The 115343-nt window shown below is 61.4% G+C and carries 106 protein-coding genes and 1 other RNA gene (1 of these 107 running past the window's edge); 60 read left to right on the plus strand and 47 right to left on the minus strand.

The features are described 5' to 3' along the window. Positions 1–551, plus strand: partial view of an efflux transporter outer membrane subunit gene (locus J3A98_RS01790; protein ID WP_209963588.1) — the final stretch only. It extends 904 nt beyond the left edge of the window; 551 of the gene's 1455 nt are visible here — the last part of the coding sequence; its start codon lies beyond the left edge, outside the window; its stop codon occupies positions 549–551. Between the two features lie 1223 nt (positions 552–1774). On the opposite strand, the gene J3A98_RS01795 is transcribed toward J3A98_RS01790, so the two are convergent. The 15 genes from J3A98_RS01795 to yaaA all read right to left on the minus strand — a co-directional run bounded on the left by J3A98_RS01795 (position 1775) and on the right by yaaA (position 21193). Beyond that, positions 1775–2587 carry an SDR family oxidoreductase gene (locus tag J3A98_RS01795; RefSeq protein WP_209963591.1) on the minus strand — a complete coding sequence of 271 codons (813 nt, stop codon included), beginning with the start codon at positions 2585–2587 and terminating at the stop codon, positions 1775–1777. A 31-nt stretch (positions 2588–2618) separates the two neighbouring features. Further along, a complete protein-coding gene (locus J3A98_RS01800; RefSeq protein WP_176682580.1) occupies positions 2619–3083 on the minus strand; it encodes a multidrug transporter in 465 nt (154 codons plus the stop codon). 305 nt (positions 3084–3388) lie between these two features. After that, on the minus strand, positions 3389–4843 hold the full coding sequence (locus J3A98_RS01805; protein ID WP_176682786.1) for a mannose-1-phosphate guanylyltransferase/mannose-6-phosphate isomerase: 1455 nt from the start codon (positions 4841–4843) through the stop codon (positions 3389–3391). Between the two features lie 35 nt (positions 4844–4878). Beyond that, a complete protein-coding gene (locus J3A98_RS01810; RefSeq protein ID WP_209963595.1) occupies positions 4879–5526 on the minus strand; it encodes an alginate O-acetyltransferase AlgF in 648 nt (215 codons plus the stop codon). Between the two features lie 20 nt (positions 5527–5546). Next, complete coding sequence (locus tag J3A98_RS01815; RefSeq protein WP_209963597.1) at positions 5547–6704, minus strand: alginate O-acetyltransferase; 1158 nt, start codon at positions 6702–6704, stop codon at positions 5547–5549. An 11-nt stretch (positions 6705–6715) separates the two neighbouring features. Continuing rightward, positions 6716–8173: an MBOAT family protein gene (locus tag J3A98_RS01820; RefSeq protein WP_209963600.1), complete on the minus strand. Its 1458-nt coding sequence runs from the start codon at positions 8171–8173 to the stop codon at positions 6716–6718. A 198-nt stretch (positions 8174–8371) separates the two neighbouring features. After that, entirely contained in the window at positions 8372–9475 is a 1104-nt protein-coding gene (locus J3A98_RS01825) for a mannuronate-specific alginate lyase (RefSeq protein ID WP_209963604.1), read from the minus strand. Positions 9476–9483: 8 nt separating this feature from the next. Beyond that, the gene (locus J3A98_RS01830) at positions 9484–10923 is read right to left on the minus strand and encodes an alginate O-acetyltransferase (protein WP_209963609.1); all 1440 of its coding nucleotides are present in this window, start codon (positions 10921–10923) and stop codon (positions 9484–9486) included. A gap of 13 nt (positions 10924–10936) precedes the next feature. Beyond that, entirely contained in the window at positions 10937–12496 is a 1560-nt protein-coding gene (gene algG / locus J3A98_RS01835) for a mannuronan 5-epimerase AlgG (protein ID WP_209963612.1), read from the minus strand. A 21-nt stretch (positions 12497–12517) separates the two neighbouring features. Next, positions 12518–13996, minus strand: a complete 1479-nt coding sequence (locus J3A98_RS01840; protein WP_209963614.1) for an alginate export family protein — start codon at positions 13994–13996, stop codon at positions 12518–12520. After that, complete coding sequence (algK, locus tag J3A98_RS01845) at positions 13993–15438, minus strand: alginate biosynthesis TPR repeat lipoprotein AlgK (protein WP_209969718.1); 1446 nt, start codon at positions 15436–15438, stop codon at positions 13993–13995. The genes J3A98_RS01840 and algK overlap by 4 nt, the downstream gene beginning before the upstream one ends. An 88-nt stretch (positions 15439–15526) precedes the next feature. After that, a complete protein-coding gene (locus tag J3A98_RS01850) occupies positions 15527–16693 on the minus strand; it encodes an alginate biosynthesis protein Alg44 (RefSeq protein WP_209963618.1) in 1167 nt (388 codons plus the stop codon). A 37-nt stretch (positions 16694–16730) separates the two neighbouring features. Beyond that, a complete protein-coding gene (locus J3A98_RS01855; protein WP_033730431.1) occupies positions 16731–18212 on the minus strand; it encodes a glycosyltransferase family 2 protein in 1482 nt (493 codons plus the stop codon). Positions 18213–18298: 86 nt separating this feature from the next. After that, on the minus strand, positions 18299–19615 hold the full coding sequence (locus J3A98_RS01860) for a UDP-glucose/GDP-mannose dehydrogenase family protein (RefSeq protein WP_209963622.1): 1317 nt from the start codon (positions 19613–19615) through the stop codon (positions 18299–18301). A 798-nt stretch (positions 19616–20413) separates the two neighbouring features. Further along, on the minus strand, positions 20414–21193 hold the full coding sequence (gene yaaA, locus J3A98_RS01865) for a peroxide stress protein YaaA (protein ID WP_209963626.1): 780 nt from the start codon (positions 21191–21193) through the stop codon (positions 20414–20416). A 137-nt stretch (positions 21194–21330) separates the two neighbouring features. On the opposite strand from yaaA, the gene J3A98_RS01870 reads away from it, so the two are divergent. Together J3A98_RS01870 and J3A98_RS01875 are read left to right on the plus strand one after the other, a co-directional pair. Further along, positions 21331–22458, plus strand: coding sequence for a polysaccharide deacetylase family protein (locus tag J3A98_RS01870; protein ID WP_209963631.1), 1128 nt, complete (start codon positions 21331–21333; stop codon positions 22456–22458). Between the two features lie 281 nt (positions 22459–22739). After that, positions 22740–24134 (plus strand): PhoH family protein, encoded by a 1395-nt coding sequence (locus tag J3A98_RS01875; RefSeq protein WP_176682590.1) that lies wholly within the window; start codon positions 22740–22742, stop codon positions 24132–24134. 45 nt (positions 24135–24179) lie between these two features. Here the strand turns inward: J3A98_RS01875 and J3A98_RS01880 are convergent, their stop codons facing one another. Then, positions 24180–25385 carry an MFS transporter gene (locus J3A98_RS01880; RefSeq protein WP_209963635.1) on the minus strand — a complete coding sequence of 402 codons (1206 nt, stop codon included), beginning with the start codon at positions 25383–25385 and terminating at the stop codon, positions 24180–24182. 581 nt (positions 25386–25966) lie between these two features. Here J3A98_RS01880 and moaC point away from each other — a divergent pair. The 3 genes from moaC to moaE are packed head-to-tail and all read left to right on the plus strand — an operon-like array spanning position 25967 to position 27131. After that, positions 25967–26437: a cyclic pyranopterin monophosphate synthase MoaC gene (gene moaC / locus J3A98_RS01885; protein ID WP_003251775.1), complete on the plus strand. Its 471-nt coding sequence runs from the start codon at positions 25967–25969 to the stop codon at positions 26435–26437. Beyond that, the gene (gene moaD / locus J3A98_RS01890) at positions 26437–26682 is read left to right on the plus strand and encodes a molybdopterin converting factor subunit 1 (protein WP_209963638.1); all 246 of its coding nucleotides are present in this window, start codon (positions 26437–26439) and stop codon (positions 26680–26682) included. The genes moaC and moaD overlap by 1 nt, the downstream gene beginning before the upstream one ends. A 2-nt stretch (positions 26683–26684) precedes the next feature. Further along, positions 26685–27131, plus strand: coding sequence for a molybdopterin synthase catalytic subunit MoaE (gene moaE / locus J3A98_RS01895; protein ID WP_070384329.1), 447 nt, complete (start codon positions 26685–26687; stop codon positions 27129–27131). Between the two features lie 263 nt (positions 27132–27394). Here the strand turns inward: moaE and J3A98_RS27060 are convergent, their stop codons facing one another. From J3A98_RS27060 to J3A98_RS01905, 5 genes are all read right to left on the minus strand, one after another. Beyond that, positions 27395–27526 carry a hypothetical protein gene (locus J3A98_RS27060; RefSeq protein ID WP_281067758.1) on the minus strand — a complete coding sequence of 44 codons (132 nt, stop codon included), beginning with the start codon at positions 27524–27526 and terminating at the stop codon, positions 27395–27397. A gap of 320 nt (positions 27527–27846) precedes the next feature. Continuing rightward, positions 27847–27978, minus strand: a complete 132-nt coding sequence (locus tag J3A98_RS27065) for a hypothetical protein (RefSeq protein WP_281067758.1) — start codon at positions 27976–27978, stop codon at positions 27847–27849. Between the two features lie 320 nt (positions 27979–28298). After that, positions 28299–28430: a hypothetical protein gene (locus J3A98_RS27070; RefSeq protein ID WP_281067758.1), complete on the minus strand. Its 132-nt coding sequence runs from the start codon at positions 28428–28430 to the stop codon at positions 28299–28301. A 320-nt stretch (positions 28431–28750) separates the two neighbouring features. Then, complete coding sequence (gene rhlB, locus J3A98_RS01900) at positions 28751–30193, minus strand: ATP-dependent RNA helicase RhlB (protein ID WP_176682591.1); 1443 nt, start codon at positions 30191–30193, stop codon at positions 28751–28753. A 100-nt stretch (positions 30194–30293) separates the two neighbouring features. Continuing rightward, positions 30294–30950, minus strand: a complete 657-nt coding sequence (locus J3A98_RS01905) for an alpha/beta fold hydrolase (RefSeq protein ID WP_176682592.1) — start codon at positions 30948–30950, stop codon at positions 30294–30296. Between the two features lie 332 nt (positions 30951–31282). Between J3A98_RS01905 and J3A98_RS01910 the strand changes: the two genes are divergently transcribed. The 4 genes from J3A98_RS01910 to J3A98_RS01925 all read left to right on the plus strand — a co-directional run bounded on the left by J3A98_RS01910 (position 31283) and on the right by J3A98_RS01925 (position 35440). After that, on the plus strand, positions 31283–32311 hold the full coding sequence (locus tag J3A98_RS01910) for an amino acid ABC transporter substrate-binding protein (protein WP_176682593.1): 1029 nt from the start codon (positions 31283–31285) through the stop codon (positions 32309–32311). Positions 32312–32378: 67 nt separating this feature from the next. After that, a complete protein-coding gene (locus J3A98_RS01915) occupies positions 32379–33557 on the plus strand; it encodes an amino acid ABC transporter permease (RefSeq protein WP_176682594.1) in 1179 nt (392 codons plus the stop codon). Positions 33558–33567: 10 nt separating this feature from the next. Beyond that, positions 33568–34665, plus strand: a complete 1098-nt coding sequence (locus J3A98_RS01920) for an amino acid ABC transporter permease (protein ID WP_209963641.1) — start codon at positions 33568–33570, stop codon at positions 34663–34665. A 10-nt stretch (positions 34666–34675) separates the two neighbouring features. Then, positions 34676–35440: an amino acid ABC transporter ATP-binding protein gene (locus tag J3A98_RS01925; protein ID WP_003251792.1), complete on the plus strand. Its 765-nt coding sequence runs from the start codon at positions 34676–34678 to the stop codon at positions 35438–35440. 129 nt (positions 35441–35569) lie between these two features. Here the strand turns inward: J3A98_RS01925 and algW are convergent, their stop codons facing one another. Beyond that, complete coding sequence (gene algW, locus J3A98_RS01930; RefSeq protein WP_209963645.1) at positions 35570–36730, minus strand: Do family serine endopeptidase AlgW; 1161 nt, start codon at positions 36728–36730, stop codon at positions 35570–35572. Between the two features lie 168 nt (positions 36731–36898). Between algW and J3A98_RS01935 the strand changes: the two genes are divergently transcribed. The 3 genes from J3A98_RS01935 (at position 36899) to cysN (ending at position 40712) form a co-directional block, all read left to right on the plus strand. Further along, entirely contained in the window at positions 36899–37657 is a 759-nt protein-coding gene (locus J3A98_RS01935; RefSeq protein ID WP_209963648.1) for a Nif3-like dinuclear metal center hexameric protein, read from the plus strand. A 220-nt stretch (positions 37658–37877) separates the two neighbouring features. After that, entirely contained in the window at positions 37878–38795 is a 918-nt protein-coding gene (cysD, locus tag J3A98_RS01940; RefSeq protein WP_003251799.1) for a sulfate adenylyltransferase subunit CysD, read from the plus strand. Between the two features lie 15 nt (positions 38796–38810). Then, positions 38811–40712, plus strand: a complete 1902-nt coding sequence (gene cysN, locus J3A98_RS01945) for a sulfate adenylyltransferase subunit CysN (RefSeq protein WP_084852049.1) — start codon at positions 38811–38813, stop codon at positions 40710–40712. 221 nt (positions 40713–40933) lie between these two features. On the opposite strand, the gene J3A98_RS01950 is transcribed toward cysN, so the two are convergent. The 5 genes from J3A98_RS01950 to J3A98_RS01970 all read right to left on the minus strand — a co-directional run bounded on the left by J3A98_RS01950 (position 40934) and on the right by J3A98_RS01970 (position 44890). Beyond that, positions 40934–41203 (minus strand): bacteriocin immunity protein, encoded by a 270-nt coding sequence (locus J3A98_RS01950; RefSeq protein ID WP_209963652.1) that lies wholly within the window; start codon positions 41201–41203, stop codon positions 40934–40936. Continuing rightward, complete coding sequence (locus tag J3A98_RS01955) at positions 41197–41517, minus strand: S-type pyocin (protein ID WP_209963656.1); 321 nt, start codon at positions 41515–41517, stop codon at positions 41197–41199. The genes J3A98_RS01950 and J3A98_RS01955 overlap by 7 nt, the downstream gene beginning before the upstream one ends. A 260-nt stretch (positions 41518–41777) precedes the next feature. Beyond that, positions 41778–42035: a bacteriocin immunity protein gene (locus J3A98_RS01960; protein ID WP_209963659.1), complete on the minus strand. Its 258-nt coding sequence runs from the start codon at positions 42033–42035 to the stop codon at positions 41778–41780. Continuing rightward, entirely contained in the window at positions 42025–44298 is a 2274-nt protein-coding gene (locus J3A98_RS01965) for an S-type pyocin domain-containing protein (RefSeq protein ID WP_209963664.1), read from the minus strand. The genes J3A98_RS01960 and J3A98_RS01965 overlap by 11 nt, the downstream gene beginning before the upstream one ends. 112 nt (positions 44299–44410) lie before the next feature. After that, positions 44411–44890 (minus strand): Lrp/AsnC family transcriptional regulator, encoded by a 480-nt coding sequence (locus J3A98_RS01970; protein WP_003251803.1) that lies wholly within the window; start codon positions 44888–44890, stop codon positions 44411–44413. A 127-nt stretch (positions 44891–45017) separates the two neighbouring features. Between J3A98_RS01970 and J3A98_RS01975 the strand changes: the two genes are divergently transcribed. Then, positions 45018–46214 carry a methionine gamma-lyase gene (locus J3A98_RS01975; RefSeq protein ID WP_209963667.1) on the plus strand — a complete coding sequence of 399 codons (1197 nt, stop codon included), beginning with the start codon at positions 45018–45020 and terminating at the stop codon, positions 46212–46214. Positions 46215–46376: 162 nt separating this feature from the next. Here the strand turns inward: J3A98_RS01975 and J3A98_RS01980 are convergent, their stop codons facing one another. After that, on the minus strand, positions 46377–46814 hold the full coding sequence (locus J3A98_RS01980; protein ID WP_010952432.1) for a DUF1043 family protein: 438 nt from the start codon (positions 46812–46814) through the stop codon (positions 46377–46379). Between the two features lie 135 nt (positions 46815–46949). On the opposite strand from J3A98_RS01980, the gene J3A98_RS01985 reads away from it, so the two are divergent. The 3 genes from J3A98_RS01985 to zapE all read left to right on the plus strand — a co-directional run bounded on the left by J3A98_RS01985 (position 46950) and on the right by zapE (position 50220). Beyond that, positions 46950–47585: an alpha/beta fold hydrolase gene (locus J3A98_RS01985; protein ID WP_176682598.1), complete on the plus strand. Its 636-nt coding sequence runs from the start codon at positions 46950–46952 to the stop codon at positions 47583–47585. A 25-nt stretch (positions 47586–47610) separates the two neighbouring features. Beyond that, a complete protein-coding gene (locus J3A98_RS01990) occupies positions 47611–48960 on the plus strand; it encodes a tryptophan--tRNA ligase (RefSeq protein ID WP_209963671.1) in 1350 nt (449 codons plus the stop codon). Positions 48961–49125: 165 nt separating this feature from the next. Then, a complete protein-coding gene (gene zapE / locus J3A98_RS01995; protein ID WP_014592295.1) occupies positions 49126–50220 on the plus strand; it encodes a cell division protein ZapE in 1095 nt (364 codons plus the stop codon). A 103-nt stretch (positions 50221–50323) separates the two neighbouring features. On the opposite strand, the gene J3A98_RS02000 is transcribed toward zapE, so the two are convergent. Both J3A98_RS02000 and J3A98_RS02005 read right to left on the minus strand, forming a co-directional pair. After that, entirely contained in the window at positions 50324–51244 is a 921-nt protein-coding gene (locus J3A98_RS02000; RefSeq protein ID WP_172402841.1) for a GlxA family transcriptional regulator, read from the minus strand. A 190-nt stretch (positions 51245–51434) separates the two neighbouring features. After that, positions 51435–52475: an NADP(H)-dependent aldo-keto reductase gene (locus tag J3A98_RS02005; protein WP_209963674.1), complete on the minus strand. Its 1041-nt coding sequence runs from the start codon at positions 52473–52475 to the stop codon at positions 51435–51437. 258 nt (positions 52476–52733) lie between these two features. Between J3A98_RS02005 and rplM the strand changes: the two genes are divergently transcribed. The 7 genes from rplM (at position 52734) to J3A98_RS02040 (ending at position 57597) form a co-directional block, all read left to right on the plus strand. After that, positions 52734–53162, plus strand: a complete 429-nt coding sequence (gene rplM / locus J3A98_RS02010; RefSeq protein ID WP_003251819.1) for a 50S ribosomal protein L13 — start codon at positions 52734–52736, stop codon at positions 53160–53162. 14 nt (positions 53163–53176) lie between these two features. Then, positions 53177–53569, plus strand: a complete 393-nt coding sequence (rpsI, locus tag J3A98_RS02015; protein ID WP_003251821.1) for a 30S ribosomal protein S9 — start codon at positions 53177–53179, stop codon at positions 53567–53569. Positions 53570–53831: 262 nt separating this feature from the next. Further along, positions 53832–54425 carry a ubiquinol-cytochrome c reductase iron-sulfur subunit gene (gene petA / locus J3A98_RS02020; protein WP_003251823.1) on the plus strand — a complete coding sequence of 198 codons (594 nt, stop codon included), beginning with the start codon at positions 53832–53834 and terminating at the stop codon, positions 54423–54425. After that, the gene (locus J3A98_RS02025; RefSeq protein WP_176682602.1) at positions 54425–55636 is read left to right on the plus strand and encodes a cytochrome bc complex cytochrome b subunit; all 1212 of its coding nucleotides are present in this window, start codon (positions 54425–54427) and stop codon (positions 55634–55636) included. Before petA ends, J3A98_RS02025 begins: the two co-directional genes overlap by 1 nt. Beyond that, the gene (locus J3A98_RS02030; protein ID WP_176682603.1) at positions 55636–56415 is read left to right on the plus strand and encodes a cytochrome c1; all 780 of its coding nucleotides are present in this window, start codon (positions 55636–55638) and stop codon (positions 56413–56415) included. Before J3A98_RS02025 ends, J3A98_RS02030 begins: the two co-directional genes overlap by 1 nt. A gap of 116 nt (positions 56416–56531) precedes the next feature. Then, on the plus strand, positions 56532–57155 hold the full coding sequence (locus tag J3A98_RS02035) for a glutathione S-transferase N-terminal domain-containing protein (protein ID WP_176682604.1): 624 nt from the start codon (positions 56532–56534) through the stop codon (positions 57153–57155). Between the two features lie 10 nt (positions 57156–57165). Continuing rightward, a complete protein-coding gene (locus J3A98_RS02040; protein ID WP_176682605.1) occupies positions 57166–57597 on the plus strand; it encodes a ClpXP protease specificity-enhancing factor in 432 nt (143 codons plus the stop codon). Between the two features lie 89 nt (positions 57598–57686). On the opposite strand, the gene J3A98_RS02045 is transcribed toward J3A98_RS02040, so the two are convergent. The 4 genes from J3A98_RS02045 to J3A98_RS02060 form a co-directional block, all read right to left on the minus strand. After that, complete coding sequence (locus J3A98_RS02045; RefSeq protein WP_176682606.1) at positions 57687–58265, minus strand: BON domain-containing protein; 579 nt, start codon at positions 58263–58265, stop codon at positions 57687–57689. Then, positions 58262–58855 carry a phosphoheptose isomerase gene (locus tag J3A98_RS02050; protein ID WP_012053657.1) on the minus strand — a complete coding sequence of 198 codons (594 nt, stop codon included), beginning with the start codon at positions 58853–58855 and terminating at the stop codon, positions 58262–58264. Before J3A98_RS02050 ends, J3A98_RS02045 begins: the two co-directional genes overlap by 4 nt. An 86-nt stretch (positions 58856–58941) precedes the next feature. Further along, complete coding sequence (locus tag J3A98_RS02055; protein WP_176682607.1) at positions 58942–59313, minus strand: YraN family protein; 372 nt, start codon at positions 59311–59313, stop codon at positions 58942–58944. After that, a complete protein-coding gene (locus J3A98_RS02060; protein WP_209963676.1) occupies positions 59313–61130 on the minus strand; it encodes a penicillin-binding protein activator in 1818 nt (605 codons plus the stop codon). The genes J3A98_RS02055 and J3A98_RS02060 overlap by 1 nt, the downstream gene beginning before the upstream one ends. A gap of 186 nt (positions 61131–61316) precedes the next feature. Here J3A98_RS02060 and rsmI point away from each other — a divergent pair, with 186 nt between their 5' ends. From rsmI to lpxC, 18 genes are all read left to right on the plus strand, one after another. Then, complete coding sequence (gene rsmI, locus J3A98_RS02065) at positions 61317–62192, plus strand: 16S rRNA (cytidine(1402)-2'-O)-methyltransferase (RefSeq protein WP_209963679.1); 876 nt, start codon at positions 61317–61319, stop codon at positions 62190–62192. A 67-nt stretch (positions 62193–62259) separates the two neighbouring features. Next, an RNA gene (rnpB, locus tag J3A98_RS02070) (RNase P RNA component class A) lies at positions 62260–62636 on the plus strand. A gap of 308 nt (positions 62637–62944) precedes the next feature. After that, on the plus strand, positions 62945–63400 hold the full coding sequence (gene mraZ, locus J3A98_RS02075; RefSeq protein ID WP_021784148.1) for a division/cell wall cluster transcriptional repressor MraZ: 456 nt from the start codon (positions 62945–62947) through the stop codon (positions 63398–63400). Between the two features lie 2 nt (positions 63401–63402). Continuing rightward, positions 63403–64344 (plus strand): 16S rRNA (cytosine(1402)-N(4))-methyltransferase RsmH, encoded by a 942-nt coding sequence (rsmH, locus tag J3A98_RS02080; RefSeq protein WP_173881437.1) that lies wholly within the window; start codon positions 63403–63405, stop codon positions 64342–64344. Next, a complete protein-coding gene (gene ftsL / locus J3A98_RS02085; RefSeq protein WP_209963683.1) occupies positions 64341–64634 on the plus strand; it encodes a cell division protein FtsL in 294 nt (97 codons plus the stop codon). Before rsmH ends, ftsL begins: the two co-directional genes overlap by 4 nt. Then, positions 64634–66373 (plus strand): penicillin-binding protein 2, encoded by a 1740-nt coding sequence (locus tag J3A98_RS02090; RefSeq protein ID WP_176682789.1) that lies wholly within the window; start codon positions 64634–64636, stop codon positions 66371–66373. The genes ftsL and J3A98_RS02090 overlap by 1 nt, the downstream gene beginning before the upstream one ends. Further along, positions 66373–67860: a UDP-N-acetylmuramoyl-L-alanyl-D-glutamate--2,6-diaminopimelate ligase gene (locus J3A98_RS02095; protein ID WP_209963685.1), complete on the plus strand. Its 1488-nt coding sequence runs from the start codon at positions 66373–66375 to the stop codon at positions 67858–67860. Before J3A98_RS02090 ends, J3A98_RS02095 begins: the two co-directional genes overlap by 1 nt. Then, entirely contained in the window at positions 67853–69220 is a 1368-nt protein-coding gene (gene murF / locus J3A98_RS02100; RefSeq protein WP_209963688.1) for a UDP-N-acetylmuramoyl-tripeptide--D-alanyl-D-alanine ligase, read from the plus strand. The genes J3A98_RS02095 and murF overlap by 8 nt, the downstream gene beginning before the upstream one ends. Then, complete coding sequence (mraY, locus tag J3A98_RS02105) at positions 69220–70302, plus strand: phospho-N-acetylmuramoyl-pentapeptide-transferase (RefSeq protein WP_016498046.1); 1083 nt, start codon at positions 69220–69222, stop codon at positions 70300–70302. Before murF ends, mraY begins: the two co-directional genes overlap by 1 nt. Positions 70303–70308: 6 nt before the next feature. After that, positions 70309–71655, plus strand: a complete 1347-nt coding sequence (gene murD / locus J3A98_RS02110) for a UDP-N-acetylmuramoyl-L-alanine--D-glutamate ligase (RefSeq protein WP_209969721.1) — start codon at positions 70309–70311, stop codon at positions 71653–71655. Next, complete coding sequence (gene ftsW / locus J3A98_RS02115; protein WP_209969723.1) at positions 71655–72866, plus strand: putative lipid II flippase FtsW; 1212 nt, start codon at positions 71655–71657, stop codon at positions 72864–72866. The genes murD and ftsW overlap by 1 nt, the downstream gene beginning before the upstream one ends. Further along, positions 72856–73935 (plus strand): undecaprenyldiphospho-muramoylpentapeptide beta-N-acetylglucosaminyltransferase, encoded by a 1080-nt coding sequence (murG, locus tag J3A98_RS02120; RefSeq protein WP_209963691.1) that lies wholly within the window; start codon positions 72856–72858, stop codon positions 73933–73935. The genes ftsW and murG overlap by 11 nt, the downstream gene beginning before the upstream one ends. Further along, the gene (murC, locus tag J3A98_RS02125; protein WP_176682614.1) at positions 73928–75376 is read left to right on the plus strand and encodes a UDP-N-acetylmuramate--L-alanine ligase; all 1449 of its coding nucleotides are present in this window, start codon (positions 73928–73930) and stop codon (positions 75374–75376) included. Before murG ends, murC begins: the two co-directional genes overlap by 8 nt. After that, on the plus strand, positions 75373–76329 hold the full coding sequence (locus J3A98_RS02130; protein WP_021784157.1) for a D-alanine--D-alanine ligase: 957 nt from the start codon (positions 75373–75375) through the stop codon (positions 76327–76329). The genes murC and J3A98_RS02130 overlap by 4 nt, the downstream gene beginning before the upstream one ends. A 5-nt stretch (positions 76330–76334) precedes the next feature. Further along, a complete protein-coding gene (locus J3A98_RS02135) occupies positions 76335–77204 on the plus strand; it encodes a cell division protein FtsQ/DivIB (RefSeq protein ID WP_176682615.1) in 870 nt (289 codons plus the stop codon). 14 nt (positions 77205–77218) lie between these two features. Then, positions 77219–78481, plus strand: a complete 1263-nt coding sequence (ftsA, locus tag J3A98_RS02140) for a cell division protein FtsA (protein ID WP_003251867.1) — start codon at positions 77219–77221, stop codon at positions 78479–78481. Positions 78482–78536: 55 nt separating this feature from the next. After that, positions 78537–79733, plus strand: a complete 1197-nt coding sequence (gene ftsZ, locus J3A98_RS02145) for a cell division protein FtsZ (RefSeq protein WP_003251871.1) — start codon at positions 78537–78539, stop codon at positions 79731–79733. Positions 79734–79845: 112 nt separating this feature from the next. After that, positions 79846–80757: a UDP-3-O-acyl-N-acetylglucosamine deacetylase gene (gene lpxC / locus J3A98_RS02150; RefSeq protein ID WP_003251873.1), complete on the plus strand. Its 912-nt coding sequence runs from the start codon at positions 79846–79848 to the stop codon at positions 80755–80757. Positions 80758–80804: 47 nt separating this feature from the next. Here the strand turns inward: lpxC and J3A98_RS02155 are convergent, their stop codons facing one another. Further along, positions 80805–81260, minus strand: coding sequence for a DciA family protein (locus J3A98_RS02155; protein WP_176682616.1), 456 nt, complete (start codon positions 81258–81260; stop codon positions 80805–80807). A gap of 367 nt (positions 81261–81627) precedes the next feature. On the opposite strand from J3A98_RS02155, the gene secA reads away from it, so the two are divergent. The 4 genes from secA to J3A98_RS02175 all read left to right on the plus strand — a co-directional run bounded on the left by secA (position 81628) and on the right by J3A98_RS02175 (position 87492). Then, entirely contained in the window at positions 81628–84363 is a 2736-nt protein-coding gene (gene secA, locus J3A98_RS02160; protein WP_176682617.1) for a preprotein translocase subunit SecA, read from the plus strand. 182 nt (positions 84364–84545) lie between these two features. Next, on the plus strand, positions 84546–85763 hold the full coding sequence (argJ, locus tag J3A98_RS02165; protein ID WP_021785812.1) for a bifunctional glutamate N-acetyltransferase/amino-acid acetyltransferase ArgJ: 1218 nt from the start codon (positions 84546–84548) through the stop codon (positions 85761–85763). Positions 85764–85918: 155 nt separating this feature from the next. Next, a complete protein-coding gene (locus J3A98_RS02170) occupies positions 85919–86551 on the plus strand; it encodes a glutathione S-transferase family protein (RefSeq protein WP_209963694.1) in 633 nt (210 codons plus the stop codon). Continuing rightward, on the plus strand, positions 86548–87492 hold the full coding sequence (locus tag J3A98_RS02175) for a Nudix family hydrolase (protein WP_209963697.1): 945 nt from the start codon (positions 86548–86550) through the stop codon (positions 87490–87492). The genes J3A98_RS02170 and J3A98_RS02175 overlap by 4 nt, the downstream gene beginning before the upstream one ends. A 139-nt stretch (positions 87493–87631) precedes the next feature. On the opposite strand, the gene J3A98_RS02180 is transcribed toward J3A98_RS02175, so the two are convergent. From J3A98_RS02180 to J3A98_RS02190, 3 genes are read right to left on the minus strand one after another with little or no spacing between them, the layout of a single operon-like run. Further along, complete coding sequence (locus tag J3A98_RS02180; RefSeq protein WP_176682620.1) at positions 87632–88198, minus strand: cob(I)yrinic acid a,c-diamide adenosyltransferase; 567 nt, start codon at positions 88196–88198, stop codon at positions 87632–87634. A gap of 1 nt (position 88199) precedes the next feature. Then, positions 88200–90230 (minus strand): ATP-binding protein, encoded by a 2031-nt coding sequence (locus J3A98_RS02185; RefSeq protein ID WP_209969725.1) that lies wholly within the window; start codon positions 90228–90230, stop codon positions 88200–88202. 37 nt (positions 90231–90267) lie between these two features. Continuing rightward, a complete protein-coding gene (locus J3A98_RS02190; protein ID WP_176682621.1) occupies positions 90268–91185 on the minus strand; it encodes a putative 2-dehydropantoate 2-reductase in 918 nt (305 codons plus the stop codon). 100 nt (positions 91186–91285) lie between these two features. Here J3A98_RS02190 and J3A98_RS02195 point away from each other — a divergent pair, with 100 nt between their 5' ends. The 3 genes from J3A98_RS02195 to J3A98_RS02205 all read left to right on the plus strand — a co-directional run bounded on the left by J3A98_RS02195 (position 91286) and on the right by J3A98_RS02205 (position 94099). Then, on the plus strand, positions 91286–91771 hold the full coding sequence (locus J3A98_RS02195) for a YajQ family cyclic di-GMP-binding protein (protein ID WP_003251890.1): 486 nt from the start codon (positions 91286–91288) through the stop codon (positions 91769–91771). Positions 91772–91882: 111 nt separating this feature from the next. After that, complete coding sequence (locus J3A98_RS02200; RefSeq protein ID WP_176682623.1) at positions 91883–92725, plus strand: mechanosensitive ion channel domain-containing protein; 843 nt, start codon at positions 91883–91885, stop codon at positions 92723–92725. 129 nt (positions 92726–92854) lie between these two features. After that, on the plus strand, positions 92855–94099 hold the full coding sequence (locus J3A98_RS02205; protein ID WP_176682624.1) for an MFS transporter: 1245 nt from the start codon (positions 92855–92857) through the stop codon (positions 94097–94099). 464 nt (positions 94100–94563) lie between these two features. Here the strand turns inward: J3A98_RS02205 and J3A98_RS02210 are convergent, their stop codons facing one another. Beyond that, positions 94564–96111, minus strand: coding sequence for an AmpG family muropeptide MFS transporter (locus J3A98_RS02210; RefSeq protein ID WP_176682625.1), 1548 nt, complete (start codon positions 96109–96111; stop codon positions 94564–94566). Between the two features lie 43 nt (positions 96112–96154). Further along, a complete protein-coding gene (locus J3A98_RS02215) occupies positions 96155–96508 on the minus strand; it encodes an MGMT family protein (protein WP_176682626.1) in 354 nt (117 codons plus the stop codon). 163 nt (positions 96509–96671) lie between these two features. Between J3A98_RS02215 and J3A98_RS02220 the strand changes: the two genes are divergently transcribed. The 5 genes from J3A98_RS02220 to groL all read left to right on the plus strand — a co-directional run bounded on the left by J3A98_RS02220 (position 96672) and on the right by groL (position 101251). After that, complete coding sequence (locus tag J3A98_RS02220; RefSeq protein WP_209963700.1) at positions 96672–97682, plus strand: DUF481 domain-containing protein; 1011 nt, start codon at positions 96672–96674, stop codon at positions 97680–97682. Positions 97683–97764: 82 nt separating this feature from the next. Then, positions 97765–98496 (plus strand): DUF2470 domain-containing protein, encoded by a 732-nt coding sequence (locus tag J3A98_RS02225; RefSeq protein WP_176682628.1) that lies wholly within the window; start codon positions 97765–97767, stop codon positions 98494–98496. A 65-nt stretch (positions 98497–98561) separates the two neighbouring features. Continuing rightward, positions 98562–99023 carry an FxsA family protein gene (locus J3A98_RS02230; RefSeq protein WP_003251903.1) on the plus strand — a complete coding sequence of 154 codons (462 nt, stop codon included), beginning with the start codon at positions 98562–98564 and terminating at the stop codon, positions 99021–99023. A 243-nt stretch (positions 99024–99266) separates the two neighbouring features. Beyond that, positions 99267–99560 carry a co-chaperone GroES gene (locus tag J3A98_RS02235; RefSeq protein ID WP_003251905.1) on the plus strand — a complete coding sequence of 98 codons (294 nt, stop codon included), beginning with the start codon at positions 99267–99269 and terminating at the stop codon, positions 99558–99560. Positions 99561–99610: 50 nt separating this feature from the next. Beyond that, entirely contained in the window at positions 99611–101251 is a 1641-nt protein-coding gene (groL, locus tag J3A98_RS02240) for a chaperonin GroEL (RefSeq protein WP_176682629.1), read from the plus strand. 124 nt (positions 101252–101375) lie between these two features. Here groL and pyk read toward each other — a convergent pair whose 3' ends face one another. After that, positions 101376–102830, minus strand: a complete 1455-nt coding sequence (gene pyk, locus J3A98_RS02245) for a pyruvate kinase (protein ID WP_021785800.1) — start codon at positions 102828–102830, stop codon at positions 101376–101378. 180 nt (positions 102831–103010) lie between these two features. Between pyk and J3A98_RS02250 the strand changes: the two genes are divergently transcribed. The 3 genes from J3A98_RS02250 (at position 103011) to sbcB (ending at position 105371) form a co-directional block, all read left to right on the plus strand. Then, a complete protein-coding gene (locus J3A98_RS02250) occupies positions 103011–103397 on the plus strand; it encodes a hypothetical protein (protein ID WP_003251914.1) in 387 nt (128 codons plus the stop codon). A 123-nt stretch (positions 103398–103520) separates the two neighbouring features. Next, complete coding sequence (locus J3A98_RS02255; RefSeq protein ID WP_176682631.1) at positions 103521–103880, plus strand: PilZ domain-containing protein; 360 nt, start codon at positions 103521–103523, stop codon at positions 103878–103880. A gap of 57 nt (positions 103881–103937) precedes the next feature. Continuing rightward, a complete protein-coding gene (gene sbcB, locus J3A98_RS02260) occupies positions 103938–105371 on the plus strand; it encodes an exodeoxyribonuclease I (RefSeq protein ID WP_209963702.1) in 1434 nt (477 codons plus the stop codon). Positions 105372–105444: 73 nt separating this feature from the next. Here the strand turns inward: sbcB and mvaT are convergent, their stop codons facing one another. Further along, on the minus strand, positions 105445–105822 hold the full coding sequence (mvaT, locus tag J3A98_RS02265; protein WP_176682633.1) for a histone-like nucleoid-structuring protein MvaT: 378 nt from the start codon (positions 105820–105822) through the stop codon (positions 105445–105447). 283 nt (positions 105823–106105) lie between these two features. Here mvaT and purU point away from each other — a divergent pair, with 283 nt between their 5' ends. Together purU and J3A98_RS26790 are read left to right on the plus strand one after the other, a co-directional pair. Then, positions 106106–106957 carry a formyltetrahydrofolate deformylase gene (gene purU / locus J3A98_RS02270; RefSeq protein ID WP_023378897.1) on the plus strand — a complete coding sequence of 284 codons (852 nt, stop codon included), beginning with the start codon at positions 106106–106108 and terminating at the stop codon, positions 106955–106957. A 92-nt stretch (positions 106958–107049) separates the two neighbouring features. Then, positions 107050–107283, plus strand: a complete 234-nt coding sequence (locus tag J3A98_RS26790; protein WP_245354948.1) for a hypothetical protein — start codon at positions 107050–107052, stop codon at positions 107281–107283. On the opposite strand, the gene J3A98_RS02275 is transcribed toward J3A98_RS26790, so the two are convergent. The 4 genes from J3A98_RS02275 to J3A98_RS02290 form a co-directional block, all read right to left on the minus strand. Beyond that, a complete protein-coding gene (locus J3A98_RS02275; protein ID WP_209963704.1) occupies positions 107189–108181 on the minus strand; it encodes a lysylphosphatidylglycerol synthase transmembrane domain-containing protein in 993 nt (330 codons plus the stop codon). The two genes, J3A98_RS26790 and J3A98_RS02275, sit on opposite strands and share 95 nt — an antisense overlap. Next, positions 108178–108942 carry a polysaccharide deacetylase family protein gene (locus tag J3A98_RS02280; RefSeq protein ID WP_209963707.1) on the minus strand — a complete coding sequence of 255 codons (765 nt, stop codon included), beginning with the start codon at positions 108940–108942 and terminating at the stop codon, positions 108178–108180. The genes J3A98_RS02275 and J3A98_RS02280 overlap by 4 nt, the downstream gene beginning before the upstream one ends. Next, positions 108935–110056: a glycosyltransferase family 1 protein gene (locus J3A98_RS02285; protein WP_209963709.1), complete on the minus strand. Its 1122-nt coding sequence runs from the start codon at positions 110054–110056 to the stop codon at positions 108935–108937. The genes J3A98_RS02280 and J3A98_RS02285 overlap by 8 nt, the downstream gene beginning before the upstream one ends. A gap of 167 nt (positions 110057–110223) precedes the next feature. Beyond that, positions 110224–112098 (minus strand): methyl-accepting chemotaxis protein, encoded by a 1875-nt coding sequence (locus tag J3A98_RS02290; protein ID WP_209963712.1) that lies wholly within the window; start codon positions 112096–112098, stop codon positions 110224–110226. Positions 112099–112267: 169 nt separating this feature from the next. Here J3A98_RS02290 and J3A98_RS02295 point away from each other — a divergent pair, with 169 nt between their 5' ends. Then, positions 112268–113743 (plus strand): helicase HerA-like domain-containing protein, encoded by a 1476-nt coding sequence (locus J3A98_RS02295; protein WP_209963716.1) that lies wholly within the window; start codon positions 112268–112270, stop codon positions 113741–113743. A gap of 121 nt (positions 113744–113864) precedes the next feature. Here the strand turns inward: J3A98_RS02295 and J3A98_RS02300 are convergent, their stop codons facing one another. Continuing rightward, entirely contained in the window at positions 113865–115337 is a 1473-nt protein-coding gene (locus J3A98_RS02300; RefSeq protein ID WP_003251935.1) for an inorganic phosphate transporter, read from the minus strand. Positions 115338–115343: the final 6 nt, after the last annotated feature.

Consider the following 115343-nt stretch of genomic DNA (forward strand, 5'->3'; position numbering starts at 1 on the left):
CCCGCCTGCATGCCGCCACCGCCAGCATTGGCGTGGCCAAGGCGGATTTCTACCCGAGCATCCGCCTGTCGGGCAGTGTCGGCTTCCAGGCCATGCAGCTGTCGGATTTCGGTGGCTGGGATTCGCGCCGGTTTGCCTTCGGTCCGCAGTTGTCGCTGCCAATCTTCGAAGGCGGCCGGCTCAAGGGCACCCTGGAACTGCGCGAGGCGCAACAGCAGGAAGCCGCGCTGAACTATCGCAAGGTGGTGCTGGGGGCCTGGCATGAAATTGACGATGTGCTACGCCTGTACAACGCCAGTCAGTTGCGCCGTGATCACCTTGCCGAGGCCGTGCGGCAAAACCGTATCGCCCTGGAAACCGCCCAGCGCCAGTATGTGGAAGGGGCGGTGGACTTTCTCAATGTACTGACGGTGCAAGGCGCGCTGCTGGCCAGCGAGGAGCAATGGATCGACAGCTCGGCGGCGGTGTCGCAGGCGCTGGTGGGGCTGTACAAGGCGCTGGGTGGAGGCTGGCAGGCGTTTGACGAGCAGCTGCCGAATGCTCACAGCTAGGGAGGAAGCACAGAGTTTGAAGGGGGGGGCACTGCGGTCCATGGCCTGATTCTTTGCAGGCTGCACCGGCCTCTTCGCGGGTGAACCCGCTCCTACACGGCGGCCTGTGTCCAACCACCGATGTGTGTCCACCACCAATCTGCGTAGGAGCGGGTTTACCCGCGAATACGGTAGCGGCGGCAACAGTGAACGGCGGGTGAAAATTGGCCAGCAGGCCCGGCCCTTTCGCGGATAAACGGCGGCCTGTGTCCAACCACCGATGTGTGTCCCCCACCAATCTGTGTAGGAGCGGGTTTACCCGCGAATACGGTAGCGGCGGCAACAGTGAACGGCGGGTGAAAATTGGCCAGCAGGCCCGGCCCTTTCGCGGATAAACGGCGGCCTGTGTCCAACCACCGATGTGTGTCCACCACCAATCTGTGTAGGAGCGGGTTTACCCGCGAATACGGTAGCGGCGGCAACGGTGAACGGCGGGTGAAAATTGGCCAGCAGGCCCGGCCCTTTCGCGGATAAACGGCGGCCTGTCTCCAACCACCGATGTGTGTCCACCACCAATCTGTGTAGGAGCGGGTTTACCCGCGAATACGGTAGCGGCGGCAACGGTGAACGGCGGGTGAAAATTGGCCAGCAGGCCCGGCCCTTTCGCGGATAAACGGCGGCCTGTCTCCAACCACCGATGTGTGTCCCCCACCAATCTGTGTAGGAGCGGGTTTACCCGCGAATACGGTAGCGGCGGCAACAGTGAACGGCGGGTGAAAATTGGCCAGCAGGCCCGGCCCTTTCGCGGATAAACGGCGGCCTGTGTCCAACCACCGATGTGTGTCCACCACCAATCTGTGTAGGAGCGGGTTTACCCGCGAATACGGTAGCGGCGGCAACGGTGAACGGCGGGTGAAAATTGGCCAGCAGGCCCGGCCCTTTCGCGGATAAACGGCGGCCTGTCTCCAACCACCGATGTGTGTCCCCCACCAATCTGTGTAGGAGCGGGTTTACCCGCGAATACGATAGCGGCGGCAACGGTGAACGGCGGGTGAAAATTGGCCAGCAGGCCCGGCCCTTTCGCGGATAAACGGCGGCCTGTCTCCAACCACCGATGTGTGTCCCCCACCAAATCTGTGTAGGAGCGGGTTTACCCGCGAATACGATAGCGGCGGCAACAGTGAACGGTGGGTGAAAATTGGCCTGCAGGTCCGGCCCTTTCGCGGGTAAAGGCAGGCGATCACTCAGAGCGGACGCAGCAGGCCGAAACGCTTGCGCAGCGCCCAGTCCAGCAACCGCCGCGGCAGCAACCGTGCCATCAGCGGCAAGGCTGTACTGCCATTCCCCAGCCGCACCCGTGCTGGCGCCGGCGACTTGCCGACGGCTGCCAGCACGCCTTGGGCAAATACCGCCGCCGACGTTGGCTTGTCCTGCGATGCCCGCGCCCGCGCCTGCACATGCTCACGCAAAGGCCACCACGCCGAGTCCATCGCCAGTACCTGCTCGGCCTGGCGCTGGGCATTGCTGGCGAACTGCGAGGCAATTGCGCCCGGCTGTACTTCCATCACCTGCACACCGAACGGCGCCAGCTCCAGGCGCAAGGCATCGCTCAGGGCATGCACAGCCGCCTTCGAGGCGCAGTAGGCACCGGCGAATGGCGTGACCAGCACGCCCGATACACTGCCGATATTCACCACCAGGCCGCGTGAGCGGCGTAGCAGTGGGAACAGCGCCCGGGTAACGCCGACCACGGCGAAAACGTTGGTTTCGAATTGCTGGCGCAGGGCGTCGACGCCACCATCGAGCAGTGGGCCCATGGCGCCGTAGCCGGCGTTGTTGATCAGGATATCGAGGGTCTCCAGTTCCTCTGCCAGGCGGGCCAGCGCCTCGCCGTCGTTTACATCCAGCTGCCGGGCCGTGTAGCCGGCGGCACTCAATTGCTCGACATCTTCAGGCTTGCGGGCGGTAGCCCAGACATGGTGGCCCGCATCGCGAAAGGCGTCGGCCAGGGCGCGGCCGATGCCGCTGGAACAACCGGTGATCAGGACGGTGGGCATGGTTGGGGCCTGTTGTCATGGAGTAAACACATCAATTGGCAAATGTACCCTGCAGGCGCTCTGCCCGGAATTCCAGGGTCTGCGGCCGATAGCCGGAACGCAGCGGTGGCAATGGCAGGCAGTCTTGCCACTCGGCCCCCGGCTGCAATTCACCTGGTCCTCGGTATCGCGGTGCATTGTAGGTATTCTCGGCCAGGTTCACGGTATCGCCCGGTGCATACGCCGCCACGCGCCAACGCAGTTCGGTCAGCGGCACGTCGTTGCCGTTCTTCACGCGGACCTGCAGGGCACGGTCGGCGGGACAGTGTTCGGGGGCGTAGGTCAGGCGCAGGTCCAGGCGTGCCAGTCGGCTGCTTTCGCGGCTGTCTTGCCAGACGACGAACGAAGCCACCAGGCCCAGGCCACACACGGCCGCCAGGGAGATGGGAAGAGCCTTGGCTGGGTAACGCAACAACAACACCAGCCAGGTGAGGATCAGCAGGGCACCGATCAGCATCGCGTAATCGCCTCATTCGCGCGGAGTGATGGCTACAGCCTACCTAAAACCCAGCGGTCAGGTAACCGGTGAGCACCTCTGCCAGAAACCAGACCTGACATTGCTGCGAGCAGAGGAAACGCTACATCCCTTCTGGATTTCACCCTGCCTATTCTAAAGGAGCATGGCCATGAGTCACATTTGAGGGGGAGGATGATTTGCAGCGACCTTTCAAGGTGGTGGGTGGCCCATTCGACATCCACATCATAGCCCCGAGCGTTGAATGAGCAGGCTCGCCCCTGGTCAGCCCAGGGGCGAGTCAGCATTTACTGCGCGATGGTCTTCACCGAAACGCCGCGCTCGATGGGGGTGGAGGTGCGCCCATACACATCCTCGAAGCGCTCGATGTCATCCTCGCCCAGGTAGCTGCCGGACTGCACTTCGATGATCTCCAGGGGGATCTTGCCCGGGTTGCGCAAACGGTGCACCGAAGCGATGGGGATATAGGTCGACTGGTTTTCGGTCAGCAGGAACACGTTTTCGTCGCAGGTCACCTCGGCGGTACCGGATACCACGATCCAGTGTTCGGCGCGGTGATGGTGCATCTGCAGCGACAGGCTGGCGCCCGGTTTGACGGTGATGTGCTTGACCTGGAAGCGGCCGCCCATGTCCACCGAGTCGTACGAGCCCCACGGGCGATACACTTCCAGGTGGTTCTGGGTTTCCGTGCGGCCCTGTTCGTCGAGGGTCTTGACCATCTGCTTGACGCCCTGGACCTTGTCCTTGTGGGCAATCATCATGGCATCCTTGGTCTCGACCACCACGATGTTCTCCAGGCCGATCACCGACACCAGTTTGCCGTTGCCGTGGATCATGCAGTTGCGGCTGTCTTGAACCACCACATCGCCCTTGGTGACGTTGCCGTTGTCGTCTTTCTCGTGCACTTCCCACAGCGACGACCAGCAGCCGACGTCGCTCCAGCCGGCCGACATCGGCACCACGCAGGCGCGCTGGGTCTTTTCCATTACCGCGTAGTCGATGGAGTTGTCCGGGCAGCAGGCGAAGGTGGCTTCGTCGATGCTCAGCACATCGCCGTCTTCCTCGCTGCGCTCCAGGGCCAGTACGCAAGTGTCGTAGATGTCGCCATCGTGCTTTTTCAGTTCCTCAAGGAAGCGGCTGGCGCGGAACAGGAACATGCCGCTGTTCCAGAAATAGCCACCGGCCTGGACGAACTCGGCGGCGCGTTTTTCATCGGGCTTCTCGACGAACTGCGCAACCCGCGCCACGCCTTCGGGCAGCAGCGCGTCCTGGCTGGAACGGATGTAGCCATAGCCGGTTTCCGGCTTGGTCGCCGGCACGCCGAACAGCACCATCTCGCCACGCTCGGCGGCCACGGTGGCCAAGGCCAGGGCACGTTGCAGGGCCTTCTGGTCATCGATCACATGATCGGCAGGTAGCACCAGCATCAGCTCGTCGCGGCCTTCGTTGACCAGCTTCATGGCAGCCATGGCCACGGCCGGCGCAGTGTTGCGGCCGAACGGTTCCATGAGGATGCCCTGGGTTTCCAGCTTCAGTGCGGCCAGTTGCTCCTGGACGATGAACTTGTGGTCCTTGTTACAGACCACGACCGGGGTGTCCATGCCCTCGAATACCAGGCGCTCGATGGTTTGCTGGAACAGCGTGTGTTCACCGGTCAGGGCCAGGAACTGTTTGGGGAACTGCTTGCGCGACAGAGGCCACAGACGGGAACCGCTACCACCAGAAAGAATTACCGGGATCATCATGTTTCTCCAATAGTCGTTGAGAGGCAGGGGAATCAGTTGCTAGCCACGGGGCGAGTTACCCACACCGGCGACAAGGCGTTGCCGGAACCCGTTACGTACAGCACTGCGGCTTCGCCGCGTTCCAGGGCGACGGGTTTCACGTCACCCACTTTCTTGTCTCCTTGGTACAGTGCCAGGTTGACCTTGACCGGGTTGATTTCGCGTTCGCCACGGCCGTTGGCGGCCACCGGCTTGACCACTTCGGTCTTGCCGTCGGCGGTTTTCAGGGTCAGTTGCTGGTCGCTCAGGTTCTGCACGCGCACCAGGGCTTTCTGCTTGTTCTTGAACGGTGGTTCTTCGATCAGTTTCGGGTTGCCGTTGTTGCTGTTGACCAGGGTGTAGTACTTGTCCGAGGCCAGCTTGACCGGCACGCGCTTGCCGCCGACCTGGGCGGTGTAGTCGCCGCCTGGCAGGAAGCTGAAGTCGCTGCTGGCCTGTGCGCCAACCTGTTTGATCTGGGTGTTGCCGACCGACGCGGCGGCCGGTGCGCTGGTCGCGTTGTACAGGCGTACGAAGGTCGAGCCTTTCGGCGCACTTGGGCCATACAGTGCGGCGTCGGCACCGGCGAACGCCTGCATCGAAGCAAGGGAAAGGCCGGCCGCGAGGGTGAGGGCTTTGGCAATGGAAGTCTTGGTAGTCATGTGCGTTTCCTCTCTATCAGTCAGTGGTCTGTCCGGGTGGACGACAAGGCCAGGTTTTGTTCGGATTTACGGGAGTTTTTCAGCTGCGCGATCCACTGCGGATCGAAGCTGCTGAGGTCGTTTTTCATTGGCAGATAACGTTCGGGGAATTCCCACACCACCACTTGTGGTGCGGCGTTCTTGAAGGCATCGCTTTGCAGGTACTTGAGCATCGGCAGCAGCGGGCCATGGCCGTCTTCGGCGTAGTTGGCGACGTCACTGCGCAGGGCCTGCTGCAGCGCGCCGAGGAAGTTCCAGTGCGGGTTGGCGCTGTAGCTGGTGCCTACCAGTGCAACCGGGATCTGCTTGTCGGCGAACAACGCGTCGCCGGCGTCACCCTCGGCGTCGACTGGGCGAGTGGTGCGTTGCTGCAGGTTGTCCGGGGTCGGCAGCAGGTTGCTGAACAACGGGTCCAATGGCAGGAAGTTGGTCAGGTCGCCCTTGTAGGGGGCGGTGTTGCCGGCTTCGGTGATGAAGGCTTGTGGGGCGCCGTTGAGCAGGCTCTGGCGGCTGACCGCTTCGGCCAGCGTTTGCGCCGCCACTTCGGCACCCATAGGCGTCCAGTGGGTATCGGTACGCAGGAACACCTGGCCACGGGCCTTGGCCTGCTCCATCGCTGCCATCAGGTCCGGTGCGAACACGTTGGCCTGGCGTGCCTGGGCATGGAACTGGTTGTACAGTTCGTCATGCAGGCTGGCAGGCCGCTCTTTGCCCAGGTACTCGGCGTAGACCCGCGCCTTGGCTGGTACGATCGCCAGCACCAGTTGGCTGCCGTGTTGCTGCAGGGTGTCGCGTACGCCACGGATCAGTGCCAGGTTTTCCTGCATCAATTGTTCGGCACCGGCGGTGGGCTTGAACTCTTCGTCGCTGAACAACCATTGGTCGCGGCCCAGTACCACACCCGGGCGGCCTTCGTTGAACAACTTGAAGTCCATTGCCGCCCACAGGTTGGTGCCCAGGCGCTTGATCGGGAACTCGGCGTCGTAGTGGGTCTCGGCGGCCTTGGCCAGCTTGCCGTTGAGCAGGGTCATCTGCTCGGTGCGCTGGAAGCTCTGCAGGCCACCGGTGGACCAGGCGCCCATGCCGACCAGCAGGCCGAGGAACGACAGGGAATAGGTGATGCGTAATGTCCGGGTCATGGTCATCAACCTCAGAACTGGAAGTAAAGGAACGGCGAGTAGCTTTGCGCCGAAAGCTTGAGGATCGAGGCGACGAACAGCAGCAGGATCAGTGCGCGGGTCATCACCCGGGTCCAGTCCAGGCCGATCGAGCCGTCAGCGTTGACCTGCACCGGGGTCGCCGTGGGCGTCGGTCTGGCATTGCGGTAGAAGTCACGCAGGCCGAAGAACGCCAGGGTGAGGTAGGCGATGACCAGGGTGGCCACCTGCAGGCCGGTAAGTTGGGCACGGTTGAGCTCCGACAGCTGCCAGTCGCCGAAGCTGAACATGGCGCCGTACATACGGGCGGCCACATGCAGGTTTTCGGCGCGGAAGATCACCCAGCCGACCACCACCAGCAGGAAGGTGAAGGCCCACTTCACTGGGTTGAAGCGTTGCGGGTTGGTGTCGAGGCCCAGCGCGCGCTCGATGGCCAGCCACATGCCATGCCAGGCGCCCCAGATGATGTAGGTGAAGTTCGCACCGTGCCACAGGCCGCCCAGCAGCATGGTCAGGAACAGGTTGCGGTAGGTATTGAAGGTGCCTTTACGGTTACCGCCCAAGGTGATGTACAGGTAGTCGCGCAGCCAGGTCGACAGGCTGATATGCCAGCGCCGCCAGAACTCGGTGATTGACTGGCTGATATAGGGCTGCTTGAAGTTTTCCATGAAGCGGAAGCCCATCATCAGGCCCAGGCCGATGGCCATGTCGCTGTAGCCGCTGAAGTCGAAGTACAGCTGTGCGGTGTAGGCCAGGGCGCCGAGCCAGGCGTCCCCCGTGGTGGGGTTTTGCAGGGCGAAGCAGTGATCGGCGACCACGGCCAGGGTGTCGGCGATGAACACTTTCTTGATGAAGCCCTGCATAAAACGGGTGCAGCCTTCGGAGAACTTGTCCAGGGTGTGGGTACGGTTATTGAACTGGTCGACCAGGTCCTTGAAGCGCAGCACGGGGCCTGCGATCAGGTGCGGGAAGATCGCCACGAACGCTGCGAAGTCGATCAGGTTGCGGGTCGCCGGGGTGTCGCCGCGGTATACATCGATGATGTAGCTGATCGACTCGAAGATGTAGAACGAGATACCGATCGGCAGCAGCACGTGGGTCAGAATGAATGGCTCCAGGCCAAACGACGTCATGATCGCGTTCAGGCTGTCGACGCCGAAGTTGGCGTACTTGAAGTAGCCGAGGATCGCCAGGTCGACACCCACGCCGAGCAGCAACCAGCGCTGCGCTGGCTTGGTGCGCACACCGGCGGCACCGACTTTCAGGCCGATCCAGTAGTTCCACAGGGTGACCCCGGCGAACAGTGCCAGGAAATCCACCCGCCACCAGGCATAGAAGATGTAGCTGGCGATCAGCAGCAGCAGGTTGCGATAACGTTGCCCGCTCAAGTAGTACAGGCCGAGGAAGATCGGCAAGAACAGGAACAGGAACACGTTGGACGAGAAGACCATCCCGGTTCTCCTAATTTGTTCACAGCATCCAGGGCAAAGCGCCCCCCAAACCCCCCAGTGCAAGACTGGAAGGCAACTTAGATCCCTGTGGGAGCGGGCAAGCCCGCGAACAAGGGCGAAGCCCTTGCCATGCACCGCGGTGGCTTCTTCGCGGGCATGCCCGCTCCCACAGGTTCCGCCCCCGCAATGGGGGTCAATTCATTTCTTGCTCTCTGCACTCGGGTCGTAGACCCGGGTCAGGTCGCCGCCCAGCCGGAAGCTGTTGAACGGCTGCATGTCGTGCTTGCGCTCAAGCGTGTCGCCAACGCAGTGGTACAGCGCACACCAAGGCTCGAGCCAGGAGTACTTGCTGTCGACCTTGAGGTCGGTCATGTCCTGTTTCTTGCCCGCGCGCGCCTTGAACTGGCTGGGGTCGCGGGCGCCGGCCAGCACGCCTTCACCCAGGCGCTGCAAGGCGAAGTTGTTCTCGGCGCGCAGGTCGACGCCATTGGCCTGGGCGAAGCTGGCAATCATCGCCAGCGGCGGCAAGGCGTAGTTGTGATAAGCCAGCGCGCGCTGCTTGCGCTTGATTTCGTTGGGCAGGAAGCCCTGGTCATCCACCTGGTTGGCGCCCACCTTGTATTCCTTCACGGCCCAGTCGAAGAGGTCGCGACGGTCGGTGGCAACGGCGGTAGCCATCACCGACCAGGCTGCCCAGTAGCTGTGGTTGTTGATCTTCTCCAGCGGCAGGTCGCTCCAGTCACGCACAGTCTGCTCGGCCAGGCGGGTAAGCCATTTTTCGATCAGGTCGGCCTCGGCCTGGTGTGCGGCCAGCGGCTGCGAGTTGGAGAACTTCAGCCGCAGCCACGAACCGCTCATGCTGCCCAGCGCCCATTTGCGCATCGACTTGCCGGTATGGTTGTAGTCGGTGGACAGCAATGCACCGGCGCGTGCCCAGGTGCTTAGCCACGTCAGGGTGCAGTCGAGTTGCGCCGGGCGGCCGTCGCGCATGTACTGGCCGACCATCTTGCTCACGCCTTTCTCCAGCGTGGTGATGTCTTCGGTCGACTTGCGGAAGGCTTTTTCCGAGGCAGCGTTGAGCGTTGCCCGTGCCTTGTCCGAACCTTCGTACTTGCTGCGAAACTGCAGTGCGCCGGTGTATGGCTTGGGTGCCGCTTCGCAGCGGAAGTTACCATCGCCGCTCTTGAGCTTTTCGATCCCCTCGTAGTAACCCTGCGGCGGTACCAGCGCGGCGTGCGCGGCACCACCAAACAAGGCCAGCGCGAGCAGGGCGGGGCTGGAAATTCGCTTGAAAATGGTCATGGGTCGCCTCACTGGCCGGCCTGCGCGGTCTGCGCAGGCATGGCGAAGTTGTTGCGTTTGCAGAGCTTGGCCTCGACCTTCTGGGTGCCGCTTTCCGGCCCCTGTACCTCGAACGCCAGCAGGCGCTGGCTGGCCCAGTCCTCGTCTTCGCGCATCTGGAAGACGAAGCGGCCGTCGGTGTCGGCGGTTTCCGGTTTTTCCAGCTTGATGTCCTCGTGGCGGCCGTTGAGGTACCACAGGGTGGCCTGCAACACCTTCACCGAGGGGTCTTCGAACTTGACGTCCATCTGCAGGTCGCGGTTGATCAGGTCTTTGATCACGCCGCCCTTGCCGTTGACCATCAGCTCGTTCTTGCCCGGCTTGAGGGTGGTGCTGGCGCTCATCAGGGCTGGGCGGTCGTCGCAGCCGTTGTCGAGCAGGCCAAGGATTTGCCGCCAGATGGTTTCCTGGTTCAGGCGGTACAGCGGGGAGAATTCCCAGATGAGGATCTTCGGCGGGTTCTTCTGGAATTCCTCGCTGCCCAGGTACTCGATCATCGAGCCTTCCAGGCCACCGCCTGGGAAGGCGACGTTGAGCACGTCGGCGCCGATGTATTGCTCGAGGAAACCCGAGAAGTTGTAGTTCTTGCCACTGTGGCTGGTACCGACCAGGGTGATCTGCGCGTTGCCGCTGTCACCGAACAGGTCGTCACCGCCGCTCGAGCCTTTCGGCTCGGTGGCGAACTGGTCCATGTACTGGACGGCGTAGCTGGTGCCGCACAGTTGGCCGGCAACGTTGTGCAGGGTGCCGGTCTTGCCCATGCGCCCGGACTTCTTCGTCTCGAATTCCTTGCGCGGGATGCCTTCGAAGGCTGGCATCTTGTGCACGGTGTCGGCCACGATCTTCGCTGCGCGCTCGGCACCGTATGGCGTCCAGTGCTGGTCGCCACGGAAGTAGAAATCCTTGCCCCGGTCGGCGGCGGCCAGTTGCTCGTTGGTCAGTGGTGACAGGTCGGGCACGTTGTAGCCCATGCTGGCGAAGCGCTTGAGCATGGCCTGGTAGTTACCCAGGGCCTTCTGGTAGTCGAAGGCGGCTTTTTCGGCCGGGTTGAGCATGTTGCGGTTCACCAGGCCACGGGTCGGCTGGTACACCACCACCAGTTCCACACCACGCTTCTTGAACGCGTCGTGCACTTGTTGCAGGCGTTTGTAGCCGGCCGGGGTGGTGTTGAACTCGGTGCGCAGGTCTTCGCGGGTGCGGAACAGCCAGTCGCCCTGGGCCTGCACCAGCGTGGTGAAGTTTTGCTGATAGCGGGTGGTGTAGCGGCTGGCATCGTGCGCTTCAGGGCACAACTGGCAGCAGGGCTCGGCGCTGAAGGTCGGGGCCTTGACGTCTTCGGCGCGCACGCCCTGGCTGATTGCCAGAAGGGCGGCGGACAGGCCCAGCAGTTTCATCAGGTGTGGAGTCATGGTCTGGGCTTCCTTAATCGATCATTTCGGTCTGGCGTTCGACCGGGTCGATCAGCACAGCCTTCTGCTGGCGTACCAGCAGGTCGAGGATTTCGTCCTGGCGCTCGCCCAGCACACCATTGAGGCTGATGCCGCTGGCCTTGCGTGGGGCGAGCATGGACACCTTGTACAGCTCGACCGACAGCGGCGAGTCGATCGACAGCGGGCCGGAGCCGTTGGCCGACAGCTCGCCACCCACCACGATCAGCGACACCTTGGTGTCGAACGGGTCGAGGGCGATGTCGCGGTCGGTGTCTGACAGGTCCTTGATGTGGCCGTATACGCCGACCAGGCCGTTGGCCATGGCGACGTTTTCGTACAGGCGGATGTTCACGCTGTTACGCACGCGGATGCCGTGGCGGCGGTTGTTGACCAGCTTGTTGCCCCAGATCAGGTTGTCGCCGCTTTCGTACAGGGTGATGCCGTCGGTGTGGTTGCGGTAGATCTCGTTGTAGGCCACCAGGTTGTTGACGCTGTTACGGTCGATCACCACGCCCGAGAGCTTGTTGTCATAGCTCTTGTTGTTGATGATCCAGCTGTCGTTGACCTCACGCGAAACGATGATGCCGTGCTTCTTCTTGGTGCCGTACACCGTGTTGCCGGCGATGATCAGGCGGTGCGAACGGTCGTGCGGGTCGATGCCGTAGACGATGTTGTCGCGGTAGGTGCTGTCCTTGATCACGAAGTCCTGGGTTTCGTAGCAGTAGAAGCCGTACCACATGTCGCTGAACTCCGAACCGATGATCCAGCCGGTGGGCTCCGGGCGGCCCATGCGCTTGGCCATGTTCGGCGTGTACTGGGAGATGCTCACGCCATACGACTTGGACTTGGCGTAGCCAAAGCTGGCCATTTTCGTATTGACGATGTAGGTCTCGGTACCGCCCCACGACAGCAGGAACGGGCGGAACTCCTTGGGCGAGCGGAAGGTCGCCGGGCCGTTGTCCTTTTCCCGCCAGCCGGTCACCTGGGTGTCGGTTACGAACAGCTTGCCGTCATTGACCAGAAATGCGCCGCCCTCCTGGGACAGGCGCAGCTGTTTGACCTTGCCGTCGATCTCGAGGATGCCCTTTTGCCCGACCACGATCGGCAGACGCGCCAGGTAAACCCCGGGCTCGACTTCGCTGAGGTACTGTTTGGGCACCTTCTTGCTCAACTCGGCCAGGTCGACATGGCCGTCATCGACGAAGATCGCCTGCGGGATGCCGTGCTGGCGCTGCACCCACTCGGCGGCCTTGTTGTCGCCGCCGACGAATTCCTTGAGGGCGTCCTCCTGGAACATGCGGCGCAGGCTGACCTTGCCCTTGTGGCGGCGGTCGATTTTCTTCTGCACCGCCTCGGCCGTGAAACCGGTGAGGTCGGGCAGCTTTGGCGGGTCCATCTGCAGCGGCTCGATCGGTGCGCTGGCCACCGTATAGGTCTTGGCCTGCTGCAGCTCCTTGGCGATCACCTGGGGCTCTGCGGCAGTGGCCAGGCCGCTTGCCAGCAGCAAGGCACTGGCCAACAGGCTGTGACGTAAGTGCGGGTGAAGGTTCATCACGGTCAGTCCCCTACGGCCTCAGAAGCGCCAGATGACGTCGACGAAGGCGCGGTGCATGTACGAGTCCGCTTCCTTGCCGTAGGCGTCGCCCGGCTTGAATACACCGGCACGCAGGCGCACCAGGGCTGACGGCTCGTCGATTGCCTGGCTCATCGAAGCCGGCAGCAGGCCTTGCTTGAAGTACTTGGTCACGACCACGTCCATTTCCTGGCCAAGGTCTTTTTCGCCATCGACCAGCGGGCGATTCACGCCGTTGTCGTTGACCACCGCGTTGATGCCACTGGAGCCAATGTTCTGGTTGCCGTCTACCCGCCAGAACTTGTGGTAGATCAGGCTGGCGTCATAGTCATCACGCAACTGCCAGGAGGCGAACAGGGTGGCGGCCTGCAGGTTGCCCAGCTCGCCGCGGAAGGCTTCGCCGAAGCGGTGCACGCGCGAGCGGGTGCCGGTGAAGTTGGAGCGGTTGCTCTCCAGGCCGGTCTGCTCGAAGTTGTTGGAACCGTCATCGCCACCGCCCCCGCTGCCACGGGCATAGGCCGCGCCGACCTGCCATTGTGGGTCCAGGCGCAGGCGGATGCCGAGGTCGGTTGCCCAGGCATTGACGTCACCGCTCCGCTTGCCGGTGGCAACCTGCTCGTCGCCTACGGCCTGGCTGCTGAGGGTGTCGCGGTCTCCGGTCAGCCAGGTGACGCTGCCCCAATAGTTGACGGTATGGTCGTTGCGCCAGTTGTAGGCGTCGCTGTTGGCCTCAAGGCCCAGCCAGGTGAGGTCGCCGGTGCGGGTCTTGTCCAGGGCGTCGACGGTTTCGCCGGGGTTCTTCAGGCTGCCGTTGTCGTGCGTATGGTGTGCCCGCACGCCGACCCAGTGGCCAGGCGTCCACTGGGTGGCGACGTTGCCGTAGAGGTGGGTGCGGTCCTTGTCTTCCGGGGCCAGTTCGGTGAGGTCGGTGCGGTATTCGCTGAAGCGCTGGGCCACGCCCAGATCGGCCTTGAGCAGGGTGGTATCGAAGGTCCAGTTCAGCGCTTCGATGTTGGTATCACGCCACATGCCATCGTCGCTGCGCAGGCGCTGGCGACCGAAGCGCAGTTGCTCGCCGGGGTAGGCGGTGAGGCCGCTGTAGCCGATCCAGAACTCGCGCATGGCCAGGTAGCTTTTGTCTGGTTGACGGCTGTCGTCGCCGGTTTCGCTGCTGGTGCCGTCGCCGTTCTGGCGCAAGGTGTCGGTTTCGATGGTGTCGGTCGCAGCGACCGCCTGGCCCATGGCGTAGGCACTCCAGTTACCGCGCTCGCCGTATACCCACGGGCGCAGATCCAGGCCCAGGCCGTTGACATCGCCGCCAGAGCGGGTGCCCAGGTCACGATCGTCTTCCGATTGCCCGGTGATTTTCACGTCCAGGCCGAAGTTTTTCTCGGCGGTCATTTCCGCCAGGGTCGGGCAGGACCACAACAGGGCGAAGCTCAGACCGATACCGGCTTTCACGAAGGGGTTGAGCGTCATAGCGAGTCCTCACCGTCTACTTCTTTTTCGTCGTCTTGCAGGGCTTCGAGGGCCAGGGTGCTATTCGCGCCCTGCGCCATGCTGCCGCGTGCACGCTTTTCCTGGTCCAGCAGCTGCTGGGCCTGGTTGCGCTGATCAGGTGTCAGTTGCTGGTCGAGCTGCTGCAGCAGTTCCGCCGATTGTGGCGTCGGGTTGGCCTGCGACAGTTGGGCGAATACCCAGGCGTTGCCTGGTTGCGGGCGGATGCCGTGGCCCTCGCTGAACAGCTGGGCCAGGGCATAGTCGGCGCTGTTCTGCCCGCCACGGGCGGAGGCCAGCAGGTGGTCGACGGCCTTCTGCGGTTCGACATTGCCCAGGTAGCCGCGACGGTAGAGCTGGCCCAGGTAGTAATGGGCGCTGATCTCACCGGCTTGGGCAGCGGCTTGCAGGTGCTGCTCGGCTTTTTGAGCGTCGGCAGGCAGGGTTTTGCCTTCGTAGTACAGACGGCCCAGCAGCAGTTCGGCGCGTGGCTGTTCAGCTTCGCGGCCTTTGTCGATGTAGGCCATCAACTGGTCGGTGTCGCCCAGTTCGGGGAAGTCGTATACCAGCTGTGCCAGGCTGACCCAGGACGCCGGGTTGGCCGGGGCTACTTGCTCAAGCAGATCCTTGGCGGTTTTTTCGTCGGTCTGGCCGAGGCTGCGATCGGCCAACACCCGGGCAACGCTGTCGACCCGGGTGGCCGGTACTGCGCCACGGGCATAGGCGGATTTCAGTTGGCCGAGCAGGGCGGCTTGCTGATCGGCCTGGCCACGCATCTGGTACACGGTGGCCAGTTCGACGTAGCAGATGTCGGTGGTGTTCAGCGCGGCCTTGCAGATTTTCTCCACCTCGCCCAGGTGCTGGTCGTAGGTGCCCTGGGTGCGGTACAGCAACACCTGGGCCATGCCTGCTTCCGGGTTGCCGGCGGCGCGCCACTGGTCGATCTGCTGCTGTGCGTTGACCTCGGGAAAACTCTGCGGGTAGCTGAGGTAGAGCATTGCCAGCGGAACCAGGATATTGCTTTGGCCCTGCTTCGCGGCCTGTTTGAGCAGGGCTTCGGCTTCCTCACGTTCGGCCTGGGTGCTGTCAGGCTTGGCCACCAGCAGGCGGCCAAGGCGCGCCTGGGCGCGTGGCGACGTGGCGGCCGCAGCGCGATAGGTGGCCTCGGCTTCCCTGATTTGCGAGGGGTCGCGGGTGGCCACCTTGATGTCTGCAAGGCCGACTTGCGCTTCGCTGTAGCCCAGGTCGGCCAGCGCCTTGTAGTTGCGTTCGGCCAACGCGGTGTCACCGCGCTTCAGGGCCTCGTTGGCCAGGCGCTGGTCAGGCAGGCCGGCACAGCCGGCCAACGTGATGGCGGCGGCCAGTGCACACAATCCCAGGTTCACGCGGACCCTGTGGGAGCGGGCAAGCCCGCGAATTGGCATGGCCGACGGTGCTGTCCCTGCTGGCCTCTTCGCGGGCATGCCCGCTCCCACAGGATAGGTGTTGGTATCAGAGATCATTGTCCGTCCCTCACAGGCCACGGGCCACGGCTTTGTCGATCAGCCAGTTCAACGATGGGCCACGGTCGCTGTTGACCGACGCCGGGCGGCCAGCCAGTTCGGCGGGCAGGCTGCTGTCCGGCTTGATCTGCACGCGGATGGCGGAGGACAGGTCTTCGCTGTTGAGGCTGGTGCTGCTGACGATCTGACCGGTGCGCACTTCGTCTTCGCCGGCCACCTGGAAGTTGACCCGGGTGCCCGGCTTGACCTCGTCGAACTGGCGGTAGCTGAAGCGCGCCTCGACCATCGGGTTGGTGGTGCGCGGGATCAGCTGGAAGATCGGCTGGCCCTTGGCGGCGTACTGGCCGTCGTCTACCAACTGGCGCGCGACCACGCAGTCGCAGGGGCTGGTGAGGGTGCCGGACAGCTGCTTGCCGAACAGCTCCTCGAGCTTCGCTGGCTCCAGCTGTGCGTCTTCAAGGTTGCCCTTGAGCATGTCCAGCATGCTGGTAGTGAAGCTGGCCAGTGGCGCGCCCTTGGCAATCGGCCCACCGCTTTCGACCAGGCTGCTCACGGTGCCGTCGCGCGGCATCGTGATGTTGGTGGTCGGCACTGCGACCACACCGGCTTCGGCGTGGCTGACGAAATACATGCCGTACAACGATTTGGCGACGAAGCCGAAGGCGGCAACGCCGACCACGAACACGCCCAGTGTGACGGTGACTGCCTTGAGGCGGCCGAAGGCGCTCAGGCCCGACCCACCGTCCTTCTGCTTGCGCGCCTTGGTGAAGTTGTCGCGCTGCAGGGTGCTGAGTACGTCGCCGATGCTGATCAGCTCACCCGACAGGTGGCTGGTGATGATGTGCCGCAACGTGGCGATGTCACGTGGCTCAAGGTTCTGGAACTGCGCACCGATACGCCCATTGTCCGGGTTGTACGAGCGCACCTGGAACTCGATGTCGATCGACAGGCCCAGGTTGTCGACCACGAACTGCAGGCGCCCGCGCAGCACGTCGCCCACCGACTGCGGTTGCTTGGCGTGGAAGCTCAGGCCGCCGGCAGATAGGTCTTCAACCTTGACTTCGTGGACCTGGCGCTGGGCGTCCAGGAACCGCAGCTTGGCGGGAATGCGTACCCGGGCGTGTTGGCGCTGGGCTTCGGACTCATGCACGACATTGACGTTCACGGCGGTATTCATGGTGGTTTGTTCCTGTTAGATCCGATCCGGGTTGGGCTCACACGACCATGAACAGCACAGCAACGAAGATGCTGGCAGCCGAGAAGGTCATGGTCCGCGAGGACCAGGTGTTGAACCATTGTTGAAAGCTGGCGAGGTCACGCTTGAGGGCAGTGGGCTGACGCGTCCACGACTGCTTGTCGAGGCGGAAGAACACGTAGATCTTCATCAGCGCGCCGATGATCTGGTTGTAATAGAGAATCAGCGGGTAGGCCGGGCCTACGCTGTGGCCGGAGCACAGCAGCATGATGGTGAGGATCAGGCGCGTGATGCCGATCCACAGCAGGTACACCAGCAGGAAGGCCATGCCGAACTTGAGGCTGGCGATCACCGCCACGGTCAGGCCCAGCAGGCTGGTCCACATCGACACGCGCTGGTCGAACAGCACGATGCTGGTGAACAGGCCCAGGCGACGCAGGCCAAGGCCCAGTGCCCGTGAGTTCTGCCGCAGGTTGTTGCCGTACCAGCGGTACATCAGCTTGCGGCTGGCCTTGAGGAAACTTTTTTCCGGCGGGTGCTCGACCGTGTTGATGGCGGCGTCCGGCACGTAGAAAGTGTCGTAGCCCAGGCGCATCAGGCTGAACCAGCTGGATTTGTCGTCCCCGGTAAGGAACTTGAAGCGGCCCAGGCGCCAGTGCATCAGCGAATCGCTTTCGACGTCGGCGATGAACTCGGGGTTGGTCACCACGCTTGCGCGGAACATCGACATGCGCCCGGTCATGGTCAGTACGCGCTTGGACAGGGCCATCGAGCACATGTTGATGTGGCGCTGGGCGAAGCGCAGCTTGTGCCACTCGCTCATGATGTAGCCGCCGCGCACTTCGCAGAATTCATTGGTGGTCAGGCCGCCCACATTGGGGAACAGCTTGAACCAGGGTACGGTCTTGCGCACCACACCGTCGGCCAGCACGGTGTCACCGTCGATCACCGCCACTACGGCGTTCTCGTCCGGCAGCATGCGCGAGATGGCGCGGAAACCGTAGGCCAGGCCATCGCGCTTGCCGGTGCCGGCGATTCGCACGATGTCCAGCTTCACATGGGCCGGCGGGTTGTACTTGGCCCACAGGCTCTTCACCAGCAGTTCATCGGACATTTCCACCAGCGAGCAGACCACGGTGGTGGGGAAGCCACAGTTGATCGCCTCGCGAATCACCGAGCTGTACACCTGGGCGGTGGTCAGCGCTTCGATACGGAAGCTGGTGACCATCAGGTAGACATGCGACGGGTCGGTGGCATTGCCCATTTTCTGCACCTTGCGGCGCAGGTACGGGTACACGCCGTAGAGGAAGATCATGCCGCGGATGAAATGGGTGGCGCCCATGGAGTAGCGCCAGATGCCGACTGCGCCGACCAGGAAGATGAAGTGCTTCGACTGCGAGTCGAAGATATCGGCTGGCAGGGCCAGGGCGATCAGCATGAGCAGGCTCATGTAGAGCAGCCACCCGGCGCACTGCAACAGCACTGTCTGGAGCCTTTGCATGTTCAGCATCCGTCGAGAATTCGGGAAAGGGTGGGCAGCGAGGGGGCGGCTCTTGTCGAGTGCCTCATCGCTGCCCGGCCGGGCACTTACCAGCAGATGCCTTCGGTACGGTTGGTGGTGCAGGTCGGTTTGTTCATGAAGCCGACCAGGTCAATCACCTGCTTGCCAGTTGGCGCTTGCAGGGCCAGCGCACGGAACTGCTCGTCACGGTTGCCGAGGACGATGATGTCGGCGTTGTCGATCACCTGCTGCAAGTTGGCGTTGAGCAGCGACGACACGTGCGGGATCTTCGACTCGATGTAGTCCTTGTTGGCGCCGTGGACGCGGGCGTACTGGACGTTCTCGTCGTAGATGTCCAACTGGTAGCCCTTGCCGATCAGGCGCTCGGCCAGTTCCACCAGCGGGCTTTCGCGCAGGTCATCGGTGCCGGCCTTGAAGCTCAGGCCCAGCAGGGCGACCTTGCGCTTGTCGTGGGCTTCGATCAGCTCGAAAGCGTTCTGCACCTGCGATTCGTTGCTGCGCATCAGCGAGTCGAGCAGCGGTGCACGGACATCGAGGCTGGCGGCGCGGTAGGTGAGGGCGCGTACGTCCTTGGGCAGGCACGAGCCGCCGAAGGCAAAACCTGGGCGCATGTAGTACTGGGACAGGTTGAGGACCTTGTCCTGGCAGACCACGTCCATCACTTCACGGCCATCGACACCCACGGCCTTGGCAATGTTGCCGATTTCGTTGGCGAAGGTGACCTTGGTGGCGTGCCATACGTTGCAGGTGTACTTGATCATCTCGGCCACCTCGATCGGCTTGCGGATGACCGGGGCGTCGAGTTCTTCGTACAGGGCCTGGAGGATGTCACCGCTGGTGCTGTCCAGTTCGCCGATGACCGTCATCGGTGGCTGGTCGTAGTCCTTGATCGCGGTGCTTTCACGCAGGAATTCCGGGTTGACCGCCACACCGAAGTCGACGCCGGCCTTCTTGCCCGAGCAATCTTCCAGGATCGGGATGACCACGTTCTTGACGGTGCCAGGCAGCACGGTGCTGCGCACCACGATGGTGTGACGGCGGGTGGTGTCACGCAGCACGTAGCCGATTTCGCGGCACACCGACTCGATGTACTCCAGGCCCAGGTCGCCGTTTTTCTTGCTGGGGGTACCCACGCAGATCATCGACACGTCGCTGGCGCGGATGGCTTCGGCGAAGTCGGTAGTACCGCGCAGGCGGCCATTGGCGATGCCCTGTTGCAGGAGTGCTTCCAGGCCAGGTTCGACGATGGGCGACTTGCCCTGGTTGATCAGGTCGATCTTGGTGCTGGACACGTCCACACCGATCACTTCATGGCCACGCGCCGTCAGGCAGCCTGCACAGACTGCACCCACATAACCCAAACCAAAGATGCTGATACGCATCGCTATCACCTCATGTGTTTATCACGCCGACACCTCCGCAGAGAGCCGGGCTGGGTTGATTAACAACAGTTTTCGGGCGCACGGATCCATGGCGAATGCACACTTCGCCGAGCGCAGGCAAAATAAATCCGGAGCGCAAAAAGTTATGCGCTCAAAGTTGGCACTTAATAGCCATTCATTAAAAAACGTGCCCTGAAATGCAGCCGTCTTTATTGCAATACGCTACTTGGCGCGTTGCTGTGCTTGTTTTTTCAAGTGAGTAAATCCTTTGAAATCAACCACTAGGACGATTTGTAAGGGACGCTTCTCTCCTGCGTGGACAAGGTCTTCGGGGGTTTCCGTGATACCTGTCGAGTTTCTCATGGCGGGCAGTGGATACCCGCCGCTGTCATCTGTAAGTCATCTCTCACAGCCCGTAGGCAGGAAAATCGTTACGGCACTATGAGCGATTGGCTTCGGCAGAAGTTCCTGAGCCAGTTTCACTCGAATGAAAGATTTCTAAATATTTATTCAGTTGCGGACAGTTTCAAATTGATAGCACGCAGGTGTATCACCCCCGTGTATCAAGGGCGTAACTGTTGCTAGATATTTTTATGCCAGCATCTGAAAATTTTTTTCAGATTTCGTCAAAAAAGTATGAACGGTCTTATGGCGTTTGGCGATAAAGGCAAGGGTGCTGGATTTTTGGCGTCGGATTAGTGGCGTGATGGCGGTTTGCAGCGTGCCCTGTTGCAGGGCAGAGGGGATCACGGCAACTGACCTCTTCGCGGCTTTAGCCGCGAAGAGGGCGTGGCAGGCTCACTCCGCGGGGTGATCGCGCAGGAACACCAAATGGTCCGGCTTGGACTGCTCGGCGCTGTAGTAGTAACCCTGAGCATCGAACTGCTTGAGCTGTTCCGGGGCGCTGATGCGCTGCTGGATGACGAAGCGGCTCATCATGCCGCGGGCCTTCTTGGCGTAGAAGCTGATGATCTTGTACTGGCCGTTTTTCTGGTCCTTGAAGTCGACGTTGATCACCCGGGCCTTCAGGGCACTGCGTTTCACTGCACTGAAATACTCGTTACTGGCCAGGTTCAACAGCACGTCATCGCCTTGGTCGGCCAGGGCCTGGTTCAGCCATTCGCTGATGCGCGTGCCCCAGAAGGCGTACAGGTCCTTGCCGCGGGCGTTGGCCAGCTTGGTGCCCATCTCCAGGCGGTAGGGCTGCATCAGGTCGAGCGGGCGCAGCAGGCCATAAAGGCCCGAGAGCATGCGCAGGTGGCCCTGAGCGTAGCTGAAGTCGTCTTCACTCAGGCTCTCGGCATCGAGGCCGGTGTACACGTCACCCTTGAACGCCAGCAGCGCCTGCTTGGCATTGGCCGGGGTGAAGTCTGGGGTCCAGCTGCCAAAGCGCGCAGCATTCAGGCCGGCGAGCTTGTCGGACAGGTGCATCAGCTCGCTGATCTGCGCCGGCGACAGTTCGCGCAACTGCTGGATCAGTGCCTGGGATTCATCCAGGTACTGGGGCAGGGTGAAACGCTCGGTCACTGGCGGGGTGTCGTAGTCGAGGGTCTTGGCGGGGGAAATCACCGTCAGCATCGGGTCGGCTCCTGGCATCGTTGGCGGAGGATTCTACGGGGTGGGCGGTGCAAGTCCAAACTATGGCGACGATAGTCACAGACCATGGTCGGTGCAGGCGCTATAGTTCGCGTTTTGCCGTTGCGGAGCCTTCCACTGTGCGCATTGCTTCTGCTTTGCTGGCCTGCCTGCTGAGCCTGGCCGTGCAAGCCGCCCCATCATCGCAGGTCAGCCTGGACCGCAGCCTGTGGCCCGAACAACTGGACAGCCCGGCGCTGTTCGATGTGGCCTCCCGGGCAGAAATCCTTTCGTTCGCCCAAGTACTGCACGAAAGCGAGTTGCTGGATGACGCGACCCTGGCGGCCCGGCTGGGGCTGCGGCAGATCAACCTGCAGAAGGTGCGCCAGGTTCGGGCGCGCATGTGGCAGCGGTTGTGGGAGGGTTATCAACAGGCTCAGCGCAGTTGTGAGCAGGATGCATCATTTTGCTACCCGATTACGTCCATGGCGGACTTGCGCGCACAAGCGGTGACGTTCGCAGCTGACGTTGGTGCGTTCTATACCGGCTGGATCGAGCCGAGCCACCAGTTCCATGTACGCTACCTGGACGAGCAACTGCGCAAGGCGGCGTTGCTGCCGCAGACCAGCAGTGAAATTGAGCGGTTGTCTTCGCGCGAGCGCAAGGGTGACGAACTGAACGACCGCATGTTCCTGCTGACCTTTGTCGGCGGGCCCGGCCCCGAGGGGGGCAGTACGGATCTACTCACCGATTACCTGCGCCGGCAAAAGCTCGAAGGCACGTTCTTCACGCTCGGTAACCGTTTGCAGCAACGTCGTGATGGCGCCTCGGTACACGCCTTGCGCCAGCTCTATGGCGGGCAGTGCGTGGGCATCCAGGGGTGGGAATACCGCTCCCATGCGCAGTGGACCGACTGGCAGGATTCGCTGCGGCGCAGCCAAGCGCGGGTGCAGGCTGATCTGCCCGAGCAGTATGTACCGCTGTTCAGCCCACCTTATGGCCAGCGCCGGGCTGACGGCGAGGCGTTCATGGCCCGCCAGCAGTTGCGGGTATCGTTGTGGGACATCGATGCGCAGGATGACGGTGCATTGAGCGCCGAGGCGTCCGCACAGCGCGTATTGACCCTGATGCTGTTGTGGCGCAAGGGCGTGATCCAGTTTCATGACAGCCTTCCCAAGGCGCAGCCGGCCGTGGAATGGCTGCTGCGCAATACCGCGCAAAGCGGTATCGGCTGGGAAGATTGCCGGGAATACGGATACCGCGAATAGAGGGTATGACTTTTGAGCGTAGTCCCCTCTGACGCTGGCGCCAAGGCCTCTTCGTCAATCGGAAAAATAAACTTCAAAAATACGTAAAAGTGCTTTTTTCGGTCATGGTTTTTGCGGTATGAAGAAACCAGACAGCCGATTCCTGCAGCACAGGTGGCGTCATCCGGGCTCACCTGGCCAGGTTCGCTTCCCGCCCGTAACAACGCGGATACGGGGACAGCGGCAGTCACTCTGCGGCGTAACAGACCACGCCGTGTGGCTTCGACATAAGGTGACCGAGTATGGATGACCAAGGACGCAACCCTTCCTCCAGCAAGCCAATCCTGTATGTGCTCGATACCAACGTCCTGATTCACGACCCTAACGCGTTACTGAACTTCGAGGAGCACCATGTCGCCATCCCGATGACGGTGCTGGAGGAACTCGACAAGCTCAAGACCGGCAAACAGAGCATCGCCGCCGAATGCCGCCAGGCCATCCGCCTGATAGATCAGACCCTTGGTGACGCTTCGCCCAGCGATGTCGAGCAGGGCGTGCCGATCCAGCGCAACAAGAGTGGCCCCAAGGGGTTCCTGTCCATCCTGATGACCCCGCGCAACGAGCCGATCAAGCTGCTGCCGGAAAACCTCAACGACAACATCATCATCAACCAGTTGCTCGAAGTTCGGGCCCGGCGCACCGACCTGGATGTCGTGCTGGTCACCAAAGACATCAACATGCGCCTGAAGGCGCGCGCTTGCGGTATAGCGGCTGAGGACTACAGCACCGACCAACTGGTCGATGACGTGTCCCTGCTGTCCAAGGGCTACCATTCGGTCACCGGCTCGTTCTGGGACCGCGTGAGCAAGGTCGATACCCGTCAGGAGCGCGGCCGCACCTGGCATCGGGTGCAGATGATCGACAACCTGCCAGCCGTGCACGTCAACGAGTTCATCATCGATGAGCAGGGCTTCGTCGGATGGATCAAGGGCATTCGTGACGACGAACTGCTACTGCTCGACCTGCACCAGGAGCCGTTGCTGCACCAGGAAGCCTGGGGCCTGAAACCACGCGACATTCACCAAAGCCTGGCACTGTTCGCCCTGCTGGACCCGGATATCCACCTGGTGAACCTGACCGGCGCCGCCGGCTCCGGTAAAACCATCCTGGCGCTGGCTGCGGCCATCGAGCAAACCATGGTCAGCAAGCGCTACCGGCGCATCATCGCCACCCGCAGCGTGCAGGGGCTGGACCAGGAGATTGGCTTCCTGCCGGGCACCGAAGCAGAGAAGATGGAGCCGTGGCTGGGCGCCATCACCGACAACCTCGAAGCTTTGCACATGGATGACGAAAGCACCCATGGCAGCGTCGAATACATCCTCGAGCGCGTGCCGCTGCAGTTCAAGTCGCTGAACTACATCCGTGGCCGTAGCTTCCAGCAGAGCCTGATCCTGATTGACGAGTGCCAGAACCTGACGCCGCACCAGATGAAAACCATCATCACCCGTGCCGGCTCCGGGTCCAAGGTGGTCTGCCTGGGTAACCTGGCGCAGATCGACACGCCCTACCTGTCCGCGACCAGCTCGGGCCTGACCTACCTGACCGAGCGCTTCAAGGACTTCCCAAATGGCGTGCACATCACCCTGCAGGGCGTGCCTCGCTCGGTGCTGGCCGAGTACGCCGAGTCGCATTTGTAAGAGTGATGCTCTCAGTTGCAAGCCTGTTTACAGGCTTGCAACTTTTTACGAGGCACCGAGTGTTTCATGTGTTAGATAGTAGATGTGCAAAATGCCAGCGCTGATAAGCGTCAGCAATCCAGCTGTCATGATGACGCTGGCTGTACTCGTTATGCCTGCTAACCATGCGCCTGCGGCTGGCAGTACAATGAATAAGGAAATTGAACAGCTTCTCGCAGTGGAAAATGCTCTTCCTAGAATTTTACTTGGGCATTTAATTTGGAGAGTGGAAGTGAAGCCTTGAGAGGTGAGTCCATAAGCAAAGCCTGCGATCAGAAAGAGAATCGGGAATGAGTGAGGTTTGACTATTTCAGGATTTAAACCCGCAATGGCTACAATGCATAAGCAAACGCCAAAAATTGATGAGGCGACTGTCGCACAAACTAAAAAATGTCGTCGGTAAAGTATGGGGAAAGCAAGTCCAGAAATAATCCCCCCGATTGCCGTCGCGCTAACTGCTTGACCGAAAGAAGTAGAGCTTAAACTCAGCTCCTTCATAAAAAGGCTTAGCAGAGAGTCATAGATGCCCAAGGCCGTCGATTGAATAAGCATGCATAATAGAAATGCTTGAACAGTCGTCTGAGAGACAAAAAAATTGATCACCTCGCGTAGGTTGGATTGTTGTTTTGTTTTTCCGCGTCTACCGGTGTGTATATCTCCTGACTTCAATAGCCAGACAAAAAACAATCCATTGATGCTGATGGCTGCAGAAATTAAGAAGCCGTAAGTACTATTGCTCCAGCTGATTGATAATCCAGCGGCAAGTGGTGCTATTATTTTTATGGTCTGATCAGTGATGCTAACTAATGACGTGTTTTTTATTATGCTTTCAGGGGGTAATAGCCTAGCTGTCAGTACGATCTCAGCTGGAGTTGAACCTAAGTTTGATAGGCCCTTTAGGGTTATAAAGAACAAAAATATATTCAAATCTACAGCGTGTGAAAGACAGATCGCGGTAATCGCTCTAATACAAAAGCTGACTGCTACTATTGCGCGTGGTGAATAGCGGTCTGGTAATGACCCAATGTATGGGCCCAATATGAGCGAGGGTAGGCCATAAAGCGCTGCCGCAAGTGCTAACGTTTGTGCTTGTGCATTGAATATAAAAGTGAGCGTAGAAAATATTAGAATAAAGTCAAGCCATACGGTAGCAGAGCTACATAGCCGTATTCCGTACAGGTAGAAATACTGACTGGTTGCCAACCTTTTCATTATTATTACTCCGCTTTTGTATACATCATGTCGTCAATGACGAATGTAGAAATATCGTTGTTCGTGCAGAATTTCTCTAAATCAGATCTATTGTTGATGAAGCCTGTGTCCATCTTGCTTTGATCCAGTGGTGGCTGGTCGGTATTCTTCCCTTGGTTTGGAGTGTGTGAAGTTTAGAGTGGTGGTTTTTAGGTCTGGTCTACCAATACTTATCAAATCGAGCCGCAAGGATGTGATAGGTGTTATTGGAAAAAGCACTGCGGTGGGACTGCAATGTGTTTTCCTTCATTGTTATTTTTTCGTTTGGTTATGGAGGTCTTTTTGGCTTCGTGAATAAGAATAATTTCCATGCGTTAAAAGTCAATCGCGTGGAGGTGTAGGAAAGTTCTACGAGAGGGGTAGGAGTTTTCCATGGAAGTAAATGCTTTATTTCTGATGTTGAATATTTTTCGCGCACTAATGATCATCCATAGTTCTGAATGCTTTTCACAGATTATGTGCGTTTCTCAAAGGCACATTTTTTTCTGCCAAAACCTGACCTACAGGTTTAAACTTTGGGTTCCCTTCACAGGAGCAAAGCAGTGCTGACACATCTTGATTCCCAGGGGCGGGCCAACATGGTCGACGTCACTGAAAAGGCCGTGACCGAGCGCGAGGCTACCGCCGAGGCGCGGGTGCGCATGTTGCCGCAGACCTTGCAGATGATCGTCGACGGTGAACACCCCAAGGGTGACGTGTTCGCCGTGGCGCGCATTGCCGGGATACAGGCGGCGAAAAAAACCAGCGACCTGATTCCGCTGTGCCACCCGCTGATGCTCACCAGCGTCAAGGTCGAGCTCAGCGCTGAGGGGCAGGATGCCGTGCGCATCGTCGCCCGCTGCAAGCTGGCCGGGCAGACCGGCGTGGAGATGGAGGCGCTGACCGCCGCCAGTGTGGCCGCGCTGACGATCTATGACATGTGCAAGGCTGTGGATAAAGGTATGGTCATCGAGCAGGTGCGCCTGCTGGAAAAACTCGGTGGCAAGAGTGGCCATTACAAGGTGGAGGCGTGATGAAGGTCAAGGTGATGTACTTCGCCCGTTACCGCGAACTGTTGGGCGTGGATGCCGAGCGGGTGGAGGGGACGTTCAAGGTGCTTGATGATGTGCGCCAGGCCTTGGTAGCCAAGGGCGGGCAGTACGAAGTGCTGGCCGAGCAGAACCTGATGTGCGCGCGAAACGAGGAACTGTGCAAGCTCGATGAACCGCTGGAAGAGGGTGATGAAGTGGCGTTCTTCCCGCCGGTGACCGGAGGCTGAACATGGCTGTGCGAGTACAGGAAGGCGCGTTCGACCCCGGGGCCGAGACCAATGCCATGCATGCGGCCAATGTGGGCGTGGGCGCGGTGGTCGGTTTTGTCGGCTATGTGCGGGATTTCAACGATGGCCGCGAAGTGGCGGGGATGTTCCTCGAGCACTATCCGGGCATGACCGAAAAGGCCCTGGCCAAGATCGTGGTCGAGGCCGAGCAGCGTTGGCCGCTATTGAAGGTGGAGGTGCTGCACCGCATCGGTGCGCTGGAACCGGGCGAACCGATTGTGTTCGTGGGGGTGGCCAGTGCCCATCGGCAGGCGGCGTTCGATGCCTGCAACTTCATCATGGACTACCTGAAGACCCGGGCGCCGTTCTGGAAGAAGGAGAATACCCAGGAAGGGCCAAGGTGGGTGGAGGGGAAACAGAGTGACCAGGATGCGGCGGGGCGCTGGTAATCAAGGCGCCACCGGTCGCCTGTAGGAGCGGGTTTACCCGCGAAAGGGCCGGCCCTGCTGGCCAATCTCCACCCGCCGTTCACCGTTGCCGCCACTACCGTATTCGCGGGTAAACCCGCTCCTACAGGGGGGACCTTGTGTCGCGAAAGGGCCGCACAGCGGCCCCCGATAATCTGCGCATCAAAGCCGAAATCCCGGGGCCGCTGTGCGGCCCAATCGCGACACAAGGCCGCTCCCACGGAGCGCGTGTAGCCCGCTGAAGGTCAGTGATGCTTGCGCGGTACCGGCTTGAGCAGTTCATCCGGCGGCATCTCGCACTTGATCTTGCGCCCCAGCAGCGCTTCGATCGCCGGCAGCTGATACGAGTCATCCTCACCGGCAAAGCTGATCGACACACCACTGGATGGGTGGAGGGGCGGCAGAGTGACCAGGATGCGGCGGGGCGCTGGTAATCAAGGCGCCACGGGTCGCCTGTAGGAGCGGGTTTACCCGCGAAAGGGCCGGGCCTGCTGGCCAATCTCCTCCCGCCGTTCACCGTTGCCGCCACTACCGTATTCGCGGGTAAACCCGCTCCTACAGGGGGGGACTTGTGTCGCAAAAGGGCCGCACAGCGGCCCCCGACAATCTGCGCATCAAAGCCGAAATCCCGGGGCCGCTGTGCGCCCCAATCGCGACACAAGGCCGCTCCCACAGGGCGCGTGTAGCCCGCTGAAGGTCAGTGATGCTTGCGCGGTACCGGCTTGAGCAGTTCATCCGGCGGCATCTCGCACTTGATCTTGCGCCCCAGCAGCGCTTCGATCGCCGGCAGCTGATACGAGTCATCCTCACCGGCAAAGCTGATCGACACACCACTGGATGGGTGGAGGGGCGGCAGAGTGACCAGGATGCGGCGGGGCGCTGGTAATCAAGGCGCCACGGGTCGCCTGTAGGAGCGGGTTTACCCGCGAAAGGGCCGGGCCTGCTGGCCAATCTCCCCCCGCCGTTCACCGTTGCCGCCACTACCGTATTCGCGGGTAAACCCGCTCCTACAGGGGGGACCTTGTGTCGCGAAAGGGCCGCACAGCGGCCCCCGATAATCTGCGCATCAAAGCCGAAATCCCGGGGCCGCTGTGCGGCCCAATCGCGACACAAGGCCGCTCCCACAGGGCGCGTGTAGCCCGCTGAAGGTCAGTGATGCTTGCGCGGCACCGGCTTGAGCAGCTCATCCGGCGGCATCTCGCACTTGATCTTGCGCCCCAGCAGCGCTTCGATCGCCGGCAGCTGATACGAGTCATCCTCACCGGCAAAGCTGATTGACACACCACTGGATGGGTGGAGGGGAAGCAGAGTGACCAGGATGCGGCGGGGCGCTGGTAATCAAGGCGCCACCGGTCGCCTGTAGGAGCGGGTTTACCCGCGAAAGGGCCGGCCCTGCTGGCCAATCTCCACCCGCCGTTCACCGTTGCCGCCACTACCGTATTCGCGGGTAAACCCGCTCCTACAGGGGGGACCTTGTGTCGCGAAAGGGCCGCACAGCGGCCCCCGATAATCTGCGCATCAAAGCCGAAATCCCGGGGCCGCTGTGCGGCCCAATCGCGACACAAGGCCGCTCCCACAGGGCGCGTGTAGCCCGCTGAAGGTCAGTGATGCTTGCGCGGCACCGGCTTGAGCAGCTCATCCGGCGGCATCTCGCACTTGATCTTGCGCCCCAGCAGCGCTTCGATCGCCGGCAGCTGATACGAGTCATCCTCACCGGCAAAGCTGATCGACACACCGCTGGTGCCGGCACGGCCGGTACGGCCAATGCGGTGCACGTAGTCGTCCGGGTCCTCTGGCAGGGTGAAGTTGATCACGTGGCTGATGCCATCGATATGGATCCCGCGCCCGGCCACGTCGGTGGCCACCAGCACGGTGATGCGCCCCTCGCGGAAGCTCTCCAGGGTTCGGATGCGCTTGTGCTGCGGCACGTCGCCCGACAGCTGGGCGGCATTGATGCCGTCGCGTACCAGCTTCTCCTCGATGCGCCGCACTTCGTCCTTGCGGTTGGCGAACACCATCACCCGTTCCCACTTGTTCTGGGTCACCAGGTTGTACAGCAGTTTGTACTTGTCGCTGCCGGCCACCGCATACACGTGCTGCTCGACCGTTTCGCTGGCCACGTTCTCCGGCTCGATCTCGACGATGGCCGGGTTGGTGGTCCACTGCTTGGCCAGGTTCATCACATCGTCGGTGAAGGTGGCGGAGAACAGCAGGGTCTGGCGCTCGCTTTTCGGCGGTGTCTGACGAATGATTTGGCGGACCTGGGGGATGAAGCCCATGTCGAGCATGCGGTCGGCTTCGTCAAGCACCATCACCTCGACCATGTCCAGGTGCACTTCGCCGCGCTGGTTGAAGTCCAGCAGGCGGCCAGGGGTAGCCACCAGGATATCGCAGTGGCGCGCTTCCAGGGCTTTGAGCTGCTTGTCGAAGTCCATGCCACCGACGAAGCTCATCACGTTCAGGCCGGTGTACTTGGTCAGGGCAGCGGCGTCCTTGGCGATTTGCACCACCAGTTCGCGGGTGGGGGCAATGATCAGCGCGCGCGGTTCGCCCATGTAGCGCTCTTTAGGCGGTGGCGTCTGCTGCAACTGGGAAATGATCGAGATCAGGAAGGCGGCCGTCTTGCCGGTACCCGTCTGGGCCCGGCCGATGGCGTCCTGGCCCCGCAGGGTGTAACCCAGGACCTGCGCCTGGATCGGCGTGCAGTACGGGAAGCCCAGGTCGTGGATGGCGTGCATCAGCTCGTTGGACAGCTTGAAGTCGTGGAAGCGGGTTTTGCCTTCCTGTGGCTCGACCACGAAGTCTTCGGGCTTCCACAGGCTCGCCTGCGGCTTGGGCTTGCGTTCGCGGCGCGGTTTGTCCTTGGCCGGTTGTTCGGCAGGTGGCGTAGCGGCGGCAGGTGGCTCAGCCTTGGGGGCGGGGGTGGCATGTGGTGCGGCCGGTTTTGCCGCGGGCCGGGCTTCCGGCGTCACGCTGGCAGCAGGAGCGGCGGCTTGCGGCGCGGCCTCTCCCTTGCCGAATATTTTTCTGAGTGCTTTGAGCACGGTCGTCTCATCAACTGATTAAGGAATGTACGCCGGGCAGTGTAATGCAAGATCCGGGCGCGGCGTAGCGGAATACGCCCACAACTACAAGCGAGGCTGCCTATTGCAGCTGCTTGCTCAGCCAGTCGTGGATATCGTTCAGTTCTTCGACCACCACTTCGTGTTCCATCGGGTATTCGTACCAGCGGGCAGCGACGCCCCAGATGTTCAGGTACTCGAAGGCGGTACGGCCCATGGACGGGATTACCACCGGATCATGCACGCCATGCAGGCACAGGGCCGGGGTGCGTTGCTGGCAGGCACTCAACTGGTGCTGCTCATTGAAGGTGGGGGCATAGGTGGACAGGGCGATCACCCCGCCCAGTGCTTCCTGCCACTTTATATAGGCAGTGTGCAGCACCACCGCGCCGCCCTGGGAGAAGCCGGCCAGGAAGATCCGCGACAGGTTGATGCCTTTGGCCTGCTCGGCCTTGATCAGTGCAACCACCTGTTCGGCTGACTCTTCCAGTTGCGCTTCGTCGATGGCGCGGGCCGGGGTCATGGCCTTGATGTCATACCAGCTGGGCATGGCATAGCCGCCATTGATGGTCACGGGCCGGGTCGGTGCCTGGGGCATGATGAAGCGCGTGCTGAGCAAGCGCTCCTGCATGAATTCGGCCACAGGTAGGAAGTCGTAACGGTCGGCCCCCAGACCGTGCAACCAGATCACACAGGCGTCAGCGGTTTTCTGTGGTTCGAGAATCAGCGGGTTGGTCATGACTGCTCCGAAAATGTGCGGGTCTTGTTATGGCGTGCGTGAAAAGTAGGCACCGGGAATGATTGTCGGAAAAAGAATGTCGCAACGATACAACTTTTCCTACTTGACGAGCGCTTAAACGCTACAGCGCGACAATCTGGTACGCGCTTTGCAACTCAACCTGTGATGCAAAGGGCAGGCCGTGACGGTAACACCCTCTGCACGCGAAGGCTGTCACAGAACAGTCCATTGCGCCAATTGACCCAATAACAAGCCAATACGGGTCGGATACGCCTCAAAAGGGTGCGGTGCAATTCCGGCTCGATACAACAAGAGCGATTTGGAGGTTGTGAATGAAGATGTTGAAAACCACCCTGGCAGTCCTGACCGCTGCCGCCGCGCTGGGCGCCGTGAGCAATGCCCAGGCCGGCGCCACCCTCGATGCGGTAAAGAAGAAGGGCTTCGTCCAGTGTGGCGTGAGCGACGGTCTTCCAGGCTTCTCGGTACCTGATGCGAAGGGCAAGATCGTCGGCATCGACGCCGATGTCTGCCGCGCCGTGGCTGCCGCCGTATTCGGCGATGCCACCAAGGTCAAGTTCAGCCAGCTCAACGCCAAGGAACGCTTCACCGCCCTGCAATCGGGCGAGGTCGATGTGCTGTCGCGTAACACCACCTGGACCAGCTCGCGCGATGCCGGCATGGGCCTGGTATTCACGGGTGTCACCTACTATGACGGCGTTGGCTTCCTGGTCAACAAGAAGCTCGGCGTTTCCAGCGCCAAAGAGCTCGATGGCGCGACCATCTGCATCCAGGCCGGTACCACCACCGAGCTGAACGTCTCGGACTTCTTCCGCGCCAACGGCCTGAAGTACACCCCGATTACCTTCGACACCTCTGACGAGAGCGCCAAATCGCTGGAGTCTGGCCGTTGCGATGTGCTGACTTCGGACAAATCGCAGCTGTTCGCCCAGCGCTCCAAACTGGCCGCGCCGACCGAATACGTGGTGTTGCCGGAAACCATCTCCAAGGAACCGCTGGGCCCGGTAGTGCGCAAAGGCGACGAGGATTGGTTCAGCATCGTCAAGTGGACCCTGTTCGCCATGCTCAACGCCGAAGAGGCGGGCATCACCTCCAAGAACGTCGAGGCCGAAGCCAAGTCCACCAAGAACCCGGATGTCGCCCGACTGCTGGGTGCGGATGGCGAGTACGGCAAGGACCTCAAGCTGCCCAAAGACTGGGTAGTGCAGATCGTCAAGCAAGTGGGTAACTATGGCGAAGTGTTCGAGAAGAACCTGGGCCAGAGCACTAACCTGAAGATCGACCGTGGCATGAACGCCCTGTGGAACAACGGCGGCATCCAGTACGCGCCTCCAGTGCGCTGATGGCTGCACCCTGCGGCGGCATTCGGCCGCCGCAGGTTGTTCGGAACCCTTCTTTCCGGGGCACTTCATGCAAAATCAAATCGGCGCACAAAAGGGGCTATCCCTGAATGATCCGCGTGTGCGCGCGTGGCTGTTCCAGATTCTCACGATCGTCTTCGTGGTCGGTCTGGGCTGGTACCTGTTCCACAACACGCAGACCAACCTTCAACACCGGGGCATCACCTCGGGCTTCGAGTTCCTCGACCGCAGTGCCGGCTTCGGTATCGCCCAGCACCTGATCCCCTATGTGGAATCCGACAGTTATGCGCGGGTGTTCGTCATCGGCCTGCTCAATACGCTGTTGGTGACCTTCATCGGCATCATTCTGGCGACGATACTGGGCTTCATCATCGGTGTGGCTCGCCTGTCACCGAACTGGATGATCAACAAACTGGCGACCGTGTATGTGGAAACCTTCCGCAACATTCCGCCGTTGTTGCAGATCCTGTTCTGGTACTTCGCCGTGTTCCTGACTCTGCCGGGACCGCGGGGCAGCATCAACTTCGATGACAAGTTCTTCATCAGCAACCGTGGCTTGAACATGCCTGGCGCGTCCATGGCTGATGGCTTCTGGCCATTTGTGGTGGCCTTGGCAATCGCCATTGCCGCTATAGCCGTGATGGTGCGCTACGCCAACAAGCGCTTCAACGAAACTGGCGTGCCGTTCCACAAGTTCTGGGCGGGGCTGCTGCTGTTCATCGCCATCCCGAGCCTGAGCGTGCTGGTGTTCGGCAGCCCGGTAACCTGGGATATGCCGCAGCTCAAGGGCTTCAACTTCGTCGGGGGCTGGGTGCTGATCCCAGAGCTGCTGGCGCTGACCTTGGCGCTGACTATCTATACGGCAGCCTTCATCGCCGAAATCGTGCGTTCCGGCATCCGTTCGGTCAGCCATGGCCAGACCGAAGCGGCTCGCTCGTTGGGCCTGCGCGAGGGCCCGACCCTGCGCAAGGTGATCATCCCCCAGGCACTGCGGGTGATCATTCCGCCGCTGACCAGCCAGTACCTGAACCTGGCGAAGAACTCGTCGCTGGCGGCCGGTATCGGCTATCCGGAGATGGTCTCGCTGTTCGCCGGTACCGTGCTCAACCAGACCGGACAAGCCATCGAGGTGATTGCCATCACCATGAGCGTCTATCTCGCCATCAGCATCAGCATTTCGCTGCTGATGAACTGGTACAACAAGCGCATTGCGCTGATCGAGCGATGAGGATACGCCCGTGAATGCCCATGTTTTCAAACCTGACATGCCGCCACCGGTGAAAACCGTCGGCGTGCTCGCATGGATGCGCGCCAATCTGTTCTCCAACTGGCTCAACACGCTGCTGACCTTGTTCGCGATCTACCTGATATGGCTGATTGTGCCGCCAATGCTACAGTGGGCGTTGCTCGACGCCAACTGGGTCGGCACCACCCGTGCCGATTGCACCAAGGAGGGCGCCTGCTGGGTGTTCGTGCAGCAGCGCTTCGGCCAGTTCATGTACGGCTACTACCCCGCCGAGCTGCGCTGGCGCGTGGACCTGACCGTGTGGCTTGCAGTCATCGGCGCCGCGCCATTGTTCATCAAGCGTTTCCCGCGCAAGGCCTTCTACGGCCTGGCCTTCCTGGTGCTGTACCCGGTGTTGGCCTATACCCTGCTGCATGGGGGGTATCTGGGCCTGCAAAACGTACCCACCAGCCAGTGGGGCGGGCTGATGCTGACCTTGGTGATCGCCACCGTGGGCATTGTCGGCGCCTTGCCTTTGGGCATCCTGCTGGCCCTGGGCCGGCGTTCGAGGATGCCGGCCGTGAAGGTGGTGTGTGTGACCTTCATCGAGTTCTGGCGCGGCGTACCGCTGATCACCGTGTTGTTCATGTCGTCGGTGATGCTGCCGTTGTTCCTGCCCGAAGGCATGAGCTTCGACAAGCTGCTGCGGGCGATGATCGGTGTAATCCTGTTCCAGTCGGCGTACATCGCCGAGGTGGTGCGCGGCGGCCTGCAGGCTATCCCCAAGGGCCAGTACGAAGCCGCCGCGGCCATGGGCCTTGGCTACTGGCGCTCGATGGGGCTGGTGATCTTGCCGCAGGCGCTGAAGCTTGTGATTCCCGGCATCGTCAACACCTTCATTGCCCTGTTCAAGGACACCAGCCTGGTGATCATCATTGGCCTGTTCGACCTGCTCAACAGCGTCAAGCAAGCCGCCGCAGACCCGGCCTGGCTGGGCATGGCCACCGAGGGCTACGTGTTCGCCGCCCTGGTGTTCTGGATTTTCTGTTTCGGTATGTCCCGCTACTCCATGCATCTGGAGCGCAAGCTGGACACTGGCCACAAGCGTTAGGAGTTTCGAAATGAGTGAAGCGATCAAGCAGCCTGCTGGCCCCGAAGGCATCATCCAGATGCAGGGTGTGAACAAGTGGTATGGCCAGTTCCATGTGCTCAAGGACATCAACCTGAACGTGCGCCAGGGCGAACGCATCGTGCTGTGCGGGCCGTCCGGTTCGGGCAAGTCCACCACCATCCGCTGCCTTAACCGCCTGGAAGAGCACCAGCAAGGGCGTATCGTGGTCGATGGCGTGGAGCTGACCAACGACCTCAAGCAGATCGAGGCCATCCGCCGCGAGGTGGGTATGGTGTTCCAGCACTTCAACCTGTTCCCGCACCTGAGCATTCTGGAGAACTGCACCCTGGCGCCAATGTGGGTGCGCAAGATGCCCCGGCGCAAGGCCGAGGAAATTGCCATGCACTACCTGGAGCGTGTGCGGATTCCGGAGCAGGCACACAAGTACCCCGGGCAGCTGTCCGGCGGCCAGCAGCAGCGTGTGGCCATTGCCCGCGCGTTGTGCATGAAGCCCAAGATCATGCTGTTCGACGAGCCGACCTCGGCACTGGACCCGGAAATGGTCAAGGAAGTACTCGATACCATGGTGGGCCTGGCCGAGGATGGCATGACCATGCTCTGTGTGACTCACGAAATGGGCTTTGCCCGTACCGTGGCGAACCGGGTTATCTTCATGGACAAGGGCGAGATTGTGGAGCAGGCCGCGCCGGATGATTTCTTCGACCGGCCGCGCAGTGACCGGACCAAGTTGTTCCTCAGCCAGATCCTCCACTGATGCTGTTTGGGCTGCTCGGCAGCCCTTCGCGGGCACGCCCGCTCCCACAGGTTTAGCGCTGGCTTTGGAGCCTGCGTAAATCCTGTGGGAGCGGGCGTGCCCGCGAAGGGCCGCAACGCGGCCCCGGCTTTATTTCTTTTCCTGGCTGGCAGCCGGCGCCGGCGGCGGCCGCAGCCCCACCTCGGCGATCAGTTTCAACGGCTGCCCGTTGCGCATCACCTCGATGGTGATCTTCTCGTTGGGCTTGATCCGCGCTACCTGGTTCATCGACTTGCGCCCGTCGCCGGCCGGCTCGCCATTGATGCTCAGGATCACGTCACCCAGGTGCAACCCGGCCTTGGCCGCTGGCCCTTCGCGGAAGATACCCGCCACCACGATGCCTGGGCGGTCCTTCATGCCGAACGATTCTGCCAGTTCCTGGCTCAGTGGCTGTACTTCGATACCCAGCCAGCCACGGATCACCTGGCCATGTTCGACGATCGACTTCATCACCTCCAGTGCCAGTTTTACCGGGATGGCGAAGCCGATGCCCTGCGAGCCACCGGACTTGGAGAAGATCGCGGTATTGATGCCGATCAGGTTGCCATTGGCATCCACCAGCGCACCACCGGAGTTGCCCGGGTTGATCGCCGCGTCGGTCTGGATGAAGTCTTCGTAGTTGTTCAGCCCCAGCTGGTTGCGGCCAGTGGCGCTGATGATGCCCATGGTCACAGTCTGGCCGACGCCGAACGGGTTGCCGATGGCCAGCGACACGTCGCCGATGTGAATGTTGTCGGAACGGCCGATGGTGATTGCCGGCAGGTTCTTCAAGTCGATCTTCAGCACCGCAAGGTCGGTTTCCGGGTCGCTGCCGATCACGCGGGCCAAAGTCTCGCGGCCATCCTTCAGGGCGACGACGATCTGGTCGGCGCCGCTGGTGACATGGTTGTTGGTCAGCAGGTAGCCCTCAGGGCTCATGATTACCGCCGAGCCCAGGCTTGATTCCCAGCGGCGCTGTTTGGGCAGGTTGTCACCGAAGAAGCGGCGGAACTGCGGGTCCTCGAACAGCGGGTGGGCGCTTTTGTTCACCACCTTGGTGGTGTACAGGTTGGCCACCGCCGGGGCGGCCAAGGTCACGGCGTCGGCGTACGACACCGGACCTTGCATGATCCGCGAGGTCTGTGGCGCTTGCTGCAGGTTGACGTCCTGGCTGGGCAGCCCGACCCATTGCGGAAAACGCTGGATGATCAGCATGGCGATCAGTATGCCGGTAAGCAGGGGCCAGCCGAAGTAACGCAAAGCCTTGAACATGAACGAATCCTGGAAAGAGCAGGGGCCAGCGGCCTGGCAGTGGGGCATGAGCGCGCGCGATCATACACCGGTTCCCCCAGTGACGGCGACGGCCCATAATGGCCGGCATTATACGGGCGTTCGTCAGGCGTTGCGCCCGGGAAAAGCGCAGTTTTCGAGGAGATTTTCATGGCCGTCGCTCTAAACACCCTGGTCGAGGAAGCCGAGCGTTATCTGGGCAGCGCGAAGATCCAGGATTATTGCCCAAATGGTCTGCAGGTCGAAGGCCGGCCGCAGGTCAGCCGTATTGTCAGTGGTGTTACCGCCAGCCAGGCATTGCTGGATGCCGCGGTCGAGGCCGAGGCCGATCTGGTGCTGGTGCACCATGGTTATTTCTGGAAGGGCGAGAACCCGTGCATCACCGGGATTCGCCAGCGTCGCCTGAAGACCTTGCTTAATAACGATATCAGTCTGCTGGCGTTTCACCTGCCCTTGGACGTGCACCCGGAAGTCGGCAACAACGTGCAACTGGCGCGGCAACTGGAGATCACTGTCGAAGGGCCACTTGACCCGGAAAACCCCAAAGTGGTCGGGCTGATCGGTTCGCTGGCCGAATCCATGACCGCGCGCGATTTTGCCCGTCGGGTTCAAGGCGTGCTGGGGCGTGAGCCGTTGCTGGTCGAAGGCAACGACATGATCCGCCGGGTGGGCTGGTGCACCGGCGGCGGGCAGGGCTATATCGACACGGCGATTGCCGCCGGGGTGGACCTGTACCTGACCGGTGAGGCGTCCGAGCAGACCTACCACAGTGCGCGCGAGAATGGCGTCAGCTTCATTGCTGCCGGGCACCATGCCACCGAGCGCTATGGGGTGCAGGCGCTGGGCGATTACCTGGCACGACGGTTTGCCGTGGAGCACCTGTTCATCGATTGCCCTAATCCCATCTGATAGCGGTGTCGCCCTCTTCGCGGGTGAACCCGCTCCTACACGGGCCTGTAGGAGCGGGTTCAGCCGCGAAGAGGACGGCCCTGCCAGCCCAAACCCCCAGTCATATCGTTAGATTTTTTCGATCTAGCCAGCCTCCTAAATAGAAGCAGCCGCTGTGATAGAGTGGCTCGCTCGAACACGGCCCGCAGGCCGTCCATAAGATCGTTTTTCGTGAGTAGCCATGGTCGACAAACTGACGCACTTGAAACAGCTGGAGGCGGAGAGCATCCACATCATCCGCGAGGTGGCCGCCGAGTTCGACAACCCGGTGATGCTGTACTCGATCGGCAAGGACTCCGCCGTGATGCTGCACCTGGCGCGCAAGGCCTTCTTCCCGGGCAAGCTGCCGTTCCCGGTGATGCACGTCGACACCCAGTGGAAATTCCAGGAGATGTACAGCTTCCGCGACAAAATGGTCGAGGAAATGGGCCTGGAGCTGATCACCCACGTCAACCCCGAGGGTGTGGCGCAGGGTATCAACCCGTTTACCCATGGCAGCTCCAAGCACACCGATATCATGAAGACCCAGGGCCTGAAGCAGGCGCTGGACAAGCATGGTTTCGACGCTGCCTTCGGTGGTGCGCGCCGCGACGAAGAGAAGTCGCGGGCCAAGGAGCGTGTGTATTCGTTCCGTGACAGCAAGCACCGTTGGGACCCGAAGAACCAGCGCCCCGAGCTGTGGAATGTGTACAACGGCAAGGTCAACAAGGGCGAGTCGATCCGCGTCTTCCCGTTGTCGAACTGGACCGAACTGGACATCTGGCAGTACATCTACCTTGAAGGCATCCCGATCGTGCCGCTGTACTTCGCCGCCGAGCGTGAAGTCATCGAGAAGAACGGCACCCTGATCATGATCGACGACGAGCGCATCCTCGAGCACCTCTCCGAGGAAGAAAAAGCCCGCATCGTCAAGAAGAAGGTGCGTTTCCGTACCCTCGGCTGCTACCCGCTGACGGGCGCTGTCGAATCGGAAGCCGAGACCCTGACGGACATCATTCAGGAAATGCTCCTGACCCGTACGTCCGAACGCCAGGGCCGTGTCATCGATCACGATGGCGCCGGTTCCATGGAAGACAAGAAACGCCAAGGCTACTTCTAATTTCAGGGTTACTCCATGTCGCACCAATCTGATCTGATCAGCGAGGACATCCTCGCCTACCTGGCCCAGCATGAGCGCAAGGAACTGCTGCGCTTCCTGACTTGCGGCAACGTTGACGACGGCAAGAGCACCCTGATCGGGCGCCTGCTGCACGATTCGAAGATGATCTACGAGGACCACCTCGAGGCCATCACCCGTGATTCGAAGAAAGTCGGCACCACCGGCGAAGAAGTCGACCTGGCGTTGCTGGTAGATGGCCTGCAGGCCGAGCGCGAGCAGGGCATCACCATCGATGTCGCCTACCGCTACTTCTCCACCGCCAAGCGCAAGTTCATCATCGCCGACACCCCGGGCCACGAGCAGTACACCCGCAACATGGCCACCGGTGCGTCCACCTGCGACCTGGCGATCATCCTGGTCGATGCCCGCTACGGCGTGCAGACCCAGACCCGTCGCCACAGCTACATCGCGTCGTTGCTGGGCATCAAGCACATCGTGGTCGCGGTCAACAAGATGGACCTGAAGGGCTTCGATGAAGGCGTCTTCGAGTCGATCAAGGCCGACTACCTGAAGTTTGCCGAAGCCATCAACCTGACCCCGAGCAGCCTGCACTTCGTGCCGATGTCGGCGCTCAAGGGTGACAACGTGGTCAACCACAGCGAGCAATCGCCGTGGTACGCCGGCCCGACGCTGATGGAAATCCTCGAAACCGTCGAGGTTTCGGCTGACCGCAACTTCACCGACCTGCGTTTCCCGGTGCAGTACGTCAACCGTCCCAACCTGAACTTCCGCGGCTTTGCTGGCACCATCGCCAGCGGCGTGGTGCACAAAGGTGACGAGATTGTCGTGCTGCCGTCGGGCAAGAGCAGCCGGGTCAAGTCCATCGTCACCTACGAAGGTGAACTGGAAAACGCCGGCCCAGGCCAGGCCGTGACCCTGACCATGGAAGACGAGATCGACATCTCCCGTGGCGACCTGCTGGTACATGCCGACAACGTCCCGCCGGTAACTGACCACTTCGACGCCATGCTGGTGTGGATGGCCGAGGAGCCGATGCTCCCAGGCAAGAAATACGACATCAAGCGTGCCACCAGCTACGTGCCAGGCTCGATTGCCAGCATCACCCACAAGGTCGATGTGAACACCCTGGAGCAGGGCGCTGCCAGCGCGCTGCAACTGAACGAAATCGGCCGCGTCAAGGTTGCCCTGGACACCTCGATTGCCCTCGACGGTTACGACAGCAACCGCACCACCGGTGCGTTCATTGTCATCGACCGCCTGACCAACGGCACCGTTGGCGCCGGCATGATCATCGCCCCGCCCGTGTTGCCACACGGCAGCACCGGTCATCATGGCAAGCAGGCCCACGTGTCCACCGAAGAGCGCGCCCTGCGCTTCGGCCAGCAGCCAGCCACCGTGCTGTTCAGCGGCCTGTCCGGTGCTGGCAAGAGCACCTTGGCTTATGCCGTGGAGCGCAAGCTGTTCGACATGGGCCGCGCGGTGTACGTGCTCGACGGCCAGAACCTGCGTCACGACCTGAACAAGGGCCTGCCACAGGACCGCGCCGGCCGCACCGAGAACTGGCGCCGCGCCGCCCACGTGGCGCGCCAGTTCAACGAAGCCGGCATGCTGACCCTGGCTGCGTTCGTGGCCCCGGATGCCGAAGGCCGCGAACAGGCCAAGGCGCTGATCGGCAAGGAGCGCCTGGTGACCGTTTACGTCCAGGCCTCGCCGCTGGTCTGCCGCGAGCGTGACCCGCAAGGCCTGTACGCTGCCGGTGGCGACAACATCCCGGGCGAGAGCTTCCCGTTCGATGTGCCGCTGGATGCTGATCTTGTGATCGACACCCAGGCCACCAGCGTGGACGAAGGCGTGAAACAGGTGCTGGACGTGCTGCGTCAGCGTGGCGCGATTTAAGCGCTAGCCTGTAAGAAAAAACCCGCTTCGGCGGGTTTTTTTATGCGCGTAATCCTGGTTTGTGCGGTGCCTGTAAGAGCAACTGCCTTGCTGACAATCTGAAAGTTTTCACAATCAGTGTAGGAGCGGCTTTAGCCGCGAATACCGGCAAGGCCGGTGTCTTGCACCGCCGTTCCCAAAGGTTCTTCGCTAGCCTCAGAACTGTATCCAGACCCGGGCGGCTAGCTATCTTTAATTCTGAACACTGCAAGCCCCTTTGAGGCTCTCCATTCCAAGATGCGCGCCATGACCTGCTCGGAGCATCTTCCCCGTCCCTTGTCGGGGCTATAGATAAGGTCGGCGCCATCAGGATGCTCAACCACATCGATAAAATGCTCCAGCAATCGGTCCTGCCAATCACGCGAGCCTGTCGCCTGAATCAACGCCCCAACAATCGACCGGACCTCACTGTGGGTGTAGTCGGTGAGGCTGTGCTTCAAGCTGATTACCATGTTGCCTCCGAAGAAAGCGCGTATTGCATAGCGCTCATGATCCGCAGGTTTTCAGCGTCGTACATCAGCCCACCCCACTCGGGCGGGTTCAGGTGGCATATCTGATACGAGCGCAGTCCCTTTGCCGTTTCATGGAATGGCGCGCGAGGGGGCCAGCCTTTCTTGAGGCGGTTGAGTTGGGCGGGGATGAATTGCTGGCTGTAGATTGGGTCTTCTGCGGTCGCCAGCCAGAAAGCTTGGGAGAAATGGTCGAAGCTGTGGAATGTTTGACCTGCGAGTTTACGGATGATGAATTCTGGAAGAAGGCTGGCCATGGAGTCGTCCCTGGGTGAAAGGCAGGGAAAGTGTGCCCGGGGACCAGCTTTCTGTATGTCAGGGGTAGGCTGTATGTCAGTAGGATCGTTCCTGGTGATTTGTAAGAATGGTCTTGGAGCCTGTTTATCCTTCACCGCTTTGGATGAAAAACTGCCGGGTAAATTTGCCAAATGACTCCGGGTGCGGTGCCAGCATTCTCAGCGGCGCGTCATGGCATCCGGATATGTTGAGACCCTGGGTGATCAGGGCCTCATTCTATTCAGCTAGCTTTGAAACCTTCTTTGCCATTGGCCAGGCGCCACGTTTCGACTATTTCAAGTACTTGCTCAGGCTCACCCCGGTTGCTGCCTTGCGGTCTAAAAAAAAGATCACTACCAGACGGGTGCTCGGTAATTTTCTCAAAATGTTCAATCAAAGGTACCAGTACGTTGTCTGGCTCATCCTCGATAGCTGTATCAATCACTTGGAGGAAGGTAAGGAACTCTTGTTTTGTATAATCTTCAAATTTATTTTTCAAGACCGTCTTTTCCATAGTGAATGTGGTTGTGGGCTTTGGGCGTCAAAATTATTAAGTTGTCCATATCATATACACCACCTTGCTCGCTGATAGGCACGACGTGGTGAATTTCGTGGGAGCGTTTGCTCATATACTTGTCATCTCTATCGACCCAAGGCGAGTATCCATGTTTTCTGATTCGACGGATGTCTTGAGGGCTAAACTGCTTCGAAAGCTCGGGGTCATTAGCCACCGCCTTCCAAAATTGCCGCCGGAACGCGTTAAAGCTCCTATATTCTCTATCCCTCAGAAGATCAGCAATCTGAGCAGGAATTGGAGCCCCTTCGAGGCTGGCTGCCGATTTACGCCATGTATCTGTTACCTGTGCACCGTTCCCGGTTGATGTACCAGCCTCGTATCGCGGACTCTTGAATACCACCAGAATAGGCGGTAATCCCGAGTCCATGGGAAAGGTGATGATCAACCGTTCCTGGTCCAGCAAGTCCAGCGCCGGGTAACCCTCTGTTTTGGTGCTGACGGGGTTCAGGGTACTGCCGGTGTAAACGACGGTACCGGGCGCTGCTGGCGGCAAGCTGGTGGAGCTTCCGGCTTCACCACCCGGCGCGTTGGCCGGTGTCCAGGTCAGAATCCGCTGCGGATTTTCCAGTGCAAGGCTGTAGACCAGACGTTCAGTGTCGAATGTCGCCGTGCGCACCGGTACTGGCCTGCCCCCAGGCACCACATACAGGTCCAGGCCGTTGTCATGCTCGGCGCCTGCCAACAAATAGGGTAAGTCGATGCTGGCTGATGACAGAGCCAAGGCTGCAAGGTCCGGCCCGCCGGGCGGCGTAAGGCTGGCTAGTGGGGTGCTGATCAGGTACCTGCGCTCACTGTTACCCAGCGTTGATGGCCAGGCCATCGCGAGGGTGCCTACCGCAAGCGAGGAGATGGTAGTCGCAACGAGGCGGGTAATCGCCGCTGTGATCGCTTCGCTCAAAGCCTTATAAGACGTTTCGGCCACCGCGAATGTTGCTGTACCAATCGGGATTACGGCTGGCGTCGATCCCGATAAACGCGCTTCATTGATATAGGAGATATTACGCCGCAGCGTCTCTTGCCTTTGCCGCTCGGCTTCTGCAGCCAAGCGCTCGGCTTCGGCCTGCTGGCGTGCAGCTTCTTCCTGTGCAGCAAGTTGGGTCTGGAGGTTTTCCACGTCAGCGGCACGCTGCATCAGGTTTTGCGTGGCACCTGCATATACGCCCAAAAACCTGATCGATTCGGTTAGCGCGAGTGCCAGATGGTATTCCTGCCAGCGCGGACCAGCCCTGCGTAGCCGTTGCTCGTCTACAAGATGCAAAAGCCCTTCAAGTTGGGGCTTCGACAGGGGCCCGCTGATTCGGGGGTTGTAATCAGAGTGTTGCGGAATTTGTGATTGCTTGGCCTGCACCAAGGCAGCCGCGGTTGCCAGGTAGGCACTGAAGGTCTGGGCAAGCGTAAGCGCGTCGTCGATGACGGTTTGCCCCAGTTCATGCTGAAGAACATTGGGTAAACAATCGAAGTGTATTTGCCGCTCTGTGTGAATCTGCGCCGTTCTGCGCGAAATCATTTTCGACAGATCTGGAGGTTGGTGACTGAGCTCTTCCTGATCTACTTGGTCTGCCAGCCCTTGAAGTTCGTCTGCCAGTGCCTGGTGTTTCTGAGCTTCCAGATGTAGGCGGTATGCGCCATCCCAAGACTTCTCCAGCCTCGTGGCCCATTCAATACCTAACTCTTCGCCCGTTGTGGCAGCGAAGAAGCCCGGGTCCAAAAACCGGCTCATCATTGAGTCGCCGCGCTTGTAGAATGCAGGTACGCCAAAGTAGCTGTTGGCGTCGGGCAAAATTTGTAAATAATTCTCTCGAAGCTGACTGATTCGCGATGATAGGATTTGCTGTTCTGCTGAGCGTGGTGGTACCCCGCCATTTGTACTGTTAGCCTCAGCTTTGATCTGGGCTTTCAATGCATTGATGGTTTCAGGGAGCTGGTTTATTTCGTGAGCATACTTATCTGAAGAGCCCTTCTCGATGCCTTGAAATTCTTCTGTCAGCACCCTGCGCGTGGAAATAACCCTGGCAATATCGGGTTTGGTAGGGCTGGTGCCCGGCGGAATGCCTTCGCTAAATCCCCATCCCCCGCTACCTGGGCCACCTCCACCATTACCGATTAACCGTAGTTCAGCGCCGGTGGGGGCCTGCGCATTAATAAATAAAGCCTCGTTAAGATAATAGGTGTTGTCCCGTGCCATGTAGGTTCTCCTGATCACTACATGGGCTAGGTTTACGTATATCGAATTTGCGGTATGTCAGCTGCAGCCTGTCAATCAGTAGGAAGCTTCGTGTTGTTCGGAAAGATCCGTTTCAGATATGTTTCTCCGACACAGGTATCACCCGCCTTTCCTTCACTGCTTTGTACGAAAAACTCGAATAGATCTCCTTCACCCCCGGCAACCGCTGCAGCACCTCCCGGGTAAATTCCCCAAACGACTCCAGGTCCCGTGCCAGTATCTCCAGCAGAAAGTCATAGCGCCCGGAGATGTTGTGGCAGGCGACGATTTCGGGTATTTCCATCAGCCGCTGTTCGAACGCCAGCGCCATGTCCTTGGTGTGCGAGTCCATCATGATGCTGACGAACGCGGTCACGCCAAACCCCAGCGACTTGGGCGAGAGGATGGCCTGGTAGCCGGTGATGTAGCCGTTTTCTTCCAGCAGCTTCACCCGTCGCCAGCAGGGCGAGGTGGTCAGTGCCACCTGATCGGCGAGTTCGGCAACGGTGAGGCGGGCGTTGTCCTGCAAGGCGGCGAGCAGGGCGCGGTCGGTGCGGTCGAGGCTTGAAGGCATTTTTTGCCCTCCTGGTCCGTTGATTATTGTTTTTGTTCCAGAAAGCATGCCTATGTGTAGGCTATTTTGGAAAAAATTGGGCAGCTCGGTGGCATAAGCTTACAACAAACCACAAGAGGCCGTTGCCATGCGCGACTCCCACGACAACACCGGTTTTTCCACGCGGGCCATTCACCATGGCTACGACCCGCTGTCCCACGGTGGCGCCTTGGTGCCGCCGGTGTACCAGACGGCCACCTATGCCTTTCCCACTGTTGAGTACGGCGCTGCCTGCTTCGCCGGAGAGGAGGCGGGGCACTTCTACAGTCGCATCTCCAACCCCACGCTGGCCTTGCTGGAGCAGCGCATGGCTTCGCTGGAGGGTGGTGAGGCGGGGTTGGCGTTGGCATCAGGGATGGGTGCGATTACCTCAACCATCTGGACCCTGCTACGGCCTGGCGATGAGCTGATTGTGGGGCGCACCTTGTATGGCTGCACCTTCGCTTTTCTGCACCACGGTATTGGTGAGTTCGGCGTCAAAGTTCGCCATGTCGATCTCAACGATTCCATGGCCCTGAAGGCGGCGATCAACAGCAAAACACGGATGATCTACTTCGAAACACCGGCCAACCCCAATATGCAGCTTGTGGACATTGAGGCGGTTGTCGAGGCGGTGCGGGGGCATGATGTGCATGTGGTGGTCGATAACACCTACTGTACGCCGTACCTGCAGCGGCCACTGGAGCTGGGGGCGGACCTGGTGGTGCACTCGGCAACCAAGTACCTCAGTGGCCACGGTGATATCACTGCGGGTCTGGTGGTGGGGCGCAAGGCGTTGGTCGATCGCATTCGCCTGGAAGGGCTGAAGGATATGACCGGGGCAGTGCTGTCGCCCCATGACGCGGCGCTGCTGATGCGCGGGATCAAGACCCTGGCCCTGCGAATGGACCGGCATTGCGCCAATGCTCAGAAGGTGGCCGAGTTTCTGGCTCGGCAGCCGCAGGTGGAATTGATTCATTACCCGGGGCTACCGTCTTTTGTCCAGTACGCGTTGGCCCAGCGACAGATGCGTTTGCCTGGGGGGATGATTGCGTTTGAGCTCAAGGGTGGCATTGAGGCGGGGCGGCGGTTCATGAATGCGCTGCAGCTCTTTGCCCGGGCGGTGAGCCTGGGGGATGCAGAATCGCTGGCACAGCACCCGGCGAGCATGACCCATTCCAGCTATACGCCGCAGGAGCGGGGGCATCACGGGATATCGGAGGGGCTGGTGCGTCTGTCGGTGGGGCTGGAGGATGTGGAGGACCTGCTGGCAGATGTCGAACAGGCATTGCAGGCCTGCTGTTAGGTTGCCTGCACTGGCCCCTTCGCGGGCACGCCCGCTCCCACAGGTATTCCACAAGTTTCACATGCTGTGGTGTACCTGTGGGAGCGGGCGTGCCCGCGAAGGGGCCAGTGAATCCAGCCCACAAAAAAGGCCTCTTGCGAGGCCTTTTGCATGTTCAGCAGATCAACGCTTGAGCCCGTAGCTCTCATCCAGCATGCCTGGCGAGTTGGGCGCTTTCGGCGCATAGTCGCGCGGCACTTCGGCGGTGTCTTTAGGTGGGGTCAGGCGGTCACGCGGGCCTTGCGGTGCATCGGAGTGCAGCGCAGCCAGCAGGCGTTGGCGAGTGACGTCATCGAGGGCCAGACTGTTGGCGCCTTCAGCCAGGTGATCCTGTACGTCCTGGTAGCTCTGGGTCAGTTTCTTGACCAGCATGGCGGTGCTGTTGAAGTGGGTGACCACTTCGTTCTGGTAGCTGTCGAAGCGCTTCTGGATGTCATCCAGTTGACGCTGGGTGTTGCTCGGCGCCGCATTGGGCAGCAGGCGGGCAACAATGAAACCGACTGCCACACCGATGACCAGGGCCAGGGTTGGCAACAACCAAACAAGGAGCGAGAGTTCCACGAGTCCTTCCTCTATAAACGGCTTTGCTTTACGTTAACGGCTCAGACCTGCGCTGTATACCGCGAGCGATCGCAAATCAGAACAGAATTTCACACCTAGACGAATCGACCCTTCCCGAGGTCACGGAGTAGTGCCTTGCTTGTCCGCGAAACCCCCTTGTTCATCGATGGCCCTTGCGGCCAGCTTGAAGCTTTGTACCTCGACGTGGCGCAAGCCCGTGGCGCGGTGCTGATCTGCCATCCTAACCCGGTCCAGGGCGGCACCATGCTCAACAAGGTTGTCTCGACCCTGCAGCGCACCGCACGTGATGCCGGTTATGTGACCTTGCGTTTCAACTACCGTGGCGTCGGGCAAAGTGCTGGCAGCCATGACATGGGCGCTGGTGAAGTGGCCGATGCAGAGGCCGCTGCAGCATGGCTGCGTGCCAGGCACCCCGGGCTACCGCTGGTGCTGATGGGCTTTTCGTTCGGTGGTTTCGTTGCCACCAGCCTGGCCGGGCGCCTTGAAGCAGCAGGTGTCGAGTTGCAGCACCTGTTCATGATCGCCCCGGCAGTCATGCGCCTGACCGCCGAATTTCCGCTGCCGCAGCGCTGCCCGATCACCGTGGTGCAGCCGGACGCCGACGAAGTCGTCGCGCCGCAGCTGGTTTACGAATGGTCCGACAGCCTGTCGCGTCCCCATGAGCTGCTGAAAGTGGCAGAATGCGGACACTTCTTCCATGGCAAGCTGACCGATCTGAAGGATCTGCTGCTGCCGCGCCTTTCGAACTGAGCCAAGCCTGAATAAGCGAACACCCATGACCACGCGCATTCTTACCGGTATCACCACCACCGGCACTCCGCACCTGGGCAACTACGCCGGCGCCATCCGCCCGGCGATCCGTGCCAGCCAGCAGCCCGGTGTCGACTCGTTCTACTTCCTGGCCGACTACCACGCCCTGATCAAGTGCGACGACCCGCTGCGCATCCAGCGTTCGCGCCTGGAAATTGCTGCCACCTGGCTGGCCGGTGGCCTGGACCCGGACAAGGTGACCTTCTATCGCCAGTCCGACATCCCGGAAATCCCCGAGCTGACCTGGCTGCTTACCTGCGTTGCTGCCAAAGGCCTGCTGAACCGTGCGCATGCCTACAAGGCCTCGGTGGACAAGAACGTCGAGAACGGCGAAGACCCGGACGCCGGCGTGACCATGGGCCTGTTCAGCTACCCGGTGCTGATGGCTGCGGATATCCTGATGTTCAACGCCAACAAGGTGCCAGTCGGCCGTGACCAGATCCAGCACGTGGAAATGGCCCGCGATATCGGCCAGCGCTTCAACCACCTGTTCGGTCAGGGCAAGGACTTCTTCGCCTTGCCGGAGGCGGTGATCGAGGAAAGCGTGGCGACCCTGCCGGGCCTGGACGGGCGCAAGATGTCCAAAAGCTATGACAACACCATCCCGTTGTTCACCAGCGCCAAGGACATGAAAGACGCCATCTCGCGCATCGTCACCGATTCGCGCGCGCCAGGTGAGGCGAAAGACCCGGACAACGCGCACCTGTTCACCCTGTACCAGGCCTTCTCCACGCCTGAACAATGCGCCGGTTTCCGCGAAGAGCTGCTGCAGGGCCTGGGCTGGGGCGATGCCAAGCAGCGCCTGTTCCAGCTGCTGGACGGCCAGTTGGCCGAAAAGCGCGAGTACTATCACCAGCTGATTGCCCGGCCGGCGGACCTGGAAGACATCCTGCTGGCCGGCGCCGCCAAGGCCCGCAAGATCGCCACGCCGTTCCTCGAGCAGTTGCGCGAGGCCGTTGGCTTGCGTTCGTTCCGCAGCAGCGTGCAGGCCAGCACCGAAGTGAAGAAAAGAGCCACCAAGAGCGCACGCTTTGTCAGCTTCCGTGACGAAGACGGCAGCTTCCGTTTCCGCCTGCTGGCCGCTGACGGTGAGCAACTGCTGCTGTCGCGCAGCTTCGCCGACGGCAAGAGTGCCGGCGCTGTGAGCAAGCAGTTGCAGCAGGGTGGCGAGGCCGATGTCCGCGTCGAAGGCCTGAGCTTCGGCCTGTGGCTCAATGGCGAGCAGGTCGCCGAAGGGCCGCAGTTCGACAACGCTGAAGCCCGTGATGCGGCCATTCAGAGCCTGAACGAAGCCTTGGCACCACAGCAGGACTGAGGTTGGCAAACGGTGGGAGCGGGCGTGCCCGCGAAACAGGCGCCGCGGTGCATGGCACCGGCTTTGCCGGTGTTCGCGGGCACGCCCGCTCCCACAGACTGATTGCCATTAAGCGGGCCTGTCGCTACAGTGACGGCCCGTTTTTTGTTGCCTCGCTAACGAATCATGACTCCCTTAGAACGCTATCAAGCAGATCTGAAACGTCCCGACTTCTTCCATGACGCGGCGCAGGAAACTGCGGTGCGTCACCTCCAGCGCCTGTACGACGACCTGGTGCACGCGCAGAACAACAAGCCGGGCGTGTTCGGCAAGCTGTTCGGCAAGAAGGAGCAGACCCCGGTCAAGGGCCTGTACTTCTGGGGTGGGGTAGGGCGAGGCAAGACCTACCTGGTTGATACTTTCTACGAAGCGCTGCCGTTCAAGCAGAAGATGCGTACGCACTTCCACCGCTTCATGAAGCGTGTGCACGAGGAAATGAAAACCCTCAAGGGCGAGAAGAACCCGCTGACCATCATTGCCAAGCGCTTCAGCGAAGAAGCCAAGGTGATCTGCTTCGACGAATTCTTCGTGTCGGACATTACCGACGCCATGATCCTCGGCACCTTGATGGAAGAGCTGTTCAAGAATGGCGTGTCGCTGGTGGCGACCTCCAACATCGTGCCGGACGGCCTGTACAAGGACGGCCTGCAGCGTGCGCGCTTCCTGCCGGCCATCGCCATGATCAAGCAGTACACCGACGTGGTTAACGTCGATAGCGGGGTCGACTACCGCTTGCGTCATCTGGAGCAGGCTGAACTGTTCCACTTCCCGCTCGATGACGCGGCGCACCAGAGCATGCGCGCCAGCTTCAAGGCGCTCACCCCCGAGTGCACCCAGGCGATAGAAAACGACGTGCTGATGATCGAGAACCGCCCGATCAATGCCCTGCGTACTTGCGACGACGTCGCCTGGTTCGACTTCCGCGCCCTGTGCGACGGGCCGCGTAGCCAGAACGACTATATTGAGTTGGGCAAGATTTTCCACGCTGTATTGCTGAGCAACGTGGAGCAGATGGGCGTCACCACCGACGACATCGCCCGCCGCTTCATCAACATGGTGGACGAGTTTTACGATCGCAACGTCAAGCTCATCATCTCGGCCGAGGTGGAGTTGAAGGACCTGTATACCGGTGGGCGTCTGAGCTTCGAGTTCCAGCGTACCCTGAGCCGGTTGCTGGAGATGCAGTCGCACGAATTCCTGGCGCGCGCGCACAAGCCTTAACAGCAGCAAGCTTCAGGCGGCAAGGAAAATTCAGGGCAATGCGCGATCCGCTCTGGTTTTTCCTTGTCGCTTCAAGCGCGAAGCCTGCTGCTCTGGAAGCCTCTCAGGCCTCCTGCATGAACTGCTGCCGATACTGGTTCGGCGACAACTCGGTGTGCTGGCGGAACAGTCGCGCAAAGAAACTGGCATCGTCATACCCCACCTCGTAACTGATGGTCTTGATGCTCTTGCGCGTGCTCGACAACAACCCCTTGGCTGTCTCGATGCGTAGCCGTTGCAGGTAGTGCAGCGGCTTGTCACCTGTTGCGCCCTGGAAGCGGCGCATGAAGTTGCGGATGCTCATGCCGTGGTTGCGAGCCACATCCTCGAAGCGGAACTTGTCGGCGAAGTGCTCCTCCAGCCAGTGCTGGATCTGCAGGATGATCAGGTCCTGGTGCAGCTTCTGCCCGCCAAAGCCCATGCGCCCCGGGGTGTAGTTGCGCTGCACTTCGTAAAGGATATCGCGGGACACCGCACGGGCCACGTTGGCGCCGCAAAAGCGTTCGATCAGGTAGATGTACAGGTCGCAGGCTGAAGTTGCACCGCCGGCGCAATAGATATTGTCGGCATCGGTCAGGTGCTTGTCCTGGTTCAGGCGGATCTGCGGGAAGCGTTCGGCAAAGCTGTTGAAGAAGCGCCAGTAGGTGGTCGCCTCCTTGCCATCGAGCAGACCGGATTCGGCCAGCCAGAACACACCACTGGCCTCGGCGCACAGCACCGCGCCACGCGCGTGCTGTTCACGGAGCCACGGCAGCACCTGTGGATAACGTTGCAGCAGGTTGTCGAAATCATCCCAGTAGGCCGGAAGGATGATCACATCAGCGTCGTCCAGGCCGCCGTCAACCGGTAACTGCACATTGCTGAAGCTGTCCACGGGCTGGCTGTCGGGGCTCACCAGGCGGATTTCGAACATGGGCTGCAAGCCCAGGCCCAGCTGCTTGCTGTAGCGCAGGCTGGCGAGGTGGAAGAAGTCCTTGGCCTGCATCAAGGTCGAAGCAAACACCTTGTCAATGGCCAGGATGCTGACGCGCCGCAGCGACGCTGAGGGTTGGGTAAACATCATTGTCATTGTTCTTATAGGGTAGAGTGGTCAATCACCGGCTGGATCGTCTTATTTTTTGGCGATTGTGTCTACCCCATGGAGCAGCGGCGCGAGGCGGTGCGCAGTGTTTGGATCAAGGCGCCGGGTTGGGTTGCTCCTGATGAATGGCTTCGATCGCTGTCAGCAGATCGGCGCTCAGGTTCAGTTCAAGGCTGGCCAGGTTGCTGTCCAGCTGCTGCAGGCTGGTGGCGCCAATGATGTTGCTGGTCACGAACGGCTGTCGGGTGACGAACGCCAAGGCCATTTGCGCCGGGTCCAGGCCGTGCTCGCGGGCCAGCTGCACGTAGCGGCTGCAGGCCGCCACGGTCTGTGGGTTGGAGTAACGGGCAAAGCGGCTGAACAGGGTCAGGCGTGCATTGTCCGGCCGTGCGCCGTTCTCGTACTTGCCCGAGAGCATGCCGAAGGCCAGCGGCGAATAGGCCAGCAGGCCACACTGTTCGCGTATGGCCACTTCTGCCAGGCCCACCTCGAAGCTGCGGTTGAGCAGGTTGTACGGGTTCTGGATCGATACCGCCCGCGGCCAGCCATGGCTCTCGGCCAATTGCAGGAATTTCATGGTGCCCCACGGTGTTTCGTTGGACAGGCCGATGTGGCGGATCTTGCCCGCACGTACCTGCTCGTCGAGCACCTGGAGGGTTTCTTCCAGTGGGGTGAAGTGATCCTGCGGCAGGTGCTGGTAGCCCAGCTTGCCGAAGAAGTTGGTGCTGCGTTCTGGCCAGTGCAACTGGTACAGGTCGATCCGGTCGGTCTGCAGGCGCTTCAGGCTTTCGTCCAGCGCCGCGACGATGTGCTGACGGTTGTGCTTGAGCTGCCCGTCGCGGATATGGCTGATGCCGTTGCCCGGGCCTGCAACCTTGCTGGCCAGGATCCACGCGTCGCGGTCGCCATGTTCGCGGAACCAGTTGCCGATGATGCGCTCGGTGGTCGCGTAGGTCTCCGGGCGGGGAGGGACCGGGTACATCTCGGCGGTGTCGATGAAGTTGACCCCGGCGGCTTTGGCCCGGGCAATTTGCGCGAAGGCCTCGGCCTGGATGTTCTGCTCGCCCCAGGTCATGGTACCCAGGCACAGGGCGCTGACGTTGAGATCGGTACGGCCGAGCTGGCGGTATTCCATCGGTTAGTCACTCCTTGGCAATGGATGCTCATCAAAGCAGGTTGAAATTTTTCGCGCAATCTGGATAATTCAGCCCCTCTCCGCGTGGCGGAAGTGATGCACCATCACGCAGGAAGAACCCCGTCGAACATTGGCGTGCCCGACCCGAGCCCCCAAAAGCGTCTGTGTTCGGCTGCGCGCTTGCCCTTGGCAAGCTGTGCACTATCCAGTAAGATTCGCCGTCTATTTTTCGCTGGGCGGCCTCTGAGGCTTTAGAGAATGAAAACTTTTACTGCTAAACCGGAAACAGTAAAGCGCGAGTGGTTCGTAGTCGACGCCGCTGGCCAGACCCTGGGTCGTCTGGCTACCGAAATCGCTACCCGTCTGCGTGGCAAACACAAACCAGAATACACCCCTCACGTTGACACCGGCGACTACATCGTCGTTATCAACGCCGAGCAGGTTCGTGTGACTGGTGCCAAGTCTTCCGACAAAATGTACTACTCCCACTCCGGTTTCCCAGGCGGTATCAAGGAAATCAACTTCGAGAAGTTGATCGCCAAGGCCCCTGAGCGTGTTATCGAAACTGCGGTCAAGGGCATGCTGCCTAAGAACCCGCTGGGTCGCGACATGTACCGTAAGCTGAAAGTGTACGCGGGTGCTGCTCACCCACACACTGCTCAGCAGCCTCAAGAACTGAAGATCTAACGGGATAGTTCATTATGTCGGCGACTCAAAATTACGGCACTGGCCGTCGCAAGACCGCAACCGCTCGCGTATTCCTGCGTCCGGGTACTGGTAACATCTCCATCAACAACCGTTCTCTGGACGTGTTCTTCGGTCGCGAAACCGCTCGCATGGTTGTTCGCCAGCCGCTCGAGCTGACTGAATCCGTTGAGAAATTCGACATCTACGTCACCGTTTCCGGTGGTGGTGTCAGCGGTCAAGCCGGTGCGATCCGTCACGGTATCACCCGCGCTCTGATGGAATACGACGAAACCCTGCGTGGCGCTCTGCGTCGTGCTGGCTACGTCACCCGCGACGCTCGTGAAGTTGAGCGTAAGAAAGTGGGTCTGCGTAAAGCGCGTAAGCGTCCTCAGTACTCCAAGCGTTAATACCGCTTCGGCAGTCGAAAAAAGCCCGGTTCCTTGGAACCGGGCTTTTTTTTGGGGCTTGAACTAACCTGTCAGCAGTCAGTGGCCGCTTGTCGCATAGACGCAGATCAAGCAAAGCGTGGGTTGTCGCCCTTGCCGGGGTAATCACCTTGTCAGTGTGTGGATTTGTTTCTTACCATGGCGGCCAATTTTTAGTGCCATTGACACAACCTAAGTACAGGCCAGGTCCAACTGGCCAAGCAAGCTGATGGGAGAGGACTGAATGAGCAATGACGGCGTCAACGCAGGCCGGCGCCGCTTCCTCGTAGCCGCGACATCCGTGGTCGGGGCGGCGGGGGCAGTGGGGGCTGCGGTACCGTTCGTGGGGTCATGGTTTCCCAGTGCCAAGGCGAAAGCCGCGGGTGCACCGGTGAAGGTCAACATCGCCAAGGTCGAGGCCGGGCAGCAGATGGTGGCCGAGTGGCGTGGCCAGCCCGTATTCATCGTGCGGCGAACGGAGGAAATCCTTGGCAATCTGAAAAAAATCACGGGTGACCTGTCCGACCCCGAGTCCAAGGCCTCGGTACAGCCAGCGTACGTCGACCCTGAGGTTCGCTCGATCAAACCGGAAATTCTCATTCTCGTTGGTCTGTGCACGCACCTGGGCTGCTCGCCCACCTTCCGACCGGAAGTGGCACCCGCTGACCTTGGGCCGAAATGGGTTGGTGGCTACTTCTGCCCGTGCCACGGCTCCCACTATGACCTGGCTGGCCGTGTCTACAAGTCCCAGCCGGCGCCTCTCAACCTGCCCGTGCCACCACACTCTTATGAGTCGGACGAGATCATCGTCATTGGCGTCGACCAGGAGAACGCATGATGAGCAAGTTCATGGACTGGATTGATGCTCGCTTCCCCGCCACCAAGATGTGGGAAGACCACCTGAGCAAGTATTACGCACCCAAGAACTTCAACTTCCTGTACTTCTTTGGCTCGCTTGCATTGCTGGTGCTGGTCAACCAGATCGTGACCGGCGTTTGGCTGACCATGAGCTTCACGCCTTCGGCGGAAGAGGCGTTCGCCTCGGTCGAGTACATCATGCGTGACGTGGAATACGGCTGGATCCTGCGCTACCTGCACTCCACGGGGGCGTCAGCGTTCTTCATCGTGGTCTACCTGCACATGTTCCGCGGCCTGCTCTACGGCTCCTATCAGAAGCCACGCGAACTGGTCTGGTTGTTCGGCATGCTGATCTATCTGGCGCTGATGGCTGAAGCGTTCATGGGCTACCTGCTGCCATGGGGGCAGATGTCGTACTGGGGGGCCCAGGTGATCATCTCGCTGTTCGGTGCCATCCCGGTGATCGGTGATGACCTCACCCAGTGGATCCGCGGTGACTACCTGATCTCGGGCATCACCCTGAACCGCTTCTTCGCCCTGCATGTGGTTGCCCTGCCAATCGTGATTCTTGGCCTGGTGGTATTGCACATCCTCGCCCTGCACGAAGTGGGTTCGAACAACCCTGATGGCGTCGACATCAAAAAGAAAAAGGACGAAAACGGTATTCCGCTGGATGGTATTCCGTTCCACCCGTACTACACCGTCAAAGACATTGTTGGCGTGGTGGTGTTCCTGTTCGTGTTCTGCGCCGTGGTGTTCTTCTTCCCTGAAATGGGCGGTTATTTCCTGGAGAAACCTAACTTCGAGCAGGCCAACGCCTTCAAGACCCCAGAGCACATCGCGCCGGTGTGGTACTTCACGCCGTTCTACGCAATCCTGCGTGCGGTGCCTGACAAACTGATGGGCGTCATTGCCATGGGGGCGGCCATCGCCGTGCTGTTCGTGTTGCCCTGGCTCGACCGCAGCCCGGTGCGCTCCATGCGTTACAAGGGCTGGATCAGCAAGGCCTTCCTGCTGGTGTTCTGTGTGTCCTTCGTCATCCTCGGCGTGCTGGGCGTACTGGCACCGACACCTGGGCGTACCTTGTTGTCGCAGGTGTGCACGGTGCTGTACTTCGCCTACTTCCTGCTGATGCCGTTCTACACAAGGCTCGAGAAGACCAAACCGGTTCCGGAAAGGGTGACTGGCTGATGAAAAAGTTGATTGCAGTATTTTTGCTGGCAGTGATGCCTGCCTTTTCCTTCGCTGCCGAAACTGGCCTGGAGCTGGACAAGGTCGATATCGACCTGACTGACAAAGCCGCCATGCAGGACGGCGCGCGTACCTTCGCCAACTATTGCATGGGTTGCCACAGTGCCAAGTTCCAGCGTTACGAGCGGGTGGCTGATGACCTGGGGATTCCGCATGAGCTGATGCTCGAGAAGCTGGTGTTCACGGGTGCCAAGATTGGTGACCACATGCAGATCGGCATGAAGCCCAGCGACGCCAAGACCTGGTTCGGTGCCGCGCCGCCCGACCTGACCCTGGTGGCCCGCGTACGCGGTACCGACTGGCTTTACACTTACCTGCGCAGCTTCTATGAGGACCCATCGCGCCCTTACGGGGTGAACAACAAGGTATTCCCGAACGTCGGCATGCCTAACGTGCTGGTAGGTCTGCAAGGCAACCAGGTGGTAGGTTGCAAGCAGGTGCAGACTGTGGTCGATGGCAAGAAGCAATTCGACCCGTTGACCGGCAGCCCGTTGACCCATGAAGCTTGTGATCAGCTGACCATTACGCCGAATTCCGGTACCCTGACGACCGAGCAGTTCGACGAGAAGGTCAAGAACCTTGTGACCTTCCTGGCCTATTCGGCCAACCCAGTCAAGCTGGAGAGCCAGCGCATCGGCACCTATGTGTTGCTGTACCTGGCTTTCTTCTTCGTATTCGCCTACTTGCTCAAGCGTGAATACTGGAAGGACGTGCACTGATCACGCAGTAGTTTCTGGTTGTTGAACGCGCCCGGGGTGGCCTAGCAGTATTGCCAGGTCACCCCGGGCGCGTTTTCATTTAAAGTTGCACAAGCATCCGTGCGAGGAGCCGCTACATGGGCGCAACCAACAGGTTAGCCTGCTATTCCGATCCCGCTGATCATTATTCTCATCGGGTGCGCCTGGTTTTGGCCGAGAAGGGCGTCAGCGTACAGTTTATCGATGTCGATCCCGCCCGCCTGCCGCCGAAGCTGGTCGAGGTCAACCCATATGGCAGCGTGCCGACCTTGGTCGACCGTGACCTGGCGTTGTATGAATCGACCGTGGTAATGGAATACCTCGAGGAGCGTTACCCGCACCCGCCGCTGATGCCGGTGTACCCGGTTGCGCGTGGCAACAGCCGTCTGCTGATGCACCGCATCCAGCGCGACTGGTGTGCCTTGGCCGATACCGTACTTGACCCGCGTAGCAGTGAAGCTGCCCGAACCGAGGCGCGCAAGGCCTTGCGCGAAAGCCTGACCGGTGTCTCACCGTTGTTCAGCGAGTTCGTCTGCTTCATGAGTGATGAGCAAAGCCTGGTCGATTGCTGTCTATTGCCCATACTCTGGCGTTTGCCGGTGTTGGGTATCGAGTTGCCGCGGCAAGCCAAGCCGCTGCTGGATTACATGGAGCGCCAGTTCGCCCGCGAGCCTTTCCAGGCGAGCCTGTCCTCCGTAGAACGTGAAATGCGCAAGCTTTAAGGAGCCGTTGATGAACTCCAGTCGCCCCTATCTGGTTCGAGCACTGTACGAGTGGATCGTCGACAACGATTGCACGCCCCATATGCTGGTCAATGCCGAATTCCCGAAAGTTCAGGTGCCGGATGGTTTCGCCAGTGATGGCCAGATCGTCTTGAATATCTCGCCAAGTGCCGTGCGCAGCCTGCACATGGACAATGACGCAGTCAGCTTTGAGGGGCGCTTCAGTGGCGTGGCTCACTCGCTGTTCGTGCCGGTTGGTGCCATCCTGGGTATCTACGCCCGCGAAAATGGCCAGGGTATGGTTTTCGAGCTGGAGCCGCCTTTGATGGATGGCGACGAGCTGGAAGACGATGATGTACAGCCGGATGGCGATGGCCCGCCAGACGATGGAGGGCAGCCGCCGCGTCCGACTGGCCGGCCAAGCCTGAAAGTGGTCAAGTAACAAAAAAGGCGATCCGGATGGGTCGCCTTTTTTGTGTCTGCGATGGAGCGGGACTACCCGCGAAGAGGCCCGCGCAGACAATCACTGATTCAATCGATGTACTCGAACAGCTTGACGATCTTCTGCACGCCCGACACGCCCTGCACCACGGCAGTGGCCGAGTTGGCTTCTTGACGGGTGACCAGGCCAAGCAGGTAGACGATGCCGTTTTCGGTAATCACCTTGATGCGCGAGCTGGGCACGGCACTGTCGGTCAGCATCTGAGCCTTGATCTTGGTGGTCAGCCAGGCGTCGTTGTTGCGCGCCAGAATGGAGGAAGGCTGCATCACTTGCAGCTCGTTGTGCACTCTCTTGACGCGCTGTACCTGGCTGGCGGTTTGCTCTGCAAGGCTCTTGAGGTCGGCGCGCGGGGTCTGGCCGGCCAGCAGGACGATACCGTTGTAGCTGCTGACAACGATGTGCGAGCCTTTGTCCAGGTCTGGGCTGGCCTTGGAAATGTTCACGGCGGCCTTGGTTTCGATCAGCGAGTCGTCGATCTTGCTACCAATGGTGCGCGTGCCGCGATCGTCCTCGATCGGCGAATTGCGGGTGGAGGTGAGTACCGAGCTGCAACCAGTGACGCTCAGGCACAGGGTCAGGGCCATCAGGCCGAGGCGCATAGGGGTCATTCTTCACTCCCGAACAGTTGGCTGTCGATCAGATCGCACAGGCAGTGGATCGCCAGCAGGTGGACTTCCTGGATGCGCGCGGTAACTGTCGAAGGCACGCGGATTTCCACGTCCTCGGGTAGCAGCAGAGAAGCCATGCCGCCGCCGTCGCGACCAGTCAATGCTACGACAATCATTTCGCGGTCATGTGCGGCCTGGATCGCCTGGATCACGTTGGCCGAATTGCCGCTGGTGGAGATCGCCAGCAGAACGTCACCGGGCTGGCCCAGGGCGCGGATCTGCTTGGAAAAAACTTCGTTGTAGCTGTAGTCGTTGGCGATCGAGGTCAGGGTCGAGCTGTCGGTGGTCAGCGCGATGGCCGGCAAGCTGGGGCGCTCGCGCTCGAAGCGGTTGAGCAGCTCCGATGAAAAGTGCTGGGCATCGCCGGCCGAGCCGCCGTTGCCGCAGGCGAGCATCTTGCCCTCGTTGAGCAACGCATTGACCATGACCAGGCTGGCCTGCTCGATGTGCGGTGCCAGGATGTCCATTGCCTGTTGCTTGGTTTCGATGCTGGCCTCGAACAGCCGGCGAATTCGGGATTGCATGTCCATCTGGTGACCTTAAGTGGGGCGGTGGCCTTTGCTACGCGCAACAACGACCAGCCCGCGATACATAGAGCGAAAAAAACAAAGTGGGTTCAGCATTCGAAGGCGTTTTTCAGCCATTGAAGCGGTCTGCCTGCGTGGTGGCTGCCCTGCAGGGCGACTACGTCGAAGCGGCAGGGGTGGTTGCCCCAGTGAGCCTCCTTCTGCAGGAACAGGCTGGCAGCAAGCACCAACCGTTTCTGCTTGCGCCCGTCGATACTGTCGAGGGCGCCTCCGAAGGCCGCGTGCAAGCGGTAGCGGACTTCGACGAATACTACTGTATCGGCGTCGAGCATGACCAGATCAAGCTCACCGCCTTTGCATCGCCAGTTGCGTGCCAGCAACTGCAGCCCTTGCCCCTGAAGGTACTCAAGGGCTTGGGTTTCTGCCGCTTGCCCGGCGCTGGTTGGCGATGCTGAGGCCATCAACGCACTGTGTCAGGCAGGCGCTTGACCTGGCCGCCGGTAAACTCGGCCCATGGCAACTGGCGCTCGACGCGCTGGTTGGCATTGATGCTCAGGCTGCCCGAAAGGCCCAGGATGCGGTTGTCCGGTAGCGCTTTCAGTTGGCCCAGGCGCGGTGCCAGGCTGTAGGCATCGACGCCCATGGCATACAGGCGGCCGAGGCTGCCAGCGGCTTGCGGCCACTGCTGTACAACCTGTTGACGCAGGCTGTTGCTGGTGTCGAGCAGCCACGGTGTTTCGCAGAAGCGGATGCCGTTCATGTCATTGTACTGGTTGACGTCGCCGCTGGCGCTGTACAGGTTCGAAGTGGCATAGACCGGCACGTCACCGGCGTACTGGAAGTTCAGGGTCGGCTTGATCTGCTGCGCCTGTTGTGGGGTCGAGGCGAGGAAGATGAAGTCGATGTCCTGACGGCGCGACGGTTGTGCAGCGATGCGGCCGCCTACCGTGCTTTGCAGGCTCTTGGCGCGGCCTTCGCTCTGGCGTAGCTGGAACAGGTCGGCAATCTGCTGGGCCAGGGCGACCGGCTGGGCGATGCGTTCGGCGGCGAGCAGGGTTCCGCCATTGCCTTCCCAGTCCTGGCGGAAGGCGGCCAGGACACGGTCACCCCATTCGCCGCGCGGTACCAGGGCTACGGCGCGGACCATGCCATCGGCGCGGGCGCGGCGGGAGACTTCACGGGCTTCGTCTTCGGCAGCCAGGCCGAACTGGAACAACTGTGGCGGCGCCTTCTGGCCGGCGTCAGCGTAGTTCAGGGCCAGGGTGGTGATCGGCAGTTGTGGTTTGGCGGCCAGTTGTTTGACCAATGGTTTTTCCAGCGGGCCGATGACCAGCTGCACGCCGGCGGCTTGGGCCTGGCGATAGAAGTCGTCCAGCGAGCCGATACGCGAGCTGTCGAACACCTGCACCGCAGGCGCTGGCTGGCCGGTTTGCTGGGCCTGGAAGTGAGCGGCCATGAAGCCGTCACGCAGTGCGCGGGCAACACCGGCCAGTGGGCCTTCCTGAGGCAGCAGCAGGGCGATCCTGGTCAGCGGCTGGCTGGCCAGTTCCTTGAGCTTGATCAGCGCTACCGGCAGTTGCTGGGCGGCAGGGTGGTCCGGGTGCTGTTTGACCCAGGCCTCGATGGCTGCTTGCTGCTGCTCCAGGGTGCCTGCGCTTTTCACGGCGAACGCCAGGCTGGTCCAGCCGGCCAGTGTCTGATCGTTGGTTGGCTGCTGCAGTTGCTCTGCAGGCAGCGAGGCGACCAGTGCCCAGGTGGCGTCATTGTTGGCGCTGGCCGCCTGGCCGCTGAGCAGTGGCGCCAGCAGTATGCGCTGCTGTGCGGCAGCCAGGGCCTGGCCATCGGCTTCAAGTGCGGCGGCGTGCACGGTATAGGTGCGCGCCTGTTGCTCTGGCGGCAGCTCGGCAAGGCGCTGCAGACTGGGGTGGGCCAGGGCGGTCAGGGCCGCCTTGGGCTGGTTGCGGCTCATGGCCAGCTCGGCCGCGAGGGTGCTGGCGAATACTTGCTGGGCCGGCTTGAGTGTGTCCAGTTGGACCTGCTCGAGAATGCGTGCGGCGCGTGGGAAGTCCTTCTGCTTGTAGGCCAGATCGGCCGCGCTCAGGCGCAGCAGAGCGGCGTCTTCCGCAGACTTGCTGGAAGCGGCCTTTTCGAGCAGTTGCTCGATGCTGGCGTCCGGGGTGCGTGGCAGTTCGCCCAGGCTGGATGAGGGCGAGCTGGCGCAGGCTGCCAGCAGGGCGGCGAGGCAGAGGGCTGTGAGCAGCCGCAGGCAAGCGATCATGTAAAGGTCCTGTTACTCGATCAAGTTGGCCGGCAATTGTACCCAAGCACTGGCCGGGGCGCGATGTTGCTGTGTCGATCCTTCACTATAGGTGGCGTGTTCCTGATCGCCGGCGAAGTTCTTTACGCCCTGTTGCAGGCGCTCGGGCTACAATGGCGCCTTTGATCCGAATGACAGGTGTGCGCAGTGACTGATGTGGCAGGGGCTTCGAAATCCACGGTGGGGACGCTGTATGTGGTGGCAACCCCCATCGGCAACCTCGACGACATGAGCGCCCGGGCGCTGAAGGTGCTGGCGGACGTGGCCCTGATCGCCGCCGAAGACACCCGTCATTCGATCCGCCTGCTGCAACACTTTGGCATCGACACGCCGTTGGCCGCTTGTCATGAGCACAACGAGCGCGACGAAGGCGGGCGTTTTCTCTCCAAGCTGCTGGCGGGTGAAAATGTGGCGTTGGTCTCCGATGCCGGCACGCCTCTGATTTCCGACCCGGGCTATCACCTGGTGCGTCAGGCGCGTGCCGCGGGGGTGAGCGTGGTGCCGGTGCCGGGCGCCTGTGCCTTGATCGCCGCACTATCGGCGGCAGGCCTGCCGTCGGACCGTTTCATCTTCGAAGGCTTCCTGCCGGCCAAGCAGACAGGGCGTCGAGCGCGGCTGGAGCAGGTGAAGGAAGAGCCGCGCACGTTGATCTTCTATGAAGCCCCGCATCGAATCCTGGAATGTCTTGAAGACATGGAGGTGATATTTGGTGGCGACCGTCCGGCGTTGCTGGCGCGCGAACTGACCAAGACCTTCGAGACCCTCAAGGGCTTGCCGCTGGCTGAGCTGCGGGCTTTCGTAGCTGGCGACAGCAACCAGCAGCGCGGTGAGTGCGTGGTGCTGGTCGGCGGTTGGAGCGCGCCGGAGGGCGAGCAGGCCATCAGTGCCGAAGCTCAGCGCGTGCTCGACCTGCTATTGGCGGAGTTGCCACTCAAGCGGGCTGCGGCGCTTGCAGCGGAAATTACCGGTGTGCGCAAGAACCTGTTGTATCAACTTGCCCTGGAAAAGCAGAAAGCTGAGTAGTGGCAGTTTGATATAAATGTCGGTATCGCTTGTTCTTGCGCGCGCGTGCCGGTAACCTTGGCGGCGGAGAGTCGATCGGACAGTCGCTGCCTGTTTTTGTTCCGCAACTTTTTTGTTGTGTGAGCAGCAGGGGGAGGAAAGTCCGGGCTCCATAGGGCAGAGTGCCAGGTAACGCCTGGGAGGCGTGAGCCTACGGAAAGTGCCACAGAAAATAACCGCCTAAGCACTTCGGTGCCGGTAAGGGTGAAAAGGTGCGGTAAGAGCGCACCGCACGGCTGGCAACAGTTCGTGGCTAGGTAAACCCCACTCGGAGCAAGACCAAATAGGGTTCCATCAGGCGTGGCCCGCGTCGGAACCGGGTAGGTTGCTAGAGGCGTCCAGTGATGGCCGTCGTAGAGGAATGACTGTCCTCGACAAAACCCGGCTTACAGATCGACTCTCCACCTTTCTCTTCCTGCTTGAATCGATAGCAGATCCTCTCTGGTAATACCGAAAAAATCTTACTCTTAATAAATTACTTTAACTTCGAACTCCATTCGCTTGCGTGGGTTTGATTTTTCTCGTGTTTTTTTCTCTCTGGCAGTCCTTCCACATTCCGTTGTCGCGCTAAATCGCGGTCCTGTAAGGCTTTTCCTTATGAACGTGCCTTGACGGTGCTGCGGGCGGATTCCTATAGTGTGCGCAAGTGGCAGAAAGTGGGATGAAGTGGGTTTTCTGACACAAAAAAGCTAACATTGTGGGGAATCACAGCCGTGTTCCGCGGAGCCAACGCCGTCAGCCTCGATGCCAAGGGCCGTCTCGCCATGCCGAGCCGGTACCGTGACGAGCTCGACTCACGTTGCAATGGCCAACTGATCGTGACCATTGACGCCGTAGACCCTTGCTTGTGTGTTTATCCCCTCGACGAGTGGGAACAGATAGAAGCCAAGTTGCGTGCCTTGCCGTCGTTGCGTGAGGAAAACCGCCGCCTGCAGCGTTTGCTGATCGGTAATGCGGTTGACCTGGAGCTCGATGGCAGTGGGCGTTTCCTGGTGCCGCCCCGCCTGCGTGAGTACGCCAAGCTCGACAAGAAGGCGATGCTGGTGGGGCAACTGAACAAATTCCAGCTGTGGGATGAAGATGCCTGGAACGTGGTTTCGGCAGCCGACCTTGCAGCTATCCAACAACCGGGCGCCATGCCCGACGAATTGCGTGACCTGATCCTGTGACCATAGATAGCGGCTTCAACCACATTACCGTCCTGCTCGATGAAGCTGTCGAGGCATTGGCCCTGCGCGCCGACGGTTGCTATCTGGACGGCACTTTCGGCCGTGGCGGACACAGCCGTCTGATTCTCAGCAAGCTCGGGCCGCAAGGGCGGCTCTTGGGCTTCGACAAAGATCCACAGGCGATTGCCACGGGGCAAGCGCTGGCGGCCGAAGACGGCCGCTTTGTCATTGTGCAGCGCAGTTTTGCCGAGTTGGGCGCGGAAGTGGCAGCGCGCGGCCTGCACGGCAAGGTCAGTGGCGTGTTGCTGGACCTGGGCGTGTCCTCGCCGCAGCTGGATGATCCAGAGCGTGGCTTCAGTTTCCTCAATGATGGCCCGCTGGACATGCGCATGAACCCGGACCAAGGCATCAGTGCCGCCGAGTTCATCGCCACTGCGCCCGTGGAAGAAATCGCCCGCGTCTTCAAGGAGTACGGTGAGGAACGCTTTGCCGGGCGCATGGCGCGTGCAGTGGTCGAACGCCGCGAAAAACAGCCCTTTACCCGTACCGCCGACCTGGCGGAGGTGCTCAAAGTGGCCAATCCGGCCTGGGAAAAGGGCAAGAACCCGGCTACCCGTGCCTTCCAGGGGCTGCGCATTCACGTCAACAACGAGCTGGGTGACCTGGAGGCTGGCCTTGAGGCTGCGCTCGATGCGCTCGAAGTCGGTGGTCGCCTGGCGGTCATCAGTTTCCATTCGCTGGAAGATCGCATCGTCAAGCTGTTCATGCGCAAGCTGGTGAAGGGGGAGGCCGACAACCTGCCGCGTAACCTGCCGGTTCAGCACAAGGTCTTCGAGCCGAAGATCAAGCTCATCGGCAAGGCTCAGTTCGCCTCCGAGGCCGAGCTCAAGGCCAACCCGCGGTCGCGTAGTGCCGTGATGCGCGTGGCGGAGAAGCTGCGGTGAGCAGGCTGCTTGCCAAACCTTTGCCAGGCGGAAGCTTCCTGATGCTTCTGCTGTTCATCGGCGTACTGGTTTCGGCCATTGCCGTGTCCTACAGTGCGCACTGGAACCGTCAATTGCTCAACACCCTGTACGGTGAATTGAACGAGCGCGACAAGGTTCAGGCCGAATGGGGCCGGTTGATTCTTGAGCAGAGTACCTGGACCGCTGCCAGCCGCATCGAGACCCTGGCCTCCGAACAGTTGAACATGCGCGTGCCGTCAGCTGACGAAGTCCGGATGGTGGCGCCATGATGAAACTCGAAGGCGCACTCTACCCGTGGCGCTTCCGCGTGGTGATCGGTTTGCTGGCGATCATGGTCGGTGCCATTTGCTGGCGCATCATCGACCTGCAGGTGGTTGACCGTGACTTCCTCAAGGAACAGGGCGATGCACGCAGCCTGCGTCATATCCCCATCCCGGCGCACCGGGGTTTGATTACCGACCGCAACGGTGAGCCGTTGGCCGTGAGTACCCCGGTCACCACCCTGTGGGCCAACCCCAAAGAGATGCAGGCCTCCAGGGAGCGCTGGCCGCAATTGGCCGCAGCGCTGGGGCAAAACCCGCAGCGGCTTGCCGAGCGCCTGACCCAGCAGGCCAACAAGGAGTTCATCTACCTGGTCCGAGGGCTGACCCCCGAACAGGGCCAGCATGTGCTCGACCTCAAAGTACCTGGTGTGTACGGCCTGGAAGAATTCCGCCGTTTCTATCCGGCCGGTGATGTGGCTGCGCACATGGTCGGCTTTACCGACCTTGATGACCACGGTCGCGAAGGGGTGGAGCTGGCCTATGACGAGTGGCTGGCCGGTGTGCCCGGCAAGCGCCAGGTGATCAAGGACCGGCGCGGCCGGCTGATCAAGGACATTCAGGTAACCAAGAACGCCAAGGCCGGGAAGACCTTGGCGTTGTCGATAGACCTGCGCCTGCAGTACCTGGCTACCCGTGAGCTGCGCAACGCCATTGCCGAGCAGGACGCCAAGGCCGGCAGCCTGGTGATCATGGACGTCAAGACCGGTGAGGTCCTGGCCATGGTCAACCAGCCGACCTACAACCCCAACAACCGCCGTAGCATGTTCCCGGCGGCCATGCGTAACCGGGCGATCATCGACGTGTTCGAGCCGGGTTCCACGGTCAAGCCGATCACCATGAGTGCAGCGCTGCAGAGCGGCCGCTGGAAACCGAGCGACAAGGTCGAGGTGTACCCTGGCAGCCTGCAGATCGGTCGCTACACCATCAGGGATGTGTCGCGCAGCGAGGGCCCGATTCTTGATTTGACCGGCATCCTGATCAACTCCAGTAACGTTGGCATGAGCAAGATCGCCTTCGACATCGGCGGCGAAGCCATCTACCGGGTCATGTCCCAGGTCGGCCTGGGTCAGTACACCGGCCTTGGCTTCCCGGGCGAGCGTGTCGGCAACCTGCCCAACCACCGCGAGTGGCGCAAGGCCGAGACCGCAACCCTGTCCTATGGCTACGGTGTGTCGGTGACCGCCCTGCAGCTGGTGCATGCCTACGCGGCGCTGGCCAACGACGGCAAGATGGTGCCGCTGTCGATCATCAAGGTCGACAAGACGCCGGAAGCCGTGCAGGCCATTCCGAAGGAAGTCGCCGAAACTGTTCAGGGCATGTTGCAGCAGGTGATCGAAGCGCCGCGCGGCGTGTTCCGGGCCCGGGTGCCGTTCTATCACGTGGCCGGCAAGTCCGGCACCGCGCGCAAGGCCACCGTGGGTGCCAAGGGGTACACCGAAAATGCCTACCGCTCGCTGTTCGCCGGCTTCGGGCCAATGAGCGACCCGCGCTACGCCATCGTCGTGGTCATCGATGAGCCGAGAAAGGGTGGTTACTTCGGTGGCCTGGTTTCGGCGCCTGTATTCAGCAACGTCATGTCCGGCACCCTGCGCCTGATGAACGTGCCGCCAGACAACCTGCCGCCACCGGCGCCAGTCGTGCCATCGCAAGTCAATGCAGCAGCAGCCAAGGGAGGGCGTGGATGATGACAATGCCATTAAGCAAACTTTTCGCCCACGCCAGCCGTGATCCGTTGATCCGTGAGCTGACCCTGGACAGCCGCAGTGTGCGCCCGGGGGACTTGTTCCTGGCCGTGCCGGGTGCCAAGGTCGATGGTCGCGAGCATATCGCCGATGCCCTGGCCCGCGGCGCTGCCGCCGTGGCCTATGAAGAACAGGGCGCCAACGTGCTGCCGCTGACCGATGCGCCCCTGATTCCGGTCAAAGGCCTGATCGCTCAGCTTTCAGATATTGCCGGGCGCTTCTATGGTGAACCGAGCCGCCAGTTGAATCTGGTCGGTGTGACCGGCACCAACGGCAAGACAAGCGTTACCCAACTGGTAGCCCAGGCGCTCGACCTGCTTGGCCAGCGCTGCGGCCTGATTGGCACCCTGGGTACCGGTTTCTACGGCGAGTTGCAGAGCGGCCGCCTGACCACGCCCGACCCGATTGCCGTGCAGTCGACCCTCAATGACCTCAAGAAAGGCGGCGCCAAGGCCGTGGCCATGGAAGTGTCTTCCCATGCCCTGGAGCAAGGCCGGGTTGCCGCACTGGAGTTTGACATTGCGGTGATGACCAACCTGTCCCGCGACCACCTCGACTATCACGGCAGCATGGAGGCCTACGAGGCCGCCAAGGCCAAGCTGTTCGCCTGGCCGAGCCTGCGTTGCCAGGTGGTCAACCTGGATGACGGCTTTGGTCGTCGCCTGGCCGACGACTTTGCTCGCCGCCCGAGTGTCGACCATATCGAAAGCCGGCTGTTGAGCTATAGCCTGGAAAGCCCTGAGGCCTCGCTGTTCTGCCGCGAAGCCGTGTTCAGTGACGATGGCGTGCGCGCTACGATCGTCACTGCCCAAGGTGAGCGCATCTTGCGCAGCCAGTTGCTGGGCCGCTTCAACCTGAGCAACATGCTTGCCGCGGTGGCGACCCTGCTGGCGCTGGACTATGCGCTGGACGAGATCCTCAAGGTTACCCCGCAATTGCAGGGGCCGGTAGGCCGCATGCAGCGCCTGGGTGGCGGCGACAAGCCGCTGGTGGTAGTCGACTACGCACACACGCCGGATGCGCTTGAAAAAGTACTCGAGGCCCTGCGCCCGCACGCTCATGGCAAGTTGTTGTGCCTGTTCGGCTGCGGCGGTGACCGTGATCGCGGCAAGCGCCCGCTGATGGCCGAAGTGGCCGAGCGCCTGGCCGACCGCGTACTGGTCACCGACGACAACCCACGTACTGAAGATCCGTTGCGCATCTTCGATGATATCCGCCCCGGTTTCGCCAGGCCTGACGACGTCGAGTTCGTCGCCGGCCGTGGCGAAGCCATTGCGCACCTGATCGCCACTGCCGCTGCCAACGACGTGATCGTGCTGGCCGGCAAGGGGCACGAGGATTACCAGGAAATCAATGGCGAGCGCCATGATTTCTCAGATTTGACCGAAGCCGAAAAGGCACTTGCAGCCTGGGAGGCTCCACATGCTTAAGCCGCTGTCACTCAGCCAGCTGACCACAGCACTGAATGGTCAACAAATTGGTGCCGACGCCACGTTCACCGGTGTCAGCATCGATAGCCGCAGTGTCAGCGCCGGGCAACTGTTCGTCGCCCTGGCCGGCCCGCGTTTCGATGGCCATGACTACCTGGCTGATGTAAAAGCCAAAGGCGCAGTAGCCGCCCTGGTCGAGCATGAAGTGGCCGGTGTCGACCTGCCGCAGTTGCTGGTCAAGGATTGCCGGGCAGCACTGGGTCAGCTCGGCGCCCTGAACCGCGCGGCTTTCGACAAGCCTGTAGTAGCCATTACCGGTTCCAGCGGCAAGACCACGGTCAAGGAGATGCTCGCCAGCATCCTGCGTACCGGTGGCCTGGTGCACGCCACCCGCGGCAACTTGAACAATGACCTCGGCGCACCGCTGACACTGCTGGAAATCGCCCCGGAGCACAGCGCCGCAGTGATCGAGCTGGGCGCCTCGCGCATTGGCGAAATCCGCTACACCGTGGGCCTGACACAACCGCAGGTGGTCATCATCAACAACGCCGGTACTGCCCACGTTGGCGAATTCGGCGGCCCGGACAAGATCGTCGAAGCCAAGGGCGAGATTCTCGAAGGCCTGGGCGAGGGCGGTATTGCCATTCTCAACCTGGACGACAAAGCCTTTGATATCTGGAAGGCGCGTGCCGGTGCGCACAAGGTCGTCAGTTTCGCACGCAGCAACCCGAAAGCCGATTTCCACGCTTCAGACATTGGTCGCGATGCCCGTGGCTGCCCGTCCTTTACCCTGCATGGCGCCAGTGAAACGGTAGCCGTGCAACTCAATGTGCTGGGTGAACACAACGTCAGCAACGCCTTGGCCGCCGCCGCCGCAGCACATGCCGTTGGTCTGAGCCTGAGCGGTATTGCCGCAGGCCTGGCTGCCGTGCAACCGGTCAAGGGGCGTACCGTGGCGCAGATCGCGCCGAACGGGGTACGGGTAATCGACGACAGTTACAACGCAAATCCCACCTCTATGTGCGCAGCCATTGATATACTCGCCGGCTTTTCCGGACGCACCGTTCTGGTGCTTGGGGATATCGGCGAATTGGGGCAATGGGCGGAAGAAGGCCACCGTCAGGTGGGTGACTACGCGCGTGGCAAGGTCGACGCCCTGTACGCAGTGGGTTCCAACATGACACATGCGGTCAAGGCGTTCGGCGCCAATGGCCGCCATTTCGCTACTCAAGCTGAGCTGATCGATGCGGTTAGCGCCGAGAAAGCCAGTGACACCACTATCTTGATCAAGGGCTCGCGCAGCGCTGCGATGGAAAACGTCGTGGCGGCATTGTGCGGTGCCAGCGGGGAGAAACATTAATGCTGCTGCTGTTGGCCGAGTATCTGCAACAGTTCCATAAAGGCTTCGCGGTCTTTCAGTACCTGTCCCTGCGCGGGATTCTTGGTGTACTGACCGCGTTGTCCCTGGCGCTGTGGCTGGGCCCCTGGATGATCCGTACCCTGCAAATTCGCCAGATTGGCCAGGCCGTGCGTAACGACGGCCCGCAATCGCACCTGTCCAAGTCCGGTACCCCGACCATGGGTGGTGCGCTGATCCTGTCGGCCATTGCCATCAGCACCTTGCTGTGGGCCGACCTGAGCAACCGCTATGTGTGGGTTGTGCTGATCGTCACCCTGGCGTTCGGTGCCATTGGCTGGGTCGATGACTACCGCAAGGTGATCGAAAAGAACTCCCGTGGCCTTCCGAGCCGCTGGAAGTACTTCTGGCAGTCGGTGTTCGGCCTGGCGGCGGCGGTGTTCCTGTACAAGACGGCGCCAACCAGCGTCGAGACCACGCTGATCCTGCCGTTCATCAAGGATGTCACCATTCCGCTGGGCGTCGGCTTCGTCGTACTGACCTACTTCGTCATTGTCGGTTCGAGCAACGCGGTCAACCTCACTGATGGCCTCGACGGCCTGGCAATCATGCCGACGGTGATGGTCGGCGGTGCGCTGGGCATCTTCTGCTACCTGTCGGGTAACGTGAAGTTCGCCGAGTACCTGCTGATCCCCTACGTGCCGGGCTCGGGCGAGCTGATCGTGTTCTGCGGCGCGCTGATCGGTGCCGGCCTGGGCTTCCTGTGGTTCAACACCTACCCGGCGCAAGTGTTCATGGGTGACGTCGGCGCGCTGGCGCTGGGCGCCGCGCTGGGCACCATCGCCGTCATCGTGCGTCAGGAAATCGTGCTGTTCATCATGGGCGGCATCTTCGTGGTGGAAACCCTGTCGGTGGTCATCCAGGTCGCCTCCTTCAAGCTGACCGGCAAGCGCGTGTTCCGCATGGCGCCGATTCACCACCACTTTGAACTCAAGGGCTGGCCAGAGCCTCGGGTGATCGTCCGATTCTGGATCATCACCGTGATCCTGGTACTGATTGGCCTTGCAACCCTGAAATTGAGGTAGATGAGCGTGTCTTTGATCGCTTCCGACCAATTCCGCATCGTTGTCGGCCTCGGCAAGAGCGGCATGTCCCTGGTTCGCTTCCTGGCGAGCCGGGGCATTGCCTTTGCGGTCGCCGATACCCGCGAGCAACCGCCGGAACTGGAAACCCTGCGCCGTGATTACCCGCAGGTGGAAGTGCGCTGTGGTGAACTGGACGTGGACTTCCTGTGCCGCGCCAACGAGTTGTACGTGAGCCCCGGTCTGGCCTTGGCCACGCCGGCCTTGCAGCAGGCGGCCGCGCGTGGCGTGAAGCTGTCTGGCGACATCGAGCTGTTTGCTCGCCATGCCAAGGCGCCGATCATTGCCATCAGCGGTTCCAACGCCAAGAGCACCGTCACGACGCTGGTCGGTGAAATGGCCGCCAAGGCCGGTAAACGCGTGGCCGTGGGCGGTAACCTCGGTACCCCGGCGCTCGACCTGCTGGCCGATGACATCGAACTGTACGTGCTGGAGCTTTCCAGCTTCCAGCTGGAAACCACTGACCAGCTCAACGCCGAAGTGGCGACCGTTCTGAACATCAGCGAAGACCACATGGACCGCTATAGCGGCCTTCCGGCCTACCACCTGGCCAAGCACCGGATCTTCCGCGGGGCCAGGCAGGTGGTGGTGAACCGTCAGGATGCCCTCAGCCGGCCATTGCCCGTGGAGGGCCGCCCATGCTGGACCTTCGGCCTCGGCCAGCCGGACTTCAAAGCCTTCGGCCTGCGCGAAGTGGGCGGTGAAAAATACCTGGCGTTCGAGTTCCAGGCATTGATGCCGGCGCGCGAACTGAAGGTTCGCGGCGCCCACAACCAGAGCAACGCCCTGGCAGCACTGGCCTTGGGCCATGCTGCCGGTCTGCCGTTCGAGCCGATGCTCGAGGCCCTGCGCGAGTTCAGTGGCCTGGCCCACCGGTGCCAGTGGGTGCGCGAGCGTAACGGCGTTAACTGGTACGACGACTCCAAGGCCACCAACGTCGGTGCTGCCCTGGCCGCCATCGAAGGCCTGGGCGCGGATATCGAAGGCAAGCTGGTGCTGATCGCCGGTGGTGATGGCAAAGGTGCCGAATTCACTGCGTTGCGCGAGCCGGTCAAGCGTTACTGCCGCGCCGTGGTATTGCTTGGCCGTGATGCCGAGCGCCTGGCCGAGGCGTTGGGCGATGCTGTGCCGCTGGTTCGGGTCAAGACCCTTGACGATGCCGTACAGCAGTGTGCCGAGCTGGCCCGGGCCGGCGATGCCGTGCTGCTGTCGCCGGCATGCGCCAGCCTTGACATGTTCAAGAACTTCGAGGAACGCGGGCGCCTGTTCGCCCAGGCAGCGGGAGGTCTTGCATGATCTTCGGCATCTTCAAGCCCTACCCGTCGCCGCTGATCAGCGGCCGTGGCATCGACCTGGACTTCCCGATGCTCGCCGGTTGCCTGGCCTTGCTGGGCCTGGGCCTGGTGATGATCACTTCGGCATCCTCGGAAGTGGCTGCTGTACAGTCCGGCAACCCGCTATATCACATGTTCCGCCACCTGGTGTACGTGTTCCTTGGCCTGGTGGCCTGTGGTGCAACGCTGCTGGTGCCGATCGCCACTTGGCAGCGCATGGGCTTCATGATGCTGCTTGGCGCCTTCGGCCTGCTGGTACTGGTACTGGTGCCGGGGATTGGCCGTGAAGTCAACGGCTCCATGCGCTGGATCGGTTTCAGCTTCTTCAACGTTCAGCCTTCGGAAATCGCCAAGGTGTTCGTGGTCATCTACCTGGCCGGCTACCTGGTACGCCGACAGACCGAGGTGCGCGAAACCTGGATGGGCTTCTTCAAGCCGTTCATCGTGCTGCTGCCCATGGCCGCCTTGCTGCTGATGGAACCGGACTTCGGCGCCACCGTGGTGATGATGGGCGCGGCGGCGGCCATGTTGTTTTTGGGAGGGGTGGGGCTGTTCCGCTTCAGCCTGATGGTGGTGCTGGCGGTGCTGGCGGTATTTGTCCTGGTGCAGGCGCAGCCCTACCGGATGGCGCGCCTTATTACCTTCACCGACCCCTGGGCCGATCAGTTCGGCTCCGGCTACCAGCTGACCCAGGCACTGATTGCCTTTGGCCGTGGCGAGTGGCTGGGCGTTGGCCTGGGCAACAGTGTGCAGAAGCAGTTCTACCTGCCTGAAGCGCACACCGACTTCGTGTTCTCGGTCCTGGCGGAAGAACTGGGCGTGGTCGGCTCGCTGCTGACCGTCGCGCTGTTCGTGTTTGTCACCGTGCGCGCCCTTTACATCGGCCTGTGGGCCGAAAAAGCCAAACAGTTCTTTGCCGCCTACATGGCGTTCGGCCTGGCTTTCCTGTGGATTGGCCAGTTCCTGATCAACATCGGTGTGAACGTCGGCCTGCTGCCGACCAAGGGCCTGACCCTGCCGTTTCTCAGTTACGGGGGGAGCTCGCTGGTGATCTGCTGCGCCTGCGTGGGCCTGTTGCTGCGCATCGAGTGGGAGAGCCGCACGCACCTGGGCAGTGAGGAGCACGAATTCAGCGAAAGCGATTTTGCCGAGGAGACCAATCATGGCCGCTGAAGGCAAAAATGTATTGATCATGGCCGGCGGCACCGGGGGGCACGTGTTCCCGGCGCTGGCCTGCGCCCGTGAGTTCCAGGCGCGCGGTTACAGCGTGCACTGGCTGGGCACCCCGCGTGGCATCGAGAACGAACTGGTGCCGCAGGCGGGTTTGCCATTGCATCTGATTCAGGTCAGCGGCTTGCGTGGCAAGGGCAAGCTGTCGTTGCTCAAGGCGCCTTTCACCTTGGTCAAGGCCGTACTGCAGGCACGGCGCATCATTCGCCAGCTCAAGCCCGTATGTGTCCTGGGCTTTGGCGGCTATGTGACCGGCCCCGGCGGCGTGGCCGCGCGGCTGTTCGGCGTGCCACTGGTGATCCATGAGCAGAACGCCAGGGCCGGTACCGCCAATCGGTTGCTGGTGCCACTCTCGGCGCGGGTCTGCGAAGCTTTCCCGAACACCTTCGAGGCCAGCGACAAACGTCGCACCACCGGCAACCCGGTGCGCCCGGAACTCTTCATGGACGCGCAACGTGCGCCCTTGGGCGAGCGCCGTGCACGCCTTTTGGTGCTGGGGGGCAGCCTGGGTGCGGAACCATTGAACAAATTGTTGCCTAAGGCCCTGTCCGAAGTGCCCGCCGCGCTGCGGCCAGAGGTGTTCCACCAGGCCGGCAAGCAACACGCGCCGATCACCGCCGAGCGTTATCACGAGGCGGGTGTCGCGGCTCAGGTAGAGCCCTTCATCAAAGACATGGCCCAAGCTTATGGCTGGGCCGACCTGGTGGTGTGCCGGGCCGGTGCCCTGACCGTCAGCGAACTGGCGGCAGCAGGCCTGCCTTCGATGCTGGTGCCTTTGCCCCATGCGATCGACGATCACCAGACCCACAACGCCCAATATCTGGCCCGCGAAGGCGCTGCCTTCCTGATGCCACAAGCGACAACTGGCGCAGCGCAACTTGCTGAACGCCTGAACGAGGTGCTGATGCAACCCGAGAAACTCAACGTCATGGCTGGCACCGCACGGCGCCTGGCCAAACCTGCTGCAACCAGCACCGTGGTCGATATCTGCCTGGAGGTGGCCCATGGTTGAGAGCCAGAAAGCCATGCCCCAGCCGAAGATGGGCCGTATTCGCCGCATTCACTTCGTCGGCATCGGCGGCGTTGGCATGTGCGGTATTGCCGAAGTCTTGCTGAACCTGGGCTATGAAGTGTCCGGTTCGGACCTTAAGGCCTCGCCGGTTACCGAGCGCCTGGAGTCCTTCGGCGCCGAGATTTTCGTCGGCCACCGCGCCGAGAACGCCGCCACCGCCGATGTGCTGGTGGTGTCCAGCGCCATCAACCCGGCCAACCCGGAAGTCGCCACCGCCCTGGAGCGGCGCATTCCGGTGGTGCCGCGTGCCGAGATGCTCGCCGAGCTGATGCGTTACCGCCATGGCGTGGCCGTTGCCGGTACTCACGGCAAGACCACCACGACCAGCCTGCTGGCTTCAGTGTTCGCCGCAGGTGGCCTGGACCCGACCTTCGTCATCGGTGGCCGCCTTACCGCTGCCGGCACCAATGCCCAGCTGGGCACCAGCCGCTACCTGATCGCCGAAGCAGACGAAAGCGATGCCAGCTTCCTGCACCTGCAGCCGATGGTGGCCGTGGTCACCAACATCGATGCCGACCACATGGCGACCTACGAAGGTGACTTCAACAAGCTGAAGAAAACCTTCGTCGAGTTCCTGCACAACCTGCCGTTTTATGGGCTGGCGGTGATGTGTCTGGACGACCCGGTGGTTCGCGAGATCCTGCCGCAGGTGAAGCGCCCGACCGTGACCTACGGCTTCAGCGAAGAGGCCGACATCCGCGCCATCAATGTGCGTCAGCAGGGCATGCAGACCCACTTCACCGTGCTGCGCCGTGATCGCGAGCCGTTGGAGGTTTCCGTGAACATGCCCGGCAACCACAACGTGCTCAACGCCCTGGCCACCATTGCCATCGCCACTGACGAAGGCATTACTGACGAGGCCATCATCCAGGGCCTGTCCGGTTTCCAGGGTGTCGGCCGTCGCTTCCAGGTGTACGGCGAGCTGCCGGTCGAAGGCGGCAGTGTGATGCTGGTCGACGACTACGGCCATCACCCGACCGAAGTGGCTGCGGTGATCAAGGCTGTACGCGGTGGCTGGCCAAGCCGCCGTCTGGTGATCGTCTACCAGCCGCACCGCTACAGCCGCACCCGCGACCTGTACGACGATTTCGTCCAGGTGCTGGGTGATGCCAACGTGCTGCTGCTGATGGAGGTCTACCCGGCCGGTGAAGAGCCGATCCCCGGTGCCGACAGCCGTCAGCTGTGCCACAGCATCCGCCAGCGCGGCAAGCTGGACCCGATCTATATCGAGCGCGGCGCCGAGCTGGCGCCGCTGGTCAAGCCACTGCTGCGCGCTGGCGACATCCTGCTCTGCCAGGGTGCCGGTGATGTTGGCGGCCTGGCCCCGCAGTTGATGAAAAGCCCGCTGTTCGCAGGCGCCAAGCAGGAGAAGTCGAAATGACCAGCGCCTACGACAAGCTGCACTCGACCCTGGACGTCAAGGCGTTCGGCCGCGTCGCTGTGCTTTACGGTGGCAAGAGCGCCGAGCGAGAGGTGTCGTTGAAGTCCGGCGCCGCAGTGATTGATGCACTGAGCACTGCCGGTGTCGACGTGGTCGCCATCGACGTCGGTGACGACCTGCTCGCGCGCCTGCAAAGCGAGAAGATCGACCGCGCCTTCATCATCCTCCACGGCCGTGGCGGTGAAGACGGGAGCATGCAAGGCTTGCTGGAGTGCCTGGGCATCCCCTACACCGGCAGCGGCATCCTGGCTTCAGCGCTGGCGATGGATAAGCTGCGCACCAAGCAGGTGTGGCAGAGCCTGGGCATTCCCACACCACGCCACGCAGTGTTGGCGAGCGAAAGCGATTGTTTGCAGGCCAGTACGGAACTGGGCTTCCCGCTTATCGTCAAACCCGCCCATGAAGGCTCTAGCATCGGCATGGCCAAGGTGAACAGCGCCCAGGAACTGGTCGCCGCCTGGCAGGACGCCGCCAAATACGATTCCCAGGTACTGGTGGAGCAGTGGATCCACGGTCCGGAGTTCACCATCGCGGTACTGCGCGGCCAGGTGCTGCCGCCGATCGCCCTGGGTACGCCGCACGTGTTCTACGACTACGACGCCAAGTACATCGCCAACGATACCCAGTACCGCATCCCGTGCGGGCTGGATAGCGTCAAGGAACAGGAACTGATCGACCTGACCGCGCGCGCCTGCAATGCCATTGGCATCGAGGGCTGGGGGCGGCTGGACGTGATGCAGGACGAGCAGGGCCGGTTCTGGCTGCTCGAAGTCAACACTGCACCGGGCATGACAGATCATAGCCTGGTGCCCATGGCGGCCCGCGCGGCTGGCCTGGACTTCCAGCAACTGGTGCTGGCAATCCTGGCCGAAAGCGTGGCGACGCGAGGTTAATAACCATGCAAGGCGCAATGATACGTCAGCAGCAACCCGTTACCGGCCGTAGCAAGCCGGTGCCGCGTGGTGCCAGCCGGCTGGTGGCCGACGAGCCCGTATCGGCGCGCCTGCCTCGGCCAAGCCTGGGCGGCCTCAAGCGCTTGCTGTGGCCGGTGTTGCTGGTGGCGGCCGGCTTTGGTGCCTATGAGGGTGCCGTTCGCCTGATGCCGTACGCCGACCGCCCGATCACCAAGATCGATGTGCAGGGCGACCTTAGCTACATCAGTCAGCAGTCGGTGCAGCAGCGTATCGCGCCCTATGTGGCGGCGAGCTTCTTCAGCGTCGACCTGCCGGCGATGCGGGCCGAGCTCGAGCAGATGCCGTGGATCGCCCACGCCGAAGTGCGCCGGGTGTGGCCCGACGAGGTGGTGATCCGCCTTGAAGAACAGCTGCCTGTGGCACGCTGGGGTGATGCAGCCCTGCTGAACAACCAGGGTCAGGCTTTCACCCCGCGCGAGCTGGCCAACTATGAGCACCTGCCGCAGCTGGCCGGGCCGCAGCGTGCTCAGCAACAAGTCATGCAGCAGTATCAGGTACTGAGCCAGATGCTGCGCCCCTTGGGCTTTTCCATCGCTCGCCTGGAGCTGCGCGAGCGAGGCAGCTGGTTCCTGACCACCGGTGCGAGCAGTGCCGGGCCAGGCATCGAGTTGCTGCTGGGGCGCGATCATCTGGTGGAGAAGATGCGCCGTTTCATTGCCATTTACGACAAGACACTCAAAGACCAGATCACCACTATCGCCCGCATTGATCTGCGTTATTCCAACGGACTTGCCGTTGGTTGGCGGGAACCGATTGCACCGACGACGGCCCAACCCGCCGTTGCGAAGAATTAGAGAGAGGCAGGACCATGGCAAACGCGCATAGCGGCAAAATGATCGTCGGGCTGGACATTGGCACCTCCAAGGTGGTGGCGCTGGTGGGCGAAGTGGGCGAAGACGGCACCCTGGAAATCGTCGGGATCGGCACCCATCCGTCCCGTGGCCTGAAAAAAGGCGTGGTGGTGAACATCGAGTCCACCGTGCAGTCGATCCAGCGCGCCGTGGAAGAGGCGCAACTGATGGCCGGTTGCCGTATCCACTCGGCGTTCGTCGGTGTGGCCGGTAATCACATCCGCAGCCTGAACTCCCACGGCATCGTCGCCATTCGTGACCGCGAGGTCAGCCTGGCCGACCTGGAGCGCGTACTCGACGCTGCCCAGGCCGTGGCGATTCCGGCCGACCAGCGCGTGCTGCACACCTTGCCGCAGGACTACGTGATCGACAACCAGGAAGGCGTGCGCGAGCCGCTGGGCATGTCTGGCGTGCGCCTGGAAGCCAAGGTTCACGTGGTCACTTGCGCGGTCAACGCCGCCCAGAACATCGAAAAGTGTGTGCGCCGCTGCGGCCTGGAAATCGACGACATCATTCTCGAGCAGCTGGCTTCAGCCTACTCGGTGCTGACCGATGATGAAAAAGAGCTGGGCGTGTGCCTGGTGGACATCGGTGGCGGCACCACCGACATCGCCATCTTCACCGAGGGCGCCATCCGCCACACGGCGGTCATCCCGATTGCTGGCGACCAGGTGACCAACGATATCGCCATGGCCCTGCGTACCCCGACCCAGTACGCCGAAGAAATCAAGATCCGCTACGCCTGCGCCCTGGCCAAACTGGCTGGCGCTGGCGAGACCATCAAGGTGCCGAGCGTGGGCGATCGTCCACCGCGCGAGCTGTCGCGCCAGGCCCTGGCCGAGGTGGTGGAGCCACGTTACGACGAGCTCTTCACCCTGATCCAGGCCGAACTGCGCCGCAGTGGCTACGAAGACCTGGTGCCCGCTGGCATCGTCCTCACCGGCGGCACCGCGAAGATGGAAGGCGCCGTGGAACTTGCCGAGGAAATCTTCCACATGCCGGTACGCCTGGGCGTGCCGCACAGCGTTCGGGGGCTGAGCGACGTGGTGCGCAACCCGATCTATTCCACTGGTGTGGGCTTGCTCACCTACGGCCTGCTGAAGCAGTCCGAAGACTTGGCCCTGACCGGTAACAGCAACAGCAGCAGCAACAGCTATGGCGATGAACCGAAGGCCCCAGTGCTTGAACGCTTCAAGAAATGGGTCCAGGGCAACTTCTAAGTTTCAAAGCAGTAGTGGTAGGCGCGACAACTAGAGAACTGTAAGGAGAGGGAAAATGTTCGAGCTCGTAGACAACGTCCCGCAAAGCCCGGTCATCAAAGTGATCGGCGTTGGTGGTGGTGGCGGCAACGCCGTCAATCACATGGTCAAGAGCAGCATCGAAGGCGTGGAATTCATCTGCGCCAACACCGATGCCCAGGCGCTGAAAAACATTGGCGCGCGCACCATCCTGCAATTGGGCACGGGTGTGACCAAGGGCCTGGGTGCCGGTGCCAATCCGGAAGTCGGCCGTCAGGCCGCGCTGGAAGACCGTGAGCGCATCGCTGAAGTGCTGCAGGGCACCAACATGGTGTTCATCACCACTGGCATGGGTGGCGGTACCGGTACCGGTGCAGCGCCAATCATTGCCGAAGTGGCCAAGGAAATGGGGATCCTCACCGTTGCAGTGGTGACCCGTCCGTTCCCGTTCGAAGGCCGCAAGCGCATGCAGATCGCCGATGAAGGCATCCGCATGCTGGCTGAAAGCGTCGACTCGTTGATCACCATCCCCAACGAGAAGCTGCTGACCATCCTGGGCAAGGATGCCAGCCTGCTGTCCGCCTTCGCCAAGGCTGACGATGTACTGGCCGGTGCCGTACGCGGTATCTCCGACATCATCAAGCGCCCCGGCATGATCAACGTCGACTTCGCCGACGTGCGTACCGTGATGGGTGAAATGGGCATGGCCATGATGGGTACTGGCTGCGCCAGCGGCCCGAACCGTGCGCGTGAAGCCACCGAGGCAGCTATCCGTAACCCGCTGCTGGAAGACGTCAACCTGCAGGGCGCCCGCGGTATCCTGGTGAACATCACCGCAGGCCCGGACCTGTCGCTGGGTGAGTACTCCGACGTGGGTAGCATCATCGAAGCCTTCGCCTCCGACCACGCCATGGTCAAGGTTGGCACCGTGATCGACCCGGACATGCGTGACGAACTGCACGTGACCGTGGTGGCCACTGGTCTGGGTGCACGCATCGAGAAGCCTGTGAAGGTCGTCGACAACACCCTGCAGACTGCCCAGCAGGCGTACGAAGCGTCCAATCCTGCGCCGGTGCGCCAGGAGCAGCCAGCGGTCAACTACCGTGACCTGGAGCGCCCGACCGTCATGCGCAACCAGGCGCATGCAGGTGCTGCCGCAGCCGCTAAACTGAACCCTCAGGATGACCTGGACTACCTCGATATCCCGGCATTCCTGCGTCGTCAGGCTGATTAATGGAATTTATCAGGGGTATAAAGGTGATTGGTATTCATCAAAGGTTGGGTCTGTTATCATCCCCAGCCTTTGTTGATACCTGTTCGCAATTTGCGCTGAAGCGGCCAATGCCATGATTAAACAACGCACCCTGAAGAATACCATCCGTGCCACAGGTGTCGGTCTGCACTCCGGGGAGAAGGTTTACCTGACCCTCAAGCCTGCACCTGTTGACACCGGCATCGTCTTCCGCCGCGCCGACCTCGACCCTGTGGTCGAGATCCCTGCGCGTGCGGCCAACGTCGGCGAGACAACCATGTCGACGACGTTGGTCAACGGTGACGTCAAGGTCGATACGGTCGAGCACCTGCTCTCCGCCATGGCGGGCCTGGGCATCGATAACGCCTACGTCGAGCTCTCCGCCTCGGAAGTGCCGATCATGGATGGCAGCGCCGGTCCTTTTGTATTCCTGATTCAGTCTGCCGGCCTGGAAGAACAGGACGCAGCCAAGAAGTTCATCCGCATCCTGCGTGAGGTAACCGTGGAAGAGGGCGACAAGCGCGCCACGTTCCTGCCTTTCGAAGGTTTCAAGGTGAGCTTCGAGATCGATTTCGATCACCCGGTGCTTCGCAACCGGACCCAGAGCGCCAGCGTCGACTTTTCCAGCACCTCGTTCGTGAAGGAAGTCAGCCGCGCGCGTACTTTTGGCTTCATGCGTGACATCGAGTACCTGCGCAAGCACAACCTTGCGTTGGGTGGCAGTGTCGAGAACGCCATCGTGGTCGATGAGGACGGCGTGCTCAACGAAGACGGCCTTCGTTACGAAGACGAATTCGTCAAGCACAAGATCCTCGACGCCATCGGCGATCTGTACCTGCTGGGCAACAGCCTGATCGGCGAGTTCAAGGGCTTCAAGTCCGGCCACGCGCTGAACAATCAGCTGTTGCGCAAGCTGATAGCTGAAACCGATGCCTGGGAAGTGGTCACTTTCGAAGATGCCAGTACGGCACCGATCTCGTACATGCGCCCTGTTGCGGCCGTGTAAGTTCGAACACTCTCTAGTTCATTAAGGCCACCTTCGGGTGGCCTTTTCTATGGCTTGTCCAGGGCGTGGGCGGCCAACCGTTCCAGTGCTGCGCGCAGTTTGGGGTCGGTAATGCCCTCGGCGGTGTCGCGCAGGCTCTCGGCCGCGCTGTTAGAAAGCTCGGCAGCATGCCCGCCACGCTTGGCCGGCACCAGCGGCGGCTGTACCTTGTACAGAATGCGCCTGAGGTTGCCGAATGCTTCCATGGCCTGCAGTGCCGCCAGCAAACGCTTCTGCTGGTAGCGCAGGCGGGTGGCCCAATGGCCGTCGGTTACCACCAGCAACAAAGTGCCATCGCGCCAGGACGCCACATGGCAGTGCTCGCGGGCAGCCGGTTGCAACTGGCTTTCCAGCAGGCGCTGCAAGTGCTCCAGGCGCTCGGCCTGGTTCAGTAGCAGGCGCAGCGGGCGCACCTGGCGCAGCAGGGCGGAGGGCGGCTGGGCGGGGGAGGGTTTATAGGCCATGGGAGTACGCGTGAGGTGACGTGGGCACAGTCTAACATCTCCGTTGCCTGTGCCGGCCTCTTCGCGGGTGAACCCGCTCCCACAGGGTTATCGATACCTCGAGCAGGTTCACCCGCGAAGAGTCCGGCACAGGCAGCCAAAGACAAGACTGGTTCTCGATAGCTTTCATGTTGCCAAGCCTTGAACTCAGGGAAAATGCCCCTATCTAAAACAGGCCCCTGCCAAAACGCTGTATCAGCATCGTGGAAATCCACCACTTTCCTCACCATCGTTTCCGGGTAGAATGCTCGTTCGCATGCGGCCTATGGGCTGCACGGGCGACTCACGGGGCCGCCCTCCATCCCTACGTGTGGAAGATCCTGCCGATATGTTTGCGCCTTTGTTAAAAAAACTTTTTGGAAGCAAGAACGAGCGTGAAGTCAAACGCATGCTCAAGACGGTGAGTATCGTCAATGCCTTCGAAGAGAAGATGGTGGCCCTCTCCGACGAGCAACTGCGGGGCAAGACCGTAGAGTTCAAAGAGCGCCTGGCCAAAGGCGAGACACTGGACCAATTGCTGCCCGAAGCCTTCGCCGTGGCCCGCGAGGCCGGCAAGCGCGTAATGGGCATGCGCCATTTCGATGTGCAGTTGATCGGCGGCATGACCCTGCACGAGGGCATGATCGCAGAAATGCGCACCGGTGAAGGCAAGACCTTGGTCGGTACCCTGGCCGTCTACCTCAACGCATTGTCCGGCAAGGGCGTGCACGTGGTCACCGTCAACGACTACCTGGCGCGCCGTGACGCCAACTGGATGCGCCCGCTGTACGAATTCCTCGGTCTGTCGGTCGGTATCGTTTCGGCCTTCCAGCCGCCGGAAGAAAAGCGCGCCGCCTATGCCGCCGACATCACCTACGGCACCAACAACGAGTTCGGTTTCGACTACCTGCGCGACAACATGGCGTTCAGCCAGGACGAGAAGTTCCAGCGTGAACTGAACTTCGCCGTGATCGACGAAGTCGACTCCATCCTCATCGACGAAGCGCGTACCCCGCTGATCATTTCCGGTCAGGCCGAGGACAGCTCCAAGCTGTACATCGAGATCAACCGCCTGATCCCGCGCCTCACCCAGCACATCGAAGAGGTCGAAGGCCAGGTCACCCAGGAAGGCCACTTCAGCATCGACGAGAAGAGCCGCCAGGTCGAGCTGAACGAAGCCGGTCACCAGTTCATCGAAGAGATGCTGGCCCAGGCGGGCCTGCTGGCCGAAGGTGAGAGCCTGTACTCCGCGCACAACCTGGGCTTGCTGACACACGTCTACGCCGGTCTTCGTGCACACAAGCTGTTCCACCGCAATGTCGAGTACATTGTCCAGGACGGCCAGGTTCTGCTGATCGACGAACACACCGGCCGTACCATGCCGGGTCGTCGCCTGTCCGAGGGCCTGCACCAGGCCATCGAGGCAAAAGAGAACCTGAACATCCAGGCCGAGAGCCAGACCCTGGCTTCGACTACCTTCCAGAACTACTTCCGCCTGTACACCAAGCTGTCCGGCATGACCGGTACCGCCGACACCGAAGCGTTCGAGTTCCAGTCGATCTATGGTCTGAACGTGATGGTCATTCCGCCGAACAAGCCGCTGGCGCGTAAGGACTACAACGACCTGGTGTACCTGACCGCTGACGAGAAATACGCCGCGATCATCGCCGACATCAAGGAAAGCATGAAGCTGGGCCGCCCGGTGCTGGTGGGTACCGCGACCATTGAAACTTCCGAGCACATGTCCAACCTCCTGAAAAAGGAAGGTATCGACCACAAGGTGCTCAACGCCAAGTATCACGAGAAGGAAGCCGAGATCATCGCGCAAGCAGGTGCGCCAGGTGCACTGACCATCGCCACCAACATGGCTGGCCGTGGTACCGACATCCTGCTGGGCGGTAACTGGGAAGCCGAAGTGGCTGCCCTGGAAAACCCGACCGCCGAGCAGATCGCCCAGATCAAGGCCGACTGGCAGAAGCGTCACCAGCAAGTGATCGAAACGGGTGGCCTGCATGTAATCGCTTCCGAGCGCCACGAGTCGCGCCGTATCGACAACCAGTTGCGTGGCCGCTCCGGTCGCCAGGGCGACCCGGGTTCCAGCCGCTTCTACCTGTCGCTGGAAGACAGCCTGATGCGCATCTTCGCCTCTGACCGGGTGAAGAACTTCATGAAGGCACTGGGCATGCAGTCGGGCGAGGCCATCGAGCACCGCATGGTCACCAACGCTATCGAGAAAGCCCAGCGCAAGGTCGAAGGCCGCAACTTCGACATTCGTAAGCAATTGCTCGAATATGACGACGTCGCCAACGAGCAGCGCAAGGTGATCTACCACATGCGCAACAGTCTGCTGGCTGCCGATAACATTGGCGACACCATCGTCGAATTCCGCAAGGAAGTACTGGACGCTACCATCAGCCAGCACATTCCGCCGCAGTCGCTGCCAGAGCAGTGGGACGTAGCCGGCCTGGAGGCTTCGCTGGCCAGCGATTTCGCCATCAAGTTGCCGATCCAGCAATGGCTCGACGAGGACGACCACCTCTACGAAGAGACCTTGCGCGAGAAGCTGCTGAGCGAGATCACCGCTGCCTACAACGAGAAGGAAGACCAGGCTGGTCTCGAGGCCCTGCGAACCTTCGAGAAGCAGATTCTGCTGCGCGTGCTGGACGACCTGTGGAAAGACCACCTGTCGACCATGGACCACCTGCGTCACGGTATTCACCTGCGTGGTTATGCGCAGAAGAACCCGAAGCAGGAGTACAAGCGCGAGTCGTTCAGCCTGTTCCAGGAACTGTTGGAGTCGATCAAGCGCGACACCATCCGCGTGCTGTCGCACGTACAGGTTCGCCGCGAAGACCCGGCCGAAGAAGAAGCCCGCCTGCGCCGCGAGGCTGAAGAGCTGGCTAGCCGCATGCAATTCCAGCACGCCGCCGTATCCGGCCTGGAAAGTGAGCAACTGAGCGAAGAGGGAGCCGAAGTAGCGGTAGCCTCGGCGCCAGTACGCAATGACCAGAAGCTGGGCCGCAACGAGCCGTGCTGGTGCGGTTCGGGCAAGAAGTTCAAGCATTGCCATGGTCAGATCGAGTGATCTGAACCTTACGTTGTACAAGCCTGGGGCTGCTTTGCGGCCCTTTCGCGACACAAGGCCGCTCCCACAGGTGCCGCGCTCGTCCATGAACGGGCGCGATCCTTGTGGGAGCGGCCTTGTGTCGCGATGGGGCGCGAAGCGGCCCCTTTTTCGACATCATCGTTTTTTCTAGGAGCGCTCTAATGGCTGTTGGTCTTGGTCCTTTGCCCACCCTGCACCCGGTTCCGGGTTTTGAACTCGGTATCGCTTCTGCCGGTATCAAGCGCCCGGGGCGCAAGGATGTGGTGGTCATGCGCTGTGCCGAAGGTTCCAGCGTGGCCGGCGTGTTCACCCTCAACGCCTTCTGCGCAGCGCCGGTGATCCTGTCCAAGCAGCGTGTACAGGGCACCGTGCGCTACCTGCTGACCAACACGGGGAACGCCAACGCCGGCACCGGCGCGCCAGGCCTGGCCGCCGCCGAGCGCACCTGCGCCAAGCTGGCCGAACTGGCTGGCGTACCGGCCGAATCGGTACTGCCGTTCTCCACCGGCGTGATCGGTGAGCCGCTGCCGGTCGAGAAGATCGAAGGCGCGCTGCAGGCCGCGCTCGACAACCTGTCGGAAAACAACTGGGCTGAGGCCGCTACCGGCATCATGACCACCGACACCCTGCCCAAGGGGGCCAGCCGCCAGTTCCAGCACGATGGCGTGACCGTTACCGTCACCGGCATCAGCAAGGGGGCAGGCATGATCCGCCCGAACATGGCGACCATGCTGGGCTACATCGCCACCGACGCCAAGGTGGCACCGAAGGTTCTCAAGGACCTGATGCTGGACGGCGCCAACAAGTCGTTCAACCGCATCACGATCGATGGTGACACCTCGACCAACGATTGCTGCATGCTGATCGCTACCGGCAAGGCTGACCTGCCGGAAGTGACCGAAGCCAGCGGCGCGCTCTTCGAAGCGTTGAAAAAGGCCGTGTTCGAAGTGTGCATGGAAGTGGCCCAGGCCATCGTCCGTGACGGCGAAGGTGCGACCAAGTTCGTGACCGTGCAGGTCAACGGTGGTGGCAACCACCAGGAGTGCCTGGATGTCGGCTACGCCGTGGCCCACTCGCCGCTGATCAAGACCGCGCTGTTCGCCTCCGACCCGAACTGGGGCCGTATCCTTGCCGCCGTAGGCCGTGCCGGCGTACCGGAGTTGGATGTGAGCCTGATCGATGTTTACCTGGACAACGTTTGCATTGCGAGCCAAGGCGGCCGCAGCCCGAGCTATACCGAGGCGCAGGGTTCGGCAGTGATGGCCCAGGAAGAGATCACCATCCGAATCGAACTGGGCCGTGGCCAGTGCAGCGAAACCATCTGGACGACCGACCTGTCCCACGAGTACGTGAAGATCAACGCCGAGTACCGTACCTGATCTACTGATCCGAAAGCCTCTTCACGGGCACGCCCGCTCCCACAGGTGTTGCAATGCCTGCAGGAGCGGTGCGGTCCCTGTAGGAGCGGGCTTGCCCGCGAAAGGCCGCGCAGCGGCCTGCGGGTTTTGCAATACAAACCTGATGGAGCCGAACCATGAGCTATCACCTGATCATCGGCGACAAGCTGTACTCCTCCTGGTCGCTGCGTGGCGCCCTGGCCCTCGAGCTGGCTGGCATACCCTACGAAGAAACCCTGATCAAGCTGAACCAGCCTGATACCCGTCAGCGCATTCTCGCGTACTCCGCCACCGGCAAGGTACCGCTGCTCAAGACCGAGCTCGGTGTGATCGCTGACTCGCTGGCCATTGCCGAATACCTCAACGAACGCCACCCCGAAGCCCAGCTGTGGCCTGCCGATGTGACGGCGCGAGCCCAAGCCCGTTCGGCCTGTGCGCAGATGCATAGCGGCTTCTTTGCCCTGCGCGGCGCCATGCCGTTCGACTTGTCGCGCGACCAGGCGCTGGAAAGCGTGCCGCTGGACGTACAAATCGACATCGACCGTATTGTTGCGCTGTGGTCCGAATGCCGTCTGGTGGCCAAGGACAGCGGCCCGTTCCTGTTCGGCAAGGCAAGCCTGGCCGATGCCTTCTTTGCCCCGGTGGCGGTGCGCCTGCGTACCTACCGCGTAGAAGTCCCCGCTGAGGCGGCAGCCTACATCGAGACCATCTATCAGTGGCCAGCCTTCCAGGCATGGCAACAGGCAGGCCTGGAGGAGCGTAAAGCGTGAAACGGATTCATGTAGTAGCGGCCGTCATTCGCGGTGCTGATGGCCGTATTCTGATCGCACGCCGTGCCGACACCCAGCACCAGGGCGGCTTGTGGGAGTTCCCCGGTGGCAAGGTGGAAGAAGGCGAAAGCGTCGAAGCGGCGCTTGCCCGCGAGTTGCGCGAGGAGCTGGGTATCGAGGTAAGCCGGTCGCGTGCGCTGATCAAGGTCAGCCATGACTACCCGGACAAGCAGGTGCTGCTGGACGTGCGCGAAGTCGAGGCGTTCACTGGCGAACCCCATGGTGCCGAAGGCCAGCCGCTGGAATGGGTTGCCCCGCGCGATTTGCCGCAGTACGAATTCCCTGAGGCCAACAAGCCGATCATCGCCGCTGCGCGCCTGCCGGACCAGTACCTGATCACCCCGGATGGCCTGGAGGTGCCGCAGCTGCTCAAGGGCATCCAGAAGTCGGTGGCCAATGGCATTCGCCTGATCCAGTTGCGTGCCCCGGACATGTACGATCCCAAGTACCGCGACGTGGCGGTGGATGCGGTCGGGCTGTGTGCGGGCAAGGCGCAGTTGATGCTTAAAGGGCCACTGGAATGGCTGGGTGATTTCCCGGCGGCCGGTTGGCACCTGACGGCCGCGCAACTGCGCAAGTACGCTGCCAGGGGCCGGCCATTCCCCAAGGAACGCTGGTTGGCCGCGTCCTGCCACAGTGCCGAGGAGCTGGCGCTGGCTGAGCAGATGGACGTGGACTTTGTCACCTTGTCGCCAGTGCAGGCGACCCAGACTCATCCGGATGCGGTGCCGCTGGGCTGGGATGAGGCGGAGCGCCTGATTGCCGGGTTCAACAAGCCGGTTTATCTGCTGGGTGGGGTAGGGGCGAGTGAGCGTGAGCAGGCCTGGGAAGCGGGGGCACAGGGTGTGGCCGGGATCCGGGCGTTCTGGCCCGAGGTTTGAGTCCCCTGTAACAGGGGCCGCTGCGGGGCCCATTCGCGGGCTTGCCCGCTCCCACAGAAAACTCACAAGCTTCAAGCCTGCTCGAAACCTGTGGGAGCGGGCAAGCCCGCGAATGGGCTGCAAAGCAGCCCCAGAAGTATCAGCCTTTGGGTTTCTCGGCGGGCTGCCACAAAACCTCAGCCACCCCCTGGCGCCGCCCGATGATCCGCGCCGCCACGAACAATAGATCGGAAAGCCGGTTGATATACGTCATCCCAACGCCTTCCAGTGGCTCCACGGCATTCAACTGCTGACACCGGCGCTCTGCACTGCGCGCCAGGCTGCGGCACACATGCGCCTGCGCCACCAGCGCCGAACCACTGGGCAGAATGAAGTTCTTCAGCGGCCCCAGTTCTTCGTTCCACACATCGATGGCCGCCTCCAGGCGTTCCACTTCCGCCAGGTTCAACGCCTGGTAACTGGGCATCGCCAGCTCGCCGCCCAGGTCGAACAAGCGGTGCTGACACGGCGCCAGTACTGTGGCCACCTCATTCAGCCCGTGCTCGGCGAGCCCCGCCAGCAGCAACCCCAACTGGCTGTTCAGGCTGTCCACCTCGCCAATCGCTTCGATCCGCGGGTGGTCCTTGGGCACCCGACGGCCGTCGCCCAGGCCGGTTTCGCCTTTGTCGCCGGTGCGGGTATAGATTTTCGAAAGGCGGTAGCCCATATCATTGCTCCGTTCTGGTCGGCGCCGCCGCTGTCGGCTGGCTGAGGGGCAGGCGCAGGGTAAAGCAGGTGCCCTGGCCTGGCGTGGATTGCACTTCCATCTGCCCCTTGTGGTTATTGGTGATGATGAAGTACGAGACTGACAGGCCCAGCCCGGTGCCCTGGCCGATTTCCTTGGTGGTGAAGAACGGCTCGAAGGTGCGCTTGCGCACTGCCTCGGGCATGCCGACGCCGTTGTCCTCGACCTGGATTTCCGCCCATGGCGGGTTCAGCCGTGTGCGCAGTGTGATGCGCCCGGGCTCGCTGGGTTGCGGGCGTTGGTGGATGGCCTGGGCTGCGTTCTTCAGCAAGTTGAGCAGTACTTGTTCCAGCTCGTTGGCGGTGCAGGGCACCGGCCCCAGGTCGGGGTCGAACTGGCGCACGATGGCTTGACCCTTGAAGTCGAAGCCGATGGCCAGGTCGAAGTCATTGCCGGCAATTTCAAGCGCCTGATCAATCAGTGCCGGCAGCTCGCATGGCACCAGTTGGCGGTTACTGCGGCGGCTGAAACTGAGCATGTGGGTGACGATCTTCGCCGCCCGGGCGCCGGCCTGCTGAATGCCGTCGAGCAGTTGCGGCACCTCGCGGCTGTCCAGGTAGCGGTTGATCGTGGCCAGGTCGATGCCCAGCTCTTCGGCCTGTTCCTGGTTGCGCGGCAGGTCGGACGACAGGCGCCGGCGAATGTTCTGCACATTGTGCAGGATAGCGCCCAGCGGGTTGTTGATTTCGTGCGCCATGCCGGCAGCCAGGCCGCCGACCGAGAGCATTTTTTCCGACTGCACCATCATCTCTTCCAATGACAGGCGCTGGGTGATGTCGTCGATACGAATGACCACGCCGCGCCCGCCGCCGCCGGTCAGTGGGTAGAAGGTCAGGGCGTAGTGGCGCAGGTCGTCGCCCTTGGGCCAGGTTACCCGCTCGATCTTCGCCACTCGATGTTTTTCCACGGTTTCCTTCAGCTGCGGGAGGAACGGCTTCAGCGGCTCGAACGCAATGAACACCGGCTGGTTGAGTGCCTCGTCCAGTGGCGTGCCGGAAAGCACCGTGGCTTCGTGGTTCCATTGGGTCACGTAAAGCTGTTCGTCGAGGGCAATCAGTGCCGAGGGCATCGAGTCGATGATGCTGTTGAGGTAGTTCTGGAAACCGGTGAGTTTTTTTTCGATCTTGCTGCGTACCTGTACTTCCAGTTCCAGCTTGCGGTTGGTGTGGCGGGTTTCCTCGGCAAGGCCCTGAGCCTGGTCGTAGGCGCTCTGGAACTCGTCGCGGGCGCTCTTGAGCTGCTGCTCGCGGGCCTCGATGCGCGACAGCATGGTGTTGAAGGCCTCGGCCAGGCTGCCGATCTCATCGTCGTTGCCGCGCTGGGCGCGCAAGGCATAGCTCTCTTCGCGGGTAACCTGGCGGCTGAGTTCCTCAAGCTGGTTGATCGGTTGTGTGATCAGGCGCTTGATCTGCCGGGCGATGACGATCCATAGCAGGACACTGAATACCAGGATGCCCAGGCTGGCGCTGAGTGTGCCGGTGTAGAAGGCCATGGGCAGTTCGCTGCTGGCTACCAGTAGCAAGTGTGCCGGTGGGTTGGCATCGCGGGGGATACGGATCAACTGAGTGCTGCGAAACTCCATCAGGCGCCAGCCGTCGATGTTTCGAAAACGCTTGGGCAGGGCCAGCGGCTCGCCGTGCTGCAACTGCGCCAGCATCCGCCCATCGCCACCGTAGACGGCGGCGGCACGCAGCGGTGTGTAATTGTCCAGTTCCTTGAGCAGGGCATTGGCAGTGTCCGGGGTGTCGCCGGCGCGGGCTGCAAGCTGTGGATTGGCTACCAGTCGGCCGATGGTCTGCAGAGCCTGCGGCGCCATGCTTTCCTGGGTGATCCAGTAGGCGGCGCTGATGAAAGTGAGGTTGGCCACCAGCAAGATGGTCACCAGCAATACCAGCAGGGCCGCCAGCAGCTTCTGCCCGACCGGGAGGTTTTCCAGGCGTTGGCGCAAGGTCATGGGCAAGGCAATGTCCGTATCCGGTTGAAGGGGCGCGTCAGTCGCAGGGCAAACCACGCACGCGCAGGTTTTCGACCAAGCGCTGCAGCAGGTGTTCCAGCTGCGGCAGTTGCAGGCCATGACGGGTGGCTGCGCGGCAAGCATGGCCGAGCAGGTAGTGCAACTCGGTGCGCCGTCCTGCATGCACGTCCTGGTACATGGAAGAGTAGTTGGCTGCGGTGGCCAGGATTACCCGCTGCACTTCTTCGTCCAGCCCCTCGGCTGCTTGCGGCTGGCCGCAACGGCGCAGCAGTCGGGCCAGCTCGGCGCACAGGGCCTGAACTTCACCCAGGTGCCCCAGCAGCCCGCCATTCTGGCAATCGTGAAGCACGGTCAGCGGGTTGATGGCGCAATTGAGCGCCAGCTTGCGCCACAGTCGGGTGAGTATGTCCACTGTCCATTCCGCGGGGATACCGGCTTCGTGCAGGTCATCGAACCAGGCGGGGACCATGGGGTTACCTGGGTCGCCCAGCCAGTTGAAGCCATGGCCGGCAAAACGCACCTGCCAGTCCCCCTCGCGGAAGGCGCCTTCGGTGCTGGAGACGAAGATGCAGCGAGCGTGCGGCACCAGGTCGGCGACTTCATCCTGACTGCCCAGGCCATTCTGCAGCAGCAGCACCTCGGCGCTTTCGGCCAACCGCGGCGCTACACTGGCAATCGCCGGGGCAGCGTCATAGGCTTTGCAGGCCACCAGCAGGCGGTGAATCGGGCCTTGCGCCTGCGCGGTTTCGGCAGGTATGGCGTAGTGCCGGGTTTGCTCCTGTTCGGCCAGGGACAGGCCACCGGCCTGCTGATAAGCCTGCAGCCGCTGCCCGTCACGCAGGATCAGGCGCACGGCCTTGCCTGCGCGTGCCAGGCGGCAGGCCCACAGACTGCCCAGGCTACCGGCGCCGAGAATATGCCAGGTGCTGCTCATATGCGTTTCGCAACCCGTTATAATGAGCCCGCATTTTAACCTTCAAACCCAGCGCGCTCCATCTTCAGCCTGAGCGCGCTTTTATTTTGGGAGAACCACCATGCCTTCGTTCGACGTGGTATCGGAACTGGACAAGCACGAAGTGCAGAACGCGGTCGACAACGCCATCAAGGAACTGGACCGCCGCTACGACCTCAAGGGCAAAGGCACCTTCGAGTTCAAGGACAAAGAGCAGACCGTGATGCTCACCGCGGAGGAAGAGTTCCAGCTCGAGGCGATGCTGGAAATCCTGCGCCTGGCACTGGTCAAGCGCAAGATCGACGTGAAGTGCCTGGAAACCAAGGACCCTTACGCCTCCGGCAAGGAAAAGAAACAGGAAGCCAAGTTCCGCGAAGGCATCGACAAGGACCTGGCGAAAAAGATCGTTGCCACCATCAAGGATGGCAAGTTGAAAGTACAGGCCGCCATCCAGGGTGAGCAGGTACGGGTAACCGGCAAGAAACGTGACGATCTGCAGGAAGCCATTGCCCTGCTGCGCACCAAGGAATTCGACATGCCGCTGCAGTTCAACAACTTCCGCGACTGATGCGGGGCCGGAACCCCGATGGCTAAATGATGTCCATGGGGGCCGGGGTTGCGTAAATACATGCGCGGCCTGTTCTACCGTGTACTTGCCGCTCGGCATCAGGAGATGAATATGGATTTGAACGCTGAGGTCGATCAGCTCGTCCGCCAATCCCAGACGTGGATCCCTTTGATCATGGAATACGGCAGCCGTGTGCTGCTGGCACTGCTCACCCTGGCGGTTGGCTGGTGGATCATCAACAAGGTCAGCGCCCGCCTCGGCAGGCTCGTTGGCCTGCGCAACGCCGACCTGGCGCTGCAGGGCTTCATCAGCTCTCTGGCAAACATCGTGCTGAAGGTGCTGCTGTTGGTCAGTGTGGCCTCGATGATCGGCATCGAGACCACCTCGTTCGTCGCCGCCATCGGTGCTGCAGGCCTGGCCATCGGCCTGGCCTTGCAGGGCAGCCTGGCGAACTTCGCCGGTGGTGTGCTGATTCTGATGTTCCGCCCGTTCCGTATCGGTGACTGGATCGAAGCACAGGGCGTGGCCGGCACCGTCGACAGTATCCAGATCTTCCACACCGTGCTGCGCACCGCTGACAACAAGACGGTCATCATGCCCAATGGCAGCCTGTCCAACGGCATCATTACCAACACCAACCGTCAGCCGACGCGCAAGGTGGTGTTCGATGTGGGCGTTGACTACGAGGCCGACCTGCAGACGGCCCGCAATGTGTTGCTGGAGCTGGCAAAGGACCCACGCGTCCTGCAAGACCCGGCACCGCAGGCGGTCGTGTCGACGCTGGGCGACAGCTCGATCACCGTATCGCTGCGCTTGTGGACCAAGACCTCCGATTACTGGGACGTGATGTTCATGCTCAACGAGTATGCGCGTGACCGCTTGAAGGCCGAAGGGATCGACATTCCGTTTCCGCAGCGGGTCATTCGTGTGGTGCAGGAGACTGCAACGCAGTAATACCGCGTCAAAGCTGGGGCCGCAAAGCGGCCCCGGTTTTTTTCCTACCTTGATTACACTTGTTCACAGCAACTTCCAACAATTTCTGGCATATAGCCTGACCCCGCCTGCCACACCCGATACGCCATCATGAAACCACTGCTGTATATCACCCCTCTGCGCGCCTTGCTGTTCGGCCTGACCTTGGCCCTGTTCGAACTGCTGACCTACCTGGCCAGCGACGCGGTCATGCCGGCCATGCCGGTCGTGGTCGGCGACCTCGACGCCAGCCCTGAATACATACCCCATGCCCTCAACCTGTACCTGCTGGGGGGCGTGGTACTGCAATGGCTGATCGGCCCGCTGGCCGACCGCTATGGACGGCGCCCGCTGCTGCTGGTTGGCTGCGCATTCTTTGGCCTGGCCTGCCTGGCTACCTTCTGGGTCCAGGGCATCGGCCTGTTCAACCTGTTGCGCCTTTTGCAGGGCATTGGCCTGGGTTTTGTGGTCACTGTCAGCTACCCGGCCCTGAATGAGGCTTTCAGCGAGGCTGATGCCGTACGCATGATGGCCCTGCTGGCCAACATCGCCTTGTTGTCGCCCTTGCTCGGACCGCTGGTGGGCACTCTGCTGCTGCAATGGCTGGACTGGCGCTGGCTGTTCGTGGCGTTCGCCATCGGCGCGGTGCTGGCCTGGCTGCTGTTGTACCGCCTCATGCCGGAAACCCTGGGGGTGGAGCGCCGTGACGGTTCGCGGCTGGCATTCACGCCGATTCACCTGCTGCCACTGTTGGCGGGCTATGGCCAGTTGCTGGCCAACCGCCGCTTCGTTGCAGGCAGCGCTGCCCTTGGGTTGGTCGGCTTACCGCTGATTGGCTGGATCGGTCTGTCGCCGGTGCTGCTGATTCACGATGAGGGGTTGAGTACCCTGGAGTATGCCTTGTGGCAGTTGCCGGTGTTTGGCGGGCTGATCCTCGGTAACCTGATCATCAACCGTATTGCTGACCGCTATCCGCTGCCAGCCTTGGTGCGTGGCGCGCTCTGGCCATACCTGGCCGGCCTGTGCCTGATGGTGCTGGCGACCTGGTACTGGCCGAGCGTGACCAGCCTGGTGGCGGGCATGTCGCTGTATGCGCTGGGGTTGGGCGTGGCCAATGCGGTGCTGTACCGCATGACGCTGTTCTCCAGTGAACAGAGCAAGGGTCTGGTTTCGGCCATGCTGGGGATGATCACCATTGCCCTGCTCGGGCTCGGAGGGGCGCTGCTGGCGATGATTGGCGCCGGTGCCAGCTTGCTGCATTTTGCCCTGGCGGCGGGGGTGGCGGGGGCGTTGGCGCTGTGGCCGCTGTGGTTTGTGGTGGGTGGGCGGCCTGGGGAAGGGGCTGTAGCTCGATAATCGGTATTGCCTGTGCCGGCCTCTTCGCGGGTAAACCCGCTCCTACAAGGCGACGCGGCCCGGCCTCTTTGCGGGTGAACCCGCTCCTACAAGGCGACGCGGCCGGCCTCTTCGCGGGTAAACCCGCTCCTACAAGGCGACGCGGCCCGGCCTCTTCGCGGGTGAACCCGCTCCTACAAGGCGACGCGGCCCGGCCTCTTCGCGGGTGAACCCGCTCCTACAAGGCGACGCGGCCCGGCCTCTTCGCGGGTAAACCCGCTCCTACAAGGCGACGCGGCCCGGCCTCTTCGCGGGTGAACCCGCTCCTACAAGGCAACGCGGCCCGGCCTCTTCGCGGGTGAACCCGCTCCTACAAGGCAACGCGGCCCGGCCTCTTCGCGGGTAAACCCGCTCCTACAAGGCGACGCGGCCCGGTGTAGGAGCGGGTTCACCCGCGAAGAGGCCAGCACAGGCAATGCAAAGCTTCAGGGCCGCTCAGCTGCGGAGTGTTCCTCCGCCACCGGCGTCCCCCGCCCGGCTTCCTGATGCCACTGCAGGGCGATCAGGATCAGCGTAGGCACCCCCAGCAAAGCAGTGATCAGGAAGAAGTCGTGGTAGCCGAACTTCTCCACAATAACGCCCGAATACCCGCCGATCAGCCGCGGCAACAGCAGCATGATCGAACTGAGCAGCGCGTATTGGGTCGCCGAGAACTTCAGATTGGTCAGGCTTGACAGGTAGGCCACAAAGGCCGAGGTAGCCATGCCGGAGCTGAAGTTGTCCAGTGAGATGGTCACCACCAGCATTTCCAGGTTCGGCCCCATGTCAGCCAGCATCAGGAACAGGATGTTGGTGCCGGCAGAGGCTACGCCGCCGATAAACAGGATGGGCATGATGCCGAAACGTACGATCAGCAGACCGCCAACCCCGGCGCCGACCAAGGTCATGATCAGACCGAAGATCTTGCTGACGCTGGCAATCTGGTCCTTGGTGAAGCCCATGTCGATATAGAACACGTTGGCCATCACCCCCATCACCGTGTCCGACATGCGATAGGTGGCGATCAGGCCTAGCAGCAGCAGAGCCTGCCAGCGGTAGCGGGTGATGAAGTCGTTGATCGGGGTCAGCACGGGGGCCAGGCCGCGACGACCGAGGCTCGACAGGCAGGCCCAGGACAACAGCACGTAGAGGATCAGGCGCAGGAAGGCGCGGTCTTCCAGCAGCAGGTCAAGCGGCGTGGCATCACCGGAGATCACACTGGACCAGCCGGTATTGAACATCTGGGTGAAGCTGGCCGGTACCGAGACCAGCAGGATGATCAGCACGAACACCGAGGCCATCTGGTGCACCAGCCCGTAGCGCGCGGCCGACAGTTGGGTGCGCATGGGCACTGACGGTTCGCGCATGACCAAGGTGGTGAACAGGGCGGGCAGCATCATCACGCCGAACATCACGTAAGTACCGGCCCAGGCCTTGTGCAGGTAGCTGAAGCCGGTAGAGCCGAACCACTCGGCGAAGAACAGGGCACCGGCCGTGGCGAGCAAGGCAGCCACCCGATAGCCGGCCATGTAGCTGGCAGCAAGCGCGGCCTGGCGCTGGTCGTCGGCAATTTCCAGGCGGTAGGCGTCGACAGCGATGTCCTGGGTAGCCGAGGCGAAGGCCACCAGTACGGCCATGGCAATCAGCCAGGAGAGGTGTTGTTGCGGGTCGCACAGGCTCATGCCGACCAGCCCGATTACCACCAGCGCTTGCGACAACAGCAGCCACGAACGCCGGCGCCCGAGGCCGCCAAGCAACGGCAGACGCCATTGGTCGAGCAGCGGTGACCAGACCCACTTGAAGGCGTAGGCCAAGCCAATCAGGCTGGCATAACCGATGGTTTCACGGGCAACGCCGGCTTCGCGCAACCATACCGACAGGGTCGAGAACACCAGCATGTAGGGCAGGCCGGCGGCGAAACCGAGTAGCAAAAGTACCAAGGTTGACGGGCTGGCATAGGCAGCAAGCGCAGCGCGCCAGGTTTTACGGGGCATGGGCCAACATCTGCCTCAAGTTTTCGAAAACAAAGCGCGCACTCTAACCGCTGTGCTCCATTGGGCGCCAGCCATGGCGCGTCATATCCACACGATTGTTGCTTACATTCACACCTTCCTCGCGTAACCGCGCCCGTTGTTCATCGCCCGACGGCGTGCCCAGCGCCAGGCTCAGCCGGCCACCTGCGCCAAGCACCCGATGCCAAGGCAGGCGAGTGTCTGCAGGCAACTGCCCCAAGGTGCGCCCAACCCAGCGCGCCGCACGGCCAAGCCCAGCCAGTTCGGCCAGTTGGCCATAGCTCACCACCTTGCCGGGTGGCACTTGGCCAAGTACTGAATACAGCGCCGTTCGTCGGCCCTCGGCCGAATCAAGGGCGTGCTCATATCCATCAGACATCTCGCCCGCCTTGGGCTGCAGATGAAACCGGACCGGTGGTCCGGCAAATGAGAGTTGAACTCAACGGCATGCTCCCGGTCTGTCCTTGCTCTGGTCGTCGGTATCTGGATAATGCCCGGCTTTTTCGTCAAATCGAACCCTAGTCCGCAACCAAAGTCCGTTTATGAATTCTAGATCCTTGTTGTGCCTTCTTGCTGTTTCCCTGTGCGCCTCTCCGGTGTTCGCCGACACTGTGTGGATGAAGAACGGTGACCGGCTGAGTGGCAAGATCAAGGTCTTCGACGGCGGCAAGCTGCTGCTGGAAACCCCTTATGGCGGGTCAATCGCCCTGGACTGGAAACAGGTCCAGACGTTGGAAAGCGACCAGCAGATGCTGGTCAAACAGGACGCCTACAGCGGAGAGAAAGCCAAGTCGCTCAAGGCCGCCGAGCCAGGCAAGGTGACCTTGGCCAATGGCGATTCACCGAAGACGGTGGAGCTGGCCAGCATCGAGCAGATCATGAAGCCCAGGCCGCTGATCGAGGATTTCGTGTGGAAAGGCAATGTCGACGTGGCGCTGGACTACAAGCGCGCCGAGAACGACACCGACGATTACGACGTGGGCTTCAAGACCACTGCCCGCCATGGCCGTTGGCGGCACAACGCCGAGGGTGAGTACAACCGCGAGACCAAGGACGACATCACCACCACCAACAACTGGAGCGCCGAGTACGCTCTGGACCGCTTTATTACCGAGAAGTGGTTCTGGCAGGGGCGTGCGGAATACAAACGCGATCACATCGAAGACCTGGCCCGCCAGCGCACCGTGGGTACAGGCCCGGGTTACCAGTTCTGGGACGATGAGCTGGGTGCGTTCTCGCTGGGTTCACTGATCAACCGCACTGATTTCGAGTATCGGGACGGCGGAAAGGATAATTTCTATTCTGCGGCCGTGAAGTGGGATTACACCCGCTACCTGATCGGCAAGAACGTGCAGCTGTTCACCAACGGCGAGTTCGCCAAGCCGCTGGGTGGCGTGGCCGACTTTTCGCTGGATGCCGAGGTTGGCCTGCGCTACAAGGTCACCGAGTGGGCTTCGCTCAACCTCAAGGCAGAGAAGGATATCATCACGGGCACGCGTGAGAGTGACCTGGACAAGACACGCTATACCGCGGGCTTTGGCGTTACCTGGTAAGGCGTCTGGATGCAGGTCAGTGGCACAGGCAGCGGATAATGCTTATCTTGTCCCCAACCCGTCCGCCAGGAGCCGCCCTCAAGTGAGTACCAACGCCATTCGCCCCGCCCGGGAACTGCTGCTCAAGGAATACCGCGGCGTGCTTTCGACACATTCCAGGTCGATGCCTGGCTACCCCTTCGGTTCGGTCGTGCCGTACTGCCTGGACGCCCAGGGCAACCCGCTGATCCTGATCAGCCGCATTGCCCAGCACACCCACAACCTGCTGAAGGACCCCAAGTGTTCGCTGCTGGTGGGTGAGCGCGAGGCTGAAGATGTGCAGGCGGTAGGGCGCCTGACGGTGATGGCCGAAGCGCACAAGCTGGTCGACGAGGCCGTCATCGAGGCCGCCGCCGAACGCTATTACCGCTATTTCCCGGACGCGGCCAACTACCACAAGGCCCACGACTTCGATTTCTGGGTGCTGCAGCCGGTGCGTCACCGCTACATTGGCGGCTTCGGTGCGATCCACTGGCTCGACCAGGTGACCTTGGCCAACCCGTTCGCCGGCAAGGCCGAGGGCAGCATGATCGAACACATGAACAGCGATCACGCCAGTGCCATTGCCCACTACGTCGAACTGACCGGGTTGCCACAACACGTACCGGCGCAGATGGTCGGGGTAGACAGTGAAGGGATGCACCTGCGCATCGGTCAGGCAGTGCACTGGTTGCCTTTCCCGACTACTTGCAACACGCCGACACAAGTCCGCGAGGCCTTGGTTTTGCTGGCTCGCGCCGACAAGTGGGCGCATATGATGCAAGCCGAGGGTTGAAATCCGGAGCGCAGGCATCCATCTGAGGTCTTATTGGAAGGTTATCTTCCGTCGAGGAACCCTTGATGCGTGCTTTTCTACTGCTGTTTCTGATTTTTCCTGTGCTGGAGCTGTTCGTCTTCGTGAAGGTCAGCGCGGCAATCGGTTTCTTCCCGGCGTTACTGCTGATCATCGCCGGTTCCGCCCTGGGTGTGCTGGTCATGCGGGTGGCCGGCCTGGCTACCGCATTGCGCGCCCGTGAAAGCCTGCAGCGCGGTGAGTTGCCCGCCGAGGATATGTTCCAGGGCATGATGCTGGCTGTGGGTGGTGGCCTGTTGCTGCTGCCAGGCTTCATCAGCGACGTGTTGGGTGTGCTGTGCCTGTTGCCGTTCACCCGCCGCCTGGCTGCGCGCAAGATGCGCGAGCGTGCCGAGGCCCAGGCCATGCGCCAGCGTGCGTTCCAGGACGACCCCTTCCAGGCGCAGCCGCGAGATGGCGGCCACCGCCCGAACGTGATCGAAGGCGAGTACGAGCGCCGAGACAAATAAAAAAGACCGGGGCCGCGCAAGCGGCCCCGGTTTTTTTCGGCCTGATGAAAAATTTTCCATATCGAGCCTTGTAATTGAATATGGCGGCCTCATGTATGTGGTCACCGCAAGGTTTCTGGTGGCAACACCAGACATTACACAGGTGGTTCGCTCACAGCGGGCCGCCCCCGGCAACGCCGGACAGCATCAAAACCGCCGGTGTCGAACCGGCCGATGAAAACCACAATTTGGGAGAGATCGACAATGAAACTTCGTCCTCTGCATGACCGCGTAGTCATCCGTCGCAGCGAAGAAGAATCGAAAACCGCTGGCGGTATCGTCCTGCCGGGTTCGGCCGCTGAAAAACCAAACCGCGGCGAAGTTGTAGCCGTCGGCACCGGTCGCGTCCTGGACAACGGCGAAGTTCGCGCGCTGGCCGTGAAAGTGGGTGACAAAGTGGTTTTCGGCCCGTACTCGGGCAGCAACACCGTGAAAGTCGATGGCGAAGACCTGCTGGTCATGGCCGAGAACGAAATCCTCGCCGTTGTCGAAGGCTGATTTCCCCCCGACTTCCCGTTACTCCAAAGTTTTTCAAGGATTAAACGATCATGGCTGCTAAAGACGTAAAATTTGGTGATTCCGCTCGTAAGAAAATGCTGGTTGGTGTCAACGTTCTGGCTGACGCGGTAAAAGCGACCCTGGGCCCGAAAGGCCGTAACGTGGTACTGGCCAAGAGCTTCGGCGCGCCGACCATCACCAAGGACGGCGTTTCCGTCGCCAAAGAAATCGAGCTGAAAGACGCTTTCGAAAACATGGGCGCCCAGCTGGTCAAGGAAGTTGCTTCCAAGGCCAACGACGCTGCCGGTGACGGCACCACCACCGCTACCGTTCTGGCTCAGGCCATCGTCAACGAAGGCCTGAAAGCCGTCGCTGCCGGCATGAACCCGATGGACCTGAAGCGCGGTATCGACAAGGCAACTGCTGCCGTCGTTGCCGAGCTGAAGAACCTGTCCAAGCCATGCGCCGACTCCAAGGCCATCGCCCAGGTAGGTACCATCTCTGCCAACTCCGATAGCTCCATCGGTGAAATCATTGCCGAAGCCATGGAAAAAGTCGGTAAAGAAGGCGTGATCACCGTTGAGGAAGGCTCGGGCCTGGAAAACGAACTGTCCGTCGTAGAAGGCATGCAGTTCGACCGCGGCTACCTGTCGCCGTACTTCGTCAACAAGCCGGACACCATGGTTGCCGAGCTGGAAAGCCCGCTGCTGCTGCTGGTCGACAAGAAAATCTCCAACATCCGTGAGCTGCTGCCAGTTCTGGAAGCCGTTGCCAAGGCCGGCCGCCCACTGCTGATCGTTGCCGAGGACGTTGAAGGTGAAGCGCTGGCTACCCTGGTAGTCAACAATATGCGCGGCATCGTCAAGGTTGCTGCAGTCAAGGCTCCGGGCTTCGGCGATCGCCGCAAGGCCATGCTGCAGGACATCGCCGTCCTGACTGGCGGCCAGGTCATCTCCGAAGAAATCGGCCTGTCCCTGGAAACCGCTACCCTGGAGCACCTGGGTAACGCCAAGCGCGTCATCCTGTCCAAGGAAAACACCACCATCATCGACGGTGCTGGTGCTGATACCGAGATCGAAGCACGCGTCAAGCAGATCCGTGCCCAGATCGAAGAAACTTCCTCGGACTACGACCGTGAGAAGCTGCAAGAGCGTCTGGCCAAGCTGGCTGGCGGTGTTGCCGTGATCAAGGTGGGTGCCGGCACTGAAGTTGAAATGAAAGAGAAGAAAGCCCGCGTTGAAGACGCCCTGCACGCTACCCGTGCAGCCGTTGAAGAAGGCGTGGTGCCTGGCGGTGGTGTTGCCCTGGTTCGCGCCCTGGCAGCCATCATCGACCTGAAAGGCGACAACGAAGACCAGAACGTCGGTATCGCGCTGCTGCGTCGCGCTGTTGAATCCCCGCTGCGCCAGATCACTGCCAACGCCGGTGATGAGCCAAGCGTGGTTGCTGACAAGGTCAAGCAAGGTTCGGGCAACTTCGGCTACAACGCCGCTACCGGTGAATACGGCGACATGATCGAGATGGGTATCCTGGACCCAGCCAAGGTTACTCGCTCGGCGCTGCAAGCTGCTGCTTCGATCGGCGGTCTGATGATCACCACCGAAGCCATGGTTGCCGACCTGCCGGAAGACAAGCCAGCTGCTGGCATGCCTGATATGGGCGGCATGGGTGGCATGGGCGGCATGATGTAAGCCAGCCTTACCCCCTGCACCATCAAAAAGCCCCGGTTCGCGAGAACCGGGGCTTTTTTTATTGCTGTCGGGGCCTCTTCGCAGCACAAGGCTGCGCTTGAGCCTTGTGCTGTGAAAGAGTGGATCAACCGACCAGCGGATCACCGACGTGCAGAATTTTCATGCCGTTGGTGCCACCGATGGTGTGGTAGCTGTCACCCTTGGTCAGGATCACCCAGTCACCTTGCTCCACCAGGCCACGTTTGAGCAGCTCGTCGACCGCTGCCTGGCTCACCTTGTCGGCCGGCAGCGCGGCCGGGTCGAAGGCAATCGGGTACACACCACGGAACATCGAGGCGCGCGCCTGGGTAGCGCGACGCGGCGACAGGGCGAAGATCGGTACATGCGAACGCAGGCGCGACATGATCAGCGGGGTGTAGCCGCTTTCGGTCAGGGCGATGATCGCCTTTACGCCCGGGAAGTGGTTGGCAGTGTACATGGCCGCCAAGGCGATGCTTTCGTCGCAGCGCTCGAAGGTGGTGTGCAAGCGATGGCTGGACTTCTGGCTGGTCGGGTGCTTTTCGGCACCCAGGCAGATGCGTGCCATGGCCTGAACCGCTTCGATCGGGTAGGAACCGGCGGCGCTTTCGGCCGACAGCATCACCGCATCGGTGTTGTCCAGCACGGCGTTGGCCACGTCGGACACTTCAGCGCGGGTCGGCATCGGGTTCTGGATCATCGACTCCATCATCTGGGTCGCCACGATGACTGCCTTGTTGTTGCGGCGGGCGTGCTGGATGATCTTCTTCTGGATGGCGATCAGCTCGGCGTCGCCGATTTCCACGCCCAGGTCACCACGGGCAACCATCACCGCGTCGGAGGCGGCGATCAGCTTGTCGAGGGTCTCGTCATCGGCAACTGCTTCGGCGCGTTCGATCTTGGCCACCAGCCAGGCGCTGCCGCCGGCTTCGTCACGCAGCTTGCGCGCGTATTCCATGTCGCTGGCGTCACGCGGGAAGGACACGGCCAGGTAGTCCAGGTCCATTTCCGCAGCCAGCTTGATGTCGGCCTTGTCCTTTTCGGTCAGGGCCGGTGCGGTCAGGCCACCCCCTTTACGGTTGATGCCTTTGTGGTCCGACAGCGGGCCACCGATGATCACCACGCAGTGCAGGGCGTCTGCAGTGGCGGTTTCGACGCGCATGACCACACGGCCATCGTCGAGCAGCAGTTCGTCACCAACGCCGCAGTCCTTGACCAGGTCGGGGTAGTCGATACCGACGATGTCCTGGTTGCCTTCGGTCAGCGGGTGGGCGGTGGAGAAGGTGAACTTGTCACCGATCTTCAGTTCGATGCGCTTGTTGGCGAACTTGGCGATGCGGATCTTCGGACCCTGCAGGTCGCCCAGCAGTGCAACATGGCGGCCGTTCTTGGCGGCGATGTCACGAATCAGGCGCGCGCGGGCCTTGTGCTCGTCCGGCGTGCCGTGGGAGAAGTTCAGACGTGCCACGTCCAGGCCGGCGAGGATCAGTTGTTCGATCACTTCCGGCGAGTTGCTGGCGGGGCCAAGGGTGGCGACGATTTTGGTGCGGCGGATGCTCATGCACAGACTCCTATAGTGAAGCGCAGCGAAAGGCTACTCCTGAATCTCGCTGTAGTCATTGTTCCGTTGCACTACCTACGCCCAGGGCAGGGTGGCATTTGAACGGCGCAGGGTATCCTTGCAAAAGGGTGTGAAGATTTGCAGGCAAACGCCGATACACTGGCATCAAAGGAGATCCCCATGCGAGCCCTGATCGTTTTAGCCCTGGCCGCCAGCGCCGTCGGCTGCACCCGCTGGTCCATGGACCACCACTTGAACAATGCTTACCGCGCCTACGACCGCGGCGATTGCGCACGGGTCATGCTCGAACTGTCGCAGGTTGATCGCACCAGCCGGGCCCGGCCGTTCATCCACCCCGAAGTGTCACTGCTGCGCGGCCAGTGCCTGGAGCGTCAGGCGTTGTACGTGGACGCGGCGCAGACCTATCAGTACCTGATCCAGCAATACCCAGGCAACGAATATGCCTATCGCGCCCGAGCGCGTCTGCAGACACTGGAAAAACTCGGCCATTTGCGCGGTGCAGAAACGGCCGTGGCCAACCCGGTGACGACCGTACCTTGGCGCTAACACAAAGGTGTGGTTTATTTCACGAGATTTGCTGCGCGTGCTGCGCTAATCTGTAACTCAGTTGTTACAACAACCGCCAGTACCTTGTATTCCTGGCATCAGGTACGGAATACACCCGCGATCATGTTCAACAAGCGCAACATCGAACGTCATCAGCTACCTTGTGTCCTCAAGGTGTTCAACCGCTTTACCGGTCAGGAGATCGGTCAGCTAGGCAATGCCTCTGAAAATGGTCTGATGGTCATCAGCCAGCTACCCGTGCTGGTCGGGCCCGATTACGAGCTGCAGCTGCGTATGCCCCTGCATGGCGGCGGGCACCAGTTCGTCAACCTCACTGCCAGTTGCCTGTGGTGCCGCGAGGACCAGACGCCTGGGCACTACGATTCGGGCTTCATGCTGTTGCAGTCTCCGCGCGAGTACGATGATTTCGTCCGTTCGTTGCGCGATTATTTCAGTTTCCGCCCCGCCAACGCGCCCGTCTGAACGTTCGTTCTTCACAATCGCGCTAGAATCGGGTCGACCTCGATACAGGACGACCCCGTGACCTCCAGCATTTTCTGGCACGACTATGAAACCACCGGCATCAACCCGCGCTGCGATCGGCCGCTGCAGGTGGCCGGCGTGCGCACTGACTTCGACCTCAACGAGATCGACGAGCCGATCAGCCTTTATTGCCGGCCGTCGGACGACATCCTGCCGCACCCGGCGGCCTGCCTGGTGACAGGTATCACGCCGCAGCTGCTGGCGGAGCAGGGCCTGTGCGAAGCCGAGTTCATGACTCGTGTGCATGCCCAGCTGGCGCAACCGGGCACCTGTGGTGCCGGCTACAACACCCTGCGCTTCGACGATGAAGTGACCCGCTACAGCCTTTACCGCAACTTTTTCGATCCGTATGCCCGTGAATGGCAGGGAGGCAATAGCCGCTGGGACCTGATTGATATTGTGCGCACCGCCTATGCCCTGCGACCGGAAGGCATTCAATGGCCACAACAGGACGGGCGCACCAGCCTGCGTCTGGAGCTGCTGAGCAAGGCCAATGGCATTGACCACGGGCATGCCCACGAAGCGCTTTCCGACGTGCGGGCAACCATTGCCCTGGCCCGCCTGATTCGGCAGAAACAACCCAAGTTATATGACTGGCTGTTTCAGTTGCGCAGCAAGCATAAAGTGATGGAGCAGATCCGTTTGTTGCAGCCACTGGTGCATATATCCGGGCGTTTTTCGGCGGCGCGCAATTACCTGGGGGTCGTATTGCCATTGGCCTGGCACCCGCGTAATCGCAATGCACTGATTGTCTGCGACCTGCATCAGGAAACCCTACCGTTACTGCGGGAAAGTGCTGAAGTTTTACGTCAGCGCTTGTACACCCGGCATGATGAATTGGCTGAAGGTGAATTACCGGTACCGCTCAAATTGGTGCAGATCAATCGTTGCCCGGTAGTGGCGCCGCTGTCGGTATTGCGCCCGGTCGATCAACAACGATTGGGCCTGGACTTGACGTTGTTACAGTCGCGCGGCGAACAATTGGCCAGTCAGCAGGGGCAATGGCAGGAAAAGCTGGAACACATCTATGGCAAGGACGAGTTCGCCCCGAGTGAGGACCCGGAACAGCAGTTGTATGATGGTTTTATAGGTGACCGCGACCGGCGCTTATGCGAGCAAGTGCGTGCGCTGGAACCGGCGCAGTTGAGCCATGGCCACTGGATGTTCGATGATTCGCGTTTGCCGGAGCTGTTTTTCCGCTATCGGGCACGTAACTTCCCTGAAACCTTGACCCGCGAAGAGCGGCAACGTTGGTATGGCTTCTGCCAGCAACGCCTGAGCGACCCGCAGTGGGGCGCGCCGAATACCTTGGGCGACTTCGAACGAGCACGCCAGCAAGCCTGGGAGGGCGCCGACGAGGCGGGCAGGCGGGTGTTGGAGGCCTGGCAAATGCATGCTCGACAATTGCAGGAAAACTATTCAATCGGCTGATGGCTGGTAAACAAAAACGCCGGCAATGTGCCGGCGTTTTTGTTGTGCGAAGCAAGAGGGCGTATGCGGATAATCAGTCCAGCAGGGTTGCCCAGCTTTCAACCACGTCGCCGCCCCAAGTGGCTTTCCACTCTTTCAGGGTCTTGTGGTTGCCGCCTTTGGTTTCGATCACTTCACCGTTGTGCGGGTTCTTGTATTGCTTGACCTTGCGCGCACGCTTGGTGCCGGTAGTCTTGACCGAACCACGAGGTGCCTTGCTCAGTTTCGACTCTGGGTCGAGCAGGGCAATCACGTCGCGCAGCGACTTGGAGTACTCGCCCATCAGTGTGCGCAGTTTGCCTTCGAACTCCAGTTCTTTCTTCAGCTTGTCATCCTGCGACAGATTGGCCAGGCGGGCCTGAAGTTCCTTGATGGCTTCTTCGGTAGCGCGGTACTCGTTGATCAGGGACATGGAGTGTTCCTTAATGCGTGTTCAGAAATGTGTGGGCCAATAATAGACAGGCAATACTCGCAAGTAAACATAAGAATGGGCAATTAACTGTTAATTAAGCTGTGACAGCATTTCTCTACGTGAACAAAATTTTACATACGGCCCAGGCGATTCGTCATGTCTGTCAGACAGCGCCCTTGCAGCGTTTCGCGCCTGCATATGCCATCGCGGCAGCGATCAATACTGCGTTTTTTCTGGCGGACCGCTAGAATAGGCGCCTTTGCGAAGTTCTGGAGTCTCATTCATGCGCACCTATCGTCTGGTGATCGCCTGCCCCGACCGTGTAGGCATCGTGGCGAAAGTCAGTAATTTCCTGGCCTTGTACAATGGCTGGATCAACGAAGCCAGCCACCACTCCGATGAGCAGAGCGGTTGGTTCTTCATGCGTCATGAAATCCGCGCTGAGTCGCTGCCGTTCGGTATCGAAGCTTTCCGTGAGGCGTTTGCGCCGATCGCTGAAGAGTTCTCCATGACTTGGCGCATTACCGACTCGGCACAGAAAAAACGTGTGGTGTTGATGGCCAGCCGCGAGTCGCACTGCCTGGCAGACCTGCTGCACCGCTGGCACACCGATGAACTGGACTGCGAGATCCCTTGCGTGATTTCCAACCACAACGACCTGCGCAGCATGGTCGAATGGCACGGTATTCCGTTCTTCCATGTACCGGTCGACCCTAAGGACAAGGCCCCGGCCTTTGCCGAAGTGTCGCGTCTGGTGCAGGAGCATGCCGCCGACGTCGTGGTACTGGCCCGCTACATGCAGATCCTGCCGCCACAACTGTGCCAGGACTATGCCGAGAAGGTGATCAACATCCATCACAGCTTCCTGCCGTCGTTCGTCGGCGCCAAGCCATACCACCAGGCCGCCCTGCGTGGGGTGAAGCTGATCGGCGCGACGTGCCATTACGTCACCGAAGAGCTGGACGCCGGCCCGATCATCGAGCAGGATGTGGTGCGAGTCAGCCATGCCGACAGCATCGAGGACATGGTCCGCTTTGGCCGTGATGTGGAGAAGATGGTGCTGGCCCGTGGCCTGCGTTATCACCTGGAAGACCGCGTGCTGGTGCATGGTAACAAGACGGTGGTGTTCGACTGACGCCATCGGGCTTGCTGTGAGATTCTGGGTTGCTGTGCAGCCCCGTCGCGACAGGGGCGCAAAGCGCCCCGGCAATCTTGGGTGAAACGCTAATGGCCAGGCAACGCAACAACCCCGCCGCCTCACCTCCACCGACCCTTGGCGAAGGCTGCCTGGCCCGCTACGACCCTGAAGCCCTGGATGACACGGATGGCACCGACTTCCCCGGCGCCGCCGAACTCTGGCAGCAGCTCAACCCGCCTGACGCCGCCAGCGTTCCAGCAGCGGACGCCCCAGCAGGCAGACAAACACCGGCCCCCCAGCCAGCAGATAAAAGTAGTAAGTAACCGCCCGCCATATCAGGATTGCCGCAGCGGCGGTCGAACTGCCCACCAAGGGTGTCAACAGGCTGGCCGACGTCAGCTCGGCGGCCCCGGCCCCACCAGGCAGCAGGCTGAATTGGCCGGCGCTGAGCGACAGCATCTGCACCAGGAAGCTGGGAATCCACTGCAGGTCTACCCCCAAGCCTCGCAGCACCAGGTACAGCACGCTGTAGCGCAGCCCCCAGTGGGCGCAGGTCAGGGTGAACACCAGGCTCAGCGTGCGCTTGGGCAGGCGCCAGGTCTGCGCCAGTGCTGCGACGAAGTGCAGCAGTTTGCGCGCCCAGCGACGTTTGCGCGGGTGGCCCATCCCCATGCGCTGCAACAGCCTGCCGTTCATGCGCATTATCGGGCGCCGGTAGCGCAACAGCCCGATCACCCCGGCCAACGCTGTGCACAGCAGTAACGCACTGCCAAGCAACATGCTTTCCTGACTGCGACCCAGGCTGTGGAACAGCGCGTAGCCGGCAATTGCCAGCATTGCGCAGAAGAAGAACACCAGGTCGTTCAACTGGTCCATGGCAAAGACGGCGCCGCTGCGCGCCGGGCAGATGCGGTCTCGCGCCAGCAGGGCCATCAGGGTAAGCGGCCCACCACTACCGCCAGGGGTGGTGCAGATGGCAAACTCGGTGGCCATGACAACGCCCAGGCTGCGAGCATGGCTCAACTGTTTCGCCTGCTCACCCAGCAACAGGCGCAGGCGCAGCGCATTGATGACCCAGCACAACAGAATCATGCCTAGCAGCATGATCATCAGGTGCGGGTCGAACCGGCTCAGCCTCGGCAGCAGTTCGCTACCACCCAGCAACGCTGGCACCAGCGCTGCACCCAGCAATGCCAGCGCCAGCCAGGCCCAGCGCTTCATACTGCCCCCTGGCGCTCCAGCCAGGCGGATTTGGTCAGCGGTTCACGGCCCTCCTTGAGCAGTTTTTCCAGCGTGCGCAGCCAATAGTCGCGGGATGAGCGATGACGCATGTCTACAGGGTGCAGTCCCATGCGCAACGTGCTTGCACCCCGCCAGCGCTGGCATTGCCAGTCGCAGAGCGTGCGGGACAGTTTGCGACGCCATGCGCTCCGGGCGCTCCAGACCAGGCCTGGCGCATCAATGGCCGTAAAGTCCGGCAAGCGGTACAGATGCTGCGGTGTGCTGGTGTATTTCAGTGGCAGGCGGCACAGCGCTTGCCGTGTGCCCTGGCTCATGAGCCAGGCTGGTGCGACAAACCCTGCCACCGGCCAACCTTGGCCCTCGAACAGTGCCAGGCCCTCCTGTAGGCGGGCCAGCGCTTCGGCCTCATCAAGGCTGTAGAACTCGCCTTCATGCGTATAGATGCGCCGCATGAAGTAGTCGACGGGGCTGCGCGGTGTGGGTCCTTCGTCAGCATGGGCATAGCCATGAAGTGCCAGCTCGTCGCCTTTGGCCAGGCGTGCATCCAGGAGGCGGCAGAACGTAGGTGCCCGGTGCAGCGGATTACGCCGATGGAAGTCCGGGACCACCAGCCATGTCATTGGCACGTTGCCCAGCGCGTCCACGGCCTCTACGAACGGTTCATAGTCCGGCCAGGTTTCCGGGGCAACATCATGCAACACCAGCATGAGGCTGCGCTGGCTCGTGGAGGGCTCAAGCATGGGCGCGCACCTGTGGCTGGTGGCCGAGCACGGCCTGGTAGTGCTGCAGCAGGCCAGCCACCACGTTGTCCCATGAATAATGTTGCTCTACATGGTGACGGGCCTGCACACCGAGCTCGCGTACACCTGCCTCGAACGCCTCGCGCACGGCTGACGCCATGGCCCGACCATCGTTGGGCATGCACAGGCGGCCGCACTGTTCGTTGATGATTTCAGGGAACGCACCGGCGCGCACGGCCACCACGGGCGTGGCGCTGGCCATCGCTTCGAGAATGACCAGGCCGAATGTTTCCTGGTCGCCAGCATGCACCAGCAAGTCGGCGCTGGCCATCAGCCGGGCCACCTCTGCAGCCGGGCAGAAGTGATCGATGACGCTGACGTTGTGCGGCACGCTGGCCGGCATGTTCGAGCCTACCAGTAACAGGTGGTAGGGGGCGCCGAGTTGCTGCATGCAGTCAAGCAGCACCGGCAGGTTCTTTTCCCGCGAGCCGCGGCCGGCAAAGATCAACAGGCGGCTGGTGTCGGCAATGCCCAGTTCGGCACGTACATGTGGGTCGCGCCGGGCGGGGTGGAAAGTGGCAAGGTCAACGCCCAGTGGCTGCACATGGACATCGCGCACGCCCAAACGGCGTAATTTGTCGGCCATCACCTGGCTGGGGGCCAGTACCCGGTCAAAATTGCCGTATAGCTTGCTGACGTAGGCCTCGACATTGGGGGCGAACCAGTTGCCCATGCGGTTGCTGACGAGTAACGGCAGGTCGGAATGGTAGAAACCGATCACTGGTACGTCGAGTTGGCGCCGTGCTTCCAGCGCCGCCCAGGCGGTCAGGTAGGGGTCGCCGACTTCGATCAGGTCGGGCTTGAGCGTGCGCAGTGTGTTGCACCAGGGGGCCAGGCGTACCGGAAAGCGGTAGCCTTTGCCAAACGGCAAGGGCGGCGCAGGCACCTGGTAGATGCCATCGGCGTGTTGGGCGCTGGCACCGGGAATCAACAGGCTGTGGCGTACGCCATGAATGGCGTCGAGACGGTGATGTTTGGCATCAAGATAGGTACGTACGCCACCGCTGGCCGGGGCGTAGAACATGGTGATGTCGGCGATGTGCACGATCAGCATCCCTCCGGGATCGTCTTCGGGTCTGTCATCCAGCGTCGAATTGCCGGCGATGACACGCCTAAAGATGGACCTATCAGAAGGATAGTTTGTTCGATCAGTTTGAGAGGGGGAAATGCGCAGTGCCTGGCGCAGCAAGAAGGCTGCGCCAGGCGAAGGTGTAGCAGCTATCAGATACGGAAGCTGCCCACCAGGTGCTTCAGGCGGCCAGCCTGCTGCTCGAGGTCGGAGCACGCGCGCAGGGTCGCTTGCAGGTTCTCCACGCCTTCCTGGTTGAGCATGTTGATCTCGCTGATGTCCATGTTGATCGCCTCGACCACGGCGGTCTGCTCCTCGGTGGCAGTGGCCACTGACTGGTTCATGCCATCGATCTCGCCAATGCGCACGGTAACGCTGTCCAGTCGCTCACCCGCCTGGTTGGCGATCTGCATGCTGTCCTGGCTGTGGCGCTGGCTCTGGTCCATGGTATCGACCGACTCGCGGGCACCGACCTGCAGCTCTTCGATCATGGTTTGCACTTGCTGCGCCGATTCCTGGGTGCGGTGCGCGAGGTTGCGCACCTCGTCGGCGACCACGGCAAAGCCACGCCCGGCCTCACCGGCGCGGGCTGCCTCGATGGCAGCATTCAGCGCCAGCAGGTTGGTCTGCTGGGAAATGCTGGTGATCACTTCGAGGATCTGGCCGATATTCACGGTCTTGCTGTTCAGTGTTTCGATGTGCGCGCTGGATGTAACGATCAGGTCGGACAGGCGGTTCATCGCGGCAATGTTGCGCTCGACCACTTGCTGGCCTTCTTCTGCCAGCAGGCGCGCGGAGGTTGCGTGCTGCGAAGCCTGGGCGGCGTTGCCGGCAATTTCCTGAGCTGCAGCTCCCAGTTCGTTGATGGCGGCAGCGACACTGTTGGTGCGGTTCGACTGCTCGTCGGAGTTGGTCATCGACGAGTTCGAAGCACTGATCACCCGCAGGGCCACTTCGTTGACCTGTTCGGTGGCCGAGGACACTTCTCGAATGCTGCTGTGAATGCGTTCGACGAAGCGGTTGAAGGCGTTGCCGAGGACACCGAACTCGTCGTGGTTGTGGATGTGCAGGCGCTTGGTAAGGTCGCCTTCACCTTCGGCAATGTCTTCCATGGCGCGGGTCATGGTGTGCAGCGGTTGCATCAACACGCGGATCAGCAAGCCGAGCAGGCCGATGATGATCACCACCGCCACTACCGTGGCGATCACCGCAGAGGTGCGGAAGGTGCTGAGCATCGAGAAGGCCTTGTCCTTGTCCACCGAAAGACCGATGTACCAGTTCGCCGACGGCAGGCCGGTGATCGGGCTGAAGGTCAGCAGGCGGGTCTGGCCATCGCTTTGCACTTCGGTCAGCTCACCGGTCAGTTTCGGCGTGTGCTGCGGGAACAGGTCCGACAACGACTTCATGACCAGATCTTTATCGGGGTGCACCAGGATCTTGCCCTGGTCGTTGACCAGGAAGGCGTACCCCATGCCGCCGAAGTTCAGCGAGTTGATGATCTGCACCAGGCCATCCAGGGCCAGGTCGCCGCCGACCACGCCAACGCTGCTGGAGACCTTGTTGAGGATGCCAATGACCATCTTGTTGGTGGTCATATCGATGTAAGGTTCGGTCAGGGTCGCGCCGCTGGCGTTCATGCCGTCCTTGTACCAAGGGCGGGTGCGCGGGTCGTAGCCATCGGGCATCTTCGCGTCCGGGCGCACGCTGAAGCCGCCGTCGACTTTGCCCAGGTAGACCGTGAGGAAGCTGGAGGTCAGCGCATTCTGGCTCATCAGGGTTTCGGCGCTGGCCGGGTCCTGGGCAATGTTCTGCGCCAGGTTCTCCACCAGTTTTATCCGGCCCTCGAACAGGTTGCGAATATTGGTCGACGTGGAGGTGCCCATTTCAGCCAGATAGTTTTCCAGGTCCTCGCGAATCGCATTACGCTGGAGGTAATCGTTGTAGAGGGTGAAAAGGCTGAAGGCGAGGATCACGATCAGTGATGCCGCCAAAAGAATCTTGTGGCTGAAACGAAGGCTTTTGTTCATGGGCGTAATCGGTTCCGCTAAGGTTCTATATCAGGCGTTTGCACGAGTGGAGCCGTAGGTTGTGCAACATCCCGAGAAGTCCCCTTTCGGTTGTTCCTCTCTATTAAGGCGAATATCACCCACAGGTATCGGCCGAATTAAGCTAAAGCTTGAGCAGAGGATTAAAAAGATGTCGGAATATTCGACCATCGTTGTAGGAGCGGGGCCGGATGGCCAGCCAGTCGGGCAAGCGATGCGCCTGGCCAACCGCCACGGTCTGGTGGCTGGCGCAACCGGTACCGGCAAGACCGTCACCCTGCAGCACTTGGCGGAGGTGTTCAGCGACGCAGGGGTGGCGGTGTTCGCCGCCGATGTCAAAGGCGACCTCTGTGGTTTGGGGGCTGCCGGTGCGCCACAGGGTAAGGTGGCTGAGCGTATCGCCGGCATGCCGTGGCTGGGGCATACGCCCCGGGCCTATCCGGTGAGCTTGTGGGATATCGAGGGGCAGTCTGGCCACCCGCTGCGCACCACCCTCAGTGAAATGGGGCCGTTGCTGCTGGGCAACTTGCTGGAACTGACCGACAGCCAGCAGGCTGCGCTATATGCAGCATTCAAGGTGGCCGACCGCGAAGGCCTGCTGCTGCTGGACCTCAAAGACCTCAAAGCCCTGCTGGCGCATCTGAAGGACAACCCGCAGCTGCTCGGCGAAGACAGCGCGCTGATGACCACGGCTTCCACCCAGGCCTTGTTGCGCCGGCTCGCTACTTTGGAGCAGCAGGGCGCCGAAGCACTGTTCGGCGAGCCGGCATTGCAACTGGAGGATCTGCTGCGCCCTGATCCGGATGGCCGTGGGCGTATCCACCTGCTCGATGCCAGCCGATTGGTGCACGAAGCACCTAAGGTATACGCGACGTTTCTGTTGTGGCTGCTGGCCGAACTGTTCGAGCAGTTGCCCGAGCGCGGTGATGCCGACAAGCCGGTGCTGGCGCTGTTCTTCGATGAAGCACACTTGCTGTTCAACGGCACGCCCAAGGCCTTGCAGGACCGTCTTGAGCAAGTGGTCCGGCTGATCCGCTCCAAGGGAGTGGGGGTCTATTTCGTTACCCAATCGCCGGGAGACTTGCCCGACGCGGTGCTGGCCCAGTTGGGCTTGCGCATTCAGCACGGCTTGCGGGCGTTCACTGCCAAGGAGCAGAAGTCGCTGCGGGCGGTAGCCGATGGTTTCCGCCCCAACCCGGCGTTCGACACCCTGGCAGTGCTGACCGAACTGGGTATTGGCGAAGCGCTGGTGGGTACATTGGAGGAAAAGGGGACGCCGGCCATCGTGCAGAGGGTGCTGGTTGCACCGCCGCAGTCGCGTATAGGGCCGCTGAGCGCGACTGAGCGCAGTGCGCTGATTGCCGCCTCGCCATTGGCGGGGCGCTATGACAAACCGGTGGACCGTGAGTCTGCCTATGAAATGCTGAGCCAGCGTAAGGGCGAGCCAGTGGAACCGGCGCCACAACCGAAGGCGGATGAAGAGAGTTTTGCCGACAAGGCTGGCGAATTCTTGCAGAGTGCAGCGGGGCAGGCGATCAAGTCGGCAGTGCGCCAGGCAGCTAACCAGTTGGGGCGGCAGTTGGTGCGCGGGTTGATGGGATCGTTGTTAGGGAGCAAGAAAAGGTAGTCTTCCTGCGCCGCCCCATGCCTTCAGGAGCGCAAGGCTGCTTCGGCAAAGAACAGGGCGGCACAGGAGCAACGGCTATGAAAAAGGCGCCCGGAGGCGCCTTCATTCATCGCGGTGTCACTCAGCCAATGGCTTTGGACGCCAGCCAGAACAGGCCGGCCGCCAGGCCCATCGAGGCAGGCAGGGTCAGGACCCATGCCAGCAGGATGGTCTTCACAGTACCGCCTTGCAGGCCACTTTTGTTGGCGACCATGGTGCCGGCCACGCCGGACGACAGCACGTGGGTGGTCGATACCGGCAGGGCGAATACGTTGGCCATGCCGATGGCGCAGGCTGCGGTGATCTGTGCCGACATACCTTGGGCATAGGTCATGCCTTGCTTGCCGATCTTCTCGCCTACGGTCAACACGACGCGCTTCCAGCCCACCATGGTGCCCAGGCCAAGGGCCAGGGCGACGGCCACGATCACCCAGAACGGGGCGTATTCGGTAGTGGCGGTGAGGTCTTTGCGCAGCTTTTCAAGGTCGGATTTTTCACGGGCGTCCAGGCCTGGCAGCTTGCCAACCTTCTTCGCAGTGTCATCCAAGCACAACAGGTAGCGGCGTACTTCAACGCGCTTCTCGGCATCGAGGCTGTGGTAGTCCGTCACGCCCTTCAGCGAGGTCTGCAGCGCAGCAATGGTCGGTTCGGTCTGCTGTGGGTTGCAGCTGAACTGCTCCGGCAGATCGCTGGCCTTGGCCTTGCCCAGTGCCAGGAACTCGCCCAGGGTGGCGGCGTTGCGCTGGTAGAACTGGCTCATGTGCAGCGTGGCGTCGCGAGTACGCTCGATCTGGTAGGTAGTGCTGTTCAGGTCGAGTACGAACTTGGCCGGGACAATACCGATCAGCACCAGCATGATCAGGCCGATGCCTTTCTGGCCGTCGTTGGAGCCGTGCACGAAGCTCACACCCATGGCGGAAACCACCAGGACCAGACGGTTCCAGAAGGGCGGGTGCTTCTTGTCGTCGAGCTTGCGGCGCTGTTCCGGGGTCTTGTGCATCTTCGACAGCGGGCGCCACCATTTCAGGCCGATCAGCACCAGGGCAGCAACGGCGAAGCCGGCCATTGGCGAGACCACCAGCGACATGGCGATATCGATCGCTTTCTGCCAGTTGACGCCGTCGCCCAGCGGAATGTCGTTGATCAGGGCGTTGGCCAGGCCGACGCCGAGAATGGAGCCGATCAGCGTGTGCGAACTGGAGGCGGGGATGCCAAAGTACCAAGTGCCCAGGTTCCAGGTGATGGCCGCGGCCAGCAACGAGAAGACCATGGCCAGGCCGTGTCCGGTGTTCACATTGATCAGCAGCTCTACCGGCAACAGGTGCACGATGGCATAGGCCACCCCTACACCGCCGAGCAGAACGCCAAGGAAGTTGAACACGCCGGAGAAGAACACGGCGAGGTGCGGTGGCATGGCTTTGGTATAGATGACGGTAGCTACCGCGTTGGCGGTGTCATGAAAGCCATTGATGAACTCGAAGGCGAGTACGAAGGTCAAGGCGAGCAGCAGGCTCACCAACACCCAGGCATCCAGTCCGCTGAATAAATCGATCATGAAGGT

The organism is Pseudomonas sp. BP6, from assembly GCF_017875935.1.
GTDB classification, from domain to species: Bacteria; Pseudomonadota; Gammaproteobacteria; order Pseudomonadales; family Pseudomonadaceae; genus Aquipseudomonas; species Aquipseudomonas putida_Y.

Coding starts and splice junctions, on each gene's coding strand:
- J3A98_RS01795 (WP_209963591.1), bottom strand. CDS start 2,587: ATGCCCACCGTCCTGATCACCGGTTGTTCCAGCGGCATCGGCCGCGCC.
- J3A98_RS01800 (WP_176682580.1), bottom strand. CDS start 3,083: ATGCTGATCGGTGCCCTGCTGATCCTCACCTGGCTGGTGTTGTTGTTG.
- J3A98_RS01805 (WP_176682786.1), bottom strand. CDS start 4,843: ATGATCCCGGTAATTCTTTCTGGTGGTAGCGGTTCCCGTCTGTGGCCT.
- J3A98_RS01810 (WP_209963595.1), bottom strand. CDS start 5,526: ATGACTACCAAGACTTCCATTGCCAAAGCCCTCACCCTCGCGGCCGGC.
- J3A98_RS01815 (WP_209963597.1), bottom strand. CDS start 6,704: ATGACCCGGACATTACGCATCACCTATTCCCTGTCGTTCCTCGGCCTG.
- J3A98_RS01820 (WP_209963600.1), bottom strand. CDS start 8,173: ATGGTCTTCTCGTCCAACGTGTTCCTGTTCCTGTTCTTGCCGATCTTC.
- J3A98_RS01825 (WP_209963604.1), bottom strand. CDS start 9,475: ATGACCATTTTCAAGCGAATTTCCAGCCCCGCCCTGCTCGCGCTGGCC.
- J3A98_RS01830 (WP_209963609.1), bottom strand. CDS start 10,923: ATGACTCCACACCTGATGAAACTGCTGGGCCTGTCCGCCGCCCTTCTG.
- algG (WP_209963612.1), bottom strand. CDS start 12,496: ATGAACCTTCACCCGCACTTACGTCACAGCCTGTTGGCCAGTGCCTTG.
- J3A98_RS01840 (WP_209963614.1), bottom strand. CDS start 13,996: ATGACGCTCAACCCCTTCGTGAAAGCCGGTATCGGTCTGAGCTTCGCC.
- algK (WP_209969718.1), bottom strand. CDS start 15,438: ATGCCAATTCGCGGGCTTGCCCGCTCCCACAGGGTCCGCGTGAACCTG.
- J3A98_RS01850 (WP_209963618.1), bottom strand. CDS start 16,693: ATGAATACCGCCGTGAACGTCAATGTCGTGCATGAGTCCGAAGCCCAG.
- J3A98_RS01855 (WP_033730431.1), bottom strand. CDS start 18,212: ATGCAAAGGCTCCAGACAGTGCTGTTGCAGTGCGCCGGGTGGCTGCTC.
- J3A98_RS01860 (WP_209963622.1), bottom strand. CDS start 19,615: ATGCGTATCAGCATCTTTGGTTTGGGTTATGTGGGTGCAGTCTGTGCA.
- yaaA (WP_209963626.1), bottom strand. CDS start 21,193: ATGCTGACGGTGATTTCCCCCGCCAAGACCCTCGACTACGACACCCCG.
- J3A98_RS01875 (WP_176682590.1), top strand. CDS start 22,740: ATGGATGACCAAGGACGCAACCCTTCCTCCAGCAAGCCAATCCTGTAT.
- J3A98_RS01880 (WP_209963635.1), bottom strand. CDS start 25,385: ATGAAAAGGTTGGCAACCAGTCAGTATTTCTACCTGTACGGAATACGG.
- moaD (WP_209963638.1), top strand. CDS start 26,437: ATGAAGGTCAAGGTGATGTACTTCGCCCGTTACCGCGAACTGTTGGGC.
- moaE (WP_070384329.1), top strand. CDS start 26,685: ATGGCTGTGCGAGTACAGGAAGGCGCGTTCGACCCCGGGGCCGAGACC.
- J3A98_RS01905 (WP_176682592.1), bottom strand. CDS start 30,950: ATGACCAACCCGCTGATTCTCGAACCACAGAAAACCGCTGACGCCTGT.
- J3A98_RS01910 (WP_176682593.1), top strand. CDS start 31,283: ATGAAGATGTTGAAAACCACCCTGGCAGTCCTGACCGCTGCCGCCGCG.
- J3A98_RS01915 (WP_176682594.1), top strand. CDS start 32,379: ATGCAAAATCAAATCGGCGCACAAAAGGGGCTATCCCTGAATGATCCG.
- J3A98_RS01925 (WP_003251792.1), top strand. CDS start 34,676: ATGAGTGAAGCGATCAAGCAGCCTGCTGGCCCCGAAGGCATCATCCAG.
- algW (WP_209963645.1), bottom strand. CDS start 36,730: ATGTTCAAGGCTTTGCGTTACTTCGGCTGGCCCCTGCTTACCGGCATA.
- J3A98_RS01935 (WP_209963648.1), top strand. CDS start 36,899: ATGGCCGTCGCTCTAAACACCCTGGTCGAGGAAGCCGAGCGTTATCTG.
- cysD (WP_003251799.1), top strand. CDS start 37,878: ATGGTCGACAAACTGACGCACTTGAAACAGCTGGAGGCGGAGAGCATC.
- cysN (WP_084852049.1), top strand. CDS start 38,811: ATGTCGCACCAATCTGATCTGATCAGCGAGGACATCCTCGCCTACCTG.
- J3A98_RS01950 (WP_209963652.1), bottom strand. CDS start 41,203: ATGGTAATCAGCTTGAAGCACAGCCTCACCGACTACACCCACAGTGAG.
- J3A98_RS01955 (WP_209963656.1), bottom strand. CDS start 41,517: ATGGCCAGCCTTCTTCCAGAATTCATCATCCGTAAACTCGCAGGTCAA.
- J3A98_RS01965 (WP_209963664.1), bottom strand. CDS start 44,298: ATGGCACGGGACAACACCTATTATCTTAACGAGGCTTTATTTATTAAT.
- J3A98_RS01970 (WP_003251803.1), bottom strand. CDS start 44,890: ATGCCTTCAAGCCTCGACCGCACCGACCGCGCCCTGCTCGCCGCCTTG.
- J3A98_RS01975 (WP_209963667.1), top strand. CDS start 45,018: ATGCGCGACTCCCACGACAACACCGGTTTTTCCACGCGGGCCATTCAC.
- J3A98_RS01990 (WP_209963671.1), top strand. CDS start 47,611: ATGACCACGCGCATTCTTACCGGTATCACCACCACCGGCACTCCGCAC.
- zapE (WP_014592295.1), top strand. CDS start 49,126: ATGACTCCCTTAGAACGCTATCAAGCAGATCTGAAACGTCCCGACTTC.
- J3A98_RS02000 (WP_172402841.1), bottom strand. CDS start 51,244: ATGCAGGCCAAGGACTTCTTCCACCTCGCCAGCCTGCGCTACAGCAAG.
- J3A98_RS02005 (WP_209963674.1), bottom strand. CDS start 52,475: ATGGAATACCGCCAGCTCGGCCGTACCGATCTCAACGTCAGCGCCCTG.
- rplM (WP_003251819.1), top strand. CDS start 52,734: ATGAAAACTTTTACTGCTAAACCGGAAACAGTAAAGCGCGAGTGGTTC.
- rpsI (WP_003251821.1), top strand. CDS start 53,177: ATGTCGGCGACTCAAAATTACGGCACTGGCCGTCGCAAGACCGCAACC.
- petA (WP_003251823.1), top strand. CDS start 53,832: ATGAGCAATGACGGCGTCAACGCAGGCCGGCGCCGCTTCCTCGTAGCC.
- J3A98_RS02025 (WP_176682602.1), top strand. CDS start 54,425: ATGAGCAAGTTCATGGACTGGATTGATGCTCGCTTCCCCGCCACCAAG.
- J3A98_RS02030 (WP_176682603.1), top strand. CDS start 55,636: ATGAAAAAGTTGATTGCAGTATTTTTGCTGGCAGTGATGCCTGCCTTT.
- J3A98_RS02035 (WP_176682604.1), top strand. CDS start 56,532: ATGGGCGCAACCAACAGGTTAGCCTGCTATTCCGATCCCGCTGATCAT.
- J3A98_RS02040 (WP_176682605.1), top strand. CDS start 57,166: ATGAACTCCAGTCGCCCCTATCTGGTTCGAGCACTGTACGAGTGGATC.
- J3A98_RS02045 (WP_176682606.1), bottom strand. CDS start 58,265: ATGACCCCTATGCGCCTCGGCCTGATGGCCCTGACCCTGTGCCTGAGC.
- J3A98_RS02050 (WP_012053657.1), bottom strand. CDS start 58,855: ATGGACATGCAATCCCGAATTCGCCGGCTGTTCGAGGCCAGCATCGAA.
- J3A98_RS02055 (WP_176682607.1), bottom strand. CDS start 59,313: ATGGCCTCAGCATCGCCAACCAGCGCCGGGCAAGCGGCAGAAACCCAA.
- J3A98_RS02060 (WP_209963676.1), bottom strand. CDS start 61,130: ATGATCGCTTGCCTGCGGCTGCTCACAGCCCTCTGCCTCGCCGCCCTG.
- J3A98_RS02090 (WP_176682789.1), top strand. CDS start 64,634: ATGAAACTCGAAGGCGCACTCTACCCGTGGCGCTTCCGCGTGGTGATC.
- J3A98_RS02095 (WP_209963685.1), top strand. CDS start 66,373: ATGACAATGCCATTAAGCAAACTTTTCGCCCACGCCAGCCGTGATCCG.
- murF (WP_209963688.1), top strand. CDS start 67,853: ATGCTTAAGCCGCTGTCACTCAGCCAGCTGACCACAGCACTGAATGGT.
- mraY (WP_016498046.1), top strand. CDS start 69,220: ATGCTGCTGCTGTTGGCCGAGTATCTGCAACAGTTCCATAAAGGCTTC.
- murG (WP_209963691.1), top strand. CDS start 72,856: ATGGCCGCTGAAGGCAAAAATGTATTGATCATGGCCGGCGGCACCGGG.
- murC (WP_176682614.1), top strand. CDS start 73,928: ATGGTTGAGAGCCAGAAAGCCATGCCCCAGCCGAAGATGGGCCGTATT.
- J3A98_RS02130 (WP_021784157.1), top strand. CDS start 75,373: ATGACCAGCGCCTACGACAAGCTGCACTCGACCCTGGACGTCAAGGCG.
- J3A98_RS02135 (WP_176682615.1), top strand. CDS start 76,335: ATGCAAGGCGCAATGATACGTCAGCAGCAACCCGTTACCGGCCGTAGC.
- ftsA (WP_003251867.1), top strand. CDS start 77,219: ATGGCAAACGCGCATAGCGGCAAAATGATCGTCGGGCTGGACATTGGC.
- ftsZ (WP_003251871.1), top strand. CDS start 78,537: ATGTTCGAGCTCGTAGACAACGTCCCGCAAAGCCCGGTCATCAAAGTG.
- lpxC (WP_003251873.1), top strand. CDS start 79,846: ATGATTAAACAACGCACCCTGAAGAATACCATCCGTGCCACAGGTGTC.
- J3A98_RS02155 (WP_176682616.1), bottom strand. CDS start 81,260: ATGGCCTATAAACCCTCCCCCGCCCAGCCGCCCTCCGCCCTGCTGCGC.
- secA (WP_176682617.1), top strand. CDS start 81,628: ATGTTTGCGCCTTTGTTAAAAAAACTTTTTGGAAGCAAGAACGAGCGT.
- argJ (WP_021785812.1), top strand. CDS start 84,546: ATGGCTGTTGGTCTTGGTCCTTTGCCCACCCTGCACCCGGTTCCGGGT.
- J3A98_RS02170 (WP_209963694.1), top strand. CDS start 85,919: ATGAGCTATCACCTGATCATCGGCGACAAGCTGTACTCCTCCTGGTCG.
- J3A98_RS02180 (WP_176682620.1), bottom strand. CDS start 88,198: ATGGGCTACCGCCTTTCGAAAATCTATACCCGCACCGGCGACAAAGGC.
- J3A98_RS02185 (WP_209969725.1), bottom strand. CDS start 90,230: ATGACCTTGCGCCAACGCCTGGAAAACCTCCCGGTCGGGCAGAAGCTG.
- J3A98_RS02190 (WP_176682621.1), bottom strand. CDS start 91,185: ATGAGCAGCACCTGGCATATTCTCGGCGCCGGTAGCCTGGGCAGTCTG.
- J3A98_RS02195 (WP_003251890.1), top strand. CDS start 91,286: ATGCCTTCGTTCGACGTGGTATCGGAACTGGACAAGCACGAAGTGCAG.
- J3A98_RS02200 (WP_176682623.1), top strand. CDS start 91,883: ATGGATTTGAACGCTGAGGTCGATCAGCTCGTCCGCCAATCCCAGACG.
- J3A98_RS02205 (WP_176682624.1), top strand. CDS start 92,855: ATGAAACCACTGCTGTATATCACCCCTCTGCGCGCCTTGCTGTTCGGC.
- J3A98_RS02210 (WP_176682625.1), bottom strand. CDS start 96,111: ATGCCCCGTAAAACCTGGCGCGCTGCGCTTGCTGCCTATGCCAGCCCG.
- J3A98_RS02215 (WP_176682626.1), bottom strand. CDS start 96,508: ATGTCTGATGGATATGAGCACGCCCTTGATTCGGCCGAGGGCCGACGA.
- J3A98_RS02220 (WP_209963700.1), top strand. CDS start 96,672: ATGAATTCTAGATCCTTGTTGTGCCTTCTTGCTGTTTCCCTGTGCGCC.
- J3A98_RS02230 (WP_003251903.1), top strand. CDS start 98,562: ATGCGTGCTTTTCTACTGCTGTTTCTGATTTTTCCTGTGCTGGAGCTG.
- J3A98_RS02235 (WP_003251905.1), top strand. CDS start 99,267: ATGAAACTTCGTCCTCTGCATGACCGCGTAGTCATCCGTCGCAGCGAA.
- groL (WP_176682629.1), top strand. CDS start 99,611: ATGGCTGCTAAAGACGTAAAATTTGGTGATTCCGCTCGTAAGAAAATG.
- pyk (WP_021785800.1), bottom strand. CDS start 102,830: ATGAGCATCCGCCGCACCAAAATCGTCGCCACCCTTGGCCCCGCCAGC.
- J3A98_RS02250 (WP_003251914.1), top strand. CDS start 103,011: ATGCGAGCCCTGATCGTTTTAGCCCTGGCCGCCAGCGCCGTCGGCTGC.
- J3A98_RS02255 (WP_176682631.1), top strand. CDS start 103,521: ATGTTCAACAAGCGCAACATCGAACGTCATCAGCTACCTTGTGTCCTC.
- mvaT (WP_176682633.1), bottom strand. CDS start 105,822: ATGTCCCTGATCAACGAGTACCGCGCTACCGAAGAAGCCATCAAGGAA.
- purU (WP_023378897.1), top strand. CDS start 106,106: ATGCGCACCTATCGTCTGGTGATCGCCTGCCCCGACCGTGTAGGCATC.
- J3A98_RS26790 (WP_245354948.1), top strand. CDS start 107,050: ATGGCCAGGCAACGCAACAACCCCGCCGCCTCACCTCCACCGACCCTT.
- J3A98_RS02275 (WP_209963704.1), bottom strand. CDS start 108,181: ATGAAGCGCTGGGCCTGGCTGGCGCTGGCATTGCTGGGTGCAGCGCTG.
- J3A98_RS02280 (WP_209963707.1), bottom strand. CDS start 108,942: ATGCTTGAGCCCTCCACGAGCCAGCGCAGCCTCATGCTGGTGTTGCAT.
- J3A98_RS02285 (WP_209963709.1), bottom strand. CDS start 110,056: ATGCTGATCGTGCACATCGCCGACATCACCATGTTCTACGCCCCGGCC.
- J3A98_RS02290 (WP_209963712.1), bottom strand. CDS start 112,098: ATGAACAAAAGCCTTCGTTTCAGCCACAAGATTCTTTTGGCGGCATCA.
- J3A98_RS02295 (WP_209963716.1), top strand. CDS start 112,268: ATGTCGGAATATTCGACCATCGTTGTAGGAGCGGGGCCGGATGGCCAG.
- J3A98_RS02300 (WP_003251935.1), bottom strand. CDS start 115,337: ATGATCGATTTATTCAGCGGACTGGATGCCTGGGTGTTGGTGAGCCTG.